This window comes from Paenibacillus sp. GbtcB18, assembly GCF_019091125.1.
Lineage (GTDB): Bacteria > Bacillota > Bacilli > Paenibacillales > NBRC-103111 > Paenibacillus_F > Paenibacillus_F chitinolyticus.
This window is the reverse complement of sequence record NZ_JAGXJX010000003.1, coordinates 617677-731727: the sequence shown is the minus strand read 5'-3', so window position 1 is coordinate 731727 and position 114051 is coordinate 617677. Positions and strand designations below refer to the sequence as shown.

Genomic DNA, 114051 nt, shown 5'->3' with positions numbered 1-114051 from the left:
TGGCTGACGTTGTACGACATATTGCCGGGATTAAGTCGGTCTCGGTAGAAGAAGCGGCTGCGCAAGTGTACGGCAACACGTGCGCCTTCTATAGGCTGCAGCCGCAGGCTTTCGGATGACAGATCATGCAGAAAACGGAGGTACATACAAATGGAGCTTATACGTTGCGGCTGGGTCAATCAGGATCCGCTCTACGTGAATTATCACGATCACGAATGGGGAGTTCCGGAGAGGGACGACCGCAAGTTGTTTGAAATGCTGTGTCTCGAAGGCGCACAGGCGGGTTTAAGCTGGTACACGGTGCTTAAGAAGAGGGAGCATTACCGGAACGTTTACGACGGATTTGACGCGGAGAAAATTGCGGGCTACGGCGAGGACAAGCTAGCTGAGCTGCTTCAGGACCCGGGAATCATCCGCAACCGGCTGAAAGTCAATGCGTTTGTCCGCAATGCGCAGGCGTTTCTGAAGATCAGGGAGAAAACCGGCAGCTTTGCAGACTATATCTGGAGTTTTGTGGATGGACAGCCCGTACAGAATCATTGGAGTTCGCTGCAAGAAGTACCTGCAAGCACACCTCAATCGGATGCGATGAGCAAAGCGTTAAAAAAAGACGGGTTCACTTTCGTGGGCTCGACGATCTGCTATGCGTATATGCAGGCATCTGGACTTGTCAACGATCATTTGACGACCTGTATATGTCATCCGTCCAATCAAAAATAAAAAGCCGTTCTTAAGCGGGTAGAATGAATGCCGGAAAGATCCTGTTAAAAGAGGAATCATTCATAATCGTTCAAGTGGAATAGGATTAGAATACGAGAAGAAAAAAGGGAACCTCTGCGGCCGGGGTTCCCTTTTGATCTGTAGAGGGAGGTGAACCGGGCGGTTCAGGCGTACATCAGGATCTTCTCCTGCAGGCTCACACGGATGAATTCAATGCGCTTGCGGATATAAAAATCGAGTGCCGCGCCTGTAAGCTCTTGGGGAGAAACACGGGTGTCTGTATCGTTATCAATAATGGTGACGGAGCCGTCATCAAAAAATTTAAAAGTCAAGTCATCCCACTGGGCATTCGTTTCGCCCAGCAGGTCGTCGATCTGCCATGAATGCAGAGCTTCCGTATCATTCAACATTTTCTGAAACCAAAAATCGCGTTCGATGAAGCGAACATTTTTCCACAGACTCATAGCAAAACCCTCCTTGGGACGCATACGATCAGCATGCGAACGAATGTTTGTTTTTAGTATATCAAACGTTTGTTCCCGTGTGAAGTAGTTTTGCCATATTTTTTCTGAAAATGGCAATCATTTTTATGAAAAATCCGTCATTATCTATCCGAAAGCGGGAATAATAGGGCAAACGACCATAGAAGACAATTGGAAAATGCTCAAACAGCCTCGTAAAAGACGCTTAAAAAGGAGAAAACCGCTGTATTCGGAAGCAAACAAGGTGTTCCGCAAAGCGGAATAAGAAACAATAAGGAATTATTTTCAATATAATATGTTCTGAAAAAAGAACAATTTTCCGTTTAATAGAGCGCTTTCAAAAAGAGTATTTACAGAATCCGCGAACGGAGTTATGATAAAAACATATCTTGTATACAAGTATACCAGAAGGGAAATCAGACATCATGAGAATTGGCATGGTCGGTTTGGGTAAGATGGGTTACAATCTCGTTCAAAATTTGCTCCGTCATGGACATGAGGCGGTTGTATTCGATAAAGATCCCGCTCCGGGGAAGCGGCTCGCCGGGCTAGGCGCCGTTCCGGCGGAAAATTTAGAGGAACTGGTAGCGAACCTTCCCGCTCCCAGAACGGTGTGGATGATGGTACCCGCAGGGAAAATCGTCGACAGCGTCATTGATTCGCTTCTTCCGCTTCTTGAAGCGGGCGACGTGCTGATCGACGGCGGTAACTCTCACTATAAAGAATCGGTGGCGCGTTCCGAAAAACTCGCCGTACACGGGATTCATTACATGGACGTCGGAACTTCCGGAGGAACGGAAGGAGCCGAGCACGGCGGCTGTTTCATGATCGGGGGAAACAAGGATGCATTCGAGAAAATCGAACCCATTTTCCGTGACATGGCCGTCGATAAAGGGTATTTCTACGGAGGCAAAAGCGGCTCGGGCCATTTTCTCAAAATGGTTCACAACGGAATCGAATACGGGATGATGCAGGCGATCGCGGAAGGCTTCGAAGTGCTGGATAAAAGCGGCTTCGACTTCGATTACGAGAAAGTAGCCCAAGTTTGGTCGAACGGTTCGGTTATCCGGGGCTGGCTGATGGAGCTGGCCGGACAGGCTTTCTCCAAAGATCCCAAGCTGGAAGGAATTCGCGGCGTTATGCAGAGTTCTGGCGAGGGCAAGTGGACCGTGGAGACCGCGCTGGATCTCGGAGCGAATGCGCCGGTGATCGCGATGTCCCTGTTCATGCGCTACCGTTCGCTCGAAACGGACACGTTCCACGGCAAGGTTGTGGCCGCGCTGCGCAACGAATTCGGCGGACATGCCGTCGTACGCAGCGGCGATTGATTGATACGAATGCATGCGCCCGCGGGCAGCTGATCTAAAGCCTGCCCGGCATGGATGCTCCGGCTGAAGATATGCTACAATTGACGTGACTTCGGAAGGCGGGAAAAGAAGGCCTATTGGCCGGCTTTTCAACCGCCGGACAAGGTCAGCGTACCTTTAGCCTATTGGTAAGGAGAGTTGTGCATCATGCGTTATCCGTCTGCGTGGCTCAGAGGCGTTTCTCTGGGAGAGTCCATCGCCAGCGAATTAAGGCTGCAAATTATTAACGGGAGCATCAAGCCCGGTGAAGTGATTTCCGAAAACCGCATCGCATCCGACTTCGGCACAAGCCGTTCGCCTGTCCGGGAGGCCCTGAAAGCGTTGTCCATCGAAGGACTGATCCGTCTGGAACGAATGGGAGCCGTCGTACTGGGGCTGAGCCAGACAGATGTGCAGGAATTATACGATGTCCGTTTTATTATCGAGAGCTTCGTACAGGACAGGCTCGCACAGGCCAATCAGGCATCTCTGATCGGTAAACTGAACCAGATTATTGACAGGATGGAGCTGGCGGTCAAGCACGGCGACCCCGAGGATTTCGCCTTTCAGGACATCACGTTTCACGAAACGATTATCGAAGCGGCCCGTCATAAAAGGGTGCTGCATTTGTGGACCAGCATCCGGCAAATCGTTATCACGGTTCTGCTCATTACAACGGATGAAATTTTTTCTCAGGGAGAAGAGAAGCTCCTGGACGTAATCGAGAAGCACCGGGCCATCGTGAGAGGTCTTGAAACTCATGATCCCGCTGTCATCGGGCAAGTGGTCCGCAATTATTTCGCCGATTCACGGCAAACTCTTGAAACCAGTTTACCCTCTTAACAAAACGGGGAACATGTAAGCGACCGGTAAAATGGCGCTTGCGTACGAATAAACTTGTCGACATGTATACAACATAATTATTCAAGGCAGTAAGCGATTGAAAGCGCTATTAGACGATAAAACTTTTGAATCACACATCTGGAGGTCAGTCATGAACAGCATTTTCGGACTTAGTCATTCCGTCACTTTATTAGTCTGGACTCTGATTTCGATTGTATTTTTAGTGGTGTTTATCGCTAAATTCAAATGGAATCCGTTTGTTACTCTCATTATTTCGGCTCTCATGCTCGGCCTCTTGTCCGGGATGAAAGCCCAGGATGTCATTAAGGCGGTCACCGGCGGGTTAGGCGGCACCTTGGGCACGATTGCGATCGTCATCGCGCTGGGCACCATGCTCGGCAAAATGATGGCGGAATCCGGCGGCGCCGAAAAAATCGCGACGACCCTAGTCGACCGGTTCGGTGAAAAACGCGTCCACTGGGCCATGATGGTGGTCGGTTTTATCGTCGGGATTCCCGTGTTTTTCGAAGTCGGACTGATTCTGCTCATTCCGATCGTCTTTACCGTGGCGCGCAAAACGAAAATGCCGCTGCTGCAGATCGGGATTCCGATTCTGGCCGGTCTTTCGACGGTGCACGGCCTGGTTCCGCCCCATCCCGCGCCGATGATCGCCATCGATGCGTACAAGGCGGATTTGGGCAAAACGATTCTGTACTCGCTGCTGATCGGACTGCCGACGGCGATTATTGCCGGACCGCTGTTCGGTAAATTTATCGGAAAGCGGATTCAGGCCGAACCGCCGGCCAAATTGGCCGAGCAGTTTGCCGTAAGCGAAAACCGGAATTTGCCGGGCTTCGGGATCACGCTATTTACGATTCTCCTGCCGGTTATTCTCATGCTGATCGGCTCCGTTGCCAACATTGTCGATCCGAAAGGCACGAGCAGCCTGACTGTTTTCTGCGAATTCATCGGGCATGAAATTATCGCACTGCTGATCGCCGTCGTGTTCTCTTTCTTCTCGCTCGGCTTTGCCCGCGGCTTCAAAAAAGAAGACATTTCACGCTTCACGAGCGAATGCCTAGCGCCTACGGCGACGATTATCCTCATTATCGGCGGGGGCGGCGCGTTCAAGCAGGTTCTGATCAGCAGCGGCGTGGGGGCCGCAATCGCCGAATTCGCCACGCAGGCGAACGTGAACGTAATCCTGTTCGCGTGGCTCGTAGCGGCGCTGATCCGGGTTGCCACCGGCTCCGCGACGGTAGCGATGACGACCGCGGCCGGCATTGTAGCGCCGGTGCTCGCGCAAACGCCGGGCGCTAATCTGGAGCTTGTTGTGCTTGCGACCGGCGCCGGCTCCATCGTGCTGTCCCACGTCAACGACGCCGGATTCTGGATGGTGAAAGAATTTTTCAACCTGTCCGTACCGCAGACCCTGAAATCATGGACGGTTATGGAAACCCTGCTGTCCGTTATCGGGCTCGCTTTTATTATGATCCTCAGCGTGATTATCTAAGAAACGTTCCACAGACAGCCCGGACACACGTCCGGGCCGTCAGTCTTAACAGAGAAAGAAGGAGTAGGAAATGAACAGCATGACCCGCTATATGATCGGAGTCGATATCGGAACAACGAGCACTAAAGCGGTGCTTTTCCAAGAAAACGGAAAGGTCGTCGCCAAAGCGGGCGGCGGCTATCCTTTATATACCCCGACCTCGTCAACAGCCGAGCAGGACCCGGATGAGATTTTCCAGGCTGTCCTGAAATCGGTGAGAGGCGTAATGGACCAAGCCCGTGTACTGCCTGGCGAGGTTCTTTTCGTTTCGTTCAGCTCCGCCATGCACAGTGTGCTTCCGGTAGACTCGGAAGGTAAACCTCTCATGCGCTGTATGACATGGGCGGATAACCGGAGCGCGGAGTGGTCGGGGCGGCTCAAAAAAGACCTGGGCGGCCACGAGCTTTACCTGCGTACGGGCACGCCGGTCCATCCGATGTCTCCGCTGACCAAGCTGATGTGGCTCCGACACGACCATCCCGAGATTTTCGGCAAAACGGCCAAATTCATTTCGATCAAAGAATATGTATTTGCCAAGCTGTTCGGGACGTATCTCGTCGATCACTCGGTTGCTTCGTCCACGGGGCTTTTTAACCTGCAGGCGCTGGACTGGGACTCACAGGCGCTTGAGCTTGCCGGGATTACCCCCGACAAGCTGTCCAGGCCCGTACCGACAACTCACGTCGTCGAAGGTTTGAGCGCGTCTTACGCGGCCGAGATGGGACTAGCGCCGTCTACGCCGTTTGTCGTCGGAGCGAGCGACGGCGTCTTGTCCAACCTCGGCGTGAACGCGATTGAGCCCGGGGTCGTCGCCGCGACGATCGGAACCAGCGGAGCCATCCGCACGGTTGTGGACCGGCCCGTAACCGATCCGAAAGGGCGCATATTCTGCTATGCGCTGACGGAGTCGTACTGGGTGATCGGGGGGCCGGTCAACAACGGAGGAATGCTTTTCCGCTGGGTGCGCGACGAGCTTGCCGCCTCGGAAGTGGAGGCCGCCAAACGGCTCGGCATCGACTCCTACGATCTGTTGACGCAGATCGCCGGGCAGGTTCGTCCCGGGTCCGACGGGCTTCTTTTCCATCCCTACTTAAGCGGGGAGAGGGCTCCCCTGTGGAATCCGGATGCGCGCGGCTCTTTCTTCGGCCTGACCCTGCATCACAAGAAGGAGCATATGATCCGTGCGGTACTGGAAGGGGTTATTTTCAACCTGTACACGGTGCTGCTGGCCATGGAGGAGAAAATCGGACGCCCGGCGAGAATACACGCCACAGGCGGCTTTGCGCGTTCGGCTCTCTGGAGGCAGATGATGGCCGACATTTTCGACCAGGAGGTCGTCATTCCCGAAAGCATCGAGAGCTCCTGCCTGGGAGCGGCCGTGCTGGGCTTGTATGCGACAGGTCGCGTAGATTCGCTCGGCGTCGTTTCCGGAATGATCGGAGCCACGCATAAGCATGAACCGGACAAGGACAATGCCCGCATTTACCACAAGCTGCTCCCGATTTTCATCGGCCTGTCACGCAAGCTGGAAGAGGAATATTCGGCGATCGCCGCTTTCCAGCAGGAAGTTTTTAAGGACCGGAACTGACCTTGCAATAAATATGGTAAAAATCTCTATAAAATTAAAGCATGACGGAAAATTCCGTTATGCTTTTTTGGTTTAAATAAATGTTATTTTGATATCCGATAAATATAATTAATCAATAGAATTAAAAAAGTGTTCACCTCTTCTTGAAATAAGCTTGAAGACGCTTCCTTTTCATGTAAGAATGGAATAGATTCAACCTTATAGATGTGGAGGAGAAGGAGAAGCATGTCAAAACTTAAAATCGGCGTTATTGGTGCCGGCTCGATTTCCGAACTGCATTTCGGCGCGTACGCCAAAAATGCGCAAGTTGAAATTCATGCCGTTTGCGATTTGAACGAAGAGCGGGCCAAAGAGAAAGCTAAACAATACGGTGCTGTGAAAACGTTTACCGATTACAAACAACTTCTGGCCGATCCTGAAATCGATGCCGTCAGCATCTGCACCTGGAACAATACGCACGCGGAAATCAGCAAAGCGGCCGTTGAAGCGGGCAAGCACGTGCTCGTCGAGAAACCGCTGTGCAAAACCGTGGAAGAAGCGCATGCCGTGCAGGAAGCCGTCCGCAAGTCCGGCAAAGTGCTGCAGGTCGGTTTCGTACGCCGTTTCGGCACGAATACGAATGTTGCGAAACGCTTTATCGATGCCGGCGAGCTCGGTTCCGTTTACTATGCCAAAGCTACCGTACTGAGACGCCTGGGCAATCCCGGCGGATGGTTTTCGGATGTGGAGCGTTCCGGCGGCGGCCCGGTTATCGACATCGGCGTTCATGTGATCGACCTGTGCTGGTACCTGATGGGCAAACCGAAGGTAAAATCCGTATCCGCCGTTACATATGACAAATTAGGTAACCGTTCACATATCGAGAATTTGAGTTTCTATAAAGCAGCGGATTACGATGCGGCAAAAAATACGGTCGAAGACATGGCATCCGCCCTGATCCGTTTTGAAAACGGCGCGGCGCTGTCCGTTGAAGCGAGCTTCACACTGCATGCGAAGAAAGACGAGATTTCCGTCAAGCTGTTCGGAGACAAGGGCGGGGCTGAAATCGAGCCGGAACTGATGCTCGTAACCGAGAAGCACAATACCATTTTGAATGCGACGCCTCAGATCGATCATCTGACGTTTGACTTCGAAGCGGGATTCCGTCGTGAAATCGAACATTTTGTAGACTGCTGCCTGGGCAAGCATGAAACGATTTCGCCTGTGGAAGACGGTCTGGAACTGATGAAAATTCTTTGCGGAATCTATGAATCCAGCGCAGCCGGCAAAGAAATTCAAGTGAACTAATTATAGTAGAGGGGAGAACTCCAATATCATGAGTATCCGCGTTCCGAACCCGATCGGGGTTATCGTAGACAGTTTCGGGCTTCCCGTCCGCGAAGGTCTCCAGAAAGCGAAGGATGTCGGCGCCGACGGCGTGCAGATTTATGCCGTTAAGGGCGAGATGTATCCGGACAACCTGACTGCCTCGCAGCGCAAGGAGCTTAAAGCTTATATCGATTCGCTCGGGCTGCAGGTTTCGGCGCTCGTAGGCGACTTCGGGGGTCACGGCTTCCAAGTCCGCGCCGAGAACAAAGAAAAAATCGAGAAATCGAAGCGCGTTCTGGACCTGGCTCTGGAGCTCGGCACCAACATCGTGACGACCCATATCGGGATCGTTCCGTCCGAGAAGGACGACGTTTACGAAGCGATGCAGGAAGCGTGCGAAGAGCTGGGTCAATACGCCAAAAGCGTGAACGCTTACTTCGCGATCGAAACCGGTCCGGAGCCTGCGGCTCACCTCAAGAGCTTCCTGGACACTCTCAGCACGAACGGAGTATCCGTCAACTTCGATCCGGCCAACATGATTATGGTGACGGGCGACGATCCGGTCCAGGGCGTCTATACGCTGAAAGACTATATCGTTCATACGCACGTAAAAGACGGCCTGCGGCACAAAGAATTCGATCCCCGCATTCTGTACGGCGCGGTCGGTTTCGAGCCGATGGCGCACGAGCGAATTGCCGAAATGCTCCGCGAGGGCGAACTGTTCGAAGAGCTGCCGCTTGGTGAAGGCAAGGTCGACTTCGACCGCTACTTCCAGGCGCTTCAAGAAATCGGTTATGAGGGCTACCTGACGATTGAGCGCGAAGTGGGCGACGATCCTGCGGAAGATATCCGCAAAGCCGTCGAATTTATCAAGGCTTATCGCTAAACCGGCAAGATGCCAATAAAAAAACCTTTCCGGCCGGTTATCCGGCGGAAAGGTTTTTCGTTCCTGTTCGTCGTTCTTAGAACGCCGGCAGGATGGAGCCTTGGTACTTATCTTCGATGAACTTCTTCACTTCAGGCGTTTGCAGAGCTTTGATCAGCTTCTGAACCGCATCGGATTTGGCATTGTCTTCGCGAGCCGCGATAATGTTGGCGTAAGGGGAATCTTTGTCTTCTACGAAAAGAGCGTCCTTGGCAGGCACCAGTTTCGCTTCAAGCGCGTAGTTCGTATTGATCAGGGCAAGATCGACTTCGTCCAGAACACGCGGCAGCATAGCCGCTTCGAGTTCTTTGATTTTGAAGTTCTTTTTGTTTTCTACGATATCTTTCGCGGTTCCGGCAATGCCGACGCCTTCTTTCAGCTTGATCAGGCCGTTCTTCTCCAGAAGAGCGAGAGCGCGTCCGCCGTTGGAAGGATCGTTCGGGATGGCGATCGTTGCGCCGTCTTTCAGTTCGCCGATCGCTTTTACTTTACGGGAATAGCCGCCGAACGGTTCGATATGAACGGTACCTACGCTGACAAGTTTAGTGCCTTTGCTTTTGTTGAACTCCTCCAAGTAAGGAACGTGTTGGAAGAAGTTGGCATCCAGTTGTTTTTCGTTAAGCTGCGTGTTCGGCAGAACGTAGTCCGTGAACACCTTGATTTCCAGGTTCACGCCTTCCGCTTTCAGTTTGTCTTTAACGGACTCCAGAATCTCGGCATGCGGTACGGCAGTCGCGCCGACTTTCAATGTAACGGCAGCTTTTTCGCCGGTGCCTGCGCCCGAAGCCGGTGTAGCCGTAGCGGAAGGCTCTGCCTTTTGTTTGCCGCAGGCTGCAAGAGCCGTCAGTGCGACGATTAGAAACAAGACGATCAGTGAACGTTTTTTCATCAGGGTTTCCTCCTTGGATTGGGTTATCTATCGCATCATTTGCGCGTGAAATAGAGAACGAGACGGTCTCCGATCATCTGCAAAATTTGCACGAGAATAAGCAAAATAATGACGGTCGCGATCATGACTTCCGTCTGGAACCGCTGGTACCCGTAGCGGATAGCCAGGTCACCGAGGCCGCCGCCGCCGACCATACCTGACATGGCCGTGTAGGATACGAGCGTAACGGTGGTGATCGTAATGCCGGCGATGAGGCCGGGAAGAGCTTCCGGCAGCAGGACGCGGCGGACGATCTGGAACCGGCCCGCGCCCATGGACTGGGCGGCTTCGATAATGCCGCGGTCCACCTCGCGCAAAGCCGTCTCGACGAGACGCGCGAAGAAAGGTGCGGCCGCGATGACAAGCGGCGGAATCGTTCCCTTGACGCCGATGGAAGTGCCGACGAGAAGCTTCGTCAGCGGGATCGCGGCGATCATCAGAATGATGAAAGGGAAAGAACGCAGCACGTTGACGACAAACGAGATGACGATGTTGAACGTGCGGTTTTCCAGCAGACTTCCTTTCGAAGTCAGGTAGAGCAGCACGCCGATCGGCAGCCCGATCACGAACGTGAACAGGGCTGAAAGGCCGAGCATCATCATTGTGTCGTTCGTGGCGATTCCGATTTCGCTCCAATCGATTTTAGACCAATCCATTCGAATACACCTCCACATCCAGGCCGTGCTCGCGCAGAAGGCGGATCGTATTCTCCGCCGCATCCCGCGGACCCTGCAGACGAACGACGAGCTGGCCGTAAGGCGTGTTTTTCATCCGGGAGATGGTTCCCTGCAGGATGGAGAACGTCACGCCAGTCTGCTGGACCGTTCTGGATAAAATCGGCTCGTACGTAGTTTCACCGAGAAAGGTGATTTTCAGCACGGTGCCGTTTTGGGCAGGAACTCCCGCCGCGTCGGGCTTGTCGATTTCGACCGAATCCGCAACCTGTTCGATGAACTGCCGGGTTACGTCGTGCCGCGGCTTCAGGAACACTTCCGCCACCGGCCCCTGCTCCACGATCTGGCCTTCATGAATGACGGCGACACGGTCGCAGATGGAGCGGATGACCTGCATTTCGTGCGTAATGAGCACGATGGTGATTTTCAGCTTGCGGTTGATGTCCAGCAGCAGATTGAGAATGGAATTCGTCGTCTGCGGGTCGAGTGCGGAAGTCGCTTCGTCGCACAGCAGGACGTGCGGGTTCGTCGCAAGCGCCCGTGCGATGCCGACACGCTGCTTCTGGCCCCCGGACAGCTGGGCCGGGTACTTCTTGCCGTGCTCGGTCAGCCCGACCAGGGCAAGCAGCTCGCCGACGCGGCGCCGGGCTTCCGACTTGGCCGTACCGGCCAGGCGAAGCGGGAACGCGATGTTCTCTTCCACCGTGGCGGAGGAGAGGAGATTGAAATGCTGAAAGATCATGCCGATCCGGCGGCGCTGATCTTGAAGCTTCTTGGTGCTGAGGGCCGTCAGGTCAACGCCGTCCACGATGACGCTGCCCTCGGTCGGGCGCTCCAGGAGGTTAATCGTCCGGAGCAGAGTGCTTTTGCCGGCGCCCGAATGGCCGATAATGCCGTAAATTTCACCTTTATCAATCGTGAGATTAATTTCTTGCAGGGCGTGTGTTATGCGGGATCCGCTGCCGTATTGCTTGCGCAGCTTCCTGATTTCGATCAATTGCTTCACCTTCTTTTGCTTGAAAATAAGAAAAAGCCCGTTTTGTAAAGACAAAAAGGGCTTTTCCGGTATCGAAAACGACCTTCTCATCTGCCAGAATCCGCCTGGATCCTGAAGGAATTGGCACCATTGTCATCGCGCATATTGCTGCGATCGGTTGCCGGGCTTCGCAGGGCCTTGTCCCTCCGCCACTCTTGATAAGAATCGGTATAGTATGAGGTTGTCCTAAATTAGACGGTAAAACGACAATTCCGAGTATAACCTAAGGTTTTTTTGAAGTCAACGGTTATTTTACCGCAGGTAAATATAAACAAGTAGGAGATGTGCGGCATGGCTTTCATCCAATGTGATTTTTATTCCGAAGTACTCGGTATGTCAACTTCAATCCAGGTAATTTTGCCTCAACGGACGACCGGCCAAATCGGGCTGGAAGGAAGCGCGGCGGGCCACAGGCACCCGACCTTGTATCTGCTGCACGGCTTGTCGGACGACGATACGATCTGGATGCGGAGAACGGCTATCGAGCGTTATGCGGCTCCTCTCGGGCTGGCCGTCGTGATGCCGAATGCGGCGCGCAGCTTTTATACGGACATGGAGAACGGCTACGATTACTGGACGTTTCTGTCCGAAGAGCTTCCGCAGGTATGCCGCTCGTTCTTTCCGCTGTCGGACCGCCGGGAGGACAATTTCGTGGCCGGTCTGTCGATGGGAGGCTACGGGGCTTTCAAATGGGCGCTGAAAAAGCCGGATCAGTTCGCGGCAGCCGCCAGTTTGTCGGGCGTCACGCAGGTGAAAGAGATTGAAAAGCGGTTCCCCAAAGATTTCCGGCTCGTGTTCGGAAAAAACAAGGAGCTGCTGAGAGCAAGCGATCTGTTCGCGCTGGCCCGTTATGCGGCGGAGAAGAAGACGGAGCTGCCGGCTCTTTACCAGTGCTGCGGGACGGATGATTTTCTGTACGAGGAAAACATCGCCTTCCGGGATTATGTGCAAAGTTTGAATATTCCCCTCCTTTATGAAGAGGAAGAGGGGCGAATCCACGACTGGAGCTATTGGGATCAGCAGATCGGCCGGGTTCTGGAATGGCTTCCGCTCAAGCGTCAGACCGAGTAGAACGCATTGCCGTCACACGGGCCGCAAGCCGCAATCGAGCAAAAAGCTTCCCCGCCGCATGGCTGGGAAGCTTTTTGCTGTACGCCGGGTTTCGCGCCGGACGTTTATGCCTCGAGATCGATCTCGAACGTTTTGATTTCATAAGGCTGAAGAACAAAAGAAATCGTTCCGTCATGGACGACCGGCCCTTCGGGCTTCTCCATCAGGTTCGTTTCCCGCCAGGAAGCGATGCGGAAATCGCTTGTCAGCTCCAGCGCGTTGCGGCTTCCGGAGTAATCGTGAACACGCACGATGACTTTGTCGGAATCTTCGGCTTTTTTGACGGCCGAGATCATGGCGGTGTCTCCCGACAAGGTGAACATCGAACGGCACGGAACCTCTGCGGTTCCCTCCGAGGCCCGAAGCGGGCTGTTCAGCATCCAGGCCTGCTTCACGGTCTGGCCCTGCAGCCAGTCTCCACGGTGGGGCAGCAGGGAATAGGTGAAGGCATGATGCCCCTGATCCGCGTGGGTGTCCGGATGGGTCGCGCATTTGATCAAGGTGAGGCGCATCACGTTCCCCTTGATGTCGTATCCGTACTTGCAGTCGTTGAGCAGGCTGACGCCGTAGCCCCGGTCCGAAAGATCGGCCCACTGATGTCCGACGGTCTCGAACCGCGCCCAATCCCAGCTCGTGTTCCAGTGATTCGGCCGCTTCACGTTGCCGAACTGGATGTCGAAGGTCGCTTCCGTTGTGCGGATATCGACGGGGAAGGCCGCTTTCAGCAGCTGCTTCTGTTCATGCCAGTCGGCTTCCGTCACGAAATCAATGCGCGGATGGCCGCCATACACGACCAGATCTTGGCTGATCGACGAATTCCGGTATACCCAGTTGAAGCGGATTACGGCGCGAAGCGGTCCTTCCTCGACTAGTTCGGCGCCCTTGAAATCCCGGATTTCCTGCATGTTTTCCTGATAAAAAAGATCGATATCCCACGCCTCGTGAGCAAGCGGTTTATCCTCGAAAAGCTGTAGCACGTTGCCCCTTGCGCCCGGCGCCAATACTTCACGCCGCTGCTCTTTATCGCAGATGCGGGTCAATTGACCCTGGGCGTTCCATTCCAGCACATAGAACGGCGTCTCAATCCCGCTGTGATTCCACGCGAAAGGACTCGTTGATGCCCCTTGCCCGGAATCCGCCGCGAACTTGACCGTTGTGTAGCCCATCGGCGGAATGTTTTTAACTTCTACGATCCACACCTCATCGTGAAGCTGCGCTTGAAGCACGCTGCCCTGCAGGTCGAGCCATTGCCCGGATTCCCCGTTCTGCGTGGCCGCAATCGTCACGAGCTCCGTCACCGTCCACGGAGACGAATTCCAGACGGTATAGGCAGAAGCGCCGGAAGAGTCCTTGCCTGCGGCAATCGCTGCAACCGCCTGCGTGTCGACAACGCGGCCGATCGCTTCCGCTTCCTCGTACTCGATAACGCTGTCCTCGTACACTTCACGGATGGAAGAACCGGGAATGATGTCGTGGAACTGGTTGCGGAGAATGATTTTCCAGCCTTCGGTCAGTTCCTTGCCTTTATACAGGCTCCAATCGTTATGCAGAACGCTCTGCATGGCATTCAGCCATTCCGCTTCGCGGTAGGCGAGTTCCAGTTTGCGGTTCATCCGTTTGTTGTAAGCTTGGCTTGTGTACGTGCCCCGGTGATACTCCAGGTACAGTTCCCCATCCCACGTGTGCACGTAAGCATCGGTGTTCGCCGCCGTTTCCTGAAGCCGTTCAAAGTAAGCATCTGCGCGCCCCGTTTCCACGTTAGGCAGACCCGGCAGGCTGTTAAGTCTCCGGCGCATCTCCAGCATGTCGCGGTTGACACCGCCGCCTCCGTCCCCGTAACCGTATGAGAGCAGAAGTTCCTGATTCATTTCCTTATCGCGGTAGCCGTCCCAAATGCCTTTCACGGTTTTCGGGATAATCTGACCGTTGTACGTGTAGAACCAGGAGTCGGGCCCGGACCACGGCTCCGGCGTCGTAATGAAGTGAGTGAGCACCTCGGAACCGTCGATCCCGCGCCAATGGAACGTGTCGAACGGCATCCGGTTGTACTGGTTCCAGCTTATTTTCGTCGTCATAAACGTATGAATGCCGGATTTCTTCAAAATCTGCGGCAGGGACCAGCTGTAGCCGAAAACGTCCGGAAGCCACAAGTATTTGCATTCCGTACCGAACTCGTCCGCTAGGAAGCGGGTGCCGATCAAAAGCTGCCGGACCAGCGATTCGCCGGAAGTGAGGTTGCAGTCGGCTTCCAGCCACATGCCTCCGCCCGCTTCCCAGCGGCCTTCCGCCGCCCGCTTCTTGATCGCTTCATACAGCTCGGGGTAGTCCTCCTTGACGTACTCGTACAACTGTGGCTGCGTCTGCAGGAAGGTATAGTCCGGGAACATCTCCATGAGACGCATCACGGTGGAGAAAGAACGGGCGCATTTCTCCCGGGTATGCTTAAGCCTCCAGAGCCAGGCCACGTCGATGTGCGTATGGCCGACACAGGTTACGGTCACATCGGACCTTTTGTCCATCCCCTCGATCCGTGTATTCAGATCGGTTCTTGCGGCATTTACGGACACGTAAAAATCTTCGGAACCGGGCTCGGTCCAGTCAATGAGCTTGAAGGACTGATTCAGAGCATGAAGCAGCGCCGTCCTCTCGGGAGCGTTGGCATCCAGAATGCGGACGGTATCGAGTGCCGCCTGCGCGGTGAAGTACAGGTCGTCCGCGGCTTCGTCCAGCCAGCAAAATTCGGCCTGCCGGATGGCATGCGTCTGATCCTGGGGCTGCCCGCCTCCTTCGAGTCCCGACCACAGCCGGAACAGGAGCTGCCGGGAGGTACCCGCCGCATCGCCCGGGAGGAAGACTTCCTTGTGATTGGAATCGACGCCCTGATACGGCTTGCCGTTCCAGTAAAACAAGGACTCGAACCCCGAGTTGTTGCCGCCGCCCGTATCGCCGAAATCGAAGCGGCCGAGAATGCGTTTTCCCGACCAGGATTCAGGAATATGTATTTCAGCGGATAGCCACAAATAAAGGTCGCGGCCTTTCCACGAATTTCCGACGTTCATCGTCTTCCAGTCCTCGGCGGGAGCGGGAAGGCTCGGATTGATTTCTTTGCGCTGGTCTTCCAGAGAAAGAAAAGACGGAATGGGATGTTTATCCCGGTAGCGAAGCTCGGATAGTTCACGGATACGTGATTGTAATTTGTGTTCGGTGAGGAACATGTCGAAGAAACCCCCTGTTGAAACCTGATTAGGGAGCGAGAAAAGGAGGAAAATCCTGTCGTATGGAGCTGCGGGTGATTATAGGGTAGCTCCATTATAGTCCGCGGAGAGAGGGGAATGCAATTGCCTAATTTCCCCCATCGGTGATAAGCTTATACGCGAATTGACCGAAAGTGACGGTGCCGACCTCATGCCGAGCTTAAAAACGTTTTACCGGATTCACCTGAAAAAACGGATGTTTAACAAAATTCTTCTCTTTTATTCGATTGTCATGGTGCTGCTGTTTCTGGGCGTGTCCATCCTGGCTTATCAGTACTATGAGCAGCGCAGCGTGCGGGAACAGACGGATCGCGTCCTTAAAGATCTGGATATTGTAAGCGTTAACTTGAATGGGCTGTACGAACGGATGTATTCGGCCATCCAGCAGCTGTACACGGACGCGGCGGTTAACGAGGATCTGACTTATTTTCTGTCGCACGAGTATGAGGATTATTTGAAAAGGCGGCTGAATCAGTACATCCGGAGCAGCGGAACGGAATCCAAAAATTTCGACAGCCAGCTCCGGTCGTTTCTCAAAGACGAGCCTTCCATCGCGAATATTCTTTTGTACAGCAAAGGGGAGCGTTTTTTTTATTTTATGAATCCCGGCAGTCAGCGGTTTTATTATCCGTCGGAGATTCCGCAGGACAGCCCCGGCTGGTTCGATTCCACTGTCAATCACCAGTGGTTGCTGACAGATCAGCGATCCGTCCTGTGGGAGGCGCGGAAAGACAGCGGACCGGTCTACTCGTACACCCATGTTTTAAAAGATACCGTGTCGCTTCAAAAATACGGGGCGATTGTTTTCGATCTGAATACGGACGAGATCAAGCGCCTGGTCGAAAGCAAGCTGAAGGACCGGGGGGCTAAAATGCTGCTCATGACTTCAGGCGGGCAGGTCATATACGATTCCGAGAATCGTTATCAGGGGCAGATTTATCCGTACTGGCAGCAGCTTCATGAGCAGCAGGACTGGGTGGAGCTCGAAGAGCCGTCCAAGGTGAGCGTGCTGACCATCGGGAATACGGGAATGACGATTGCGGGGATTATCCCGAAATCCCGGATCGAGCAGAACATGGACACAATCCGGCTGAGTTTGATCGGGATTACCGCCCTTTGCATTGCGGTGAGTTTTATGTTTACGTTTACGATTATCCGGCAGTATTCCAAAAAAATCCGCAAAATTGTGACGCACATCCGGCGTCTTCAGGAAGGCGACTTGAGCGCACGCATCGTGCTGACCGGCGAGGATGAGCTGCAGGATATTTCGCAAAATTTCAATTACATGTGCGACCGGCTCGAAACGTACATCGACCAGGTGTACCGCTCGGAAATTAAGCAGAAGAATGCCGAGCTCGTGGCGATGCAGGCGCAGATTAATCCTCATTTTTTGTACAACACGCTGGAAAGCATCCGCATGAAAGCTATTACGTCGGGGGCGAGGGATGTCGGTCAAATGATCTATATTCTGGCCGCCCTGTTCCGGGACATGATCCGCAAGCAGACGAACGTGACCCTGGCGGAAGAAATGGAGATGAACGTCATGTACCTGAAGCTTTTCCAGTACCGCTTTGAGAACAGGCTGGAGGTCGAGACGTATCTGGATAAAAATGCGGCTAACTGCCAGGTGGTTAAACTGCTCATTCAGCCGGTCGTCGAAAACTACCTCGTGCACGGGTTCCGGCCCGAATCGGATTCGAACCGGATCGCGGTAAGCATGACGCGCGAAGAGGAGAACATCGTCGTCCGTGTGGCGGACAACGGAAAAGGAATGCCGCCAGAGAGGCTGGCCGAAATCCGCAAGAGGCTGGCGATGAAGCCGGATTCCGGGGCGCTTGGCGGCGATTCGCTGGGTCTCGTCAATGTGAACGAACGGATTCGCTCTCACTACGGAAGCGAGTACGGCCTCGCGATCGACAGCGGTCCGGATCAAGGCTGCGAAGTGATGTTGAAGCTTCCGGCCATACAGGGGGAGATGCTGCCATGAGAAAACTGTTTTTTGCCGATGACGAGCCGCTTATCGTCCAAGGGCTGTACAACCTGCTCCCATGGGAGCAGTTCGACTTGCAAATCGCAGGCTCCGCCCGGAACGGACTGGAGGCGCTGGAGAAGCTGAAGGAAGAGCCGGTGGACCTGCTCATCACGGATATTATGATGCCGGAAATGACCGGTCTGGAGCTCGTTCGCCGGGTCAAACTGCTGAATCCGCGGACCAAGTTCATTATTTTGAGCGGCTACGACGAATTCAAATATGTCAAGGAAGGCATTTTGCTGGGGATTGAAAATTACCTGCTTAAGCCCATCAATATCGAAGAACTGGAAGCGACGATCAAGCACATTTTGCGGGACTGGGAACGGGAAGAAATCAGCCGCTTCCGCCTGGATGAAGACTGGAAAATATTGCGCAACAATATTTTGCACCGCTGGACGAACGGGAACATCGACAACAAGGAGTTCAGGGAGCGCGCGAGAATGCTCGGCATTCCCATCGACCACGAGGTCTACCGCTCGGCGGCGCTGCGGATCGTGACGGAGAACGAGCCGGCCTTCCAGTTTTACCGTCTTCCCGGCCTAGCCGAGGAGTGCGAACGGATCGGCACGGAGGAGCTGCCGGAGAACTGCGAAGTGATCGCCTTTCCGGGGGACGGCGATGAAATCACGCTCCTGTTCGCTTTAAGCGGGAACGAAGTAAAGGTGCTTCCGGCCTTGCGGAGAATGTCGGAGTGGATCGCCGGCTTCACCGGGTTCCGGGTCTGGTGCGCGGCAGGTCAGCCCGAAGAGCTGTATCAGGGCTATCCGGCCAGCGCCCGCGCCGTTCAAGCGTGGTATCAGGCACACTTGATGAACGAGCAGCCCGGCGTGATCGTCGACGACTTGGCGGCTTACGCCTTCCGGGAAGAAGAGCGTCCGGCTCTCCAAGAGCCCGCGATGGACCGGTTCGTCAAGCTGCTGGCCGAGGGGAGACGGGATGAGATCGACGAGTTCGCGGACCAGTTTTTTGTCCGGGGAGACAGCGCTCATCCCGTACCGAGGCAGCCTTATTTCAATGCGGCTATCCAGCTTATGCTGGCGGTCAAGGAGATGGAGAAGCAGCCGGATTACAGCGAAATTTTCGCGGCGCTTTTCCGGATTCAGACGCGGAGCGGGCTTGCCTCGCAGGTCAAACAGGTCGCACGCGGGATGCTGGACAGCCAGTCCGATGCGGTCCGCGAATACAGCACGCATGTGGCGGCGATGCTAGAGCAGGTGAAAGAGCACTACTCCCGGGAGCTGTCGCTTAAAACACTCAGCCAAAAGCTGCATATGCACCCGAATTATCTCGGGCAGTTGTTCCAGCAGGAGATGGGGACCAGCTTTTCGGATTATGTGAACCAGTACCGGGTGGAGCGGGCTACGCACCTTCTTCTCCATACCGACCGGAAAACGGCCGAAATCGCCCAGGAGGTCGGCTATTGGGATTCATCGTACTTTTACAGGACCTTTAAGAAATACGCCGGCGTATCGCCGACGGAACTCCGTTCCATGTATACCAAAAGGTGAAAAAAAGAAAAAGCATGGCGCGTGCATCTGCACCGTCGTGCTTTTTTTAGGATAGCGCCAAACATTTCTTTAATTTCTCCATCTTGGATTAGATTTTTCAACTATACGGGGGAGGCGGTCAGCGGGGATAATGAAAACGGGAGCGAGACGGAAAGTCCCGCGCGAGTTGCCGTTGTTGATTATAGGGGATTAACAACCGCAGAAGACAACCTAAGAAAAGGCAAAGGAGGGAAAAACGCCGTGCCTGGCATCGTGAAAAGTTTAGTGAGAAACCGGGCGTTTCTCTTGTTGGTGCTGCCGGGAGCGATCTGGTTTATCATTTTTGCCTACCTGCCCATGTTTGGTACGATCGTGGCGTTTAAAGACTTTCGTATTCATCCGGACGGCTTTTTTGCAAGCGTTTTTAACAGCGAATGGGTAGGTCTGAAAAACTTCGAGTTTCTGTTCTCCACCAATGACGCGTTTATCATCACGCGCAATACGATTTTGTACAATCTGGCTTTGATTTTTCTGGGGCTGGTTTGTGCGGTCGGATTCGCGATCGTCATGAACGAGCTGCTGAACAAACGGCTGACCAAAGTGTATCAGACGGCCATGTTTATGCCTTATTTCCTGTCTTGGGTTATTATCAGTTACTTCGTGCTGATTTTTCTCAATATGGAGAAGGGCGTGTTCAACCAGCTTCTCGTCTATTTCGGAGCCGATCCGGTCAACTGGTACAGCGAGCCGAAATATTGGCCGTACATCCTGATCTTTATGGGCATCTGGAAAAATATCGGCTACGGCAGCGTCGTCTATCTCGCCGCCATTGCGGGAATCGACCGTTCGTACTACGAAGCCGCCATGATTGACGGAGCCAGCAAATGGCAGCAAATCAAGTACATAACGCTTCCGCAGCTTAAACCGCTGATGATTATTTTAACCGTGCTGGCGCTTGGCGGCATTTTCCGCTCGGACTTCGGCTTATTCTTCCAGGTGACGAAAAACTCGGGTGCTTTGTATCCGGTTACAGACGTGATCGACACGTTCGTTTACCGCGGACTGACGGTTATGGGCGATACGGGAATGAGTACGGCTACCGGACTTTACCAGTCGGTTGTAGGCCTGATTCTGGTCCTGACGGCCAATTATGCGGTGCGGAAGATTGAAAAAGAATATGCCGTTTTTTAAACGTAAAAGCAGCAAGGTTCCGGCTAGGGGGTGCCAGCAATGTCAGACTTGAGCGGGACGGTTAAGGCGGGAGCGGCGCAAGCCCGGAAAGGCAAGCAGCCGAAAGATTTGAATGCGATTTCACCGTTCTGGAATTTCGTATTCTCGACCGGAGTGGGTTTGTTCGCTTTGTCCTGCGTGTTTCCGTTTCTGTTTATTATTATCATTTCGTTTACCGACGAGAAGACGCTCGCTATCGAGGGATTCAGCCTTGTGCCGAGCCAGTTAAGCACAGCTTCGTACCGGTTTCTCATGAACTCGGGGCAGCAGCTGCTCCAGTCGTTCGGAGTCACGCTTCTGGTGACCGTGCTGGGCACGTTGCTTACGCTCTATCTCGTTGCCACGTATGCGTACGCATTGTCCCGGAAAAGCTTCGAGCAGCGGAGATTTTTCAGCTTTCTCGCCTTCTTCACAATGCTGTTCTCCGGAGGCCTGGTGCCTTCGTATATCGTGGTTACCCAGTTTCTCCATCTGCGCGATTCGATTTGGGCGCTCATTCTGCCGTCCGTGCTGAACGCTTTCTACATCCTGGTGATGCGGACGTTCTTCTCCACGACGGTTCCGGACGCCATTGTAGAATCGGCCAAAATCGACGGTGCGACCGAATTCGGCGTATTCACGCGAATCGTGCTGCCGATTTCACTGCCGGGCATTGCGACGATCGGCTTGTTCAGTACGCTCGCGTTCTGGAACGACTGGTTCAATGCGCTGCTTTATATCGACAAGCCTGCACTGATTCCACTTCAAACGATGCTGATGCGCATTCAGAACAACATGGACTTTGTCGTTCAGAACAGTTCCAAGGTCGTGTCGTACGATATTGCGGCCTCGCTTCCCACGGAAACGGTGCGGATGGCGATGGTTGTATTAGCTACACTGCCGATTGCGCTCGCTTATCCGTTTTTCCAGAAATATTTTATTCAGGGGCTGACGATCGGCTCGGTAAAAGAATAGGGGTTACGGCCGTTTCTTTCGAAGGGCTGAAGGAGAGGTTATTCCAATAAAGAAAGCGTTATCATTATAATATTGTCAGGGGGAATTAAGTATGGCGGGAAAAAAAGCGCTTGTGTTCATGCTCGTACTGATGCTGGCATTGAGTTCCTTGCTTGCGGGCTGCGGAAGCAAAAGCGGAGGCGGGGACAGCAAGCAGGGGGCTGGCGATTCGACCGAGAAGGAAGTTAAATTGAAAGTGTACCTGATCGGCGGTCCGCAGCGGGATTTGCCTAAAGTCCAGGAAGAGATCAATAAATATGTGAAGGAAAAAATCAACGCGACGCTCGATATCACCATGATCGACTGGGGCGATTATTCCAAACGGATGCAGGTGCTTTCCGCTTCCGGAGAAAACTTCGACATCGCCTTCACGTCTTCGTGGGCGTTCGAATACCGCACGAATGCGGCTAAAGGCGCGTTCATGCCGCTGAACGATCTGCTCGATAAATACGGCAAGGGGATCAAAGAAGAGCTGGACCCCCGTTTTCTCGAAGGAACCAAAATCGACGGGAAAAACTACGCCGTTCCGGTCAACAAGGAGCTTGGCGAGCAGTGGGTATGGCGTTTTAACAAGAAATACGTGGACAAATATAAGATCGATATCACCAAAGTACGGACTCTTCAAGACTTGGAGCCGTACCTGAAGCAGATTAAAGAAGGCGAGCCGGAAGACATTACGCCGCTTGCCGTACCGAAAGGATTCAAGCCGTATATTCCGTACGACTTTATTCTCGGGGACGAATTCCCGGTGGCAATGAAAATCCAGGACAACGCCTCGGACTTCAAATTCGTCAATATTTTGGAGACCCCCGAGCTGAAAGCTTCTCTGGAAACGATCCGCAAATACTACCAGGCGGGATACCTGCGCAAAGATGTCGCCACGCTTGACGGCATCGACAATATCAAGACGGGCAAATGGTTCGTGGACCGCGAAATCACTCAGCCGTACGCGGATCTGGGATGGTCCCGGAGCGCAGGCTACGACATCGTATCGACTCCGATGCAGGATCCGGTCGTGTTCACCGGCTCGGCTTCCGGCTCGATGCACGCGATTTCGGCGAACTCCAAAAATCCGGAGCGGGCCATGATGTTCCTGAACCTGCTCAACACGGATAAGTATCTGCGCAATCTGTTCAGCTTCGGAATCGAAGGCACGCACTACAAGAAAGTGTCCGAAAATGTCATTGAAGACCTGCCGGCTCTGAAGGACGGCTACCAGATGCCGGGCTTTGCGCTCGGAAACATGTATCTGACGTACCTGCACAAAGAAGAACCGGCCGACAAGTGGGAGGCGTTCAAGAAGTTTAACGATTCGGCAAAAGTCTCGCCGACGTTCGGGTTCAACTTCGATGTCGATCCGGTCAAAACCGAAGTGGCGTCCATTTCCGCCATCGCCCGCGAGTTTTACCCGGCCATTATGACAGGATCGGTAGATCCGAACGAGTACTTGCCTAAAGCGATGGAGAAAATGAAAACCGCGGGCCTCGATAAAGTCATAGCCGAAGCTCAAAAGCAGTTCGACAAATGGAAAGCGGAGAAGAAGTAAAGGCACGTTCACCTTATCTATAAAGAAGCGATCGTGGTCGTGATATTACCCCCTTTAAGCAGATCGTGTGTGAAAAGCGCACTATGGGTTGCTTGGGGGGATAATATCAGACGTGCGGCCGCTTCTTTGCGTGGGATTCCGGGATACGGCGTGGACTTGAAGGAAATTTCCGCCAAAGGTATTTAATATGTACATGCAACCTTTAATTCGTCCACTAGGAACGGAATTAACCCCGTTGTTATAATGAAAGCGTAATCATTACCCAGCAGACGACAAACAGGAGGGAAATTATTCGGAATTCTTATCCGTCAGGGGGAGCCGGTCCGGCGCCTCATGCTCTAGGCGCGATTGCCGCCCCGCTGCACGTGAAAGTCTTAACTTACATAGGAGGTCATCCATGAAAAAGATTGGCGTTAGTCTGGCAGTATCCTTCGCCGCGTGTGCGGCATTGGGTTTATCCGCGTCCGCAGCGCAGCCCCACTCCTCGTACTGGTATCCGGAGCAGCTGCTGAAATGGAGCCCCGGGGCCGATCCCGACGCGAAATTCAACCGCGGCTCGATTCCGCTGCAGGAACGTTTTACGGGCGACAAGGTGAATGCGAACGCATCCAAGGACCCTAAAATCGTGGCGCTTTCCGCCCTCAACGCGGGAACGAGCGGCGTTCCTTCGCAGGGCTCGGACAAATTCGCCGCCAACACGTTCGGTTATTGGCAGTATGTCGACAAGCTGGTTTATTGGGGAGGCTCGGCCGGCGAAGGCATCATCGTGCCTCCAAGCGCCGACGCGATAGACGCCGCCCATAAGAATGGCGTGCCGATCATGGGCACCGTCTTTTTCCCGCCGAGCGTGTACGGGGGCAAATACGACTGGGTGAAGCAGACGCTTCAGCAGAAACCGGACGGCTCGTTCCCGGTAGCCGACAAGCTGATCGAGGTGGCGAAAACATACGGCTTCGACGGCTGGTTCATCAACCAGGAAACCGAGGGCGGCACCCCGGCGGATGCCCAGAAAATGAAGGAATTCCTGAAATATCTGGAGGCCCGCAAATCCCCTTCCATGCAGATCATGTGGTACGATTCCATGACCAAAGACGGTGCGATCAGCTGGCAGAACGCGCTGAACGACAAGAACGAGATGTTCCTGCAGGACAAACAGCAGAAAGTCTCGGACAGCATGTTCCTTAACTTCTGGTGGAGAGACCTCGCGGGTTCGGCCGCCAAAGCGAAAAGCTTGGGCCGGAGCCCGTACGAGCTGTACGCGGGCATCGACGTCGAGGCCAAAGGCTACGACACCGGCATCCAGTGGGATATGCTGTTCCCGCAAGGCAAGCCGGCGGCGACTTCGCTGGGCATTTACCGGCCCGACTGGGCGTTTAACAGCGCCGAGAATATGAAGGATTTTTTCGCCAGGGAGAATAAATTCTGGGTCGGCCAGAACGGCGATCCTTCCCGCACGGATACGAATCAAGCCTGGAAAGGCATGGCTCATTATGTGGCCGAACAATCCCCGGTCAATCGGCTGCAGTTCGTGACGCATTTCAACACGGGAAGCGGGCAGCAGTACTTCGTAGACGGCAAACTTGTGCGCGATAAAGGCTGGAACAACCGCAGCCTGCAGGATATTTTGCCGACCTGGCGCTGGATGGCGGAGAGTAAAGGAACCGCGCTTAAGCCGAGCCTCGACTGGTCGGACGCCTATTACGGCGGCAGCTCTCTTAAGGTGGAAGGGACGCTGAGTCCGGCCAATGCCACGACGCTTAAGCTGTACCGGACGGACCTGGCTATCGAACCGGCCACTAAACTGTCGGTGACGTATAAAACTTCGCAGAAGCCGGGCATGAAAGTGGCCCTGACTTTTGCGGGTCCGAAGGAAGAGACCGTTTATCTGGACGTGAAGGATAAAGTTCAGCCGGGCTGGACGACCGAAACGTTTAATTTGACGCCATATAAAGGAAAACGCATTTCGTCGATTTCGCTCGTGTTCGATTCGAAAGAAACGATCCCGGCCTACGCGATCAACATCGGCAAGCTTTCGATCAGCAGCGTGAAGCAAGAACAATCGTCGTCTCTGCCGGCCGTTAAGGACCTCAAGATCACCGGTTCCGACTTCCGCGACGGCATCTACGGAGATGCCCGCCTGGAGTGGACGGCCCTGGAGCAAGACGTGAAGCAGTACGAAATTTATCGCGTGCTTCCGGACGGTAAAGAGGAGTTCCTGGGAGCTACTCCCAACAACGTTTACTATGTCCCTGAAATGAAAAGAAGCAATAAAGAGGACATGACCGTGCTTAAGGTGGTTGCGGTCAACGGACAATACCGGGCAGGGCAGGCGGCAGCGGCGGCGATCAAGTGGCCGGCTTATCCGAAACCGGCGGCCCGTTTTAAAACGGACAAAACGCTTGTCGCTCCGGGCGAGCAGGTGAAGCTGATCGACCAGTCGACGGAAGTCACCGAGGAATGGCTGTGGACGATAGATGGCGCGAGCCCTTCCACAAGTACGGACAAACAGCCGGTTGTCACATTTGCCGAAGAGGGCGTTTACAGCGTGACACTCACGGCCAAAAACAGCGCCGGTCAAGATTCCGTGACCAAGCAAGCGCTTATTACCGTCCGCAAGGACGCGGGTGCGGCCGTAAACCTGGCGCTGGGCAAAGCCGCTAAAGCGGACAACGCCTGCGGTCCTGCCGAAGGAGCGGCTAACGCGGTAGACGGCAAAGTCACCGGCAACAGTAAATGGTGCGCGCTGGGCAATCTGCCTCACTGGCTCACCGTGGATCTGGGAGCGGAGAAGACAATCAGCGGATTCGTGCTTAAGCATGCCGAAGCCGGCGGCGAATGGGCAGGCTTCAACACGAGCGACTATACCGTGCAGGTGAGTGCGGACGGCGTTACGTGGACGGATGTTCTGGAGGTAAAAGGAAACCGGGCGGGCGAGACGAACGACGCAGTTGCGCTGGTAAAGGCTCGCTATGTGAAGCTGAACATCGTTAAAGCGAGCCAAGGCGGGGATACGGCGGCCCGGATTTACGAATTTGAGGTGCGCGGGCTCCAGTAAGGCGGGGTTTAACGGGTTTAACGGATTTGACGGATTTGCAAAGTACCCGGAAGAAACTGCGGCAACAAAAAAAGACCGTTCCGTCAGCCTGCAGAGGCTGTGCGGAACGGTTCTTTTTTGTTGGTGAAGCGCTCTGCCGCCGCCGAGGGAGAGCAGAGCGAACGAAGAAGGCAGCCGGTCAGCCCGCGCTCTCCGCCCCCGAAGGGGCGGTGCCTGTCCCTCCAGCCGACAGCCGGGGCCAGGCGGCCTGCCACTCGCGGAGGCCCGCTTCGACTTCGTCGCGGGGAAGCTTGCCCGCCTGCAGCTTCTCGTCGCTGCAAGCGAGCAGCCGCCTGTAGAAGGCAAGGCCCCGCTCGTCGGAAAGCCAATCGCAGTTGCTCCGCTGAAAAAGTACGAAGCCACCGTACAGCGTATTGGTATGCAGTATCATTTAGACGGCATGAGCAAGGTGCAATCGAGTACCGATATAGGGAACCACATATAGATAAGCCGGATGGAAAGCTGGTGTTTGATGAAAGTGCACTTAACCAGAACATTCGCTGATCGGGATATCGTGCGCATGATTTCGTCCAACAAACCTATCGAACCACACGAACTAAACCAAATACCGACAACGCAACGTTGATTGTTCTTACTTTATTTTAATCGCTTGTAACAGAAGTAGGGGGCGCGTCTGTCCCACGACCGGCCTTAAATCCGGAAGCGAGCAGCAGGACCAAGAATCCCACGGCGATGCTCCACAAAACGAAGGCGTTCGAGCCGACCGCGTCCAGTCCTCCGAAGTACATCACTTCCCGCAGCCCTCCTGCCGCGAACCGCAGTGGCGTCCACGAATAGATCCAATCTCGCGTCGTCTGCGACAAGAACTCCGGAGCCATGTTCAGCAGCGGCATGGAGAAGAACATCAGCAGTACAAGCAGCGGTATTCCCCGGAATCCGATCCAATTCAGCAAGGAAGACTGCAACAAGAAGAACGCCGATCCAGCCAACCATAAGAACAACCAAGTCTCCCTCGCGTTTGCCAGTTCCATGCCGTACCACGAAGAAGCCATCCATACGGTGAAGCCCGACGCTATGCCAACGGTCGCAAGTCCCCCGATAGCTTGCAGCGCGCTTACTGTCCATCTCCTTGAACCCGCGGCGACCGCCTTCTGGCTAGCTAGGAACAAAACTATCCCGGTCACAAGACTGCCGATCCACATGATCTGGATCAACAAACCCGGCGCATTCCCCGACGCATTATTCACTCCCGGTGGATGCACGACTTCCTCTTGAACGGTAACCGATGTCATTAAAGCTGTAGCCGTTTCAACCGGAATTTGCTCCGTTTGCTGTCCGATCTGCCCAAGCAGCTGCTGCAACAGGTCCCCGCTGATCATTTTCATCGCTTGCCCCATGGCTTGTCTTATGACCATCGAGGCTTGGGTGTTCATACCCTCGTTGGAGATGATCCTCACATTAGGGTGAATCGGCGAGTGAGTTGCTAATGAGAGTAAACCGCTGCTCAGATCCGCCGGAATCACCATCGCTCCGTAATATTCGCGTTTATCCAATCCTTCCCGAGCCTTTTCCTCGGAATCCACGACATGCCAGACGAACGGCATTGCCGGGTCTGACACCAACTTTTCCCGGATCATTTCCCCTACCGCAAACGTTCCTCCAGTCGACAGCTCCGCCGGCCGGTCAAGAATAACTAGGGCCACCGGGAGCTCCTTTGGCTTCGATCCAAGCACTGATCCCATCATCGCTACCCCGAATACGGTCAACACGATCAGGACGAGCACTAATCCAAGCCACATCATTTTTTGTGTCAATATCTTCATGATTCTCTTCCCCTCGTTATACGGTCACTTCATTGCAATGAACAAAAATAGCGTTGCTGAAGCAACGCTCCTGTATCCATTGGACTATAAAATTTTCCATTCAAGTACATTCGTGAAACGAAAGACATCACCGAAATTAAATTCGGCGATGTCTTTCTTGCGATTCAGCTACACAAACTTCAAAATCTACTGTTCGTATTTTTTCGTTTTTCTTCCGGCAGAATGGCCTCGATTACGTCCCAATGCTCAGCGATCTTTCCATCCTGTACGCGGAACAAATCGTAAAAAGCAGTATGTTGACCATCAAATTGACCTTCACTCAAGGTAAGAACAAAATCGCCTTGCCCGATGACTTGATGGACATGAGTATATTGAAACTCAACTTTTTTCTCCTTCAGAGCCTGTAAAGCAGCGTGAAGACCAGAAAGGCCGTCTGCAATATGAGGACTATGCTGAATGTAGGTATCTCCATCAAAGTAAGTGGCAAGCAAGCCAGGGTTCTTCCCGAGCAAGATGTTCTCAACATAGCTTTTGACAAATGCTTTGTTGGCCTCCGTCCTGTCGATATCCTTAATCGTAACCGGTCCGTCAATCATCGTATGATTGCTTGGTGTTTTTTCCACCATCTCTTGCAAATTGTCCCAATGTTCAACGATTAGTCCATTCTCAAAACGGAAGATATCAAATACGATTTTAGGGCCGTGAAAATGATATACAGAATGAAGAGCCACATAATTTCCGTCAACTAAAGCCCGCTTAATGCTTACCTTTGTACCAATTTCCTTCAAATGGTCAAGAGCATCAAGCATGGTTTCACGACCATCGAGTAAAGCCTGGTTGTGCTGAATATATTGATCTGGATGAACGTAAGCCGTAATCGCTTCGGGATTGCTACTCTCAAAACTTTCCAGAACGGCGACTGCCTTACGAACAAGCTCATTCTGATGGTTGAATGTCATTGGTAAATCCTCCTTAGAGTTATTTAGTCATCTAGATAAATAATGAACGTTGTGTTGTTTATTTATCTATCGCTCATTATAATGGAGGGTAATATCACGCTCAATATTCAATATTTTTAGTTTTGAAGGATAACAGACATCTCAACAACCTTTGTCGCTTAACTGCTCTAAATAAATTGAAGGGAACAGAAAATAATGAACAAGAAAACCGAATATGTTCCTTCCTCGATATCGGTAAGGAATTGGCTGAGCAAGGTTATCTGGTTGTGCTTCCTGAATATCGTGCGCATGGAGCCTCGCAGCAGTCCGATAATACGGAATCCATTGAGCTTGACGCCGAGGCTGCGCTCAAGGAACTTGAGCGCCAGGGCGCGGAGCGTGTGTTCCTAGCTGGCGCTTCTTGTGGAGGGACGACCGCCATCATCTCGGGCGTCCGTCAACCGTTGCCCATTCAGGGGTTGCTGATTATGTCTTCGCCTGCGCAGTGCGGACCCCAACTGGATGCCATCTCCAGCGTAAAGGAAATAAAAGCGCCGTCCCTGTTTGTTGTGTCTCCGGGAAACATGCTGGGGGCGGTTGAAGAGCAGGTTCGCCAGTTGTACGAAGCATCCGGAGCGGATCAGAAGGAACTAATTATTGACGAAAGCGGCTTTCACGGAACGGATACGTATAGAAGAGGGGAGGACGGCGACAAGCTTCGAACCCGGATTATGGATTTTATCACCGCGGCGTTTCATTGAATGTAGTTTTAAAACAGGCTTAAAACGTTGAGTGCCACAGTTCTGCTTGTCGTCGGAAATACCCTGAGATGAAGTCTAAAAAGGTCTCCATTAAATGAATTGAAATTGCACCTGTTTGCAAACGACTAAAATGCATCATCCTCTGGTTTTCGGAAGATGATGCATGACAACTAAACGACACGAGGGGACCCGAATCATAGACCAAGGTCAGGTTGTTAAGCTCCTCAATATGATTCAGTTTCCTCACTCAGACTCATGAATTCGCAGGAATTCATCCAGTCAAAAGTGTGAAGAAGAGAATATTGGGGGAACCGGAGACTGGGGGATTGAAACAATAGTAACTGTCTAAGTTCGAGGTTTATGATCCTGCTGAGAAGGCCATTGCAACGCCGATTTATAGGTATAAAACCAATATGCCCTTTACATTTGAAAGACATGGTGCTAATATTGATTTCGATAGTTACGGAACTGTAGAATAAGTGCGGGGAGGTGGATAAAGTGAGAGAAAATCAAGAAGATATTGGGCAAGCGGTTAAGGTGTATAAAGCTTTGGGGGAACCAACCCGGCTGAAAATTGCTTTACTGCTCGCGAAAGAGAGCAATTTATGCTTCACCGCCGTCGGTGAAAGGCTTGAATCGGTTGCAGGCTCGACGCTATCGCATCATTTAAAGCAATTGACGGACTCTGGCTTGATTGATTCTCGCAAGAATGGATCGTTTATTCACTACAATGTCAATCGAGAAGTAGCGGAAAAATTTGCGCCCTTTTTGTTGGCGTAATTTTTTTGAAAATCATTTCTATATCTTTAGAACGGCAGAAATGATGGAGCTCATATTTGTAATGAAGTTTTAGCTTGCGAGTCGATTTGGCAATGATTTTTGCTGAACATCCCTAATCCAATATTAAGAAGGAGAGAATAACTATGAGCGGTCAAACGAATACGATGGAGATTGGAATGAGCACCTTCCTCCATGCAAATCCTGGAAATGGCGGTGTCTCGCATGCCGAGAGGCTGCGCCAAGCGATCGAAGAAATCCAATTGGCAGATCAGGTCGGCCTTGACGTCTATGCCATCGGCGAGCATCATCGTATCGAATACGCAAGCTCATCGCCAGCTGTCATTCTGGCAGCAGCTGCAGCTACAACGAAGCGGATCCGGCTCTCGAGCGCAGTGACGGTGCTATCTTCGGTCGATCCGGTGCGGGTATATCAGGACTTTGCAACGTTGGACGGTCTGTCGAACGGGCGAGCGGAGATCATGGCCGGACGGGGTTCGTTCATCGAATCGTTCCCGCTATTCGGCTATGACCTGAAAGATTACGAGGAATTGTATGAAGAGAAACTGGAACTGCTATTGAAGATTCGCGCTTCCGAAAAGGTGACCTGGCGTGGCGGTCATCGCCCGGCGATTGACAACATGGGCGTCTATCCTCGTGCACAACAGGAGCCTTTGCCTGTCTGGATCGGGACAGGGGGCAGCCCGGAATCGGCTGTTCGGGCTGGCTTGCTGGGACTTCCGATTGCCTTCTCTATCCTGGGTGGAGCGCCGCAGAGATTCGCACCCTTAGTCGAGCTTTATAAAGAAGCCGCCGTGAAAGCAGGTCACGATCCGAATAAGCTGCAAATTGCTACACATTCGCATGGCTTTATTTCGAATACGGCACAAGAGGCAGCTAAGCGGTATTACCCTGTCATGGCCGGCCAAATGAACCACATTGGACGGGAACGAGGCTGGTCTACCTATACACGTGACTCGTACGATTCAGCCCGCAGCCTTCACGGCGCTCTTTACGTCGGAGATCCCGAATACGTCGCAGAAAAAATCGTGCTGCTGCATAAGAACCTTGGCTTGACTCGCTTCATGATGTACAACGATTTCAGTTCGTTGCCGCATCGCGACTTGCTGCGAACGATTGAGCTTCTCGGCACCAAAGTAGCGCCGATGGTCCGTAAGGAGCTAGCCCGTCAGACGTCTGACCAAAACGCTTAAAACAGAGTACGAACGCTTGGAACGAAGAGGCTTGATTGAGCCGAGAAGTGAAGTCGGCGAATTGAGCATTTTTTTTAAATATAATTTCTATAGATTTAGATCTGTTGAAATAAAAAGAGGAGAAATAGATGGGGAATTCGTGGAAAATTTATATTCTGGCTATTGTCAGCTTTTTAGTCGGAACTTCGGAGTTTGTGATTACTGGCATTTTGGATATGCTTGCAAGCGATATTGGAGTGTCGGTAGTAGCGGCCGGGCAGTTGATTACGGTCTACTCGCTTGCTTATGCCATTGGTACCCCGATTCTTATTGCACTCACAGCAAAAATGGATCGAAGAAAGCTTATGCTATCGGCTTTGGGATTATTTTTCGTTGGGAATTTGATCACTGTCACAACTACAGGCTACGGCATGCTGCTCGGAGCAAGAATTATTTTGGCGATCAGCACGGGGGTATTTATGGTCGTCGCCATGACGGTTGCCGCCAAAATGTCTCATCCTGGAAAACAGGGCAGCGCTATCGCCACGGTTTTAGTGGGCTTTAACCTCGCACTTATTCTAGGGGTCCCACTTGGGAGGATCATTGCGGGCTCACATGATTGGAAAATCATCTTTACGGGAGTCGGGGCCCTAAGCTTGGTCGCGATGGTGGTCCTTTTGCTTACGATTCCGAAATCGGAAGGAGAGGCTCCCATTCCTATTCGGGAACAGCTCGCCTTATTAAAAAGCCCCCGAATCGCTGTCGCGCTTTCCATCAGTTTTTTCTGGATATTGGGCTATACGATGCTGTACACCTATATAACGCCGTTTCTTCTGGACATTACGGGGATGAGCGAAGGGATGATAAACGTCGGGTTGTTTGCGTTTGGGCTGGCCAGTCTCATAGGCTCCCAAGTTGGAGGCTACGGTGCAGATAAATGGGGTATCCCCCGTACGATGATTGGGGGCCTGCTCTTTCACTCCGGAATATTATTGTTACTGACTGCGTTCTCCCACTCGTCCATGTTCGTGTTGCCTTTGCTTATGTTATGGTCCTTTTTTGCTTGGTCGATGGGGCCGGTTCAACAGGTTTATTTAATCGGCATGGCTCCTCAGGCTTCGGGGATCGTCCTGAGTTTGAACAATTCTATCGTGCAGTTGGGAATGGCCGTAGGGGCTGTAATTGGGGGTATCGTTGTAGAAAGCATCTCTCTTGCAGCAGTTGGTTGGTTTGGCGGAGTTGGCGTCGCAATGGCACTCATCCCGGCTATTATTTCTTTATCCATTCGTCGCCGATCTGCAGCTGCGGAACGAAACAGAGCGTAAAGTACCTTCTTTCTCAGAAATGAAAATACCGCCTAAGCGTTGTTGAATAACGCTTGAGCGGTATTTTCATATTCATGGAGAACATTGCGTTTTTTTGAGTGCAGCGTACCGTGATTTTAGTGTATTCAGACGCCCAAATATAAGTTCACCCAATGGGAAGGCAGTTACACACAGGGTTTGGACCAAGGATCGTCGATTTTGGAAAAAAATACGCCGCGTTTTTAATGCAAGAAGCAATCCGGCCAAAGTACTTTCAAAGTCAAGAGAAAGCCGCTCGTTTCCCGACAGAGGAACTGAGCGGCAACATAATGTAGGATCAGGGAACAACTGCGATCCGTGGTACTTTTCTTATTATCTGCTAGACAGTGTATTTAGATTTGATTGATTAAATGAATCCACCATTAACACGGATGGTTTGTCCCGTAACCCACTGCGATTCTTCGCTAGCAAGAAAGAGGATCACACCTGCAATATCCTCGGTCTCTCCGAGACGTCCAAAGGCGTTCATGTTGGCTAGTCCCTGGATTTGTTCGGGTGTTTTGCCAACCGTGAAAAGCTCGGTATTTGTAGGGCCAGGTGCTACAGCATTAATCGTTATGTTTCTATTTCCAAGCTCCTTGGCCAATTGCCGCGTGAATTGTTCGACGGCTCCTTTAGAGCCCGCATAAAGACTGTATGCAGGGAACATCTGACCCGCCACTGAAGTGGAAAGGTTGATAATGCGGCCATTCGCGTTTAAATGCTTAGCGGCAAGCTGGCACGAAAAATAGGTCCCTTTGACATTAATCGCAAATAGCTGGTCGTAATCCGCTTCGGTAACATCGCCAACAGGTTTTGTAATGATGATCCCCGCGTTATTCACCACAATATCAAGCTTTCCGAACGTTCTGATTGTTTCTTGATAGAGTCTCTTCAACTCGCTCAATCGGCTGATATCGGCCTGAATTGCTGCCGCTTCTCCGCCATCCCTTTGAATATTCTGTACAACGTCTGCCGCCTGATCTGCACGATTCGCAAAATTGATAACCACCTTGGCGCCATGATTCGCTAAATACTCGGCAATTGTTCTGCCGATTCCTCTGGATGCTCCAGTGACCAAGGCAACTTTGCCGGCAAGCTTCTTATCCATTTCAGCAATCTCTCCTTTCTAATGTGTTTTAAAGGGGAACATTAAGCAAACGGGTAATCCATAACGACGATTCCTTCAACAAACGGGCCAATGGATTGCAATAATCCTTGATGCAGGGGGTGCTGAATATACTCCCGGCAAGCCTGTTGATTTTCGAAAGTGACTCTGATTCCCAGCGTAAACCCCTGCGTATGCTCTATTTCCTCCGTAACGTTAATCCCTGCGCTAAGTTCCACGATCCCCGGGATGTTCCCTTTAAAGTCATGTGCGCGCTTTATTGCACTTTCTTTTACTTCAATAGAAACATCGGGCTTGAATTTCAATAGCACGATATGTTCAAACATCTTACTCCCTCCAAGCTTTCTGTTTATTCCTGACTTTGGAGCTGCTTCAATTGGGTGAGCTCCTTCATCCATTTCACGAAATTATCGGTTACAATCCCATGGAAGATCCGACTATCCATGAGGGCTTCCCGATCATGACTCGATCCACGCGGGGTAACCAGTCAATCGCGTTCGCCATGACGCCGGGAATAGTCGAATTATATTCCGGAGTGATCCATAACACCGCGTCGGCAGCAGCGACTTTCGCCTTAAAATCGATAACCGGCTGGGGCGGAACAGACTCGATATCCTGATCGTAAAAGGGGAGATCCCGAATGCTCATCACATCCAACTGAAAAAGATGCTGATAACGGTTTTGAATATAACGGGCTAGCTTCTGGTTGTATGAATCTTTGCGAATGCTTCCGAAATGGCGGCTACTTTCATTTTCATCACCTCAATGTAGGGTCTGAATGGAGTTGAGCAGGTGGGGCCGATCATCACTGTCTATCCATTCTTGCTATTCCTCCTAAGGAGGACATAAACTAGTCTAAATGGAACCGAAGAGGCTAGGAAGAGATCTGGTTATCGTAGGATTGGGAATCCTACGTTCATGAATGGGTAGGAGGTATGGAGAACATGGCAAACAGATTGGACCGTTATGAGGAATTGTCCCGTTTTTTGCGTTCACGCCGTGAACGAATAACCCCAGAGCAAGCAGGGGTGCCGGATTCCGGACGCAGACGAACACCCGGACTTCGCCGCAGCGAGGTAGCTCTGCTGGCAGACGTGGGATTGGATTGGTATACCTATTTGGAACAAGGGCGTCATATCAACGTATCCGCTGAGGTCCTTGATCGAATAGCGAAGGTGCTTCGGTTAGATGAGTCGGAACGCAGGCATCTGTACCATCTTGCCCGTAAACAATTTCCCTTGACAGGTACGAAGCAGCCCTCTAAGGTAACGCCGGAGCTTCAACGTTTTTTGGATAGCCAGAACCTTTCCCCTACGAATGTCATGGATGCGCGCATGAACATCATGGCCTGGAATGATGCCTACTGCGCAATAAATGGGAATCTCGCGGCTATGTCGGAAAGGGAGAGGAATTTGGTCTGGATGACGTTTACTTCTCCCCGTTTCCGCTATGTAAAGGGAGACCAATGGGAACTGCATGCCAGGCGAATCGTTGCTAATTTTCATGCCGGGTATGCTCGTCACGTCGACGATCCTTGGTGGTCCGAGCAGTTCGAGGCGCTTTCACAGGCTAGCAGGGAGTTTCGAGAATTTTGGGATTCCCACGAGGTTCTCGATGCTATTGATGCTCCTAAGACGCTGCATTGTCCGAATCTGGGGATCTTGAATTTTGATCTTGTTACGTTTCATTACTTGAACGATTCTAATTTGACCGTTTCCATTCATGTTCCTCATCCAGATGGCACGGTGGATAAGATGCAGCAGCTGCTAATCGATTATCAGAGCCAGCATTCAGAGCAGCTCGAATCTTCTTCAAGAGTTTAGTATAGGAACCAGAAAAACTAATTGGTCAACAAGTTGTAGTTTAATTTAACGGGTAACATTAACGTTCAATGAAAAAGCGAAAGTCTAGGACTTTATTTCTCGTCCATGGCTGTCGCTTTTTCAATTTCAAGGGTCAGCTAATACTTTTTTTATTAGTGCTGCGATATGGAAATTCACTAGTCCACAACGGAATCGGATACGGACGCTTCACTTATGAAATGGCGTGTAAAATATGAACGATCTTCCTTTCAATATTGGAATTGTCTATGATCTTCAGATATTCAGGTTTTAGCAATTGATACTGCTTCATGTTGTAGAAATCCATAATCGCTTGTTTCAAGGTGATATCATACTGAATCGAAAATGACGGCTCGATAAAGCGTCGCAGCACAGCATCATCTTGAACCATAAACAACACGGCATTTAATCTGTTGAAAATCTGTTGCTCCATTCCGGATTCAAAAAAAGCTTGTAAGCTTTTATTCCGATTTTGAAGGGCAAGGGACAGGTTCTCATAATGGTGCGGATAATATTCCTTCAGATCCTGCAAGAACAAGTCAGAGATATACGTGGCACACATCAACGATTGTAAAAATGTTAATTGAAAACGGTCTAAAAAAGAGACGGAATCATCTTTGACGGCGGTATCAGCCTTCTTCGAATAATCAATGTAATAATCCACGACTTGTTCGATGATGTCGTCTTTGGAGGAAAAATGCTTATAGAGTGTCACTTTGCTGATATCCATAAATTTTGCGAGATCGTCGACTTTCAGTTGGCTGAATTTTGTTTTTCTTATGATGGCTTTTATTTTTTCCACGTATGTATCTGCACTTACAGCTTTTCTCATGGATAAGTACCTCCCTTTGATGCCTATAAAATTCATTATAACAAATTTGCTTCCTTTTATGTATGAAGTTTATTAAATGAACTAATTTTATAAAATTAGTTTACTTATTAAATTTAACGCTATATAATTGGTCCTGTACCTAATCATCCGATGACGGATTATACAAAGGGAGGACGATTCAAATGGAACCATTCAGTAAGGGCAAATTCTCTGGCAAAAAGGTCGTAATCACGGGAGGCAGCAGCGGAATCGGCTTTGCAACTGCGAGGTTGCTGGTGGATGAAGGGGCACATGTTCTGATTACCGGACGTACTCAGACGACGCTGGATGCGGCTCGTGAACAACTCGGCAGCAAGGCAATCGCGGTCTTAAGCGATGCCGCCTCATTGAAGGATATCGCCGCGTTAGCGGATCGAGTGAAGGCTGAATTTGGAACAATAGATGCCCTGTTCGTTAACGCTGGTGTCACAGGGTTTGTCCCTTTCGAGACAATGACCGAAGAACAGTACGATGAGTTACTTACAATCAACGCCAAAGGACCGTATTTCACCGTGCAGAAACTCGCCCCGTTGCTAGGCACAGGTAGCGGGGTAGTTCTTACCACCTCAATTGTGAACGTAGTGGGGCTCCCAATGCTCAGTGCTTACGCAGCTAGTAAGGCGGCGCTGCGCTCCATGACTCGAGGTTTGGCACGCGAGTTATTACCTCGAAATATTCGCGTCAACGCAGTCAGTCCCGGCGTCATTGACACAGGTATCATGGAAAAGTCAATGCCGCAAGAAGCTGCCAAGCAGACAAAGGAACAGATGAGACAGCAGATCCCAATGCTGCGTCTCGGCGATCCAGTCGAGGTCGCCAAGGCTGTTGCATTCCTAGCATTTGAGGCCACCTATACCACCGGGGCTGAGTTCCCAGTTGACGGAGGCGGCTCCCAGATTTGAGCACTCTCCGTTCGCAACTGGCTCAGTACTTCTTCTCATGACTTTTAAAGCGCGGGCAGGAGGGTTATGAATTTTCATGGAGCTTTCCCCTTGTGATATCGTGATCCCCTGCCCTCTAGTGAACCTTATAGTTTAGGATTTCGCTGCTTTTTCTTTAAAGACCGTTTGATTTCACGGAGAACATGATTCTATCAGAGCAAAATGGAGGGAACATCGAAATGGAGAATACCATGCGGACAATCCGGTTTCACGTCTATGGCGAACCAACCGACGTCTTGCGCTTGGAGGAGGTGGCGATCCCAGAACCAGCTCCGGGACGCATTCGCGTAAGTGTACGCGCTTGCGGCTTAAATCCGGTTGACTGGGGGATGTGCCGAGGACACTTTGCCGGTCAACTGCCCTTGCCTCGCGGGATTGGACTGGACGTGTCAGGGATTGTAGACGCGATCGGAGAGGGCGTAACCGATGTCGCCATCGGCGATGCTGTTCTGGGTGCAGCCGATTTCATGGATGGTTCGAGCGCCGGTGCGTCCGACCAAGCGATCATGTACTACTGGTTCCGCATCCCGGCCGGACTCGACTTTGTACACGCTGCAGCACTGCCAATGGCGGTCGAAACCGCCTACCGAGGCATTGATACTCTTGGGGTGAAATCGGGTCAGACCGTGCTCGTGCACGGAGCCGGCACCACGGTAGGGTTCGCCGCCGTTCAAATAGCTCTCATGCGCGGTGCCCGCGTGATCGCAACCGCTGGTCCCACCTACGCCGACAAGCTCCGCTCAATGGGGGCGTTGGTGACCTCGTACGGTGATGGAATGGTCGAACGAGTGACCGAACTGGCAAAGCAACCGGTTGATCTTGCCCTGGATACGGCGCCAATCAGCGGTTCATTGAAAGATCTGGTCCAAATCGTCAACGGGCATCCCCAGCATGTCCTAACCGTCAGCGATTTCGCCGCAGCCGCTGAACTTGGCGTTCGCACCAGCTATGGAGAACTACATACCGCACGTTATGACATTGTCGGCGACTTTGCCGGGTACGCAGCGGACGGCAAGTTCACGATTCCGGTCGCGAAGACTTTCGAACTCGACGAATGGCGTTCAGCTGTCGAAATCAGCCAGAGCGGAGGTGCCCATGGCAAACTGATCCTCCTGCCCACTCCGACTGATGAGCACATATAACCGATGAAATTCTGAATGAAGGAGGACATGCATTGAGTAAGAACCAACGAGAACATATTGCACTGATTACAGGCGCAAGTAACGGGATCGGGTTGGCATTGACCCGGAAAATGCTGTCGGAGAACTGGCAGGTGGTTACTTTGAACCGGTCGGGTTTTCCGGCGGAGGATAGATTCCTCCAAAATCATCTCAAGGACGGACGCCTCCGAGCTTATAAAGTGAAGGATCTCACCGATTATGGCAGCTTGAGACATGCTTTGGAAGAAATAAAAAGCAAGGAACAGCAGATCGATATTTTGTTTAACAATGCCGGAGGAGGCTTAAGTGAGCTGCGTTATTCGAAACAAGGCCGCGAATTGCATTATGAATTGTTGACGGTCGTTCCTTTTATTATTCTGATGGAATTGAAGGAGTTGCTCAATAACGGCCGCTTACAAACGGTGATTAACACTTCGTCGCAGGTGTTTAGATTTACGAAGGAGTTTTCGATCGAAAATTTGGAGCGTCCCAAAACTTTCCGCAAAATGTATGGACCCTATGCGACATCAAAGCTGGCTCTTTCGTTGTGGACCCAAGCCGTCGCACCGCAGCTTGCCAAGGAAGGCATCAAGATCCGCAGCGTTGACCCGGGCATAAACAACACGCTAAGAAAAGGAAAAGATTCCGGACTGACCGCAGGGTTTGAACTGTTTATGAAGTTTTTTTCCTCTCCGCCTACTCATGGAGCCAACCTATTATATGAGGGAGCTCTGGGCAAAAACAGCAATGAGACCGGCGTTTTTCTGTTCAAAGATCGGATTGCGGACTTGAAATTTACAGAACATGCGCAGCGTGTGCTGGAAAAAGTCTCCGATATATATAGCCATGAATTTCTTGGCGGGAGTGTTCAACGATAACGCAGAAAAATATATCATGAGGCCACCGCAAATGAATTAACCGGGTGGTCTGCCCCCTCCTGGATAGGCTATAATCAGAAGAATCAATGGTCCACGGTTCGTGGATGATTGCAATTTGACTTTGTCCTTGGAGGTCGACAGCCATGAACGCTCCTTCCGCAGACCGCATCAAGATCGCGCGAGGTTTCTGGACTAGCTTGAGGGGGATAGGGATAGAACCCATTGATGTAGCGCGCCAAGCACGTCTACCGCTAACCGTCATCACCGAACCGGTAGTCACGACCGCACAATATTATTCGATCTGGCAAGCTTATTCCGAACTAGTCGGGGACATCGCTACAGGAATCGTCAAGCTTGCGACCGCGTACGAGACAGCACAGTATCCGCCGGAGGCTTTGGCGACCTTTCACGCTTGCGACTACCGGGACGCGCTGAACCGAATGGCGCGCTATAAGCAAATGTGTCCTCCGGAAAACTTGAAGATTCAGGAAGAAGACGAGCAATACTCGATTGAATTGGAATGGCAGCATGCCGAACTACCCGGACCGCCGGTACTTGTCGGCATTACGCTCGCCTATCTGCTTGAGCTCGGGCGTCGGGGAACCGGTCATCATCTGAAGGCATATTCCGTCGAATTCATAAACCCCATGGGCGACGTTGAAGCTCTTGAAAGTTATTTCGGTTGTCGCGTTCGGACGGGGACGGGACGCAATCGGCTCATACTGAATCGCGAAGATCTGGACCGCCCCTTCACGTCGTACAACGAAGAACTTCTCGAGATTCTGACTCCCTCCTTGGATCGTACGCTGGAAGAACGACAGAGCCAGCTCACTATGAGCGCTAAGGTGCAGTGGCTCCTGTCTCGGTGTCTAACTCGAGGGAGAATCGACATCCAAACCGTAGCCTCCGAGTTTGGGATGAGCGAGCGCACCTTGCAGCGAAGGCTGACGGAAGAAGGCGGAAGCTTTAAACAGTTGCTGGCGAAAACGAGGCGGGAGATGGCCGTTGCTTACTTGGCAAACCCTGCGCTGGAGATCAAAGAGGTCGCTTTTCTCGTTGGCTACGAGGACCAAAATTCGTTTTATCGCGCGTTTCGCCTATGGACAGGGGAGACTCCTGCCAATTGGCGTGTCACGCAAGAGAATTGGCGTTCCGTGCTAGTTACCGAATAGACGAAACGATGTATCATGATCCCTATCCTAGACACAAGGAGTGCAGGCAGATGGATATGGGATTAAAGAATAAGACAGCTTTAGTAACGGGATCAACTAGAGGCATAGGAAAAGCGATTGCCTTTGAACTTGCCAGGGAAGGCGTTCATGTTCTCATAAATGGTCGTAACAACGATGACGTAGAGCGTACGGTAGCTGAGATCCAAGCGGCATTCCCGGAAACGGAACCTCGAAATGCAACCGCCGATCTCGTCGATTCGCGGCAAAGAGAAGCTTTATTCTCGAGTTTCCCCCACGTCGATATCCTCGTCAACAGCATGGGCATCTATGAGATAATGTCCTATGACAACGTAGACGATGCTGTATGGGAGAAGTACTTCCGCACGAACTTTCTCGCCGCCAACGCCTTAAGCAAGTTTTATTTGCCTTCCATGCTGAGACGCGAATACGGCCGTATTATCTTCATCGCGAGTGAGGAGGCCCTCATGCCTTCCGGACAGATGCCTCAATACGGTGTGACCAAATCCATGCTGTTGTCATTGTCCAAGAGCTTGTCCAAGCTGACCCGCGGCGCCGAAGTTACAGTGAACACGATCCTGCCGGGACCGACCCTCTCCGAGAACGTGCTGGAGATCATCGAGAGCATTTATTCGAACGAAGAGATGACCTACGAGGCTAAAGAGAAAGACTTTATGACGAAAAACCTGCCTCAATCCGAAATCCAACGGTTTATCAGACCAGTGGAGATTGGCCGATTGACTGCTTTCATTTGCAGCCCGATGGCCTCCGCCTTCAAAGGATCCCCGATCCGAATAGATGGGGGAATGGTACCGACTATCTTTTAATATTGGGAGTATTCGGATTTTATTGTGGAGAAGGGCTTATAGCTGGCCCTTCTCCAATTTCTCGATCAAGGTGGAAAAATCGATTCCCAGCAAGATTATTTCTTCTGGCTCACGAACAACTCCAATAGGTGGCCTATTAAACATCGGGAAGTTTTCCCCCCGTAGATCGTAGCTATCAAACCGCCTCTGGTACTTAGGCTTACGCTGCTTTTTAAGTCCCTCTGTAAAGAGTATTTTGGCTCGTAGGGCTTCAAAAGAGTATCCCCTGCCTAAACGATTAATGACTCGAATAAGGGTGTTTAGAGACTCCGTATAAGCGTTTGTAATGCGATGGTCGAAGTAGGCGAATATTTCCTCTTCCCAGTTCTTCATAGCCTTTGTAAGTGGTTCAAAAGCGGATTGCAGTTCAGTTGGTATTTTAGCTTTCCATTCGTTGTATTTAAGGAATGCCGTCTGTCTGCTATCACATTCCCAAATATCGAAATATGATTCCTTTAAGTCATAAGCAGTGCCGAGAGAAGGATGATTCTTTGTCCAATGGTCAAGCGTAATTTTATCCATCTCTGTAAGCGCTATATGGCGTTTTAGGAGGATAAGACGGTCGTGCATCAGCCCGCGGCGTTCTTTTGGCGATAATCCTTCTCGGAGCTGCTTACGAATGGTTTCTAGCGCTTGGTTTGCCATACGGACAACGTGAAACTTATCGACGATGATAAGAGCTTTTGGCAATATAGCCCTCACGGCGTCCTTATACGGTTGCCACATATCCATTGTGACATAGCGTATTTGTCCTCTATTTGGAAGGCGTGAGAGGTAGCCTACAACGGTTTCCTTGTTACGATTGGGCAAAACATCTAACAAAGTACGTTCCTCAATGTTGGTTAAAACGCATCTTGGCTTAATAATGTGTATTTCGTCAATCCCAAGCCAATTAGGAGTTTCAAATCGATGCGTTTCTTTAAGACGATTGATGTAATCACGAAAGATGTTACGTATCGTTTTTTCATGCAATCCAACATCCTCGGATATGCTGACAAACGTGCGTTTAAGGCTTTGCTTCTCTATATAAGACAATAATCGTTTGGTACAGTTTCGCTTTTCGTCTATGGTGTGGTCTAAGTGTTCCCAAAAGGTTCGATTGCAGTCTCTACAGCGATACCTCTGACGCTTTATAAGAAGGCCTACACGCTTGCCGTGAATAGGCAAGTCCATACAGATCTGTTCCCTGATATCGTGTTTGTAGAGGTTGGCTATACATCCACAATGAGGGCAAGCCAAAGGTGGAGAGTTCGTCACCACTTGTATTAGAAAATCAAATTCATTCTCACTAATACTTAGGATGTTGAATTTTGAAAGATTTAGAATATCCATATGAATTTCTTCTATGCATTTATGATGCAAACTCCTTCTTTGTTTTCGCGTGACTGGTCAAAATACCGCTGAATATGAAAGATAACAACGAACCGGCAAAGCATATAGCCGCAAACATGCCTACGGCGGAAAAACCGTTAAAAGTCGCGTAAATCAGGCCTGCGACCCAAGAACCGAGCGTTGTCGCAGCGTACATGATTGAATTGGCCAAGCTGGAGATCGTGCCGCGGATGGTTGGATTTAATGAATTCAGCATTCCCAATATTAGGGGAAAAGCGATCCCCATATTAACGAATATGAAAAAGTAAACACTTTCGAAAGCCGCAACTGATGGCAAGTGAGGCAAAACAATAAAACATGCGATAGAGACAAGAAAGCCCACAACCAGCGTATTGAAACGGTTTAACGTTTTGATCACATAGGCACCGCCGAAGCTCCCGACTATATTCCCGAGACCAAGAAAAAACATCACGTACCCCGCTTGATCAATTGAAAGGTAAAAGCGATCCGTCACCCATTTTCCAATGAAAGAAAAGGCAGCAAAGAATCCACATTGAAATAAGAAATGAGCGAGGAAAGCCTTTCTCGCCATTCGGCTATTCAATAGTGGGATGTATCTACTGAAAATCGGAGTCTTGGTTTTTTGGCCTTGATTCGGTTTCATTTCGGGCAAAGCATAGAAGATGAATACGGCTACCAGTAATGCACATGCACCGATTGTAAAAAAAGGATAATACCAATGGGTTGAGGCAAGCAGACTTCCAATAGGGATGCCGAACGCTTGGGAAGCAGCCAAGCCTGCCATGACGATTCCTGATACTTTGACGATTTTTGACGTTGGAAACAGAGTAGGGATCGAGGCCCAGACTTGAGGCGCCGTAAATGCTGCGCTGACTCCGGCTAAAAAACGGAAGAAGAACATCGACCAAAAACCTGTGGCAAAGCCGCATAACATGGTTGAAACCGAGAAGCAGATCATGCCGGAAAGCATTACTTTTTTGCGATCCCATCCATCGGAAAGCGGTCCAGCAATCAGTGCAAAAATGGCATAACCTAAAGCATAAGACCCCACCATCCAACCAGAATATTCGGTCGGGATATGAAACAAGTCCTGAAGAGTGGGGATGAGCGGAGAAATCAAAAACGTATCCGTACCAATAACAAACATGATGAGGAAAAATAAAGCAGTTAATTTGATCATTCTATTCACCCTTTGTAGTTAGTTCTATAGTTCAAATATTATTGAACTAATGAAGAAAAAAAGAATTTCTTTCTACAACGTATCCAGAAATCCGGGTAAGTAAGTTTGAAATGTCTCCAAATCGATGCTCATATACTTCGCTTGAGCTTCTTTTCGTACCTTGATCAATTTCGCCTCCTTTAAAGTACGCAAGTGATACGAAGTATTCGATTTCGTTGTATCGCGAATGTGTCCTACTTCTCCACAATTCATCTCCTTCTTGCTGGCGTATAGAGCTCGTATGATGTCCAATCTTGTTTCATCAGCTAACGCCTTAAATATTTTGACTCTGAGCTCGTCATTTATTATTTTTTGAGTAGTCATAAAACCATTGTACTAAGATATCGCTACAAATCAAGTCTTTAGAAAAATACCACCATATTCTCCGATTTTTAAGTGAAATGTTTTGATTTTGTCTCCACCATACAATCTGAATACCCTTAATTTTTTGCGTGCTGATCAGAAAAAGAGAGTGAGCTCCCTCGCAGGAATTGGGCCGGCGGGGGAGCTCGCTGTCTTTCTCTAGAGCTTTATTTGGATTCAATTCGACCAATTGAATGGGTCGTCTCAGTGGATTAATTTCACTTCCATTACTGGGGAATGGGGAAATAACTAGAAAACTATCTCCGTATTCTCTGTCAATCCCCATGTCATGAGAAAGATTTTCTTCTGTGATTTCCCCACTAAACTGTTCTTGGTCTTTGTTCTTGGTCTTGCAACTCTTTAAACTCTAGTACCGAATTGATTTCGGACTGTCGTGCTACAAACTGTTGCAGTTTCTGCTCCTCTTCAAACGGTTTGCCGATCTCTTTCAGTGCTGCTTCAAGGTATCTTTTCGGCTTTGCTCAATATCGCGGAGCATTGTTGGAATTTTGGCGATCAGGTTCTCCAACCATGCTGCCGCCGAGGGAGAGCAGAGCGAACGAAAAAGGTAGCCGGTCAGCCCGCGCTCTCCGCCCCCGAAGGGGCGGTGCCTGTCCCTCCAGCCGACAGCCGGGGCCAGGCGGCCTGCCACTCGCGGAGGCCCGCTTCGACTTCGTCGCGGGGAAGCTTGCCCGCCTGCAGCTTCTCGTCGCTGCAAGCGAGCAGCCGCCTGTAGAAGGCAAGGCCCCGCTCGGGAAGCTCTTCGTCTTCCGAAGAATCTCTGCCTTTCAGCTCATAGAGGAGGTTTTCCGCTTCGTCATAGCTTCCCGCAGCGCAGCAGTACTCCATGAGCTTGTACAGGACAGCGGCGGGTTGGCGGTACGCTTTCAGCCGGTGGTTCAAGTAGGCGATCTCCGCGTGAAGGGACACGTCGTCCGATTTCGCGCCCAGCTCTGCCGCCGTCAAATAAAAATACAGCGCATTGACCCTGCGCTGGTACGCCTCGCGCTCCCCGGACATTTCTTCGTAAATGTCCGCTTCCTCGCGGAGCAGCTTGCCGGCCGCCAGAAGCTTCTCGCCGCTCAGCGAGGCTCCCGTCATCATCATGCGGAGGGCGTCCTCCTCCGGGACGGAGCCGAGCAGCTTGGACGGCGGAAGCTGCATCCGGCCGTACAGCTCGCCGAGCTCGGCCAGAGCTTCCGCATGCTTCTTCTCTTTGCGAAGCTTGGAGATGCGGGTTGCAATCGCTTCGGCCATTTGCGTGATCATCGTCAATAAGTAATCCTTCCGTTCGAACAAGCGGATTCCTCCTTATCGCGGCGGCGCGTGCCACCGGGCAGCGGCAGCGGCAGCCGGGCAGAATTTAGCTGGATAAATCGGTGTGCCCCTTCGAGGCGATATGCCGCGCGATCGCCACGCCATGTTTGCGGCCCGTCTCGATGAAAATCTCGTTGGCGTTGTGGCCCGAGGCGATAACGCCGGCGACATACAGACCCGGCACGTTAGATTCCATCGTCTCGGGATCATAGAGCGGCTTCAGATGCTCGCCCTGAAGCTCCACGCCCGATTCGATCATCAAGGTCCGGTCGGGCCGGAAGCCGGTGAGCGCCAGGACGAAATCGTTATCGAGCACGGCTTGCGACCCGTTCGTGTCGACGGTTACCGTCAGATCGTCGATTCGGACGACACGGGAAGCGTACAGCATGCGGATATGGCCTTTGGCAACCATACTCTCGAAAATCGGTCTCACCCAAGGCTTGATGGACGGGGACATCTGCTCCTGCCGGTACACGACCGTAACTTCTGCGCCGACGCGCATCAGATCAAGGGCCGCGTCGATAGCCGAGTTGTTGCCGCCGATAATGGCGACCTTCATATTCGTATAAGGGTGGGCCTCCCGGTAATAATGGGTTACTTTGGGCAGCTCCTCGCCGGGGATTCCAAGCAGGTTCGGCGTATCGAAATAGCCGGTAGAAATCACCACATGCTTCGCCTCGGTTTCGATTTGCCGACCGCCGCGGTTCACGGACGTGACGACAAAATGGCCGTCCTTCTTACGGATGGAAGTGACTTCTTCGTAGCTCCGGATGTTCAAATCGAAATGTCGGGCAACGTTCCGGTAATAAAAAAGAGCTTCCTGGCGACTGGGCTTGTCGCTCGGCGTCGTAAACGGGATATCGCCGATTTCCAGCAGGTCCGGCGTGCTGAAAAACTGGAGATGGGTCGGGTACAAATAAATGGAATTTACAATGCAGTGCTTCTCGATCACGAGCGCGGGGATGCCCGCTTTCTTCAATTCGACGGCAGCCGAGATTCCGCAAGGGCCGGCTCCGACAATGATGACTTCTTCCATAAGATGGTGGCCTCCTTCCGTCACGGATGAAGACAGGCGTAAATATTCCTACTTGCGTCTGACAGTAAGCAGCGACGGTTTTTATTCCATAGTAACGCAATCGGAGATAAAAAAACAACCTGCCGGGTTGGCGCAATTAATCCCGGATTCCTCTTCCGTATGTAAGTGAGAACCGGTAGATGCCAGCAACCGGAGGTTATGCCTCTCGTGCATACAACAAAAAGCGCATCCCGGTTAAAACCGGAATGCGCTTCTTTAACCGTGTCCGCCCGGGGTTGCAAGACCGACCCGATCTACAAGCCGTCGGCTCTCTTCGTTGAGACCCGTGATAGACACCTTTTTATGAAGAAGATCGTATTTCAGCATCACTTTGGAAATAGCCGTGACGGCCGAATGATCCCAAATGTGGGAATGGGAGAAGTCGATCGTGATCCGCTCGGGATCGTTCAAGTAGTCGAACTGCTCGATGAAATGCGTCATCGTACCGAAAAACATTTGGCCGGATACCGTGTACGTCTTGGTTCCGTCCGAACTTACCTTGGCCGTCGCGCGGATCTTAGCCATTTTCCAGGCGAAAACGACGGCGCTGATCAGAACGCCCGCGAACACTCCCTTGGACAGGTCGTGAGTCGCTACAACGATGGCGACCGTAACGATCATAACAAACGCGTCGGACAGCGGAATTTTCGTCAAGCGGGGGATGGACTTCCAGTCGAACGTTCCGATGGAGACCATAATCATCACACCGACGAGAGCCGCCATCGGAATTTTTTCGACGACGGGACCGAGCACCAGGATCAGGAACAGCAGGAACAGACCCGCAACCAGCGTGGACAACCGGGTCCGCCCGCCGGATTTGATATTGATGACGGATTGGCCGATCATGGCGCAGCCCGCCATCCCGCCGAAGAAGCCCGTCACGATATTGGCTGCGCCTTGACCGCGGATTTCCCGGTTTTTATCACTTGGCGTGTCGGTCATTTCATCTAAGATCGTAGCCGTGAGCAGCGATTCGAGAATCCCTACGAAAGCGAGAGACAGGGAATACGGGAAAATAATGTTCAAGGTATCCCATGTAAACAGGACTTGCGACACATGGAACAAAGGTAGCGAGCTTGTGATCCGGCCCATGTCGCCGACCGTATTGACCCCAATGCCGAAAGAAATGGTGACAATCGAAACAAGAATAATAGCCGCAAGTGCGGACGGCATCACCTTCGTAAATCTCGGCAGGATATAAATTATGGCAAGGGTTAGGCCGACGAGGGCATACATGACCCAGCCTTGACCGACAAAATGAGTGAGCTGTGCCGTGAAAATAAGGATCGCCAAAGCGTTCACGAAACCGGTCATAACCGGCTGGGGCACAAAGCGGACAAGTTTGCCGAGCTTAAGCAGGCCGAGAATATATTGCAGGATTCCGGTCAGAACCGTCGCGGCGAACAAATACTCCAGACCGTATTGTTTGACAAGTGGAGCCATGACCAGCGCCATTGCACCCGTAGCCGCCGAAATCATGCCGGGTCTGCCGCCGAAGATTGAAATGACGAACGCCATCGTGAACGAGGCGTAAAGCCCGACCATGGGATCGACTCCGGCGATAATCGAGAATGCGATCGCTTCCGGAATAAGCGCCAGCGCTACCGTAATCCCGGATAATATATCGCTGCGCGGATTGGAAAACCACGTTCTATTCAGTTGTCTAAGCAAGTTGAAAATCCTCCTCTTATAATGGGGTCAGTTGGTTAATAAGGTGACGTTCCACTCTCAGGAAAGTCGGGGCCGATGATCACTAAAAGACATTATAACGAAGAGAGAGGAGCGTTTCATTTCATTAGAAGCCGATAATAGCAATTTAATGACTCATTTTCTACTGTTTTCTCTCTTTTCCTTAAAAATAAGGACTACTTATAAGAGACTTATATGCGGGCAGCGGAAAGTGGAGAAATTCAAAAAGACTTTACTCAAATGGAGCGGACTTTCTTTTTTGAAGGCAGAGGAGTAGAGTAAAAGGGTGCATCAGTAATCTTTTACATAGGGGGTTGTCATTCATGACATCATTCCAGAAACAGCTGGAGAAGTATGCCGAACTGGTCGTAAAAGTTGGCGTTAACATTCAACCGGGACAGATTCTGTACATTGAATCGCCGATCGAAAGTGTGGAGTTTACGCGTCATGTCGTAAGAAAAGCTTACGAAGCGGGAGCCAAATTCGTCGAGGTGAACTGGAGCGACGAGCAGACGACACGCATCCGGTACGAATCCGCGCCAGACGAGTCGTTTGATTTCTATCCGGAGTGGACGGCGAGAATGATGGAACAGCTTGCCGAAGGCAACGGAGCCCTGCTGAACATCAAGGTACCCGATCCGGAGCTGTTCAAAGGCATTGATACGGGCAAGATTTCGCGTGCAGGCAAAGCGGCCTCGATCGCAAGACAACGCTTCCAGGGTTATGTCCGCAACCATAAGTTTAGCTGGTGTCTCGTCAAAGCGCCGACTAAAGCGTGGGCGGATAAAGTTTTCGCCGACCTGCCCGAGGACGAACGCGTTTCCGTCATGTGGGAAACGATTTTTAAAATGAACCGTGTCGATAAAGACGATCCGGTCGCCGCCTGGAAAGAGCACATTGCGCAGTTGTCCGAGACGCATGAGCGGCTGACCGGCAAGAAGTACCGCCGTCTGCACTATAAAGCGCCGGGAACGGACCTATCGGTGGAGCTGCCCGAAGGCCACTTATGGCTCGGCGGCGGGGGAGAAAACGAGCAGGGCGATTATTTCGTCGCCAACATGCCGACCGAAGAAGTGTTCACCATGCCCAAGCGCGACGGAGTCAACGGTACCGTATCGAGCACGATGCCGCTGAATCTAGGCGGCCGTCTGGTCGATAAGTTCAAGCTCACGTTCAAGGATGGAATCGTAGTGGATTACTCCGCCGAAGTCGGACAGGAGCATCTCAAATCCCTGTTCGATACCGACGAGGGGGCGAAACGTCTCGGGGAAGTAGCGCTGGTGCCGCACGATTCGCCGATTTCGAATCTCAACCGGATTTTCTACAATACCGGTATCGACGAGAATGCGTCCTGCCACTTTGCGGTCGGAAGCGCCTACCCGTTCACCCTGGAGAACGGGACCAAGATGAGCCAGGAGGAACTTCTGGCGAGAGGAGCCAACGTGAGCCTGACGCACGTCGACTTTATGGTCGGCTCCGCCGATCTCGACATCGACGGTGAACTCGCGGACGGGACTATCGAGCCGATCTTCCGCAAAGGCAACTGGGTCTAAGGAGTTATTCCAAGCAAAAAGCGCCGGGATTCAAAAATCCCCGGCGTTTTTTGCTTTTCCTGCCGTACAGGGTTCGCGTACTTACAAATTGCGGCTGTTCTCGTCCTGATGAGTGCCGCTGATCTTGTTGCGTGTATTCCATTCCTCCGCCTGAGGCTCGATGTCCTGCTTGCGGTCCACCTTACGCTCCTGCTCGGGAGAATTGTGATCGGGATTTTTTTCGTTGCGCACTTCTTGTCCTTTGGGCTGTTCCATGTTTATTCCCTCCTAAACGTGTGGGTTACCTATACATACCCGTCCTATAGCCGGGGAAAACAAGCGGCACTTGCGCCACACGGTCTTGTACGGTTTATAATAAGGAGGAAGGCGGGCCGTAACCGGGTCCGAAACGGAAACATGTACATAGCCGGACTCATCGTGAACACGGGATTCAGATAGTCATCAGAAGGAGGGGCTTGAGTATGCAAATCAAGATCACGGAAGCCGCGTCGGATCTTTTCAGGAAAGACTGGGGGTTTGGCGACGGAGATCATGTGCGCATTTTTGTGCGTTACAGCGGCGGGGGCGAGGATGCCTTTTCATTCGGGATCATTAAAGATACTCCGCATTATCCGGCCGTGACGGCAGAAGCCGGCGGCATCACCTTTTTTATGGAAGAGAAAGACGTCTGGTATCTGGACGGCAAAGATCTCCGCGTAGACGGCATCGCCGAAGAAATCGTGCTAAAGCGGCAGTGAAAACGGCTTTGAGTTAAAAACTTTGATTTAGCGAAAAAACACGCCAAAAAGCTCCGTACAAGCTGCTGCGAGCAGCCTGTACGGAGCTTTTGTGTGTAAATCGACGCATGGCGGTGTTACGCCTGCTGGAAAGAGAAAAATTTCTGGATCGTTTCGTTGACGGTCCGGCTGAAGATCGGCTTGCTGATATAGTCGTCCATGCCGGCCGCAAGGCATTTTTCCCGGTCGCCTTTGAGCGCGTTTGCCGTAACGGCCACGATGATCGGATATTCTTCGGGCCTAAGCGCTTCCTTAATCATCCGCGCCGCATCAAGGCCGTTTATTTCCGGCATGTGCACATCCATAAACACGATATCGTACCGTTCGGTCAGTGCCGCTTCGACGACCTCGCTGCCGTTGTCCACCACGCGAACGGTATGGCCCTGGTTGGTGAGCATTTTGACGAGCACGAGCTGATTGATCCGGTTGTCTTCCGCAACGAGGATTTTGAGGGAGTTGCCGGAAGCTTTCTCCGCCACCGTCTTGTCTTTAGAAAGCAAAACAGCCTCCTGCGCCGCTTCTTTCAGAACGACGTTGAAGAGGAAATGAGCGCCGGGTTCATCCGGCTGCTCTATCCAGATATCGCCTCCCATTAGCTGGACCAGCTTCTTGCAGATGGCGAGCCCGAGCCCGGTTCCCTCCGTTTCACGCGTCATGGAATTATCGAGCTGATAGAAAGGCTGGAACAGCTTGTCGGCTTTTTCTTTCGGAATTCCGATTCCCGTATCTTTAATCTGGAACAACAGCTCTACGGTTCCCTGCGACTGGGCCTGCTTTTTGACGGAAACCGTAATGTTTCCCGTACTCGTGAATTTCACGGCGTTCCCGATCAGGTTAATGAGCACCTGTTTTAACCGTTTGGCGTCGCCCAGAAGGGTAGACGGCATATTCTGGCTCATGGCGCAGATCATCTCGAGATTTTTTTCTATCGCTTTGGGCGTCAGAAGATCGACGGACTCCAGAATACAGCTGCGGAGATCGAACGGTTCCTCGATCAGCTCGGTTACGCCCGATTCGATTTTGGAGAAGTCCAGAATATCGTTGATGATGCCGAGCAGCGTATCGCCGCTTTTGCGGATGATATTCAAGTATTCTCTTTGCTCCGAGCTGAAGGAGGTCGTTTCAAGCAGCAGATCCGTCATGCCGATCACCGCGTTCATGGGAGTGCGGATTTCGTGACTCATCATGGCCAGAAACTCGCCCTTGGCTTTGTTCGTGGCTTCCGCGCTTTCTTTCTCGATCATCAGCTTTTTCTGTTCCCGGATATCTTTGGCGATAATGTAATACCCGACGTTCACTTCACTGATGATGATGGGGGCGATCGTGGTCAGTACTTCCACGGTGTTGCCGTACTTGTCCGTAATTTTGTCGATGTGTTTATCGGCGGAGGTGTCTTTCAGGGAAGCCTCGAGGATATCCGTAATATCCTCCGTGCCGAACAGCTCCGTGAAGCAGACGCCGATCATTTCGTGAACCGCATAACCCGTCATTTCCTGGGCCATCAAATTGGTGTTCAAAATTTTTCCTTCCAGGTCCATCGAAAAAACGGCATCGTGGTTATATTTTTTCAGCGATGTATAGCGTTCGACCGTTTCCTGAAGCTTGCGTTCAACCAGCTTTCGGTCCGTAATATCTTGAATCGTGCCGTTGATTTTAAGGGGAATTCCCTGGTCCGAATACGTGACAAGGCCGCGGATATGCAGGTAGATTTCTTCGCCGGTTTTCCTCTGTCTCCGGTACTCGAAACTGAGTTCCTTGTTCGCTAAGGCTTTATCCAGCTCTTCTTTAAAAGCAGGATGTAAATCTTCGCTGACCAGGCTCAGGATACCGTGGACAGCGGCGCTTTCGGGATCAATTCCCGACACCTGGAACAGCTGGTCCGAGAAAAGAATCTCATTGCTTGAAATGTCCCATTCCCAGCTTCCCATCAGAGCGATGCGTTGGGCTTCCGCTATGAATTGTTCATTCTTTTTGCGGTCCGAAATTTCTTGGCCGATTTTCAGAGAAAGTTCCTCGCCGTTGTCGCCGATTATTGTCTTCACGGTTAAGTCGAACCAGATGTGGCGGCCGTCCTTATGAAGCAATTTGACTTGCCGCGCACATTCTTCATTTTCGGCGGAAACGGACTGCTCGGTTTGTAAACCGGGAGGGAAGCAGTAAAGCACATCCTCGGAGACCCCGATGAGCTCGTCCGGAGAATATCCCAGTATCCGCCGGATAGTAGGCGCGCAGTCCAGAATCGTCCCGTCGGGAGCCGTATGGTAGAGGAGATCCCGGGAATATTCCGACATCAGCCGGTACTGCTGTTTGATTCGGTTCCAGGTCTGCACGTCTTCTTGGACGGGTGAGAGCTCGGACGCACGCAGGACGAAACACTCGGGTGCCGCGGGCGGATTCCCGTTCAGATGACTTCTTGTAAGCAGAACGGGGATTTCGCGCCCGGATTTATGAATGAAGCGAACTTTTTGTACGTAACTGTCCGGTGAGGATGCTTCCGGCCGTTCATCCTTCCAATCGTCCGGGTGCACAAGGTCTTTTAAAGTCATGCGGGCGAGTTCCTCCGGAGAATAGCCGCACAGGCGGTACCAAGCTTCGTTTACCTGCATCCAAACGCCGTTCCGGGAATACAAGGCAAGGCCGTCTGCCGTATTGGAAAATAAGTGGTCAGCCAGGGACTGAGGATTCATTTGCAGGCGGGTCATGTAAGTTACCATCTCCTTGAGACCGAATAATAAAGATTCAAAATTCATCTATTGGGTTATATACCCGAATTTTAACGAATGAAACAGCCAAACTTCAACAAAAAAAGATGAACAGCATTTCCGGCTGTTCATCTCCGTTCTTCTTATCCGGTCAGGAAGGCTGGCCGGTCTTTTGTTTGGCGGGTACGACCCGGGCGTTCCCCATGAGGAACACAATGATCGCAGCCAGAACGATCGGAATGAGGGCGGCCATGAACGTAAAGGCGATCGATTCGGACAGGGCGTGAATAATTTTGTTTAAAATATCCGGCGGAATCAAGGCGCGTTTGTCCGCTTGGAAAATCTGCTGCGGGTTGCTCATATCGATTCCGGCCATCCCGCCGCCGTTCATTCCCTGGAAGGCGGTTTTGATTTTGTCGGTGAAGACGTTCGCTTGAATGCTGCCGAAAATCGTAATGCCGATGGTCATCCCGAACGATCTCAGAAACGAGTTCGTGGAGGTCGCCGTGCCGCGGTACCGGGGTTCCAGGTCGTAGGTGGAAGCGGTAGGCAGAAGGGAGAACGAGAAGCCGACACCGAACCCGGCTATGATCATAAATACGGTCAGGAGAGCCCTGTTCGTCTCTGGCGTCAAGCCGCCGAGCAGGTACATGCCGGCGAGGAACGAGAAGACGGAAATAATCATCAGATTCCGGAAGCTCGTTTTCGTCTGGAAAATTCCTCCGATCGCGCTGCCCGCCACGCTGCCCAGCATCATCGGTGTCAGGATAAGGCCCGCGTTCGTTGCGGAACCGCCGAAGACGGCCTGCACATAAATGGGGATATATACCGTCAGAATGATGAATGTCGCTCCGTAAAGCAGCGCAAGAAGCTGGGAAGTTGCGAACAGACGTCGTTTGAACAGCCAGAACGAGATGATCGGGTCCTTCGCTTTCCGTTCGACGATGAAGAACAGAATGAAGAACACGGCAAAGCTTGCAAACAGGCTTACGATCGGAACGGAGTCCCAAGCGTATTCCTTGCCCCCGAGTTCCAGGGCGAACATGAGACTCACGACCGCGACGACAAGCGTAATCGCTCCCCACCAGTCGATGCGCTGTTCGACATGCCCGGGAGATTCCTTGTAGGCGCGCATAATAAGCAGCAGCGATACCAGACCGATCGGCAGGTTGACGTAAAACACCCAGTGCCAGCTTATGTATTCCGTGATATAAGCTCCGAGAAGGGGACCGAGCACACTCGCCGAGCCGAACACCGCGCCCAGCAGACCGGTCATTTTGCCCCGCTTCTCAGGCGGGAAAATATCGAAGACGATCGTGAACGCGATCGGCAGCAGCGCGCCGCCTCCGATTCCCTGGATCGCCCGATAAATACTGAGCTGGACGATGCTCTGGGCAATTCCGCATAGGGCGGAGCCCAGCAGGAACACGATTAAACCGAAGATAAAAAAACGTTTGCGCCCGTACATATCGGACAGCTTGCCGAAGATCGGCATTCCGGCCATCGTCGTCACCATGTAGGCGGACGTGACCCAGACGAACTTGTCGAAGCCGCCCAGATCCGAGACGATGGTGCCCATGGCTGTGGCGACAATCGTGTTGTCCATGGCGGACATCAGGATAGCCAGCAGCAGCCCGGCAACGACCCGGTTAAGATTGTTGTCTTTCTGAATCAAGGGGAAATCCTCCTCTGAATAAGTTGCGGTTCCAAGTTTAACGGTCCTTTTTCCGGCGTCTGGAAGACATCTCCTTTGCAAAAAAAAGTTTATTCGTTAAAATGAATAAACAATCTCGTCAACCCCATTATCTTGATTATCGAGATAATTTCTAGTTTATGAGGAGGAATTTTACTTGTCAAGCGTTTTGCCCGAATCTGAAGAGAAAGCGCTGGAACTGATCGGTCATATGCGTAAAATGTCTACGCGAATCGTACTTTTTCAGCAAAATGCGGCACATTCCCTAGGGGTCATACATACCGATTTGAAAACGGCGGACATCTTGAACGAAAAAGGACCGATCACGGCAGGAGAACTTGCCAAGCTGACCGGGTTGACTACGGGAACCGTCACGGCTCTGATCGACCGGTTGGAGCAGGCGGGATTCGTGCGCAGAGAGAAGGACCCACACGACGGCCGCCGTGTCATCATCGTTCCGGTTAAAGAGAAGCAAAAGACGATCAAGGCGCTTTATAAGCCGCTGGGAACGATGACCCGGGAAGTTTGCGAGGCATATACGCCGGAGCAGCTGGATCTCATCAATACGTTCCTCTCGCGAATGGTCGGCGTATTCGAACAGGCGAATAATGCCGTGAGCGGGCCGAAACCGGATGACCGGTGCTGCAAGAACGGCCGGTCCGAGAGACATGAACACGAATAGGCCGGTACCGGAAACGGAGAAGCGCTCAGACGGGGACAGCTTTCTCCAAGGGGTCAAAGACTGCGTGCCTACGCTTCTGGGTTATTTGAGCATCGGATTTGCGGCGGGCGTCGTGGAGAAAACCGCGGGGATGAGTGTCGCCGAGATCGGGTTGATTTCTTTGCTTCTCTATGCGGGGTCCGCCCAATTTATTGCCGCCGGTATGATTGCCGCGGGGACCCCGGCCGTTTCCGTTATCGTGACCCTGTTCTTCGTCAACCTGCGCCATCTCTTGCTCAGTGCGGCTCTGGCCCCTTATTTCTCCAAGTATACGTGGTGGAAAAATATCGCGACCGGCACTCTGCTGACGGACGAAACGTTCGGTGTTGCCTCAAGCCGGGCGGCTCAAAACGGGGAAATTCCCTACAAATGGATGCTGGGTTTGAATGTGACCGCTTACCTGAACTGGTTCGCGGCGAATATGGCCGGCGGCCTGATGGGGGAGCGGATCGCTCATCCGGAAAAGCTAGGACTGGAGTTCGCCCTTCCGGGGATGTTCATCGGCCTGCTTATCCTTCAAATGGCCGCACGGCGTAAAATCCGCACCGACTTAGCGGTGGCGGTCACGGCGACTGCCGTGGTAGTTGGAGGAAGCCGCTTCCTGGACAGCGGACTCACGGTTATCGCCGCCATACTGGTCGCGGCGACGGCAGGGATGGTGATCGAGAAATGGAAGTGAGCGAACTCGTCCTGTGGATCATCGTCGGCAGCGCCGCCGTCACCTGGATTCCCCGCGTGCTGCCGCTGCTCGTACTCAGCCGCATGAAGCTCCCGGAATGGGGAATCCGCTGGCTGCAGCACGTGCCGGTCGCGGTTATGGCTGCGCTGCTGGCCCAGGAGCTGCTCTTGACAGACGGCCGGTTGTCCGTGGCGGATAATGCGTACAAGCTGCTGGCCGCCCTGCCCGCTCTGGCCGTTGCGGTTTATACGCGCAGCCTGTTCGGAACCGTGATCGCGGGGGTGCTGTCCCTGGCCGCACTCCGATTATTCTTCTAAGACGCACTAAAAAAGACATCAAGTCCCGCCTGATCGGCCGGTCCGGATGTCTTTTTTTGTTGGCTGAATCCGCTTTCGCGATTTCATAGGGGTATTCGCCCGCCTGCACGAACGATCCGCGGGCAGACTATTCGCAGCGGGCAAGATCCGCTACGATATCGGCCAGGGTAACGCCGTCAAGCTCCCGCTCCATAGCAAGCTGAGCCCGGTTGAACTGAGTTTCGAGCGTGCTTTGGATGTTCTTGCCGACCGGGCAGTCCGGATTCGGATTCTCGTGCATCGCGAACAGCTCGTCCTGCATGTCCGCCTGAACCGCCCGGTAAATATCGAGCAGAGTGATTTCGGCAGGAGCCCGGCCCAGAGCGGCTCCGGCGACTCCGGGGCTCGTCCGGGTCAAGCCCGCTTTATTCAGCATGCCGGTAATCCGGCGGATGACGACCGGATTCGTACGGACGCTTCCGGCTATATATTCGGACGTGTTGCGGCCTTCTTTATTCAGCTCCAGCAGCGATAAAATGTGAACGGCTACGGCAAAGCGGCTGCTGATGGTCATGAGTCTCACCTCCGTCAAACAGATGCGGACGATAATCATTTACGCGCATATGCGAACTTCTAAATAGTATAGGTACGCGCATTCCCACTGTCAATCCTCGCGTGTCATTCGGGCTGAAGCCAGGCGGAAGACCATTGCTCCACTCCGCGGATGACCGGCTCCAGGGCAAGTCCTTTCTCCGTGAGCGAGTACTCGATTCTTACCGGCGTTTCGGGATACACATTCCGCCGGATAATGCCTTCCTGCTCAAGCTCTTTCAATCTTTCGGACAAGATTTTCCCGCTTAAAGGCAGATTCGATTCTATCGTACAAAAACGCTGCGGTCCCGATAAAAGCTGATAGACGATGAGGCCGGCCCAGCGTTTGCTGATGAGCTGCATTCCTTTTTCAAAGCGGGGACATAAGTTAGATTCTTTCATCAGGCATCCCTCCTCCCTCCAGTATACGCTCATTTTGCTAATAAAAATATAGTAACAGCAAATAAATAAATTGCTTGACATTATAAAGTTACAATCATACACTAGGTTACGAAAAGTAACTTAATAAACTTTAAAGGAGGCTGGCTCCATGATTCCTTCGTTGTTTTTAGCCCACGGTTCACCTGCGCTGGCTATTCAAGATACGGAGTATACGAGCTTTTTACGGGAATTGGGACAGCAGTGGAAACCGAAAGCGATCGTTATTTTTACGGCTCACTGGGAGAGCGAGGTTCTGACCTTGACTTCGACCGACGAGACGTACGAGACGATTTACGATTTTTACGGGTTTCCGGACGAACTCTACAAGGTTGCCTATCCGGCCAAAGGGTCCGTCAAGCTCGCTTCGCGGTTGGAAGGGCTTTTCCGGGAAAAGGGGATCGAAGTCGATACCGACTCCGCAAGGGGACTCGACCATGGTTCGTGGACGCTGCTTTACAAAATGTTTCCCGAAGCGGACATCCCCGTGATCCAGCTTTCCGTCAATCCCTATCTTCCGCCGGATAAACAGACCGCTATCGGTGAAGCTCTGCGCGGGCTGGGGGAAGAGGATATCCTGGTTATCGGCAGCGGAGTAACGGTTCACAATCTCCGGATGGTCAACTGGGGACAGGAGGAACCGGAACCGTGGGCCGTCGAATTCGACGACTGGCTTATCCGGCACACGCTGGAGCGGGATAAGAACACCTTGTACCGCTATGAAGCGCTCGCCCCCCACAGCCGTATGGCCGTGCCTAGAGCGGAGCATTTCGTCCCGTTTTTCCTTGCGCTCGGAAGCGGAAGCGAAGAACGGACACCACGGGTCATTTACCGCGGTTACGAATTCGGAACATTGAGTTACTTGTGTTTGCAATTTTGATTCTGATTTCCGGACGGAGTCCATATGAATAAACCGGAAACCAATTACAACCATTAATGGGAGGATGTTGATGATGAACGGGAAAACAGAAATCGGTCTGCTGATCGTCAGGCTGGTATTAGGGGTAACGTTTCTGGTCCACGGGCTGGACAAATTTCAAAGCGGGCTGGGGAATATCGCCGGCTGGTTTGAGAGCATCGGCCTTCCCGGCTTTCTGGCGTATGTAACGGCTGTTATCGAAACCGTAGGGGGTGCCGCAATCATTCTCGGCCTCGGAACCCGGATCGCTGCCGCCTTGTTCGGCGTGCTGATGATCGGAGCGATGTTCAGCGTCAAGTTCTCCGCCGGGTTTACCGGCAACGGACAATCCGCGGGTTTCGAGCTGGATCTGGCGCTTTTCGCTCTCTCCTTACTGCTCGTATTGACCGGCAGCCGCTATTTGGCGGTAGACAGTCTGTTCGGGCGCTCCCGGCAGACGGAAAGCTGATGCGAAGCGGCGGCGAACGTTCCCGCCGCGGAGCCGGCCCTGAGCGCAGCTTGAACCGGGCCGGCCCAGGCTAAAAGAGCCGTGTCCCGGCCAATAAAGCGGGTCCTGGCTAAAGCGGGCTTTCCGGTTTTTCGGGTTTTCCGCGCCCGGACCCGTCACTCAGCATCCATGCGATGCTGAGTTTTTTTGCTGCGCTGAGATGTGCGAAAGCGGCCCTTACCGGGGAACGATCGGGTACAAGTATCCCTTGGAAGCGAAAGAGACGCGACCCGTTTCCTCCGACACGACGAGGACGATGGCGTCGCTCAGCTCCGTGAGCCCGATGGCCGCCCGGTGCCGCGTGCCGAGCTTAGGCTCCGCCTGGACGATATGGGAGAGGGGAAGAATGTTTTTGGCGGAGACGATCTGGTTGAACTTGATCAGGACGGCCCCGTCGTGAAGCGGCGTTCCGGGATAAAACAGCGATTCCAGCAGGGACTGCGTGACCGACGCCCCGATGGCGACTCCCGGCTGGATAAGCCCGTCGAGCGAGTCGTTGCGCTGAACGACGATCAAGGCGCCGTGACGCCGCTTGGACAAATTTTGTGCACTGACGGACAGTTCCGTATATTTATCGGTGAACGGGGAGAGGTAGCAGTTCAAGTAAAAGGTGGACGCCTTGGACTCGATATTCAGGAAATTTTCTTTAATGCCTTCAATTTCGCCCAGCATACAGTGATTTTCTTCGTCCAACGTTTGAATGCTGCGCTGAAGACGGAGAACCAGCTTCTCCAGGTCGTCTTTCAAATTCTGTTTCATCGGTGAAAAATCGCAATCGGCATAAGGGATCGCCAATGGGAACACATCCTTTTCGCACAATGATAGTTGGTTTCATTGTTTGCAGACTTCCGCAATAATACACGGCAGACCCAGAGCTAAGTCCTGCCACCCGCCTTACGTTGCCGTAAACGGGAAGGACGCAAAAAAAGCTCTGCCGGCCCGAGCCGGCAAAGCTTTTACGATCATGGTCAGAAGCCTTGGTATTGCGGTTCTTCGTTTTCCAACTGCTCAACGCGGCCTTGTACCTGGGTGACGACTTCCTGGGTGGTTTTGGCGGCATTTTCGAAGAGAGATTTCGCGTCCTGGTTTTGTGTGCTCAGGGCGAAAGCTTCCAGGCTCGCTTGGGCGCTTTTCAGGGAAGCCAGGCAAGTTTTTACTTGGGAGCCGACTGTCAACGTATACACCTCCTTTTCCGTGAAATCCTTTGATTGGACAAAAAGTAATCTAACCGGACACCCCCGGTTTCATTCATGCGCGGGTTTAAAAAGCGACCGGCTCTAAATGGCCCCGGGGAAGAATAAAACGACCCGGAAAAGGACAACTTTTTTAGGAACCGGAAAGATAAATTTAAGGAGAACCGACAGAAGGAGGGACCGGATTATGCCGGATTGGATCGTGGTTGTTTTACGGACCCTGATGGTCATCGTGATCGTCCTGGCCGCAGCCAAGCTGCTCGGGAAGAGGCAGAACAGCCGGTTGACGTTTTTTGAAGTGACAACGGGGGTCGCCGCAGCCGTCCTGGCCGTCTATATAACGCTGAGCCGCACCGCCGATTGGTATTTGGGAATTATAGCTCTGTTCGTGTGGGTTTTGGCTGCCGTCGGAATCGGATTTCTCCAGGTGAAAAGCAAAGCGGCCCGGGATTTCATTGATAACCGGGAAACGATTCTCATTAAAAAAGGAAAGATTATGGAAGAAAACCTGAAGAAGGAACGGCTGACTACGGACGATCTGCTGCAAAGCCTGCGCAGGAAAAACGTGTTCCAGGCGGCCGACGTCGAGTTTGCGGTGATGGAAGCGAGCGGGGAAATCAACGTACTTCTGAAAAAGGAAAACCAGCCTCTGACCCCGAAGCACCTCGGCATTAAAGTGGGCCCGGCGGAAGAGCCGCAGGCTGTGATCATGGACGGCAAGGCGCTCGACGAGCCTTTGGCCGCCATCGGTCTCAACCGGGGCTGGCTCCAGACGGAGCTGGAAACGATGGACGCGACCATCGACAACGTTTTTCTGGGTCAGGTGGACTCTTACGGAGAGCTTTACGTCGATTTGTTCGACGACAAGCTGCAGGTTCCCCAGCCTCAGAAAAAAGCGGTCCTGCTCGCCCAGATCAAGAAATGCGAGGCGGACATCGAGATGTTCGGCCTTTCCACGAACGATCCGGAAGCCAAACGGATGTTTGAAGAGTGCTCCAGGTCCATGGAGGAGATGATTTCCGAAATCAAGCCGCTTTTGTCCCGCTAGCAAGGGAACGCAGGCGGAAAGTATCCGGGCACCCGCGGGGGTTCAGTTTCCCTGTACGGGTGTTTTTTATTTTAGGGAATTAGTTTGATTTTTATGGCAGGAAGCGTGTACATTTAGAGAAGCATACCGCAGTACATACATAAAAGTTGTTTCACGCATTTATAATGAGGAGGAATGAGTAATGTCCGGTCAAGGAGAACGTTTGCTGGTCTTTGTCGGTTCTTATGCGGAATCGGAAGGCCCGGGTGTGTATGTGATGGAATTAAATGAAGAAACGGGAGCGCTTAGGAAGCTGGATGAGGTATCCGGCCTCAAAAATCCCACGTTTCTGAACCTGGATGTTCAGGGACGCAAGCTATACGCCATTTCCGAGGAAACGACGAGCGAGGGCGCCCGGACCGGGTCCGCTTACGCGTATACCATTGATCCCGCGCAGGGGAGCTTGACCGAAATGAACCATGCGGTCACCGTAGAAGCGCCGACCTGCCATATCCAGAGGGATGCGAGCGGACGCTACCTCGTCGTGGCGAGCTATCACAGCGGCCTCGTCGGTCTCGTCGAGGTGCGAGCGGACGGCACAGTCGGCAGACTGCTCGACGTGAAGAAGCACGAAGGTCACGGGGCGGACCCCGAGCGTCAGGAGCAGCCTCATCCGCACTCGGCGTTCTTCAGCCGGGACAACCGGTTCGTGTTCGTACCGGACCTGGGCCTGGACCGCATCGTATCCTACGCCCTGGATACGGAGAACAACGTGCTGAAGCCGCATGGCGAAGCCGCCGTGCCTCCGGGAGCGGGTCCGCGTCATATGGCGTTCCATCCCGGTGGCAAGCTGGCGTTTGTCATCAACGAGCTGAGCTCCACGGTGACGTCTTTTCACTATGACGAAGAGTCAGGCGTTCTGGAGCCGATCGAAACGGTGACGACGCTGCCCGAAGGGTTCACGGGCGAGAGCTATTGCGCCGAGATTCTGGTGTCGGAAGACGGCGCATACGTGTACGGCTCCAACCGGGGTCACGAAAGCATCGTCGTCTATTCGGTGGACGAGGCAAGCGGGAAGCTCACGGTTGTGGAACATGTGTCCGTGGAAGGCAAGCATCCGCGCAACTTCGCCTTGACGCCGGGCGGCAAGTTCCTGATCGCGGCAAACCGAGACACGGACAACATCGCCACGTTCCGTGTGGACCGCTCCAGCGGCAGAATCCAGTATACCGGGCAGTCGGCCGCGGTATCGAAGCCGGTCTGCGTGCGGCCGGCTTATTTGTAAGTGGCGCCGTTACCGGTAACGGCAAAAAGGAAAAGCGGAACGTCTGCATGCGGACGTTCCGCTTTTTTTGCGGGATTCCCGGAAGGGTGTTGACAGCTTGTAACTTTATAAGTTACAGTAAACGTTGTTCTTTTTACGGGAGCTTTCGATTATAGTAGGAATCGGACAAAGCAATCAAAATTCACAAGATAGGGTTGAATCGGATGAGTAACAACAGTCTCGCCGCAGCGGAAGGAGCCGGCCGTTCGCGGAAATTTACGCTTGCCGTCATTCTCGGTTCTCTGTCGGCTTTCGGACCGCTGTCGCTGGATATGTACCTGCCGGCGCTTCCCAAACTGGCGGACGATCTGCATACGACGGCTTCGCTGGCACAATTGAGCCTGACCTCCTGTTTGCTCGGCCTTGCCATCGGGCAGGTGTTTGCAGGCTCCATCAGCGATATCAAAGGCCGCCGGGGGCCGCTTATGATCGGCCTCGCCGTTTATACGGCCGCATCTCTTCTGTGCGCGATCGTGCCTTCCGTCTGGGGGCTTATCGTGCTCCGCTTCATACAAGGAATGGCCGGGTCTGCGGGCATCGTGCTGTCGCGGGCGGTTGTGCGGGATATGTACAGCGGATCCGAATTGACGCGGTTCTTCTCGCTCCTGATGCTCATTAACGGAGTGGCGCCGATCCTTGCGCCCATTGCGGGCGGGCAGCTGCTTCAGTTCACCTCCTGGCAGGGCGTGTTTATCGTGCTGGCTCTGATCGGCGTGATCATGCTGCTCGCATCCTGGAAGGGGCTTCCCGAAACGCTGCCCCCGGACAGGCGGACGAAAGGCGGCGTCAAGCAGACGGTCGCCACGTTCAAAACGCTGCTGCGCGACCGGATTTTTATGGGTTACGCGCTGTCGCAGGGTCTGGTGGCCGCGGCTATGTTCGCTTATATTTCGGGATCGCCGTTCGTGATCCAGAATATATTCGGCGCCTCGCCCCAGATGTTCAGCCTGTTCTTTGCCATCAACGGCTTGGGCATTATTCTGGCGGGTCAGATTGCCGGGCGCCTGGCCGGAAGGGTGAGCGAGACGAAGCTGCTGATCAGCGGCCTGATCATTGCCGGTCTCGGGGGCATCACGCTTCTTGCGATGATTCTTGCCGGAGCCGGACTAACGGCCATCCTGATTCCGTTGTTCTTTGTGGTGTCGAGCGTCGGGATCGTGAACACGGCGGGATTTTCTCTGGCGATGCAAAACTACGGGCATTCCGCAGGCAGCGCTTCGGCTTTGCTCGGCCTGCTGTCGTTTATTTTCGGCGGGCTTGTCGCCCCGCTGGTGGGGATCGCGGGGAGCGGCACGGCCGTTCCGATGGGGATCGTTATCGCGGCGGCGGACGTTGGCGCCATCCTTTGTTATTATTTCATGGTCAAGCGTCACATACCACGCGCCGGACAGTCGGCCGAATCGGCGGCGGGCACGCGCTGACGATTCGCAAACGGTTGAATCCTTTTGCTTCAAGCAGTTGAAGCGGGAGGATTCAGCTTTTTTTGTGCCCAAATCAACCCTTATTTCCACTCGCTAAAAAAAAGATGCTTTTTTATTCGAAATAGGTTACACTATAAAAGTAGGTAACTTACAAAAAAGAGGTGGCTAAGAAATCATGGATTTTAATACTGCTGTAAAAAACAGACGTTCGATCTATGCGATCAGCAAAGAAGCCGTCGTATCGGACGAGAAAATTGTGGAACTGGTAAACGAAGCTGTTAAACATACGCCTTCTTCTTTTAACTCTCAAAGCGCGAGAGTGGTCGTTCTGCTGAACGAACAGCATGACAAGTTCTGGGATCTTACAACGGAGATTCTGCGCGGCATCGTTGGTGACGGCGAGAAGTTCGAAGCAACCGCCCAGAAAATGGGCCTCTTCAAAAACGGCTACGGAACGGTGCTGTTCTTCGAAGACCAGGCTGTCGTGGAAGGTCTGCAGCAGCAATTCGCGGCCTATGCCGACAACTTCCCAATCTGGTCCCACCATTCTTCCGGCATGCTTCAATTCGTCGTATGGACGAGTCTGGAAGCCGAAGGTTTCGGAGCTACCCTGCAGCACTACAACCCGCTCGTCGACGAAGCGGTGCGCACCGAATGGAACGTGCCTGCAACCTGGAAACTCGTGGCTCAAATGCCTTTCGGCAAACCTGCCGCAGAAGCCGGCGAGAAACAGTTCCAGCCGCTTGAAGACCGCGTGAAAGTGTTTAAATAAACCTTTCGGCTTCGTCAAAAAGACCTTCTCTTCCGGGAGAAGGTCTTTTTTGTCTGCCTGCCGGGTTATATTGACTTCTTCGCGGATTTATCTCGCGTGTACAAGGGCATATGAGCTATATTGGAGCCAGATGGGACATCCACACTTACCGCAATGGCGAAACCGGCATATCCTGTCCTATCCTACATGACGTTGAAGAGGTGAGGACAATGGCTGTATCCCAGCATCCGATCATAGGCGCTTCACTAGCTTCGCTTGATGGTATCACCGCATTCATTCGCAAGGTTAATCCGTCCTTCAACCCGGAAATAGCCAGACAATTTCTTACCGTGGGAGCCAAATACGGCGTCCGCGGCGATGTCGCCGTCGCCCAGTCCATTCATGAAACGAACTGGTTCAGGTTTGGGGGAGACGTCAAACCCGAGCAGAACAACTTTGCCGGTATCGGAGCGACCGGGGGAGTTCCCGGCAACAGCTTTCCGACGATCAAGGACGGCGTAACGGCGCAGATTCAGCATCTTTTCGCCTATGCGACCCAAAATCCTCTTCCGGCCGGAGAAGCTCTCGTTGATCCCCGGTTTGCTCTCGTTACGCGCGGCATCGCGCCGAACTGGGAGGATCTTGCGGGCCGCTGGGCCGTTCCCGGCTATGACCGCAGCAAATACGCCAGCCTGCAGGCCGCCCTGGAAGCGGGGGAAACCTACGGGCACTCCATCTTGAAGCTGTACGACGGCATGACAGCCGCGGCTCAAGTGCCGACCGTTAAACCGCTTATCGTGATCGACGCCGGTCACGGCGGCACGGATTCCGGCGCTACGGGCAGCGGCCTGCTGGAGAAGAACTTGACGCTTACGCTGGCGCTCCAGGTCCGGGACCGGCTCGTAAACGCGTATGCGGCCAATGTCAAACTGACACGGAGCACTGACGTCTTCGTCGCCCTGTCCGATCGCGCAAGCCTGGCAAACGGCTGGGGAGCGGCTTATTTCGTCTCCATTCATATCAATGCCGGCGGCGGAGAAGGATTCGAATCGTATGTTTATCCGGGCACTTCCGGCGGAGTGACGGGACAGAAGCGCACGATCGTTCACGATACGATTGCGAAGTATCTGAGCACCCTGAAAGTCGCGGACCGGGGCAAGAAGGAAGCGGATTTTGCGGTATTGCGGGAAACCGGCATGTCCGCGGTGCTGCTTGAAAATCTGTTTATTGATAACGCTGCCGACGTCAGTCTGCTCGGCGATTCAGGCGTGCTTACAAATCTGGCGAACGCCATAGGAGACGGGGTGGCCAAAGCGATGGGACTGAATCCGGAAATTCAGCCGGTAATACCGGCTTGGAAAACGGAAGGCGTGGATTGGCTTTACGAGAAAGGACTTCTGACCGATCCGGCGTGGAAAGACAACCTTGACGAGCCGCTTCCTTTGTGGGCGGAGGCCGTTATTCTGAAACGTTTGTATGATCTTCTCAGCGGAGACGGGACGGATTAACACCATGTCCGTGTGAATAGAGGCGGCGAACAGGCCGGTCCGGTAAACGGGCGCGGCTTTTTTTATTGTGTGGGAGCGGTAAAGAGACTTTCCCGGCCAGCGCCGTCTGAGGGCGATTAAGTGGAAGGTTCCCGGACGGATTGCCGCTTTTTGAAGCGGGAACGTAGCGTGTCGATCAGCAGATACACGACGGGAATCAGCTCCGCCACCAGCGTCATGGGCACCGCGGTCGTGCCGGCGAACCGGTCCAGGGTTTCGGAGGAATTCACCATCCAGAGGCAGAGGAAAATGACCGTAACGCCGAATGGCAGGGTGAGCAGCCGGGTATCTTTCATTTTCAGGGTCTGGGTGACGGTGATCACCGAGATATACAGGAAGAGGCTGATTTTGACGAGCAGCGTAAACAACCACATGAGAATGAGGATCGGGTCCATGTTCTGGATAAAATTCCCGAGCTGAATGTACCGCGTCATTTCCAGATTGGCGTAGGTCAGATTGGCTGCCAGGGAAGGCCCGAAAAGCAGCACCATCGGAATCATAATCCCCAGCGTCAAAATTCCGGCAGTGACGATAGCCCATGCCAGCGCCTTCATCGTCCGGCCCGTTTCTTTGAACTTGGGGAAAAACAGCACGATAAACGTCATTTCTCCGAAAAGTCCCGTAATCATAGCCGTTGCGCTAAGAATGCCGCGTCCGTCAAAGTTGGTGAACAGGGAAATGACCGAATAGGGGACGATATCCTGGCAGGAAGCAACGGCGATAAGTACAATCAGAGCCAGTGTCACGAAAAAAACACCTTGGGTTGAACGGAATATGTTCGTTATACCCGAGTGGACAAGCCTCGTCGTGCATAGGCCGAGCAGGCCGGCCACGGCCCAGAGGGGAGTGCCCGGGAGGTAAATTTCGACGATAAAATCGGTCAGTTGCCTAAGCACAAGCGCCGCCAACAACAAATAAACAAACGCCATTAACAGGATGAACACATAATGAAGAGGCCGTCCGACAATCTCACCGCCGTACTCCGCCATATAGCCCCCGGGTCTGCGGCAGCTTAATTTGTAGGCCAGGTAGGTGAGCGTTCCTCCCAGAAGGCAGCCGGCCATAACGGGAATCCAGACCGAATATCCCGCATTTTGAATAAGAGGCGCCGCAAGAAAGCTGACCAGCGTAGACAGAAGGTACTGGGTGAACAGCATATAAGTCTGCAATGGCGTTATTTTGTCCATGATAGCCTCCTTCAGCGGTTTAAGACGTCACATGCCAGGAACCGAATACGATTTCGAGCCATTCAATCAAGGATTCACCGTTATTCGAATGACGGAGAAACAGCACGCAGGCGCAAAGGACGCCGGTTACGCTTAAAGAAACGGAGAAGGTCCGTTTCTTTTTTCCGCAGCGCACCAAGTATCTCCATTGAATGATCATGACAATCGCGTACGTCAGCAGGACCGTAATCATTTTGAAACCTCCTTGTCCTTTTGCGGATCTAGGGTGAACGTTTTCTTGACCACTCCGATTCTACGGATGGTGGCGTCGGACGTACACTGGATGTTGACTTTTTTGCTGAATATTTCATCCCATTCTTTACGGATGCGGTTCCATTCCTTCGGGTATTTCCATTCCAGATAGCGGTTCAACTGAAACGCGTCGGTTCCCATTTGCTGAGTCAGATGAATCGAGTGCTCGACATCCTCCTTGATTTTGTTTTCCACACTTTTCTCCATTTCTTTAAGCTGCTTGTGATCTTTTAAATTAATGTTGGAGTAAGAAGCGACGATATCCAGATCTGTTTTGACATGAATGCTATACGTAACGATATCTCCCGTCAGCTCGGGCCGGATCCGGGTCGAATTCCGTTCGACGAGCAGGCTGACGGCTTTGCCGTCCGTCGGGGAAGGCACCGTAATCTCCCGTGTTTCGGGCTGACCTTGTATCCACAAAGCCCCTGCGGCTTTTTTGCCCGGCAGTGAGCCGACCATCTTGTCTGCTTTGAATACAGCCGCCCCGTCGGGTCCCATCCAATTCTCCTCTTTGGATTCGTTCATAATGCCCGCTTTACCGAAAACGAGACGGGTAACCAGAAAATCTCCACCCATGTAATGGGCTTTCAAGATATCTTTGAAATTGATGGCCGTCGCTATTTTGCGTTTGCCGTAGGCGTAGAAAATGTCGGACGGGAAACGTTCCATGGTCAGAGGGAGGTCGATAATCTGATCGACGCTGCCGTGCGTCACGAACAAGTTTGCATTAATGTGTACTCTCGGTTCACGGGCTATCAGATCCAGCAGCGATCCGATCCCTTCCTCGGCGTACCGATTTCCGATAATGACGACGTGAGTTTGTCCGAATGTGATTTTCCGCGAGAGATCGTTCTGGATTTTACGGAAGGCGTCGCTCAGGTTCGTTTCGATTTTGGAAAAGTACGTAAACGGCTCACGCCCTGATTGGGAGCCTCCGCCCACTTCGCCGGGAATCAACCGGTTCGCGAGCGGCATGCCCAGCACGAGCTCGTATCCGTCATCGGTTTTGTCTACCATCACGATTCGCACGAAAGCACGGTCATTCAGCTCGACCGAGGACCAGCACCCTGCCAGCAGAAAGAGGGAGAGAAGAATCCCCGCTAATCTTGCCGTCATTCGCATGCTCGTTCAATCTCCTTCCTCGGCGGGATTTTCCCACTTGCGGCCGTTCGGCTTCTGCCTGTGAAGATTGCGGGATGAAGTAAACTTGGGCCGCGTGATCATGGTCCACCACGGAGCCCTCACGAAAATGTCTTTCATATCCTTGGGAACCATCGGCACGACCGGGGACAGGTAAGGGATGCCGAACGACTTCAGCTCCGTGAGATGGATGTAGATCAGGATCATGGCGCAGGCAATGCCCACCAGCCCGAATCCGCCCGCCAGGATCATGATGGGAAAACGCAGCAGCCGGAACGAGAGCCCGAGATCGTAGTGCGGGATAATAAAAGAGGCGATGCCCGTCAGCGAGACGATAATGACCATCGCCGCCGAGGCGATGCCCGCCTGCACGGCTGCCGTCCCGATAATGAGCGCGCCGATGATGGAGACGGCCTGCCCGACCGATTTCGGGATACGCGTGGCCGCTTCCCTCAGAGCTTCGAAGAAAACTTCCATGATCAGCGCCTCGACAAACGCCGAGAAAGGGACGACCTCTCTGGATGAAGCGATCGTAATCAGCATTCTTTCCGGAATCGTTTCCGGATGAAAGGTTGTAATGGCGATATAAAAGGACGGCAGCAGCAAAGAAACGAACAGGAACACGTACCGGATCCAGCGGATCCACGATCCCGCCCAGAACCGCTGGTAATAATCTTCGGCGGACTGCATCATCATGAACAAAGTTGTGGGCGCTATAATGGCAATGGGCGTACCTTCCACAATAATGGTGATTCTACCTTCGAGAAGGGCGGCGGCGGCGACATCGGGGCGTTCCGTATATTGCAGCTGGGGAAAGGGAGAGTACGGATTGTCTTCGATAAATTCCTCCAGATAGCTGGAGCCCATAACCGAATCGATCTCGATATCGGCCAGCCGCCTGGCAACTTCTTCGACCAGCGCCGGACTGCAGACGTCTTCCATGTAGACCGTAATGACCCGGGTGCGGGTCTTCGTGCCGATGATTTGTTCCACGCTTTTGAAATTGTGCGTTCGGAGCCGTTTCCGGAGCAAGGACAAGTTGTCCTGAATGCTCTCGACAAACGCCTCCCGAGGTCCGCGGATAACGGTTTCGCTGTTCGGCTCGTCGATTTGCCTTTTGACGTAGGAGCTCAGCCCGAACGACATCATGCGGGGCTCCTGATCAAGCAGAAGCACGGCGCTGCCTTCCAAAATATCCTGAAGCGCATCCGTCATCGTCAGGAGCGATTTCTGCCGGTTGGCGGGAATCATTCTGCGGTCGAAGAGATTCCCGGCGAGATGTTCTGCTCCTTGAACGAACGAATTGCCTAGAATCACTTTCAGCACGCTCTGCTGCAAATCGTTTCTGTCCACGGCCCCTTCGATGTAGACAAGGAGGCAGGGCGTATTTGTCCCCGCCGTAAAGGTGTGATAAACGACATCGGAACAATGGGCGAGCTGCGATTTCAGCCATCCCTTCCTTTCCGCCAGCGAAGCGCCGCCCGGTTCTTCCGCGGCGCCGGCCGCTTCCGGGGAACCGGCGTTCGAAGTACCCGGCGCCGGCTGCTGCCGCGGCCGTTTCGGCGGACGGTTTGCTATTTTGGTAAAACCACGAAGAAAGAATGCCATGGCGTATCCTCTGCCTTTACTCGTGTAGTCTTCTTAGTTTGTCTACAAGCGTTTTCTTTATTCTGGATGCGAAGGAATGAGAAGGAACAGGGAGCAGGCAGAGAGGAGGAATCGCATAAAGGGGAAGTCCGCCGATTACTGCGACCAGACAGCCATCAGAAGGCGGTTTACAACCGCTGAGGACAAGAAGAGGAAACCAAGGCGCGTATAACCCGCCGCAAACAAAGAGGCCGCTCCCATACCGAAGATAGCGGCTTCCATAAGCAAGTGCCACGGCTGAGGAAGGGGATAACTTGCTTTAGGAGACATGAACAGCGCCCACACGACAGCGGTCAATAGCGGCGCCCCGGCACCCAGCAGCGTCTTCATCATCCAGCCGTCTCCTTTCGTCATTCCCCAATAGCCGACCGCGACGAGAAGACAACATTCCAAAATAAAACGAATTCCCAGGTTACCAGCCAAAACGACACCCATACAAACACTCCTTCAAAAAAACTAATAGCATTAGTTTTATGATATACTAAGATGATTAGTTTTGTAAATGAAAAAGAGTTTATTTCGTCGGGATTCCAACTTTTTATTGCACGCTATGATCGAACCTGATAAAATTTTCCGGCTGTCTTAAAAAAACGGAAATATCCTCCTGCAGGGGGAGAACAGGAGAACGGAATGAAATTATTACTGATCGGACCCGGCGGCTCGGGAAAATCCACCTTTGCCCGGGAACTCGGCGAGAGGCTGGAGCTGCCTCTTTATCATCTGGACGCGTACTATTGGAAACCGGGATGGGTGCCGACTCCGAATGAAGAATGGGACGAATTTATCGGGGAGCTGATCCGGGAGCCCGCTTGGATTATGGACGGAAATTACGGAAGGACGCTGGAAATGCGTCTGAAGGCTGCGGATGTCGTTATTTTTTTCGATCTGCCTTCCTGGCTGGTCGTCTACCGGGTCATTAAACGCCGGATCATTTATCACAACCGGACGCGGCCGGATCTTAACGAAGGCTGTCCGGAACAGCTCGATTGGGATTTCGTCAAATGGGTGTGGAACTTCCGGAAGCACAAAAGACCGCAGCTCCTGGAACAGCTGGAGAACTGCCGAGACAATGTCCGTGTCTTCATCGTAAAGAACGGGAAGGACAAGCAAAACATTCTGGAAGAGCTGCTTTCCCTTCGATCTTTCGTCTGACTTCCTTTATTTTTCACTGGGAGTTTCGACGCTCTACGGCCGTTATCGTGCGGATTTTGTTTGAGAATTTTCGGTTTGAGGTACTTATGGTATATCTACCGAAGGAAGGTGAGTCTCATGACGGAACCGAAAAAAACGAGCCATGAATTGGAACGCCAGACGCAGCAAAAAGGCAAGCGCGACCATCCGGAGCAGTTTCCGACCGAAAATGAAAGTTTGTTTGATCTTCACGAAAGCGAAAAAAACGTCGATCCGATTCCGTTGGAAGATTTAAATATGGAGCAGAAGGAAGAAAAGGACAAGACCGCCACGAAGTCCGATTCTTCCAGCCCGGACAAGTATCATTCGGGCTTCTAAAGTCGGATTCCGGATGATTCCGGTAATCCCGACCTCGCAAGAAAGCCGGTGTCCGCTTAATGAAGCGGACGCCGGCTTTTTTCGGCGCCTGAGACCGGTTGTGGCGGGAACCTGCGGAAACGTGCGAAACGTGCAGAGAATCCGATGAAACATCTCATCACGGATTCTGCCCGAGTCCCCTGCCCTTATCGATCCGCTTCGCTCAGCGCAGACAAGAAACCACAGCCCGCGCAGGCTGTGGTTTTCTTATAGAGAAACAAGCGCGGGGGAGCGATCTGTGTGCCCCGGGCGATGTGGACAGGCGCAAGTATGAAGAGGGTCCGCCGCATCGGCTGTGGTATCGTTGTCCCGCAAATCAAGGGGACGCTGCGCCATCCGGCTCTGCCGCGCGCGGACGCCCGGCGCAGCGGGGCTGTCAGCTCCGGTCCATGAGCTGCATCAGCTTCATTTCCGTCGACGATTCCGGCGCGGGAGTATAGATGCTGCAGCGCAAATCCGTGCCGCCGCGCACCTGCAGGGACGTCAGGTCAAACAGCATTTTTCCCGCTTTGGCATGCCGGAACTCGATCAGAACTTCCGGTGCGGAGCTCACCTTGCTTTGTTCCCACAGCCGGTTGAATTCGGGGTAGGTGAGCTTCATTTCGGCCAGGAAACCGTTGTACCACTCGTCTTCAAAATACTGGCCGTAATACGCGCGGAAAATAGCGAGAAAGCCGCTGACGAAATCTTCCCAGTTTACCGCAAGCCGGCGGAATTCCTTACGTGCAAACAGCAGGGAGATCATGTTGCGCTGTTCGGGCGAAATCTTCTCGAAATCGAGGAAAACGCGCGTGGCCGCCTCGTTCCAGCCGACAATCGTACACCTGCGGTCGGAGATGATGGTCGGGCAGTTTTTCAGCTCCTGCAAAATTTTCTGCAGGGAGGGTGAGATTTGCGGCAGCTCGTCCTGGAGCAAGTGAATGCCCGAGCTGGCTTCCAGCGCCAGGGAAGTGAGGTACCTCCGCTCGTCTACCGTCAGCTGCAGCGCGGAAGCGATATTATCCAGCACCGAGGCCGACACTTTAATATCCCGTCCTTGCTCCAGCCACGTATACCAGGTCGTGCTGACCCCCGCGAGCTGAGCGACTTCCTCTCTGCGAAGCCCGGGGGTTCTTCGCCTGGTTCCGGCGGGGAGCCCCATGTTTTGCGGGAGCAGCTTGGCCCGCTGACTTTTTAGAAAAGCCGACAGAGCTTCCAGTCTTTCGTCCTTGTTCATCCGCTCATCTCCTCGAATCCTTATCGTAGTAGTAATTATACTAGAATAAACTACAACTTGTAATAGGATACATCGAGTGACAAGATGAGGATATGGACCAGCTTTTATAGAGGAGGATGTAGGATGGAAAGAGTCGTTATTACAGGAATGGGTATTATTTCGTCGCTCGGCAACGGGGTGGCCCCGTTTTGGGAACGTCTGGTGCAGGGGCAGTCGGGGATCTCCCGGATCGACACCTTCGATACGACCCGATACAAAGCGAAAATAGCCGGACTTGTGCGCGATTTTGACGGAGAAGCGTTATTCGGACGCAAGGAAGCGAGAAAAATGGACCGCTTCTGCCAATTCGCTCTGGCCGCCGCCGACCAAGCCCTGATGGATGCGGAGTTGAATCTGGACATGACGGACCGCGAACGCGTCGGAGTGTACGTGGGCTCCGGCATCGGCGGAATCGGCACCCTGCTGGAGCAGAACCGCGTGCTGCTGGAGCGCGGGCCGGAGCGGGTCAGCCCCACGCTTGTGCCGATGATGATCTCGAATATGGCGGCGGCCATGATCTCGATCCGGCATCAGACGCTCGGGCCGACGATGTCGCCGGTTACGGCCTGCTCCATCGGCAACACCGCCATCGGCGAAGCGTTCCGCACGATCCGCACAGGCGATGCGGATGTCATTATCGCCGGGGGCTCGGAAGCGGCCGCCGGCGAAATTTCGCTGGCGAGCTTCGGCAACGCCACGGCGCTCTCCACGCGTAACGAGGAGCCCGCGAAAGCGAGCCGCCCGTTCGATGCGGGAAGAGACGGCTTCGTGATGGCCGAAGGGGCCGGCATCCTGATTCTGGAGTCGCTGAGCCATGCGCGTCGCCGGAATGCCCGCATCTACGCCGAAGTGACCGGATACGGCGCGAGCTCGGACGCCTACCACATGGTGGCGACTCATCCCGAGGGGAGAGGGGCGCAGCAGGCCATGAAATCGGCCCTCGCGAGCGCGGGAATTGCTCCGGGCGAGGTGGATGTCATCAGCGCGCACGCGACGAGTACGGGGGTAGGGGACAAGTCCGAGACGATCGCGATCAAAAATCTTTTCGGAGAAGACGCCTACCGCATACCCGTGACAGCCAACAAGTCGATGACAGGGCATATGTTCGGAGCCGCCGGCGGGGCGGAAGCGATCGCGCTCGTCAAAACTTTGCAGGAAGGCATCATTCCTCCGACGATTAATTTGGAGCAAAGGGACCCCGACTGTGATCTCGATTATGTCCCCGGTACGGCAAGAAAAGCCGAACTTGAAATCGGTCTCTCGAACTCGTTCGGATTCGGCGGGCATAATGCGGTTATCGTGCTGCGCAAATACAGGGAGTAGCCGGACCACGGTCATGGTCTTATGCGGCCTGCCGGAGCTTCTCCAGCGCCTCCAGGCCCTTCTTCGTCTCACGGACAGAGAGATAGCCGAACATCCCCGAAGCGGCCAGAACGTCATGGCCGCCGGGCTGCCCTGCTTTAGCGGAACCCCGATGAGGGTCCACATCGACTCGAAATGGTTCATCGTCGTATAATGGAAATAATCTTTCCGCTTGCGCTCAGGCAGGTCATAGAGTGCGGCATATTGAGTTAAAGTCGGTTCTATGGCAAGTTTCATATCAGATCGGCCATCTCCTGCCGCCAGTTTAGATGATCACGTAACGTAAGGGTCAAGGGGAACGCAGAGAGATCCGGCATTTAGAGACAGCTCGCATGAGCTGTCTTTTTTAACATAATAAAAGATAAAATCTTACATAGTCTTACATTTAAGGAAAAGGAATAAGATGGAAGTCTGTCGAATACATGGCTAAGGAACAACAGACGTGAAGGCTGGAGGGGATAATGCCGGAGGAGAAGAAGACCCGAAACGAAAATGTTAAAAGCGGCTTACCGGATCCGGATGCGCGGGCTCCGACAAACGATCCGGCTTCCCCGGGCAAAGGCGCTGCCAGCGGCTCTGCGGTTAGAGCGGCGGCTTTTGTCCTGCTGGCTGTCCTCTGCATACTGGCGTATATCAGGACCGGGACGCCGGACCAAGATCCATTCCTCATTACGGACTACTGCCGTCTACATCCGGTTAAAGTGGAGCGGGTCGTGGAGGGCCGCGAGGAGGAACAGCTCGTCAAGCTGCTGGAGGAAGCCAGAGCGAAGAAGCTGAGCGTAAGCATAGCGGGGCAGCGTCACAGCCAGGGCGGCCATACCTTCTACAAGGACGGGATCGTTTTGGACATGACAACGTTTAACCGTGTCCTTTCCTTCGATCCGGGGGCCCGCACTATCCGCGTCCAAGCGGGGGCGACCTGGAAAGACGTACAGGATTTCGTCCATCCTTACGGACTGGCCGTCAAAACGATGCAGTCCCAAAATATTTTTACCGTCGGCGGTTCCGTTTCCATTAACGCCCACGGCCGGGATATCCGCAACGGCTCTATGATCAGCAGCGTCGAGTCATTCCGGCTCCTGACCGCGGACGGCATCATCAAACAAGTCAGCCGGACGGAAAACGCGGATTTGTTTCCTTACGTGCTCGGCGGATACGGCTTGTTCGGCGTGATCCTGGATGTTACGCTGACTCTCGCGGAAGATGAAATTTACCGGATGACCACGGAAGCGACCCGGGTGGAGGCGTTCAGCACCTTTTTCAAAGAAAGGGTAAAAGGCAGCCCGGACGTCCGCATGAGCATCGCGCGGATTTCGGTAGCTCCGGATCATTTCCTGACGGAGATGTATGCGACCTTGTACACGGCCGATCCGTCGCTGAAGCTATCCGAATACAATCGGCTTCATACGCGGGAGTACGGGGTTTTGCCGAGCAAGGTGCTGTTTCACTTGAACCGCAGCTCGGATTGGGGCAAAAATTTGTTCTGGGCACTGCAAAAGAACTATTTTTCCAACCGGCAGGACGAGATCGTCTCCAGAAACAACGCGATGCGTTCGGAGTCCGCTTTCATGGAATACCGGGAGTCGGGGAAGAACGACCTGCTTCAGGAATATTTTATCCCGGTGGACGAATTTGCCGATTTTGTGGACCGCCTGCGCAGCGTGCTGCTCGAAGAAGACCTCAATCTGCTGAACATTACGGTCCGGTATGTGAACCGCGACGAGGAAGCCGTGCTGTCCTACGCGCAGGACGATATGCTGGCTCTGGTGTGCCTGTTTAACACTTCGCTTTCGGAAGAAGCGCAGACGCGTTTAAAAGCGGGTATCCGGCGGATTATCGACGAGGTGATCCGGAGCGGAGGGACCTATTACTTGCCCTACGCCGCTTATCCGAGTGTTGAACAGTTCCGCACGGTTTATCCGCGGTACGAGCAATTTTTCCGTAAAAAAGACGAGGCGGACCCCGATCATCTGTTTATGAACGAATTTTATGAGACATATAAAGGGGATAAATAGATGAATATCCGGTGGCTTATCCGCTTCCAAAGCGTTATCACGCTGGCATCCGGCATGATTTATCCGTATTACCTGCTTTTCCTGAAAAATTTGGGCAACAGCTATTCCAAGTACGGGCTGGCATTCGCGGTTTTTACCGTCAGCTCCGCGGCGGTGTCCCGCTATTTGGGGCCGCGGCTGGACCGCTTCGGCAGAGAGATTCTGGCTCTCAGCTCGCTCGGGATGATGGCGTCGATGCTGGCTTTTCCTTGGGTCGGCTCTTACGTGTGGGTGCTCGTGCTTCAAACGGGAATGGGCCTATGCAGCGCCATGCAGAGAATGAGCGAGAGGCTGCTGCTGGCCGATTATACGGATCGCGGAGCAAGGGGGCCGGTTCTGGGGACCTATCATTTCTGGACGTCGGTCTCTTCCGGATTCGCGGTTCTGGCCGGGGGGTATCTCATCGATTGGCTTACGATCGACGTGTTGTTTTATTTGAGCGCGCTCTTGTATGCGGCAAGCGCCTGGATGGTCTGGCGGCTTCGCGGCGGAACGTCCCGTAAAAGGGCGGCGGGTTAAATAGTTGTAACAGCCGAGGATAAACCATATACTGGAAGAGGTTGTTTTTTCATCGGGAGCGCGTCTTATGAAGAAAGGTACTTATTTTGTGTTCGGTTGTTTGTTATCGCTGCTTTCCTGCTTCACGGAATATAAAAAATTGGAGTACTTCGTTTTTTACCGCATCCCGAAGGTTTCGGCTTGTACACCTGGTGGATGTATCTGGTTTCAAATCTCGTTGGATTGAATTTATTGGTGTGGATCGTGGGAATCATCCGGGAAAGACGCACAGACAGGTATCTGCGCTCACAATAATAAGGAGAAGAACATGAAGAAATATATTCAGCATCAAGCACCGGTACTGCCCGTTAAAAATGTATTCAAGGCGCTTGAATTCTACCGCGATGTGCTAAAGTTTGACCTGGCTTGGGTTCTGGAGGATACATACGGATCGGTCTACAATGGGAATATCGAAGTTCATTTCACGAAATCGGACAAGGTCGAAGTCCAGACGCTTTATTTTTTTGTCCGAAACGCGGATCAAGTCTATCAATTTTTGAAAACGCAGCAGGTGGATTTCATAGAAGATATCCAGTCCAAGTCTTGGGGAATGAGAGAGTTCGTGATCCGCGATTTGGACGGGCATCGGCTCCGTATCGGACACGGGGAGCGCAACAAACACGAGATTGAAGTGCTATCGAGAGAAATCGGCTGAACGATGCCCGACCTCAAGGCCGGAAGACGCAAGACCGAATAAATGAAACGAGGTTGAACAAAATGGACACGATCGGGTTCATTTCCTGGGCCAGTATTGTTTACTTGCTTGTTATCGTCGGATTTGTCGTTATTTTTGTTACCAGCTTATCGATGTTTATCCGGACCAGAGTCAACCGCAGACTGTTTATGCTGACCAAGCTGCAAAGAATCGAAGAGAAACTGGATCGTTTGCTGGACATGCAGCCGCAGAACGCGAAAATGAATCGGGATCGTATAGGTAATGAGCCTGAAGATGAGCGGCGTTACTGAATCGGATATCGAATCATTCGACCGTCTTCTCCTTGGGGGAAGGCGGTTTTTTTTGATGAGTGCGTTGACAGATCGAGGAAATCTGTGTACGATACGTTTTATCGTAAAAGTTACGAATAATTAATTATTTTCCAATTCCTATTTTATAAAAGGAGACCATGATGACAACTTGGAATCTGAACGGCATGAAACATCATCTTTTCTTTTGCAACGGGGGCAGTTGTACCAAAAAAGGAGCGGAAGAAGTCGTCGAGGCGATGCGCGATGAGATCAAGCTGCAGGAAGCGGATGTTCGCATTCATACGACCCGGACGCGCTGTCAGGGCAGATGCGAGGATGCCTGTGTCATTACCGTGTACCCGGAGGGGGTATGGTACAAAGAGGTGACCCCTGAAATCGGGAGGCGCATTGTCCGTGAGCATCTGATCGGCGGAAGCCCGGTCGAAGAACACGTCAGCTATACCTACGAAGACGAACTCGCGGCCAGGCCGGATACGAAAGAAGGCCAGAGCAAGACGAAGCGGAAAGAAGCGCAGACGAAGTAAGCGCAGACGAAGTAGCGGAAGGAAACGGGCGCTTATCTGGGCTATTCGGAAACCTACGGGGGGGGGGGGTATCCCGGAGGGCAGGCGGAGCTGCTGTGCGTCCCTTACGGCAATTTCATGCCGTTCGTCGTACCCGAAGATGCGGAGATGGAGGACGAGCAGATCTTGTTCCTCTCGGACATCCTGCCGACCGCCTACTGGGCGATAGAAAACTCGGGCGTCAAAAAAGGCGACACCGTCATTATTCTCGGAAGCGGCCCCGTCGGTCTGCTGGCCCAGAAAATCGCCTGGCAGAAGGGTGCCAAACGCGTCATTGCCGTTGACCACGTCGACTACCGGCTCCGGCACGCCAAACAGATCAACAAAGTCGAGGCGTATAACTTCAAGAAAAAAGACGACATCGAAAACTATCTGTTCGATTTGACGAGCGGCGGCGCCGACGTGGTCATTGACTGTGTGGGGATGGACGGAGAGAAATCAGTCGTGGAGAAGGTAGAGACGGCGCTTAAGCTTCAAGGAGGAACGCTGGGACCGGTCCAGACCGCAACGAAAGTCGACCGCAAAAACGGCACGATCCAACTGATCGGCGTCTACGGGCTGACATACAACATGTTCCCGCTGGGCGATTTGTTTTCCCGGAATATCACACTCAAGATGGGACAGGCTCCCGTCATTCATTATATGCCCGAGCTTTATCGCCAAATCAAGACAGGTGAGCTCGACACGACGGATATTATCACTCACCTGCTGCCGTTAAACGGATGCGGAACACGGTTACGAAGTCTTTATGAACAAGCTGGAAGACTGCATTAAAGTCGTCCTGAAACCGTAGCCGGTCTTGAACGGATTCGGTGTAAAAGCATGAAAAGGAGCTGTGGGTCTTGGCGGAATCACGGCTCTTCTTGACGGGCGGGATGCAGGGGATTGCGTGCCGGAAGGGGAAGTCGGCGAGAACGGCTCCGGCAAATCGACCCTGCTGGAAGCGGATCGCTTATCCATGCGGGTTCAATACGGCGAGTGGCAGCCGGAACAATCTGTACGAGCTGGATTCATGGGCGAGTTCAACCCCAAAAAAGCAATCCCGTCCGAAAGGAAGGATTGCTTTTTTGGGCTTATGCGATTTGGCTGCAGGCCATGGGGAATTGCTACAACAACATCCAATGCTTGCCTGCATCGGTCGTTTTAAGCAGCTTCGACTTCTTGCCGTCCTCCGAGCCGAGCAGCAGCCAGCCCGTCTGCGGGCCGGCGAATCCGAGCCGGATGACGTTCGGATTATTTTTGAGCGTATCCGTCAAAACGGGATCGGATGGAACCGGGTTCCAAGTTGCGCCTCCATCCGAGGTCGCATGGAGAACCTTATCCTTGAATCCCCAGCCGTGCAGGCTGTCCGCGAAAGTAAGCGCGTCTTGCATGCCGGTTCGCTTAAAGGACCACGTCTGCCCCCCGTCCTCCGTCACGTAAGCGTCGCGGCTGTCCGTATTGGCGCTTACCGTCTGTACGGGAATCCAGCCTTTGCCCGGCTCATCTGTGAAAAATACGGGCGCCCCGTTCAGTGTGACGGAAGAATCTTTCAACTCCTGCGGGATCTTCATCGGAACGTTGTTCCACGTTTTGCCGCCGTCCCGCGTGCGGTACAAGACCGGCTTTTCTTCATGGCCCGCGAGGGCGATCCAGCCGTTTCGGGTGTCCGTAAAGGTCATGCCGGACGCATGTCCCGACAGGGGGAGCTCTCCCGGCACGGGTTTATCCAAGGAAACGCTCGTCAGCGGTTTCCAGTCTTTGCCTCCGTTGTCCGTGGCGTACAGCGTTTTTTCCGATTTGCCCATCGCCGCATCGGATGAAGTCAGCATCCAGCCGTGCAGGGGATCGGCAAAGGAGAGGCCGGCGGCGTAAGTCGCTTTATCCAGCGTACCTCGGGTCCAGCTCTGCCCGCCGTCCGTCGTAAAAGCGGTCACGGTCTTTCGTCCGTTATCCGCCGCGGCCGTCCATCCGTGCTGCGCGTCGAGGAAGTACAGGGAGCCGCCCGCGGTAGGAGCTCCGCTTTTGAACGTGTCGTTCCAGGGACTCAGGAGGGTCCAGTTCCGCCCGCCGTCATCGGTGCGGTATAAGCGCAGGGAGCCGTTCGTCTCTCCCCAGGCGAAACCCGCCGCATCCGAGATGAGCTGAAAATCGGTCAACCGGGTCTGGATCTGATCCGGCTTAACCGAAGGTACGGGTGCCGTGCTCGCCGGGGCAGCCGTTCCGGAAGCGGGTCCCGGACTTGCGGCGGCCGATGCCGCTGCACTGCCGGCTGCGTCCCCAGTCGCCGCAGGACCGATAGAGCTGCAGGCGGTAAGGGATACCGCCGTGAGAACCGCAAGGAGGGCGGTTTTTTTGACGGAAAAGTTCGTCGTGTTCATAGCGATCACTCCGTTTCGATACATGCTTTTCCAACATGCCGTAGTCTGGTTCGTCTTTCGCCTTCTCTTCATTATTACCCTTTCCCGCGGCTTAAGGAGCACATTTCGAAGGATTGTTACTTTTTTGAAATAAATTGAAAAGGCCTCTTGCTAAATATAGGGTAGGGGGGTATACTATAATTAACCGAATGAAGAAGAGGAACTTTTCTCATCTTATAAAAACGAAGATTTTCAGAGGCGGAAAGAGGTGTTTCGAATGGCAGCAAACGTGAAGGCAGCCGGAGAAGAGGCGACGAAGCAGGCAAACTTGCAAATAGCGGGAATGACGTGCGCGGCGTGCGCCAACCGGATCGAGAAGGGGCTGAACAAAGTCGAGGGCGTGCAGACAGCTAATGTTAACTTCGCTCTGGAACGGGCGACCGTCACCTACGATCCTTCCCGGGTGAACACGGCTCAATTGGAAGAGAAAATCGGCAAGCTGGGCTACAGCACCGTGAAGGACTTCGTGGATTTTCAACTGGAGGGAATGACGTGCGCAGCGTGCGCCAACCGGATTGAGAAAGGGCTTGCCAAAATGCCGGGCGTCACGTCCGCAACCGTCAACTTCGCGCTGGAAACCGCGCATGTCGAGTACCAGCCGGGCGAGGTTACGCCTGCCGATATGCAGGGCAAAGTGGAGAAGCTGGGCTACAAGGCTCTTCTCAAGCAGGAGCAGGGAGACCCCGCGGTACACAGGCAGGAGGAGCTTAAGCGGCACAAGCGCAAGCTGATTCTCTCGGCGATTCTGTCCCTGCCGCTGCTCTGGTCGATGGTCGGCCACTTCTCCTTCATGTCTACATGGGTCTGGCTGCCCGACTTGTTTATGAACCCGTGGTTCCAGCTTGCGCTGGCCACCCCGGTGCAGTTTTATATCGGACGCCAGTTCTATACGGGCGCTTACAAGGCTCTGCGCAACAAAAGCGCCAACATGGACGTGCTTGTGTCGCTCGGAACTTCCGCGGCTTATTTCTACAGCCTCTATCTGACCGTGGAGTGGGCGCGTCACGGCGGCAGCGTACACCACGGGCCTGAGATGTATTACGAAACGAGTGCGGTCCTGATCACGCTCGTTCTGCTCGGCAAATTATTCGAGTCGCTTGCCAAAGGCCGCACCTCGGAAGCGATCAAATCGCTGATGGGCCTGCAGGCGAAAACCGCGCTTGTCATTAGAGACGGGAAAGAAACCGCGGTACCGGTCGAAGAAGTGATCGCGGGCGATATCGTCCTGGTCAAACCCGGCGAGAAAATTCCGGTAGACGGAGAAGTGCTGGAAGGCAGCTCTTCGGTGGATGAGTCGATGCTTACGGGGGAAAGCCTGCCCGTCGGCAAAAAAGCCGGAGATCCGGTCATCGGGGCGACGCTCAACAAAAACGGCTCTCTGAGAATCCGGGCGACCAAAGTCGGCAAGGATACCGCATTGGCCCAAATTATTAAAGTGGTCGAGGAAGCCCAGGGCTCCAAAGCGCCGATCCAGCGCGTGGCGGACGTCATATCCGGCATTTTCGTACCGATTGTCGTCGGTATTGCGCTTGCGGCGTTTGTGATCTGGTATTTCTGGGTAACGCCGGGGGATTTTGCGGGAGCGCTGGAAAAAGCGATCGCCATCCTCGTGATTGCCTGCCCTTGCGCGCTCGGATTGGCGACGCCGACGTCGATTATGGCGGGTTCCGGACGGGCGGCGGAGCTGGGGATACTGTTCAAAGGCGGAGAGCATCTGGAATCCACGCACGGAATCGACGCGATTATTCTGGACAAAACGGGAACCGTCACGAAAGGCAAACCCGAGCTTACGGATGTGTTGACCGCTTCGATGGACGAGAAACGGTTCCTGGAGCTTTTGGGGGCCGCGGAAAAAAATTCGGAGCATCCCCTGGCGGAAGCGATCGTCAGCGGGATAGCGGCAAGAGGCGTCTCTGTTCCGGCTTCGTCCGAATTTGAAGCCATTCCCGGCTTCGGAATCCGTGCGGTTGTGGACGGACAGGAAGTTCTGGCGGGAACGCGCAAGCTGATGAGCCGCTACGAGGTGGATGCGGGTCATGCTGGCGATACGATGGCACGGCTGGAGCAGGAAGGCAAAACGGCCATGCTCGTGGCGGTCAACCGCAGCTATGCCGGGCTCGTTGCGGTTGCCGATACCGTCAAGGAAACGTCGAAAGAGGCCGTTGCCCGTCTGAAGGGAATGGGCATCGAAGTCATCATGATTACCGGGGACAACGAGCGCACCGCTCAGGCGATCGCCCGTCAGGTCGGAATCGACCAGGTAAGGGCGGAGGTGCTTCCCGAAGGCAAAGCCGAGGAAGTGAAGAAGCTTCAAGCCCAAGGCAAGAAAGTGGCGATGGTCGGCGACGGCATCAACGACGCTCCGGCGCTGGCGCAGGCCGATATCGGAATGGCGATCGGCACCGGCACGGATGTCGCCATGGAGGCGGCGGATGTCACTCTGATGCGCGGCGATCTCAATTCGATCCCGGACGCGATCTATATGAGCCGCAGAACGATGAGCAACATCCGTCAGAACCTCTTCTGGGCGCTCGGCTACAACACGCTCGGCATTCCGGTCGCGGCACTCGGCCTGCTCGCCCCGTGGATCGCCGGAGCCGCCATGGCGCTCAGCTCGGTATCCGTCGTGCTGAATGCGCTGAGGCTGCAGCGGGTTAAGCTGTAATTCTCGCGGCCCCCGGTCAAGACGATCCGGCACGTGTGAGAGCATTGATCGCTCATCCGCGGGCCGGTACGGGCCTTTCCGGCGCGCAGGAATTCCAGACGCTCGCTGTGGCCCTGCGCGGCGGCGGGTCGAATCCGCGCTCATGCGGGAGCCGGAACACAGTACGTGGAAAGAGCTTTCCTGAAGCTTACGCAGCTTCGGGAAGGCTCTTTCTTTTCTTTCCCGACCATTCTGGTATCATAAGAGGACGCGACGTCCGAACCAGGACGGACAAAAAAGAAAATTTTTTTGCCGGAAAGGAGTACCGGATGAGTTCTGCATTGACACGCAAAGCGATCCAACTGTTATGCGGCCGGACCGCTTACGATAAAGGAGAGGCGCTGAACCGCTCCGGGAAAGTTGTTTTTACCTACCATGATCCCGTCCTGCAGAGTGTGGAGGCGACCGTGGACGACCGCGAGAGTTACCTCGTAAAAGTGAGCGTGCTGTCCGGAGGGGGGATCAACGCGGAATGCACCTGCCCGTCGCTTCCTTCTTTCAGACAATCGTGCAAGCATACGGCGGCCGTGCTGCTCAAGCTGCTGGATTCTAGCCGGATCGACAAGGATTTTCCGGGCGCGGCTCTGTTTGAACGATCGTCCGAAGCCCGGAGCGTAAGCGCGGCCGTATCTTCCGGATTACCGGAATCCGGCCAAGCGGAGGAAGCTTCCACTTACGACACCGAATTGACCAGCAGCATGCTGGGGCTTTTCGGAGGAAGCAGGCGGCCCGGGAGCACCCGTTTTACGCGGGATGAGAGGGAGACGTTGGATCTGGAAATCTTGATCCGGCCTTTCGCCTACGGGTTTCGAAAAGTTATGTTCGCCGCCGAACTGAAAATAGGGCCGAAAAGACTCTACATCGTTCAAAAAATAAGAGACTTTCTGGAACGGCTCGACCGCGGGGAAGCGTATGAATTTTCCAGGGTGTTCACGTACGAGCCGAATGTTCACGGTTTTCGCCGGGAACACGATGAAGTGCTGCGCCAGTTTATCAAGATTTACCAGAACGAGAACTTGTACAGGGAAACCGGTTATTCGTCCGCATTCTCCGCGAAGGCATTTCCGGGAGGGGAGCGGATGCTGCCGATTCCGCCGTTTTCGTGGACGACGCTGCAGCCGCTGCTCGCTCATGCCCCGGGCGTTAAGCTGGAGCTGGCGGATGGAGTCTACGACGGCATACGGATATCGAGCGACCCGCTGCCGCTCCGGTTCGATTTTGACCGGTCGGAAACGGACGGCTACCGGATGGACGTGCAGGGCCTGGACCGCATTACGGTGATGGAAACGTACGGAATCGTCCTGCACAAAGGCGAACTGCTGGAGCTTCCGGCTCACCACTGCAAGCGGCTGGCGGAGCTGAAGCGGCTGATGGAGACGGCGCACCGGAACCGGCTGATCATTACGCCCGGCCAGATGGAGCCATTCATGGAGAAAGTGGTCCCCGGATTGATGAAGCTCGGAAAAGTCCGGATCGCTCCCTCCGTGTCGGACCGGATTTACCAGACACCGCTTAAGGCGAAGCTGTACCTGGACCGGGTCAGGGACCGCCTGCTGGCCGGGCTGGAGTTCCATTACGGCAGCGTCGTCCTGAATCCTCTGGAGAAAGGCGGCCGCCAGCGAGGGACCGATCATATTGTGATGCGGGACACCGAGAAAGAGGAAGCCATCATCCGCCTTATGGAGCAGAACTCGTTTGCCAAGACGGAAGGCGGCTACTTCTGGGACGACGAGGAAGCGGAGTATGATTTCCTGTATCATACGGTTCCCCTGCTCGAGCGGATGCTGGATATTTATGCGACGTCCGCCGTAAAAGAGAGGCTGTATACCGGTTTTCCTCCCCAGATTACGGTAGAAGTGGACGAGCGCACCGACTGGCTCGAATTCAAATTCGAGCTGCTCGGTCTGCCGGAAGCGGAAATCCGGAATCTGATCCGGTCCATGCAGATCAAAAGAAAGTATCACCGGCTGCCGAACGGCTCCCTTGTACCTCTGGAAAGCGCCGAGTTCCAGGAGATCATCGCACTGATGAACGAAGCCGGAGCGGGAAAAGGCGACATGACGGATGGGGGATTCCGCCTGCCGGTTAACCGCGGCTTGCATTTGACGGACGCGCGGGAAAGAGGCAGCTCCGTTAAACTCGGCAAGTCGTTCCGCCGCCTGCTTGAAAATATGCGGAATCCGGACAACCTGGATTTCCCCGTGCCAGAGCGGCTCTCGCCCATTCTGAGGGATTACCAAAAATTCGGTTACCAATGGATGAAAACGCTGGCTCATTACCATTTCGGCGGAATTCTGGCGGACGATATGGGGCTGGGCAAAACGATTCAGAGCATCGCCTTTCTCGTGTCCGTTCTGCCGGATATCCGGAAAAAGAAGCTGCCCGCGCTGATCGTTTCACCGGCTTCCCTCGTATACAACTGGCTTCATGAGCTGAAAAAGTTCGCGCCGGAAATCCGCGTGGTCATCGCCGACGGGACGAAAACGCAGCGCAGCCGCGTCCTGCGCAAAGGATCGAAGGCGGATGTCGTGCTGACTTCGTACCCGCTGTTGAGGCGGGACACGGATCTTTACGCGAAAGAATCGTTTCATACGCTGATTCTCGACGAGGCGCAGATGTTCAAAAACTATACGACCCAGACCGCTCAGTCCGTCAAACAAATAAAGGCGGCCTACCGCTTCGCCCTGACCGGCACGCCGGTAGAAAACAAGCTCGAAGAACTGTGGTCGATCTTCGACGCGGTGTTTCCCGGGCTGTTTCCCGCCCGGCAGGCATTTAACGAACTATCTAGGGAGGCGGTGGCCCGGAGAGCCAGACCGTTTCTGCTGCGCAGGCTTAAAACCGATGTGCTCAAGGAGCTGCCGGATAAAATCGAAACCGTGCAGGCGTCGGAGCTTCTGCCGGAGCAGAAGAAGCTGTATACCGCTTTTCTGGCGAAGCTCCGGCATGAGACGCTCAAGCATCTCCACGAAGAAAGCTTCCAGCAGAACCGCATCCGTATCCTCGCCGGCTTGACCCGGCTCCGTCAGATATGCTGCCATCCCGCTTTGTTCGTCGATGGTTACGAAGGAAGTTCGGCTAAGTTCGAACAGCTGCTGGAGATCGTAGAGGAATGCCGCAGCGCGGGCAAGCGGATGCTGATTTTCTCGCAGTTCACCGAAATGCTCGGCCTTATTTCCAGGGAACTCGGCTACGAAGGGGTGCCGCATTTTTACCTGGACGGCAAAACGAAAGGAAGCGAGCGGGTAGAGCTTTGCACCCGTTTTAACGAAGGGGAGAAGGAAGTCTTCCTTATATCGCTGAAAGCGGGGGGAACCGGACTTAATCTGACGGGGGCGGACACGGTCATCCTGTACGATTTGTGGTGGAATCCGGCTGTCGAGCAGCAGGCTGCGGACCGGGCTTACCGGATGGGCCAGAAGAAAGTCGTGCAGGTGATCCGCCTGGTCAGCCAGGGTACGGTCGAGGAGAAAATGTTCCAGCTTCAGCAGAAAAAGCGCACGCTGATCGAAGATGTGATCCGTCCCGGGGAAGAATCGGTGTCCACGATGACGGAACAGGAGATTCGCGACATTTTGATGCTGGACGAAAAGATGGAAATAGGCGAAATCGGGGATTGACCCTCACGTAACGTGATCCTGTAAAGTTCATAACGAGGTGATGTTGTGGCATATAAGGTGAAGGAAGTGGCGGATCTGGTGGGCGTGAGCGTACGCACGCTTCATCATTACGACGAAATCGGCCTGCTTGTACCCGACTCGGTCAACGCTGCCGGCTACCGGCTGTATACGGACCGGAATCTGGAACGACTTCAGCAGATTTTGTTTTTTAAAGAAATCGGTTTTGCCCTGCAGGAGATCAAGGCAATGCTGGAGAGTCCCGATTTTGACCGTAAACGTGCGTTAATCGGACACAAGGAGCTGCTTCTCCGCAAGAAGAAGCGGCTGGAAGACATCATCGAAACCGTGGACAGAACGATTGCTTCTGTTGAGGGAGGTATTCCGATGAGAAAAGAACAATTATTCGAAAGCTTCGACCGCACCCCGCTGGAAGAGCATAAGAAAAAGTATGCCGCCGAAGCGCGTGAAAAGTACGGAAGCGAAACGATGGACGCCGTGGAGAAACGCTCAGGTTCTTATACGAAAGAACAGTGGGCGGATATTATGGGGCAGTCCGAGCGGATTTATGCCAAAGCGGCCGCCGCAATGGAGACAGGCCCGTCGAGCCGGAAGGCCCAGGAAGCGGCAGCCGAACTCCGGCAGTGGATTACGGGTCATTTTTACGACTGTACGCCGGAAATTTTCCGGGGACTCGGCGACTTGTATGTCACCGATGAACGCTTTACGGCCAATATTGACCGGCACGGGGCCGGGCTCGCCGCTTTCCTGAAAGAAGCGATGCATATTTATTGCGACCGGCTGGAGGGGGCGGGGGAAGACACCGCCAACCGGTAAAAAAAGAGATCCGGTCCCGATGGGGTTCCGGGTCTCTTTTTTTTACCGGGCTTCCCTCTAGGAGGCTTGGAAAATATGGGAGCGTCCCGGGGCATCCTGTACAATAAGATGTAAGGCCGTATCTCGGCTGACTTCTCTTATTTATTTTGGCGTCTGGGACCGATGGCAAGCTGAACATCGTGGTCAGCGGCAGATTCCCGCTTGAGGAAAGCGGCAGCCGCTCACGCGCGGACCCGAAACAGTTAGAGCACAAGCAAAATGCTGCTCGATATCCGGGCGCCCCGCTAAGGCCAAATAGCCTCTGTCTGCCCCGAAAGGGGAGACGGAGGCTATTTTTTGATGCGGGAGTTCGTTCGTCTGCCGACAGGCGACAAAACCGGCGTAATCGGATGTTTCGGTGAAGCGCGATGCCGGACAAAATCGCATGGCCCTGCTAGCTGGGCCAAGCCCGATGCATCGACTCGTGAACCCCGCCGTTAGGGCGGTGTTAACAGGTGCGGAGCTTCCCGCTCGAAAGGGGGACGGCCGTTACTCGGCCGAGGGCCCGGAACCTTCCGTGATCCAGACGGTTTTCTCCTGCACGGGGGTTCTTTTGCCGGCTTGCGGCGCAATCTGTGGGTACCCTACGTACACGAGGGCGACCATCTCGTCATTCTCCCGCAAGCCGAAAGCCGCTTTCATCCGGGGATGGTACATGGGATCCCCGGACCGCCAGATGGCGGCGAGCCCAAGCCCGTGCGCCGCCAGCAGCATGTTCTGCACCGCGGAATGAGCGGCGGCGAACTCTTCCATCCGGTTCACGGCCGGGTCCTCGGAGGGGGAGACGGCTACGCCGATAATGACCGGAGCGCGGTACGCCTTGCTGCCCTGCTTCGCCCGCAGCTCCTCCAGCGCTTCGCCGGAAGCGCCGGAGCCTTCGGCCGCGACATCGGCGTAGGCTTCGGCCAGGACGCCGCGTCCGGCTCCCGTCATGACGAAGAAGCGCCACGGCTCCGTACAGCGGTGGCTCGGCGCCCAGTTGGCCGCTTCCAGCAGCTCCTCGATGATTTCGCGCGGAACCGGCTCGTCTTTCACTCTTCCGATGGATCTCCGGCCGCTGATAGCTTCAGTCAGGTTCATATCCGTAGGCATGGCTGCCACCTTCCTTTTCCATTGATAAATATTCTCAATGCTTCAAGCATAAGGCGGGGACGACGAAGATGTCAACCGGGGGTTATAATTGACCTCCCATCCAGTCGGCCGATGTGTCCGGGAACGTAACCGTGATGCCGGACGCCGCTGGGAGCCGGGCAGTCCCCTCCCGTAGGCCAACGTCATGGTTTCGCTAGCCGGAAACGTCACACGGTGTGCCGAGAAGACTCCACGCGTGGACTCTTTTCCCGCATAGTTTTTTCGGGGCCAGGAAAACTATAAAGAAAGCTTTTATACGCGAAGGGAGAATAAAAAATGAGTGACAAGCATCCTAAAGGGCGCGTGGAATTCAGGCAGCCGCCGGTTAAATTGACGGCCGATCTTCCCGGCGATCCCGAAATGCGCGAACATCTGGACGAATGGAGAGAAAACGACGGATACCCCGGGTCCTGCGGAATTATAAATCCGTCTGAAGGACAAGAGGAATAATCCGCCTCCGTTCCTGTCCAAGCAGTTTGAACACTGAGAACCTTGGCCGCCTGCGGTCATGGTTTTCTTTTTTTCATGCCAGGGTAAGCCTCTATCTATAGCCATAAGACGTTTCCGGCAACGGACGGCATCTGATCCGGCGCGGGCCTCTGGTTTTCTCCTTCACACCGATTTCAAGGGCGGCCTCACAAGGTTACATCTTCTTGACGTGCCGGGTCAGTTTGCTCGTGTATAATAGAGAAAAGTTCGGAGCGAAATCGGAGGAACGGTATGGACTATACAATTCTACTCCTTAAACACGGGTTTATAATCGTAAGGGGGCTGCTTGATGCAGGCCTTTCCGCTATTTTTCACGGACCATCTACATCGTTTCTACATATTGTGCCGGTAAAGTAAAATAGGGCCCGACCGGGCCTAATCCGGCAATGCCAAGTAAAGGGGGAATCTGCCTGAAAACGATTCTGGTCGTGGATGACGAAGATAAAATCAGGGAAGTTATCGTGTCTTATTTGCAAAAAGAAGGCTTTCGTACCGCCGAAGCGGGCAGCGGCCAAGAAGCGCTGCGAACGGTCCGGCAGGGAGGCGTCGACCTGCTCGTTCTGGATCTGATGCTGCCGGATATGGACGGGGAACAGGTATGCAGGGAAATCCGGCGGTCCGATGCGATACCCGTTCTCATGCTCACGGCCAAAGCTTCCAAGACGAATCAGATCCACGGTCTGTCGCTCGGAGCCGACGATTACTTGACGAAACCGTTCGATCCGAGGGAGCTTGTGGCACGTGTGAGAGCCGTTCTGCGGCGTTCGGACGACAGCCAGCTGCTGGCGGACCGCGTTTCTTTTCGGAACGGGCATCTGGAGATCGACTCATTGAGGCAGGTTGTTTTTTGCCAAGGGGAACGGGTCAGTCTGACGCCTATCGAGTACAAACTTTTGGTAGCGCTTGCGCGTTATCCCAAAAGAAGCTTTACACGGGACGAGCTTGTCGATAAAATTATGGGTTTCGCCTATGACGGGGACGTCCGGACTATTGATCAGCATGTGAAGAACATTCGTCAGAAAATCGAAAAGGATCCGAAAAATCCCGTCTATATCCAGACGGTTTACGGATCGGGATACCGTTTCTCCGGTGAGCTTATATGAAGAAAAAGCTGCATGTCCGGCTTGCTGTGATGATCGTCGCGATGGCTACGGGAATTCTGATCATCTCGACGGCGACCATCCTCATCAGCACGCATTATCATATCACGATGTACATGAACCAGGCCGATGGTGCGATGCACGATATGCCCCGGCTTAATACGCATCTGGAACAGGCCATCATGCAGTCGGTGCTCTGGACGTTCCTCGGTTCGATCGTGCTTGCCGCCTGCATGGGTTATTTCGTAGCGAAGCGGGTATCGGCTCCCCTGGTGGAAATGAAGGCCGTGGCCGAGAAAATGACCGGAGGCCAGCTGGACAGCCGCACCGCCGTGGGCGGAGACGACGAGCTGGCGGAGCTCGGGCGGTCCATAAACGAGCTGGCGGACCAATTGCAAAGGCTGGAGAAGATTCGCGTGACGATGACCGAGGATATCGCCCATGAGCTCCGCACGCCTCTGGCGACTTTGAAAAGTCACATGAGGGCGCTGGAGGACGGCATCTGGGAGCCGACACCGGAGCGCATCCATTCGTGTTACGAAGAGATCGTCCGTCTGGCCGATCTCATTAACGAACTGGAAGAGCTCAATGAGCTGGACTCGCCGGTATTCCGGCTCACCCGGACGAAGGTGCCGCTGGACATCGTGATGGAGAAGGTCAAGGCATTCATGTCCGCCGCCTTCCTGGAAAAACGGGTCCGCTTCACCGTCGACGCTTCCCGGAACGTGTACCTCGATGCCGATCCCGACCGTCTCACGCAAATTCTCGTCAATTTGCTCGGCAATGCCTTGACCTACACGCCTCCTGACGGAGAAGTGTCGCTCAAAGGCAGGCGTGCGGGAGACAAGGTGCTCATAACCGTCAAAGATACCGGCCCGGGTATAAGGGAAAACGATCTGCCGTATATTTTCGAGCGCTTTTACCGGGGCGACAAGTCGCGCAACCGCAGGTCCGGGGGCAGCGGGCTCGGGCTTGCCATCGTCAGCAAGCTGGTGCAGGCGCACGGAGGCGGGATTTCGGCGGCCAATGAAGGGGGAGCGGTTTTCCTGATCACCCTTTCCGCAGCGCAGCCGCCGCCCGCGGCAACAAAGACGCAGATTTTGCGGGAGACGGACTCCGGAGACGAGTAACGGTTTAAAAAATAAACGTTTGACGGAGCTTTACCTACACAGGTTCTACATAATAGATGGGTACACTGATTCATAGTAACCAATTGAGAACTTTTGTGAAGGAGGCATCCGTCAAATGAAAAAATGGATAGGAGTCGGGTTGATCACCTTGGCCGCATCGCTGGCTCTTACGGGCTGCTTGAACGAATCGTCCAAAAATACAGCCGGTGGACCGGCGGCGACTCAGCCTGCAACGGCGGCGGGGAGCGGGGGAGCCGATTCGAAGGCACCCTGGATCGCGTCCAAGAACACGACGCGCATCAATTCGAGCGATCCTTACGAGGCGGCGGTACTTACCTCGCGTACGCTGTGGATGGCCACAAACGACGACAACCGCCCGGGAGGCGTCGTGCTCGTCAATCCCGAGGAATGGCAGACCGCCCTCGCGAGTGCCGATTTGATTCATCATCCGAATAACGGACCGGTTCTTTTCGTTAATAAGGACGGTATTCCGGATGTAACCGTGCGGGAACTGAAACGTCTGCAGCCGGCCGGAGTCGAATCCAACCAGGGCGTGCAGGCCATTCTCGTCGGGAATCTGGACCCTGCAGTGGAAAAACAGGCCAAGGAACTGGGCCTGAAAACGGACAAGATCTCGGCGGACAATCCTGCCGCGGCGGCAAAAGCGATAGACGCCTATTACGCGAAGGTAGCGAAGGAGAATCCGCCTTCCGTTATCGTAGGTTCCAGCGAGAACAAGGAATACACGATGCCTGCCGTCAACTGGATCTCCCATATGCCCGAGCCTCTGCTCTACGTGAGCAAGGATAAGGTTCCCCAAGAGACGATTGACGCTTTAAAAACGAGGGACGGCAAGGCGAACATCTACCTGCTCGGCCCTGACTCCGTCATTTCCTCAGCCGTCGAGAAACAGCTCGGCGAATACGGCAAAGTCGTGCGGATAGCGGGTAAAGACCCCGTCGAGAACAGCATCGCGTTCGCCAAGTACAAGGATCCGGCAACGGGATTCGGCTGGGGAATCACGACGCCGGGCCACAACTTCTCGCTGATCAGCAGAAAGAATCCGGATCTGGCCCTGGCTTCCGCCCCGTTCTCGCATCTCGGCAAGCACGCCCCCCTCATCTGGACGGAGAAGGACAAGCTGCCGGATTCCGTCATGGCGTACCTGATGGCCGTGCAGCCGAAGTACGACAAGTCTCCCGTGGAGGGCCCATTCAACCATGCGTGGCTTACGGGAGACGAGCGTTCGATTTCGGCTTCGGGCCAGGGCGAGATCGACTCTATGCTCGAAATCGTCTCCAAGACAGGCGGGGGACACGGTGGCCACGGCGGCATGTCCGGTATGCCGGCCGCCGGTGACCGGTCAGGGACAACCGGCGGCGATGCGGCTAAAAATACCGGCACCGGCGGCACAGCCGGAACGGGCTCCGGTTCCGCTTCCGGGAAGACCGACATGTCAGGCATGTCTCATGCAGGCCATTAACGGAAGTCGTCCGTCCGCATCAAACGACAAAGAGAACGCCGGCCGGCGTTCTCTTTGTTATGGCAGCGAAATTACAAGGCGTATCCGGCGGCTGTACTATTCCACAACCCCCGTGCGGAGCAGTTCCATGTTTAAATGGACATCGACGGACATGGAAGACATTTTGTCGTACCAATCGCTTTTCGTCAAACTGCTTCCGCGACGCGATTGGCGATAAATCTCTCCGAAGCCGACGGGATCTGTTTTTAGCTCCGTAATTTCAGAAAGCACACTTTCCATTTTCTTTGTGAATTCGTCGGTTACGAGCTTCTCTATCGTGCGCGTCACCTCGGGCTCGGTTAAATTGATTCCGGCGGATATTTCCTCCAGAACAAACTTCAGGTCCATGTTCAGATCATAAGCGGGTTTTTCCGGGTCCGTCAGGCGGATTTTCTGGTTAGTATCGACGATCCGGACTACCGTATGAATGTGCTCCCGCCGGTCCGCGTTATTTTTACTCAAATAAGGCTCCAGCTCCTTCTTGTGGAGCTTAAGTTCGAAGGTGCCGGTCTTGAACCGGTTGCGGATCAGCTTCAGGTAAGCGGCGTCGCTGCTGGACAGCGTGCCGACCATTTTGTCGAATTTGAACAGGGCCACCTTTTCGGTCGAGATCGTTTCCCCCTTGCGGACAAAAACGGGAAGAATGGGATCTTTGCCGGCGGAATAATAATCTCGCAGAAATTCATGAAGCGTGGGTGAAATAATTTGCCCTTCCAGCACATTCTGCTTGATCGTATCATACAGATAGGTTCCGATATTACGGATGTTCCGGTACGGATACTGGAGAATATCGGCGCTTTTCTCGGTACTGATGCCCAAATATATTTTTGTGCCGATGGAAGGATCGCGGATCAGGGAATCGATGAGATCGATCAGACCGTCGCGGGCGATCGCTTCCTCGTACAAGACGACGCGCAGCTGGCCCAGCATCAGCTTTTTGGATGATTTGCGGTTCTGGTCCTCCCGCAGCTTTTTGGTCGTATAAGCCTGGTTGGCCAGAATCGTAACCCGGTGACCGGATTCTTTATCCAGGGCATACATGACGGATGTGCCGCTGAGAATGCCGTCGCGGCCTTTGTCGTAACCAACGGCCACCACGAGACCGATTCTTTCGAAGATCCGCTGTTCGACACATCCCGTCGCGGTAAGAACCGTCACAAGGGCAAGCAGGCAAAGCCGGCGAATTTTCACCGGGAATCACCTCCGTTTTGGGGCTGTGAGACCCGTCTTTTGAAAAGCAAGATCATACTCAGCAGGAGCGGATACACAAAAGCCATGTAGATGCTTATTAGACCGGATATATCGTTCAGCTGCTTAATTTCAAGTCTGCTGCTAAAAAAGATGCAAATCGCAAACAAAACGATGATGACAAGGTAAAGGGAAGGTTTTTCCTTCAGCTTGCTCACTTTCGGAATACCGCGGGAGGCGGACCACACATACAGCATCAAGTTCGGCAAAATTCCGATGAGATAGAGCGAAACCGTAATATATTCGACGCGCTCGATAAAGGGGAATTCCACGATTTTGAGCAACGTCAAAGTCGGCCAAATGGTGTGGATAAGCTGTCCCCCGCTGAAATAGACAAGCGCCGTACACATGTAAATGAAATAAGTAACTATAGTAAACGTAATGGCGAGATGGGCGTATCTCGGCGCTTTTTGTGTATCGCGTATAAAAGGAAAAACAAACATCAGCATTTCAAAACCGATTACCGAGAAGGAGATTTCTTGCGTTCCCTTCAGAAATTCCCACGGAGTATGATTCATGACGGGGAGCAGATATCCCCAATCCGCATATTTTAGGGGATAGTAGTACAGCAGCATCTCCAAGGTTATGATCAGAATACTTATAAATCCGATTCCGACAATCACTCTGATGCCTCCAAGCACACCGTACAACGTGAGGGCAAGAACCATAAAGGCCAGGAATCCGGGAGACATGTCCGGAAAAATCCACGTCTGCACAATTTCCGTATAATTCCGGAGAATCGTCAAAGCGATGAGGAACAGGTAAGCCACATAGAGGAAGGACAAGACACCGCCCAGCCATTTTCCGAAAGCTTCCTTCTGAATGTCAAAGAGATCCTTGCCGGGGTATTTTTTGAGAAAGGTGAACATGGCGAAAACGACAAGATGGCAGAACAGCCCGGCGATCAGGACGGTAATCCATGAATCCTGGCCGACTATTTTGTAAATTTTTCGTTGAAAGCTGGCCCCTCCCACACCTATCTGCGCCGTTGTAATGACAAAGAAAAGCAGATAGGCGCGCAGTGAAATGTGGGGAGATTCCGGATAGCTGTTCATGTCAGTCACCTAGTTTTCTTCTTGGAATTGTTCGAACAAATCTATATTTTGCCGGTTATCCGGGGTTTCGGCGGTGTCCCCTTTCTTTTTCCAACCCTGGAAAGAGAGGATTCTGATAAGGTTGTCCATGAATTTGCCGTAAGGCCGTCGGATAAACAATTCGGTAAATTCGGAGTTGTCAAACGGATAAAACGGCTTCAGGTACGGCGTACCGAGCGACGTGAGCCTCACGAGATGAATGATCAGAAAAGCTATGCCGATGACGATGCCGACCCCGCCCCAGAATCCGGCGATCAAGATCATCGGGAAACGGAGAATCCGGATAGCCGTACCCATCATAAATCCCGGTGAAGTGAAGGAGGCAAGCGCGCCGAGCGCGACAATCATGATGAGCAGATTGCTCGTGAATCCCGCCTGAACGGCGGCTTGCCCGATGACGATACCGCCCACGATGCCCATCGTCTGTCCGACTTTGGTCGGCAGTCTCGCGCCCGCTTCCCGCAGAAGCTCGATGATGAACTCAAGCAGCAGGGCTTCGAATAAAGGCGGGAATGGAACCTTCGACCTGGAGCTTGAAAGAGGATCGAGCAGGGCCGAAGGGATCATTTCGTAATGAAAGGTGAGCGCGGCCACATAAAGGGGAGTCAGCAGCATCGAGAAGAAAACGGCCAGCATCCTCAAGATGAACACGAAAGCGGACATCTGCCAGTGTACGTAACGGTCTTCTTCGGCTTTGAAAAAGTCGATGAAGGTGGAAGGACCGATCAAGGCACGGGGGCTGCCTCCGACGAGCACGATCACTTTGCCTTCGAGCAGCGAGCCGACGGTCCGGTCAGGCCTTTCCGTCAGGAAATACATAGGAAAAATGCTGTCGGGATTGTCTTCGAGCATTTTGGCGAGCATGCCGCTGTCCAGAATGCCGTCCGTCTTGAGATTGGACAGGCGTTTGCGGACCATTTCGGCATAGGCGTTATTGTTGAGTCCCTCCATATAGCACATGATCGTCCGGGTTTTGGTCTGATTACCGATCGTGAACAGTTCGGTTTTGAGCAGCGGATCGTTTATGATGCTGCGGATCAAAGCCATGTTCTGATCGATCGATTCCGCGAAACTGACCTGGGGTCCGAAAATCTGGCTCTCATTCTCGGCAGATGTCAGGCTCCGCCCGGGAATCTGGTCGGCCTGGAGGATCACGCCTCTTTCGTAACCCGCCGGATGAACGTAAACCCAGCCCGCGAGAAGCAGGGAGGGGAGTTCCCCCCATTCGCAGATTTTTTTGCCCGCGCCCACGGGCAGGTATGCCAGAAGCTCATCCGGACCTAAACCTCCGCCGAGCTCCAGCAGCGGATGGAGAATGTCGCGGTGCAGAATATCTTTGTTAGTCATCTGGTGAAGATAAAACAACTCGTAAGACTCCCCGGGTATCCCGATGACTTTGCTTTGGATCTGATTAGTCCCTTGTGAACAATAGGTTTTGAAATCATTAAAGCTGCGGATGGTAAAATCAGTCATTAGGCCGACACGTCCTCCCTCGAGGGCTTGGTCCCCTTAGTATGACCGGAAGCGGCTCTCTTTACTTACATATAGCGGGAAGAAAGGAAAATAGGCATTCGGAGATCGTTTTGCGGGAAGATAAGCTCTCATCGGGTCCCTCTGATATCCCGCAAGGGCCGGCTTACGGGGATAGCCGCGTTATGCACGGAGGGCTGCCACAAGTCCTGCTGCAACCGGCACCGGGCAACCGCAAGGAGTATAAAACACGCCGGGCAGCCCCGCCGGAAATACCGGGTTCCGGTGTGCGGCCGATGCATGACGCCGGGCCTTGTCGGGCCCGCAAGCAGACCCGGAAAGGCTGGAATCCAGACTGCGAACCTGCTATAATGTGGGAACCGAGGTGATGAGTGATGGGGAAAAAGAACAGACCCGCCCCTGCGCCGCGTGCCGCCGATACGGATAAGCCCGCAACGCTTAAGGACCTGCTTAACCCGCAGGTTATCGAGAAGTTGAAGGCCCAATCCGATCAGATGAAGGCGGACGAAGCGAAGCGCCGCGAGGAAGAGCAGCGGAAGGCGGCGGAGGCCCGCAAGGCCGAGCAGAAGAGGCTCGACAACAATTTCGAACATTTGCTGGCCAACAGCGAGATGGATTGGCGCAAATACAAATAAGCAAGCAACCCCAAGCAGTCTGCCCCGGCAGGCTGTTTTGGTTTTTACCGGCTTATCGCTCCCGCTTCATTCGGGAAGAGGCTCAGTTGCTCCTCAAGCGGGTTCCATTATATTATTATGTAAGCATATGCAAATACGGAAGGAGCTTAAAAGGTGGAACGACTGCAAAGCTTGGCCGATACGTTTAAGCTCATGGGGGACAAAACCCGGCTGACGATTCTTGCCCTTCTGCGGGAAGGGGAGCTCTGCGTCTGCGACCTGGTGGACGTGACGGGAATGTCCCAGCCGAGCGTCTCGCAGCATCTGCGGAAGATGAAGGATGCGGGACTGGTGAGCGAGACGAGAAAGGGACAGTGGATCTACTATTCACTGGCGGCCGACAGCAAGGACCTGACTCTGGAGCTGCTCCGCCAAGTCCCTTCGATGAGACACAAAATCGCAGAAATGGAAGAGAAAACGGACGGAAGTGGACGCTGCGGCTGAGCCTGCAAAAGTCTTGCCTTCGCAAGCGGCAGTGGAGGCAGCGATCCGTCACGCTTCGTCTTATTATAAAGCGGCCCGGAATAGAATCCGGGCTTTTTTTGCTGTTGACACTGACATTCATGTGAGGGTTTATAATAGCCTCAGGAACAAATAAAGGCAGAAAGGAGTTTGCCGGAAAATGAAAATCGGAGAACTTTCCGCCCGCACCGGAGTCAGTATCCGTTCCCTCCGCTACTATGAGGAACAAGGGCTGCTTTCGCCGGTCCGCGGGGACAACGGGTACCGGGAATATACTTCCTTCGCCGTAGAGCAGGTGCGGACTATCCAGCTGTACCTCGGGCTCGGCCTCAATACCGAGCAAATTTCCGGATTTCTTCACTGTGTACTGATGAACAATGAAGCCTTCTGTTCCGAAGTGCTTCCGGTTTACAAGCAAAAGCTTTCGGAAATCGAAGAGCAGATCGGGGTGCTGCAGAGCATCAAATCGAATCTGGAAGAAAGAATCCATTATATTTTAAACAACGGAACCAAGGAGGAGAAATTACAATGAGCCTGAAAACCGTCAACGATGCAACGTATCTGGACCATATATCCGATGGAGGCGTGACCGTTATCGATTTTACCGCCGTGTGGTGCCCGCCATGCAAAACGCTTCTTCCTATTCTGGAAGAACTCAGCAATGAATATACCGGCAAAGTGAACTTTCTGAAAGTCGATTGCGACGACTCGCCGGAAGCGGCTTCGGCTTTCGGTGTCATGTCGATGCCTACCGTGCTTGTCCTGCACAGGGGCGAGCCGGTGGAGAAGCTTGTCGGCTTGAGGCCCAAATCCGTCTACCAATCGGTTTTATCCCGCTATATCGGCTGACGGTTCCCCGCTTCGGCGATCCGGAGAATGAAAATGAAAGATTTCGTTCAACTTATACAGAACCGGGGTAAAAGAAGAGAGAGCCTCATTACGAGAAGGAGGGTTACCCATGGCTAACGAGATCCAGCCCGTCACGGACTGGCTAAATTCCAACGCGAACAAGGCAATCCGGATCGCCAAAGAAGAACAGGAAGATATCGACCGGGTCGACCTTCAATTGAGCCGGGTCGAATACCGCGAGTATCAGCCCGATGCTCCGGACGACTATACGAACGGCAGCGCTTTGCTTCTTTACGGGGAAGGAACGGTCCTTAACAATGGCAGCGAAGAAGCTCTTCCCCAAGGAACGTTTGTTATCCCGCTCGAAGGCCTCTCCGTGGCGGATTTAAGCGAAGACAGCGTCGTGCTGAAAACGGAACGCGCCGTCTATTCGCTGACGCTCCAGTAAACAGCCGCATGCCAACCGCATGCGTACGATCGTCAGCCCCCGGTCGGGGGCTATTTTTTTTGCCCGTGGCTTGTTCGGGCCTATAAAGATGAATAAATGGCCGCTGAGCCGCGTCTATTAAAAGGCGTCCAATGGGCTCGGTAAAAGGGAAAGTGCCTTAAAGGACGGAAAGTGGAGCCGCCGTGCAGACCGGGGTTTTTTCTTTTTTTCATAAAAAGTCCGGAACCGGGCAGGATAAGAATTCCTTTATAAAACACGCAAATTGTATTATAATTTCTAATGGATCACTGGACATGAACGCCATTGATTTTTGGGCAGACAAATTTAGGATCCTTGGACGTAGACGCCAACGGTTTAAAGGAAGGTTACTTTTGGAGAAGAAGACTGCACTGAGCCAATTATCAAGCCAGACGGGAAAGATGCTCAGGGAACGTTTTGGCAAAGGACCTGAGTCCATTTTTATCTCGTATAATGAATACGGCATTACTCTACATTTCCGGAATTTCGTAAGTGCAGTTGAAATGATTCTGCTGGATAAGCAGAAAGGCGAAGCCGTCCGCGAAACCCGCCAAATGGTCATGGATGTGCTGCTGCCGGACTTGAAGGAATTCATTACTCAGACCGTGGGTATTGCGATCGAGGAAATCTATTATGACTGGGATTTGGAAGACCACTCGGGCATCATGATCGGCCTGACGAATAAATCCCTCGATGCGGATATACAGGAGAAATACGCCGGATACGAGAAGGTTCATCAACAGGTGAGCGAAGTAACGGCACACGTACAAAAAATTCCCGACCATATTTATTCGTTCTGGACGAATCCGAGAACACTTATTATCGTCAGGGAAGGCTTGCTTATCATGCTGGAAAAAGAGCTGATTAATACGGGGTACGAGAACGCCCTGAGGGTCGCCAAAATATCCCTTGAAAAGAAGCTTTTACTGCATGATGTGGATATGGAACAAGCGATTGGAAGAACGGTGACGGGTTTGTATCTGGACTGGGATTTCGAGAGAGACAGAAGCGTTCTGGTCTATACATTTAAATAAAATCATACGGACTGAATGCCCAGATATCTTACATACGCTGGTCATGAGCCAAGATCTCGCGGAAGCGCGTTTCTTGGCTCTTGCTTTTTATTGAATCCAATCGCCAAAGGAGGAGTCCGGAACTCTTGATACACTTACATGGAATGAGTAAGCAAATACCGTATAATCTGGCAGAGGGCGGCAGGTCGTCCGGCGGAGAGGGAAGTTCCGCTGGACCGAGGGCCGCAAAGCCTAAACCACGTGGATATACGTACACGTCGGAACGAAAAATCAGGCTTCCGGAGAAAATAGCGGTTTCGAAGGAACTGGATCTGACCGGCGCCTATCTGTTGTTTCGCTTCTCGGATTCAGCGGGGCCCGCTTATCCGTCTCTGTCTCTGCTGCCTTCGGCTCCTTCGCGAAGCGATTCCCGGAATGGCGAGGACTTATCCATTCTGATTGTGGAAGACAATCCGATGAACCGGAAGCTCCTACAGACGATTCTGAGAAAGCGGGGGTTCGAACCCGACATCGCGGAGGACGGGGCCGAGGCGGTGGAAGCTTTTGCGCATAAAGCATACGATCTTATCTTTATGGATATCGCGATGCCCAACATGGACGGCCTTGAGGCGGCAAGACGAATCCGTGAGGCGGCCCCCGGTGACAACAGTCCCGTAATCGTGGCCGTGACGGCTTATGCCCGCAAAGAAGACCGGGTGAAGTGCCTGGCGAGCGGGATGCAGGATTATGTCAGCAAGCCGTTTCGGATCGCGGAAATCGAGGACGTGCTGTTGAAATGGATCGGTTATATCAAAGAGTACAGAAATTAAAAGAAGAAGCTGGTTTTCGGTTGGCGAAAATCAGCTTTTTTGTTTGTATGACCCTGCCGGCTGCCGGGACCGGCTATTTTACAGGAGATTGCAGGATGAAACGGGAGATTAGTGGAAAAACTTAAAAGGTGCTTTGACAAACCGTTAAAGAAATTGTTACACTGGGAGTCCGTCAAAATTCAGGGTTATCCCCGCGGAATAGAACCCTTTACCAAATTCTAACTACGAAAGAAGCGTCTGCATAATGGAAAGTAAATTTGTCAAAGAAACAAGATGTATGAAAGTAGCCCGGGTATTCCCTCCCGATGTTAACAACCACAATACGATGTTCGGCGGTAAGCTGATGTCTTATATCGACGATATTGCCTCGATCTCGGCTTCCAAGCTCTGCCGGGTAACGGCTGTTACGGCATCCACGGACTCTGTCGATTTTCTATATCCGATCCGTCCTTCCGATTCGGTTTCCCTCGAGTCCTTCGTCACCTGGACAGGCAGAACGTCCATGGAGGTGTTCGTCAAAGTCATCACGGAAGACCTGGTGACCGGCGAAAGAAAAATCGCGGCGACCTCTTTTCTGACCTTTGTGGGCTTGGACGAGAACAACAAGGCGGTTCCGGTTCCGAGAGTCATCCCCGAAACGGAAGAAGAGAACAAGCTTTACGAAACCGCCGAACACCGGGCGGAAATCCGCAAGGTAAGAAGAGAAGCCAGCAAAACGTTTGCAGACTACCTCTTGACCAAATATCCTTGGGAATAAACGCAAGGCAGGCCGGAAGCTCCGGCAAAAAAACTTCGGTCGCAATGAACCGGAGTTTTTTTTGATTCAATCGGACTGACAGCGGGTAAATAAAGGGTTTATTTCCTTTCCGGGATTCGATATAATAGCTGGTAGGACTAACGAAGATTATCGAGGAAGGGATTGAAGGATCGATTGAAAAATCGGTTGATTGAAGATCGTGTCGCTCGGCTTTTGCACGAATCGAACAGTCAGGTTCAAGTCACGCTGGAGTCGCATTTTCCCGGGGGACGGATGGCCGGCGGAAAGTACAATATGGGCCGTCATCTCATCACCTTATATATAGAAGAAATCAAAGCGCAGTGTATGCAGCTTTACGGATCGCACGACCTGCTGGAGGCGTACGTCGACATCGTCCTCGCCCACGAAATCGGTCATGCCGAGGACGGGGATCTGGACCGCCTGGCGTCCCTGATGGATACGTCGGACAGCGAGCTGGAGCGCAGACGGATCGCGCTTCGCATCGAAGAAAACGCTTGGGCTTACGCCCGCGCGCTGCTGCCGGAAACGAGCAGTCCCATGCTTGACGAGATCGTCCGGGAGTCGCTGCAGGCTTATCACGAAGCGATTGACGAGCTGGAGCTTGAACTCCAGCCGATCGGAGCTTAATGAAAGCCAACCGGTGCGCATATGAAGAAGCGTGGAGGCACGCTAAGCATGATTGGGATTCCTACAAATATAAAACCGGAGATTCCGGTTTATCGGACCCGCAGACCCGTTCCATCCGGAACTGAATCTGCGGGTTTTTTGTTGTGCGGATACGGAAGCGCCGTGGGTAGACGACGGCAGGTAAACTACCGGACATGCGGCAGCCGGGGATTTTTTGGCCGGGCGGAGCGGGGAGCGAACGGAAGATACATGAGCAGGAAAATGACGAGAGCCGCGGCTTCCAGTGACAGAAGGTACCACGGATACGGACCGAGATAGTCGAGCAGGGAAGACGTTTCGGGCTTGCGCGCCAGGAACATGTAGTTGCCCCCGGTCAGGAGGTTAACGGTCCCGACTGCGACCAGCAGCACATTAAGGTAACCCATGGCCAGGAACACGGATTTGAAGGTGGGGCGGAAGCCTTCTACCCAGATCAGATAAAGAACCCCGAGAATAATGGCGATATGAGCGGCAAAAAATTCAAAAAACCGAAAATGCGGGAACGCGTACCAGAGTACCGGCGTCGCAAGCGCCATAAGCGCCCCGCCGATTCCGGTGAAATAAACCACCTGAAACAGGAGCCTGCTTTTGAAAAGCAGCATAAACACACTGAGATAAAGGGAAATGCTGCAAAGTTCAAGCGGAAGGGTGTACCGGACGTCGTAGATTCCCTCCACCGCGTACCACACGTTCAGGCTTGTTTCGCACAACACCAGAATAAGGGCGATGGCGATTCGTCCCCAGAGAGCCCGATTCCCCCGAGTGAACCAGTTCCTTGAACCGTAGAGCGCAAGAATCAGGGCCGCAAAGATCGTTAAAGCCGCCCAGTGCGCTCCCGAATAAGCGGTAAACCCCTCCGCTTCGTTTGCGCCGAAAAAGCGCTCCATTTCTTGAGACCCCTCCTTTAAAAAAACTCATTTTTTCATTATATTAACATATTTGCCTGTGTATCAAAGGTTTTTTTGCGCAATCTCTCTTTCAAACTATCCCGGATTGGTTAAGTAAGAAGAGAGGAGGTGTTCATTAGATGATGAGTAAGAATGAAGAAGCCCGCAAGGCCGACTTTTCCAATGAGACTCCTGAGATAACACCTAAGACACCGCCGGAAATCAAACCGAACGACGTGCCGGAAGTGGCTCCGCGTAAGGTACCCGAAACACCGCCGGCAGTTCCGCCGGAAATCAAGCCGACGGTTCCTCCCGAGATCAGCCCGCAGAGAAATCCGGAGTTTCCGGATCCGAGCCGATAGATTGAGAGGGACGGGGCGGGGAGCTCCGGATACGGAAAATTCCCGGCTTGTCTTTGCCATTTTCCAACAAAAAATTGGAAAATAATCGCCGAGGGTTTGACAAACATCTCGGCCCACAAGATCTATAATCACATTCATGCGCGTAATCGCACATATCCAAGCGGGTTCCGTCATAGGTATCTTGTAGAGTGTTTTCAAAGAGTAGATCCTCTATGACAGGCAAACGCTAATTGACATGCACAGAAGGAGAAGATTAAGTGTTTATGGAGAGAAGAGAAGAACCCGTGATTTTGTTCCAGGCTTCACTGTCTTTAGTCGTGTCCGCAGCCAATAAAACGCAGGCTGCCGAAACGGCCGCTTTCCTGTTAAACAGGGAAAGCATTGATCTTAGCCCCGTTCAGATGGTCAACGAGCAGGGGGAGAAAGCCGAATTCCCGATGGAATCCGTAGAAGCGGTCGAGTGGACGCGAGTCGAGGATATCCGCGAAGGAGGCCGTTTCAAAGTGTACGGCACGATTAGGCTGAAGCTGAGAACAGGCAGCCCGGAAAATTACGCGTCCGTGATTCAAGCAGGCTTGTCCGGTTATCATCTTCCGCGCTCGGTCATCCACGATCACACGGTATGGGTCATCCCAACAAACTGCGGTCCGGCGTTCGCCTGTGTGCTGGATGAGAAAACGTCCTGGAAACCGGCCGTCCAAGAACCCGCCATGCTGGTTGCGGTCGGTTAAAGATAAAGACTGTCTCCCGGGAGACAGTCTTGTTTTATGTCTTTATCTTTTTCTCATTTCGAAAAACTCGCAGCCGAGACGGTCGTGATAAGTCAGCTCGCTGACCCGGGTCTGCACCACCACCATGGAATCGTCGAAACGGGTAATGACGGCTCCGGTGTCTATAATATGATCGTTCTTGAACACGCGGACCGGCGATTGACGGTCCATTGCTTCTTTAAAATCCTGGTCGGTCGTTAAACGGCGGTTCTGGGCCATGGGCAGCTCTCCTTGATCTTTAAGCGCGTTCTTGGTATAGGTCTTTACCCGATCTATGTTACCATACATGCCGGGAGGAGTCAGGTCTTTACCGTTAAAAGGGTATCGCCGGATGCTGGTAGATTACTGGAAGTTGCCTCTCGCCACCCCCATATCTTCAACGCGCTACGAAAGGTAAAGGAGAAGGGGGATTGGAAGGATGGAAAAAAAACGGTGTTTATTCTGCGATCAAATCGTGCCGATCGGCCGTGAGGACGGGTACGATTTATATACAGGATGCTATTGCTCGCCCGATGGCTCCTACGGACTTCACCGGGACAGCTATGACCCTTACAGTGTTTTGTCTTATCAGACCAAACATCTCATGTTTCCCGTCATATCCGCCTACATCCGGGAGCTTACGGACTGCGGAGAGACGGTTCGCCTTACCATTGACGATCTGGAAGCAATCCGGAACTCGCCACGCGTCCCGGTTACGATAGAAGACAAAGGCATACGGCTTCTGCAATTTTTTTACCGGCACAGCGGAGGCCCGGACGAAGCGGTCGTGCTGCAGCAGCTTCCGAAGAGCTACAACTTAACGTATTCGCCTAACCTGCAGGAGCTGATCTATATCATCGAGAAGTTGAAGGAAGAGCGGCTTCTCGAACGCATGGGCTCTAGCTTCAAGCTGACGGCGCAGGGCTGGAAAACGGCCGAAGAAAGTCTGGGCGGCAAACGCCTTAAGCCCTGCTTCGTCCTGCTTCCAGAAGACGTGGAGACCCGGCACCAGTGGACGGAGAAAGTGTTGCCGGTCATTGAGCAGTGCGGCTACGACCCGCGTACGTCGGAGAAAACCCCGAGGGAAAAGGAAGCGGACTACAACCTTCGGATGATCGCGGACAGCAAGCTTCTCATTGCGGACTTGGGCGCCCAAGGGCCGGAAGTGTTTCTGGCGGGCGGATATGCGCTCGGGCGCAATATCCCGGTCATCTGGACGTCCAGACGGGCCGGGGATGAGACGACCGCATCTCCTTCCGAGAAAATCCGGCCTTTCGTCTGGGAGACGGCGGAGGAACTCGCGTCTATTTTGAGGCAGCGGCTTACGAGCGAAGTGTTTTAAGGAAAGGTTTAAGGGACGGCCATCCGGGAGGATGGCTTTTTTCATGTGCCGTCCGGGAACGGAGACCGTAACTTTTCGTCATTTTCTGCGTCCAATACAACGTAAACATGGGGAGGGCACATAATGAACAATAAAAAATGGATGGCGGCAGTCGTTTTAGGCTGTATGCTTACAGGTTCAGCCACGGCGAATGCCTATGAATCGAGATTGAAACCGTTCGGAGACGTGCCGGAGAGCGTCTGGTCCGCCGAACATATTTATACGCTTGCGGCCGTACAGGCGCTGGACGGCTATCAGGACGGCGGGTTTCATCCGCTTGCGGCCATGTCTCGCGAGGAATTTATCAAGCTGCTCGTCACGGCGGCGAAAACCGGATATGATGCGGGTCATCCCGTCGCCCTTACGGACGTCGGCCGGGACCGCTGGTCCTATCCGATGATCGGCGCCGCTCTTCAGCGCGGCTGGATCAAAGCGATGGTGGACAGCGGAGGAGCTTTCCATCCGGCAGCACCGATCCGCAGGGAAGAGGTAGCTTACGCGATGGGAAGCCTGCTCCTGGACAAGCTGAGCGAAGCGGAACGCGCAAGCTGGCTGGGGAGCGGCTGGAAACAGGAGCAGAGCAGCCGGGCTTTCGCGGACGCGGCGGGAGTCGACGAGGCGCTGAAGCCTTACGTCTATTACGCGGTGAACCGCGGAATGCTGGAAGGCAGCGAGAACGGCCTTGAGCCGGACAAGCAGCTCAGCCGCCAGGAAGCGGCTGCGGTCATCAACCGGCTGCTGCATAAGGAAGCCGGGAACAAGCAGCTGGAGGTGACGGGGTTTTATGCCGTGCAGTCGTACAACAGCCTCGGCAAAATGCCTCTTCTGGACCGCGTTGCCCTTGGCTGGTGGCACCTGAATTACGAAGGCGCCGGCTCCGCGAAGCTCGGTTCGGCAGACGACCCGTTCAAGTTCAACCGGCCGGACGGCTGGGAAGAAGTGACGGCTGCCGCAAGTTCCAGCCACGTTTCCAAGGATTTGATGGTATTTGCCAACAAATCGCACCGCGTGGAAGAGTTTCTGGGGGATGTCGCAGCGCGCAAGGCGTTTACGGCAGCGCTGACGGAAACTCTTTCAGATCCGAAGTACGGCTTCACCGGGGTTTGCATCGACTTTGAAGATTTGTACGGAGCGGGCAAGAAAGCGGAGTTTGCTGCATTCCTGAGCGAAGTTAAGGAAGCGGCGAAAGGCAAAACACTCACCGTAACGGTGCCTCCAACCTATTATTTCGAAGGCTACGATCTTCCGTCCATAGGTAAGACGGCGGATACGGTCATTCTCATGGCGTACGATTTTCTGTACAAGCCGGACCGGCTCCCGTCCGCACCGCTTCCGCTGGTGGCCGAAGCCGTGAGGGATACGATTAAAGCAGGCGTTCCGGCGGAGAAGCTGGTTCTGGGCATCAGCAAGAAAACGGACCAGTTTATCGATCAGGGCGGAACGACTACCTACGCCTCGCCGGCGAGTTCGGCCGTGGAAGAGCGTCTGAAGAAACCCGGAGTCAAATCGACCTTATCCGTTCCTTATCTGCTCGGGCATATCCGGTACACGGATGGAGGCGCGCATGAATTGTTTTACGAGGATTCCGACAGTGTGGACCGCAAAATCTGGCTGGCGCGCTATTACGGCTTAAAAGGGGTTTCCCTATGGTATATGGGCCAGTTCACGAATAGCGATTGGCAGCGGATCGACGCAGTGAAGTGAGAAATGACGGAGCTTTGAAATATAGACAAAAGCCGGGAATGTCCGCGAAAAAGCGGTTGTTCAGGGCCGCATTCGCCGTTATGGCCGCCGTATTGTCCGCGATCATGCTGATTCAGCTCGTGATGACCAAATCGGACGAGAAAAATCTCGAGAAGCTCGGATTGGACAGCGCCCGGTTGTTGAGCGGGCTGGACCCGGGAGTCGCCCGGAAAATGGACGAGCTGCTGGCCAAAACGGCGGCTATCGGCATTAAGGTCGTCATTACGGACGATTTCCGCAGCATGGAGGAACAGGACAAGCTGTACAGTCAGGGGCGTACAAGCGAAGGAAAAATCGTGACGCATGCCAAGGCGGGCGAGTCTTATCACAACTACGGCCTGGCGATCGACTTTGCCCTGAAAACGAAATCCGGCAAAATCATTTGGGATATGAATGCCGACTTGAACGGCGACGGCCGCAAAGACTGGATGCAGGTCGTCGCGATTGCCAAGGAGCTCGGTTTCGAATGGGGCGGGGATTGGACTAATTTCCCCGACTATCCCCATCTCCAGCTCAGCTACGGTTTAAGCATCGCCGAGCTTCAGCGCGGCACGAAGACGGCCCGTTCGGGCTCTTAACGGGGAAAAAGGCGGTTTTACGGGACGGTACCCCGGAAAACCGCCTTTTGGTATGCAGTTACGCGTTCTCCCGGGAATCGGGGCTGAACGTCATGCGGTTTTTCCCGCTGCGCTTGGACATATACAGAGCCTGGTCGGCAAGGCGCATCGTTTCGATCGGGTCTTCATGATGAAGCGGCCATACCGCAGCGCCTATACTGCAGCCGATTCTTAACGCTTGTTGGTCCACGAGAAACGGCTCGTTCATTCTCTCCAAAATGCTCCCTGCCAGACGAATGGCGGCGGGATCGGGAGCGGAAGCGCCCGTCGGAAGGACGATGACAAACTCGTCTCCGCCCACCCGTGTAATGATGCTGTCCGTACTCATTCCTTGTGTGAGCCTGAGGGCGGTCTGTTGGAGAAGCTTGTCTCCGAATAGATGTCCCAGCGAATCGTTTACTTTTTTGAACCCGTCGAGATCCAGATAAAGAAACGTCAGTGTCGTCCCGTTCTCTTTCGCCTGCCACATCGCCTGCTCCAGATAAGCGTCCAAGGCGATCCGGTTCGGCAGTCCCGTCAGCTTGTCGTGAAGAGCGAGATCGGACATCTGGTCCAGAGCATGCTCGGTTTTCGTCAAGTTGTCGACGAGATTGCGCAGCGAATCCGATAAGATGCGGATCTCCCGAATAAACGTGAAAGCGGGAAATGAGGCAGACTCGCCTTTCCGGAGCCGGTCCGCGGAGCGGGTAATTTTTTGCAAGGGACTGACGATCCAGCCTGCGAGAAATGCGGCAAGCACCGCAAATACGAGGGACAGGATAATACCGGCTGCGGTTATGTACGTTTTCAGTTCGCGAACGGACGTAAACGCGACGTCGGCGGGTTCCCTTACGAGAACGGACCAGCCCAGCCCGGGGTAATCCAGATAGCCTTTCCCGTACGCGTAGCCGCTCAAATAGGTATGCCTGTCCGGATACGTTTCCGTCAGCCAGCCGTTGCCTCCTGCCTGAGCTTTGCGGATGCCGGCCGTGTCCAGCGGACGATACAGCAATTCTTTCGGTCCGAGGAGGACCGTATTTTCTTTTTTACTCACAATGAGCACTTCGAGTTGTTTCATTTTGTCTTTAAGCGGCTGCAAAAGCGTGGCTTCGACTTCCCGGGACCACTCCCAGCTGAGATGGGCGGCGAGTACGCCGGTAAGCTGACCCTGCTTGTTGTAGACCGGCGTGCTGATGTCGACGAACTGAAGCGGCTCGCCCGAAGGATTGGGCAGAAGCTTGGCAAGCAGGACAGCTTCGTGGACGTCCCCGATAAACCGCCCTTTCCTCCCTTCGGTGAAAACGGGTCGGGAGGCGATGTTGGTTCCCGTCAAAATGCCGTCCGTCGAAGCGGTCACTTTTCCTTCGGGATCGATAAAAGCGACCCAGGTGTAGGAGGGAAAGCTTTTTTTCAATTGTTCGAGCAAACTGCGAAGCTCATTGGCGTCGCCAGGACCAGGGGCTTCCCGGTTAGAAATCAGTTCGCTCAGGACGTCGATTTCACCGGCGCGCGACCACATAAAATGGTCCAGTTTATCCGCCATTTGATAAGCGACCTGAGAGAGCGAGATGCCGATGGATTCTTCGACTTGACGGGTCGTTTTGTTGCCGATCACCGTACTCAGCACCCCTGTCAGAAGGCAGATAACCAAGGCGGATACGAGGGCAAACGTAGTACGTAAACTGAGCGACATTCAAGCGTTCTCCTTGTTCATGCAAATCCGGTTCCCAGACCCAAAAAATGCAATCGGGAACAACCTTATTTATATCGACAACTTCGGACAGCTTGTTTAGAGGGGGCGGACAGGGATAAGGGGATGGACATAAGCAGAAGAAATGCTCATTGACTTGACATCAAACATTGATTTACAATATCTAATATAACACAAACGAAACTTTATATTGTTTAGTTTATGAAAGAGGAGAGAGCGATGGACAGAAGGGCAGAGCTGGTTCGGCAGTTTAAAGAGATGGAGACGGAAGCAGGGGTCTATCAAATCCGCAATACGACGAACGACAAGATTTTTGTGGAAAGTTCCCCTAATTTCAAAAATATAAACGGGCGGACTTTTGAACTCAACATAGGCTCCCATCTGAACAAGGAGCTTCAGAAAGATTGGACGGAGCTGGGTGAAGAGAAGTTTGTCTTTGAAATCCTGGAAATCGTCGAGAAGAAAAAAACCGGCTACTTCGACCTGAAGGACACGTTGAAAAAGATGGAGCGGAAGTGGCTGGACCGTCTTCAGCCGTACGGCGACAAAGGGTACAACAAGCCGCCTAGAGCGTAAACAAGCGGCCCGAAAGCCGAAGTTAAGAGGCGATGCCGTCCGGACGGGGCGGCACGTCTCTTTTTTCTTTGTAGGCGGAGTCCCGATGTTGGTATAATGGGTGAAAAGATTTCAGGAGCCGGGGGAACCAGAATCATGACATACATAGCCTCCTTTGATATCGGCACGACCCACGTAAAAGGAATTCTCGTCAACAGGGACGGAGAATTGTTTCACGAACAGAACGTTTCCCTGACCTGCCGTCAGGAGCCGCCCTTTATCGAGCAGGAGCCCGAGCAATGGTTTAAAGCGGTAGGCACGATTGTAAGCGAGTGGTTCCGGGTCGGAATCGGTGCCGGGCAAATCAGTCTCGTCTCGTTCAGCGGGCAAATGCAGGACTGTATCCCGGTAGATGAGCAGGGGCGCGCTGTCCGTCCGGCCATCCTGTACTCGGACAGCCGCGCGGGAGCAGAAGCCCGGATGATCCGCGATGAAATCGGGGAAGAAGAAATTTTCCGCAGCGCGGGCAATCGGATGGACGGAACGTTGACGTTCCCTAAGCTGCTTTGGCTGAAAACGCATGAAGCGGACAACTGCGCGCGTACAAGCCGCTATCTTATTTCTTCGAAGGATTACGTTATTGCGCGCCTGACCGGGGCTTTCGTTACGGATCCGACCTCCGCGGCGACCGCAGGATGCATGGATATCAGGCGGCGGGAGTGGAGAGAGGACTGGCTCGTACGGATGGGACTGCCCGCAGGTAAGCTGCCGGACATTCTCACTTCCGGGGAGACGGCCGGACGGGTGCACGCGGAAGGCAGCCGGCTTACGGGTCTGGACGAGGGAACGCCCGTTCTGTGCGGCATCGGGGACGCGGGAGCCGCTACGCTTGGAGCCGGTGTTTACGAGCCCGGCGAAGTGTACGCCTATATCGGAACGACCGGATGGATAGCGGGCGTATCCGGCGAGGTGGCGAACCCGGCGTCGGGCCTGTTCAACCTCGCTTACGGGGAGCTCGGCCGCTACATCCATGTCGCTCCGCTGACGAACGCCGGCAACGCCCATCGTTGGGCCGCCGAAGTGTTCGCGCCGGAAGCGGCCGGAACGGACGGCCGCGGGATGTACGAGGCGGCTGAACGCCTCGTGGAAGCGTCCGACCGTGGCAGGAACAAGATCCTATTCCTGCCCTACCTGAACGGGGAAAGATGTCCCGTTCAGGATGAGGAGGCGTCGGGCTGCTTCATCGGCCTGCGTCCTTCCACGACGAAAGCCGATATGGCGGCCGCCGTGCTGGAAGGCGTCGCTTTCGCGATGAAGCAGGTCATGGAGCTGCGCGGGGCGCCCGAAGGGGCAGCTTCTCTGACCTTAATCGGAGGAGGGGCGAGAAGCCGCCAGTGGTGCCGGATCCTGGCCGATGTGTTCGGGACGGAAGTATCCGTGCCCTCTGAATCGCAGTTTCTGCCGTGCCTGGGTGCAGCGGCGCTCGGATTTCCCGGCTTGGGCTGGGCAAGTAGCTATGACCGGTTATGTGAGCTTTTTAAAATAAGACGAAAATGCGAAACGTTTAATCCGGATGCGGAGAAAAGAGCACATTACGAATCCAAATATGCACGCTATTTGGAATTGTATCCTGCGCTTGCTCCGGTTTTCCGGCAGGCGGCGACGGAAGCTTAACGAGATGGGAGATTGACATGGAGCACTATCAGACGCTAATCGGAGTGGTTCTGGAGAAGTTGAGCCAGTCTCATCAAGAACTGAAATTTAATCTGGACGGGTTGAACAGCGTGCTGGCCAACCATACCGCGGAAGAAATCGCAGCCGCTCCCGAGCTGCTGACGATACGCGAGCTTAGGGACGTGTATGCGGACATTGTCGCTGCGGCGGAAAAGCGTTTCCCGGGCTTGAAGGGATAGCCGTTTTAGCCCAGCGGCAAACGCCAAATAAACCGGATCGTGAAGTTTACGATCCGGTTTATTTGC

The 114051-nt window shown here is 53.3% G+C and carries 109 protein-coding genes, 2 pseudogenes and 1 riboswitch (1 of these 112 only partly in view); of the genes and pseudogenes, 71 read left to right on the top strand and 40 right to left on the bottom strand.

All coding sequences use genetic code 11. The features are described 5' to 3' along the window. Together KVT34_RS13620 and KVT34_RS13615 are read left to right on the top strand one after the other, a co-directional pair. Window positions 1-119, top strand: partial view of a TatD family hydrolase gene (locus KVT34_RS13620; RefSeq protein WP_217559236.1) — the 3' end only. The gene continues 790 nt to the left of window position 1, outside the view; the window shows 119 of its 909 coding nt (coding positions 791-909); the start codon falls outside the window, past its left edge; the stop codon is at window positions 117-119. A gap of 31 nt (window positions 120-150) precedes the next feature. Then, window positions 151-720, top strand: a complete 570-nt coding sequence (locus KVT34_RS13615; RefSeq protein WP_217559235.1) for a DNA-3-methyladenine glycosylase I — start codon at window positions 151-153, stop codon at window positions 718-720. A 164-nt stretch (window positions 721-884) separates the two neighbouring features. Here KVT34_RS13615 and KVT34_RS13610 read toward each other — a convergent pair whose 3' ends face one another. Further along, window positions 885-1184 carry a hypothetical protein gene (locus KVT34_RS13610; protein ID WP_217559233.1) on the bottom strand — a complete coding sequence of 100 codons (300 nt, stop codon included), beginning with the start codon at window positions 1182-1184 and terminating at the stop codon, window positions 885-887. A gap of 443 nt (window positions 1185-1627) precedes the next feature. Between KVT34_RS13610 and gnd the strand changes: the two genes are divergently transcribed. The 6 genes from gnd (at window position 1628) to KVT34_RS13580 (ending at window position 8725) form a co-directional block, all read left to right on the top strand. Then, window positions 1628-2530: a phosphogluconate dehydrogenase (NAD(+)-dependent, decarboxylating) gene (gnd, locus tag KVT34_RS13605; protein WP_217559231.1), complete on the top strand. Its 903-nt coding sequence runs from the start codon at window positions 1628-1630 to the stop codon at window positions 2528-2530. A gap of 186 nt (window positions 2531-2716) precedes the next feature. After that, window positions 2717-3391, top strand: coding sequence for a GntR family transcriptional regulator (locus tag KVT34_RS13600; RefSeq protein ID WP_217559229.1), 675 nt, complete (start codon window positions 2717-2719; stop codon window positions 3389-3391). 151 nt (window positions 3392-3542) lie between these two features. Beyond that, window positions 3543-4904, top strand: a complete 1362-nt coding sequence (locus tag KVT34_RS13595; protein ID WP_217559227.1) for a GntP family permease — start codon at window positions 3543-3545, stop codon at window positions 4902-4904. A 70-nt stretch (window positions 4905-4974) separates the two neighbouring features. Next, window positions 4975-6531 (top strand): gluconokinase, encoded by a 1557-nt coding sequence (gene gntK / locus KVT34_RS13590; protein ID WP_217559226.1) that lies wholly within the window; start codon window positions 4975-4977, stop codon window positions 6529-6531. Window positions 6532-6756: 225 nt separating this feature from the next. After that, the gene (locus tag KVT34_RS13585; protein ID WP_217559225.1) at window positions 6757-7818 is read left to right on the top strand and encodes a Gfo/Idh/MocA family protein; all 1062 of its coding nucleotides are present in this window, start codon (window positions 6757-6759) and stop codon (window positions 7816-7818) included. A gap of 28 nt (window positions 7819-7846) precedes the next feature. After that, a complete protein-coding gene (locus KVT34_RS13580) occupies window positions 7847-8725 on the top strand; it encodes a sugar phosphate isomerase/epimerase family protein (RefSeq protein WP_042227321.1) in 879 nt (292 codons plus the stop codon). 76 nt (window positions 8726-8801) lie between these two features. Here the strand turns inward: KVT34_RS13580 and KVT34_RS13575 are convergent, their stop codons facing one another. The 3 genes from KVT34_RS13575 to KVT34_RS13565 are packed head-to-tail and all read right to left on the bottom strand — an operon-like array spanning window position 8802 to window position 11363. Further along, window positions 8802-9653, bottom strand: coding sequence for a MetQ/NlpA family ABC transporter substrate-binding protein (locus tag KVT34_RS13575; protein ID WP_217559224.1), 852 nt, complete (start codon window positions 9651-9653; stop codon window positions 8802-8804). 35 nt (window positions 9654-9688) lie between these two features. Beyond that, window positions 9689-10348: a methionine ABC transporter permease gene (locus KVT34_RS13570; RefSeq protein WP_217559223.1), complete on the bottom strand. Its 660-nt coding sequence runs from the start codon at window positions 10346-10348 to the stop codon at window positions 9689-9691. After that, the gene (locus tag KVT34_RS13565; protein ID WP_217559313.1) at window positions 10335-11363 is read right to left on the bottom strand and encodes a methionine ABC transporter ATP-binding protein; all 1029 of its coding nucleotides are present in this window, start codon (window positions 11361-11363) and stop codon (window positions 10335-10337) included. The genes KVT34_RS13570 and KVT34_RS13565 overlap by 14 nt, the downstream gene beginning before the upstream one ends. Window positions 11364-11446: 83 nt before the next feature. After that, window positions 11447-11567: riboswitch (SAM riboswitch) on the bottom strand. A gap of 126 nt (window positions 11568-11693) precedes the next feature. On the opposite strand from KVT34_RS13565, the gene KVT34_RS13560 reads away from it, so the two are divergent. After that, window positions 11694-12473 carry an alpha/beta hydrolase gene (locus KVT34_RS13560; RefSeq protein ID WP_217559222.1) on the top strand — a complete coding sequence of 260 codons (780 nt, stop codon included), beginning with the start codon at window positions 11694-11696 and terminating at the stop codon, window positions 12471-12473. 104 nt (window positions 12474-12577) lie between these two features. Here the strand turns inward: KVT34_RS13560 and KVT34_RS13555 are convergent, their stop codons facing one another. Continuing rightward, window positions 12578-15727 (bottom strand): alpha-mannosidase, encoded by a 3150-nt coding sequence (locus KVT34_RS13555; RefSeq protein WP_217559221.1) that lies wholly within the window; start codon window positions 15725-15727, stop codon window positions 12578-12580. A 190-nt stretch (window positions 15728-15917) separates the two neighbouring features. On the opposite strand from KVT34_RS13555, the gene KVT34_RS13550 reads away from it, so the two are divergent. The 6 genes from KVT34_RS13550 (at window position 15918) to KVT34_RS13525 (ending at window position 26109) form a co-directional block, all read left to right on the top strand. Next, complete coding sequence (locus tag KVT34_RS13550; RefSeq protein ID WP_217559220.1) at window positions 15918-17753, top strand: cache domain-containing sensor histidine kinase; 1836 nt, start codon at window positions 15918-15920, stop codon at window positions 17751-17753. Further along, on the top strand, window positions 17750-19306 hold the full coding sequence (locus KVT34_RS13545) for a response regulator transcription factor (protein ID WP_217559218.1): 1557 nt from the start codon (window positions 17750-17752) through the stop codon (window positions 19304-19306). The genes KVT34_RS13550 and KVT34_RS13545 overlap by 4 nt, the downstream gene beginning before the upstream one ends. 240 nt (window positions 19307-19546) lie before the next feature. Then, window positions 19547-20476: an ABC transporter permease gene (locus tag KVT34_RS13540; protein ID WP_217559217.1), complete on the top strand. Its 930-nt coding sequence runs from the start codon at window positions 19547-19549 to the stop codon at window positions 20474-20476. Between the two features lie 39 nt (window positions 20477-20515). Further along, window positions 20516-21469 carry a carbohydrate ABC transporter permease gene (locus tag KVT34_RS13535; RefSeq protein WP_217559216.1) on the top strand — a complete coding sequence of 318 codons (954 nt, stop codon included), beginning with the start codon at window positions 20516-20518 and terminating at the stop codon, window positions 21467-21469. Window positions 21470-21560: 91 nt separating this feature from the next. Next, window positions 21561-23054, top strand: a complete 1494-nt coding sequence (locus tag KVT34_RS13530) for an ABC transporter substrate-binding protein (protein ID WP_217559215.1) — start codon at window positions 21561-21563, stop codon at window positions 23052-23054. Between the two features lie 397 nt (window positions 23055-23451). Further along, window positions 23452-26109: an endo-beta-N-acetylglucosaminidase gene (locus KVT34_RS13525; protein WP_217559214.1), complete on the top strand. Its 2658-nt coding sequence runs from the start codon at window positions 23452-23454 to the stop codon at window positions 26107-26109. A 178-nt stretch (window positions 26110-26287) separates the two neighbouring features. On the opposite strand, the gene KVT34_RS13520 is transcribed toward KVT34_RS13525, so the two are convergent. From KVT34_RS13520 to KVT34_RS13510, 3 genes are all read right to left on the bottom strand, one after another. After that, window positions 26288-26539 (bottom strand): DUF6483 family protein, encoded by a 252-nt coding sequence (locus tag KVT34_RS13520; RefSeq protein WP_217559317.1) that lies wholly within the window; start codon window positions 26537-26539, stop codon window positions 26288-26290. A 211-nt stretch (window positions 26540-26750) separates the two neighbouring features. Next, window positions 26751-27932: a YhgE/Pip domain-containing protein gene (locus tag KVT34_RS13515; RefSeq protein WP_217559213.1), complete on the bottom strand. Its 1182-nt coding sequence runs from the start codon at window positions 27930-27932 to the stop codon at window positions 26751-26753. Between the two features lie 179 nt (window positions 27933-28111). Next, window positions 28112-28891, bottom strand: coding sequence for a nuclear transport factor 2 family protein (locus tag KVT34_RS13510; protein ID WP_217559212.1), 780 nt, complete (start codon window positions 28889-28891; stop codon window positions 28112-28114). Between the two features lie 122 nt (window positions 28892-29013). On the opposite strand from KVT34_RS13510, the gene KVT34_RS13505 reads away from it, so the two are divergent. The 4 genes from KVT34_RS13505 to KVT34_RS13490 all read left to right on the top strand — a co-directional run bounded on the left by KVT34_RS13505 (window position 29014) and on the right by KVT34_RS13490 (window position 32926). Beyond that, complete coding sequence (locus KVT34_RS13505) at window positions 29014-29631, top strand: alpha/beta hydrolase family protein (RefSeq protein WP_309244087.1); 618 nt, start codon at window positions 29014-29016, stop codon at window positions 29629-29631. A 498-nt stretch (window positions 29632-30129) separates the two neighbouring features. Then, complete coding sequence (locus KVT34_RS13500) at window positions 30130-30411, top strand: ArsR/SmtB family transcription factor (protein ID WP_095254997.1); 282 nt, start codon at window positions 30130-30132, stop codon at window positions 30409-30411. Between the two features lie 143 nt (window positions 30412-30554). Further along, complete coding sequence (locus KVT34_RS13495; RefSeq protein ID WP_217559210.1) at window positions 30555-31622, top strand: LLM class flavin-dependent oxidoreductase; 1068 nt, start codon at window positions 30555-30557, stop codon at window positions 31620-31622. A 128-nt stretch (window positions 31623-31750) separates the two neighbouring features. Beyond that, window positions 31751-32926 carry an MFS transporter gene (locus KVT34_RS13490; RefSeq protein WP_217559209.1) on the top strand — a complete coding sequence of 392 codons (1176 nt, stop codon included), beginning with the start codon at window positions 31751-31753 and terminating at the stop codon, window positions 32924-32926. Between the two features lie 385 nt (window positions 32927-33311). Here KVT34_RS13490 and KVT34_RS13485 read toward each other — a convergent pair whose 3' ends face one another. The 3 genes and pseudogenes from KVT34_RS13485 to KVT34_RS13475 all read right to left on the bottom strand — a co-directional run. After that, window positions 33312-34055, bottom strand: a complete 744-nt coding sequence (locus KVT34_RS13485) for an SDR family oxidoreductase (RefSeq protein WP_217559208.1) — start codon at window positions 34053-34055, stop codon at window positions 33312-33314. Window positions 34056-34096: 41 nt separating this feature from the next. After that, entirely contained in the window at window positions 34097-34399 is a 303-nt protein-coding gene (locus tag KVT34_RS13480; RefSeq protein WP_217559207.1) for a Dabb family protein, read from the bottom strand. A gap of 94 nt (window positions 34400-34493) precedes the next feature. Then, window positions 34494-34825: pseudogene (locus tag KVT34_RS13475) on the bottom strand (NADPH-dependent FMN reductase); the annotation flags it as partial. A gap of 192 nt (window positions 34826-35017) precedes the next feature. Between KVT34_RS13475 and KVT34_RS13470 the strand changes: the two are divergent. Beyond that, a complete protein-coding gene (locus KVT34_RS13470) occupies window positions 35018-35896 on the top strand; it encodes a helix-turn-helix transcriptional regulator (RefSeq protein ID WP_217559206.1) in 879 nt (292 codons plus the stop codon). A gap of 211 nt (window positions 35897-36107) precedes the next feature. On the opposite strand, the gene KVT34_RS13465 is transcribed toward KVT34_RS13470, so the two are convergent. Next, a complete protein-coding gene (locus tag KVT34_RS13465; protein WP_217559205.1) occupies window positions 36108-36746 on the bottom strand; it encodes a TetR/AcrR family transcriptional regulator in 639 nt (212 codons plus the stop codon). A 182-nt stretch (window positions 36747-36928) separates the two neighbouring features. Between KVT34_RS13465 and KVT34_RS13460 the strand changes: the two genes are divergently transcribed. The 5 genes from KVT34_RS13460 (at window position 36929) to KVT34_RS13440 (ending at window position 41781) form a co-directional block, all read left to right on the top strand. Continuing rightward, a complete protein-coding gene (locus KVT34_RS13460; RefSeq protein ID WP_217559204.1) occupies window positions 36929-37687 on the top strand; it encodes an SDR family oxidoreductase in 759 nt (252 codons plus the stop codon). A gap of 218 nt (window positions 37688-37905) precedes the next feature. Further along, complete coding sequence (locus tag KVT34_RS13455) at window positions 37906-38868, top strand: NADP-dependent oxidoreductase (protein ID WP_217559203.1); 963 nt, start codon at window positions 37906-37908, stop codon at window positions 38866-38868. 32 nt (window positions 38869-38900) lie between these two features. Continuing rightward, a complete protein-coding gene (locus KVT34_RS13450) occupies window positions 38901-39764 on the top strand; it encodes an SDR family NAD(P)-dependent oxidoreductase (protein WP_217559202.1) in 864 nt (287 codons plus the stop codon). A gap of 143 nt (window positions 39765-39907) precedes the next feature. Next, on the top strand, window positions 39908-40936 hold the full coding sequence (locus KVT34_RS13445) for a helix-turn-helix transcriptional regulator (protein ID WP_217559201.1): 1029 nt from the start codon (window positions 39908-39910) through the stop codon (window positions 40934-40936). 50 nt (window positions 40937-40986) lie between these two features. Next, window positions 40987-41781 (top strand): SDR family NAD(P)-dependent oxidoreductase, encoded by a 795-nt coding sequence (locus tag KVT34_RS13440; protein ID WP_217559200.1) that lies wholly within the window; start codon window positions 40987-40989, stop codon window positions 41779-41781. 36 nt (window positions 41782-41817) lie between these two features. Here the strand turns inward: KVT34_RS13440 and KVT34_RS13435 are convergent, their stop codons facing one another. From KVT34_RS13435 to KVT34_RS13410, 6 genes are all read right to left on the bottom strand, one after another. Next, window positions 41818-43152, bottom strand: a complete 1335-nt coding sequence (locus tag KVT34_RS13435) for an ISL3 family transposase (RefSeq protein ID WP_217559199.1) — start codon at window positions 43150-43152, stop codon at window positions 41818-41820. A 19-nt stretch (window positions 43153-43171) separates the two neighbouring features. Beyond that, window positions 43172-44353, bottom strand: coding sequence for an MFS transporter (locus KVT34_RS13430; RefSeq protein WP_217559198.1), 1182 nt, complete (start codon window positions 44351-44353; stop codon window positions 43172-43174). Window positions 44354-44425: 72 nt separating this feature from the next. Continuing rightward, window positions 44426-44716, bottom strand: coding sequence for an ArsR/SmtB family transcription factor (locus KVT34_RS13425; RefSeq protein ID WP_039273287.1), 291 nt, complete (start codon window positions 44714-44716; stop codon window positions 44426-44428). A gap of 615 nt (window positions 44717-45331) precedes the next feature. Then, on the bottom strand, window positions 45332-46054 hold the full coding sequence (locus tag KVT34_RS13420; RefSeq protein WP_217559197.1) for a DUF6483 family protein: 723 nt from the start codon (window positions 46052-46054) through the stop codon (window positions 45332-45334). Between the two features lie 64 nt (window positions 46055-46118). Continuing rightward, entirely contained in the window at window positions 46119-47108 is a 990-nt protein-coding gene (locus KVT34_RS13415) for a YpdA family putative bacillithiol disulfide reductase (RefSeq protein WP_217559196.1), read from the bottom strand. A gap of 255 nt (window positions 47109-47363) precedes the next feature. Next, a complete protein-coding gene (locus tag KVT34_RS13410; RefSeq protein ID WP_217559195.1) occupies window positions 47364-48818 on the bottom strand; it encodes a SulP family inorganic anion transporter in 1455 nt (484 codons plus the stop codon). A gap of 341 nt (window positions 48819-49159) precedes the next feature. On the opposite strand from KVT34_RS13410, the gene KVT34_RS13405 reads away from it, so the two are divergent. After that, complete coding sequence (locus tag KVT34_RS13405; protein WP_217559194.1) at window positions 49160-50389, top strand: aminopeptidase; 1230 nt, start codon at window positions 49160-49162, stop codon at window positions 50387-50389. Between the two features lie 81 nt (window positions 50390-50470). Here KVT34_RS13405 and KVT34_RS13400 read toward each other — a convergent pair whose 3' ends face one another. Next, window positions 50471-50644, bottom strand: coding sequence for a hypothetical protein (locus KVT34_RS13400; protein WP_164977147.1), 174 nt, complete (start codon window positions 50642-50644; stop codon window positions 50471-50473). Window positions 50645-50850: 206 nt separating this feature from the next. On the opposite strand from KVT34_RS13400, the gene KVT34_RS13395 reads away from it, so the two are divergent. Then, the gene (locus KVT34_RS13395) at window positions 50851-51126 is read left to right on the top strand and encodes a HesB/YadR/YfhF family protein (protein WP_217559193.1); all 276 of its coding nucleotides are present in this window, start codon (window positions 50851-50853) and stop codon (window positions 51124-51126) included. 116 nt (window positions 51127-51242) lie between these two features. Here the strand turns inward: KVT34_RS13395 and KVT34_RS13390 are convergent, their stop codons facing one another. Next, the gene (locus tag KVT34_RS13390) at window positions 51243-53867 is read right to left on the bottom strand and encodes a PAS domain S-box protein (RefSeq protein ID WP_217559192.1); all 2625 of its coding nucleotides are present in this window, start codon (window positions 53865-53867) and stop codon (window positions 51243-51245) included. Window positions 53868-54018: 151 nt separating this feature from the next. Then, complete coding sequence (locus KVT34_RS13385; RefSeq protein WP_254634853.1) at window positions 54019-55482, bottom strand: MDR family MFS transporter; 1464 nt, start codon at window positions 55480-55482, stop codon at window positions 54019-54021. 289 nt (window positions 55483-55771) lie between these two features. On the opposite strand from KVT34_RS13385, the gene KVT34_RS13380 reads away from it, so the two are divergent. The 3 genes from KVT34_RS13380 to KVT34_RS13370 are packed head-to-tail and all read left to right on the top strand — an operon-like array spanning window position 55772 to window position 57277. Next, window positions 55772-56242: a MarR family transcriptional regulator gene (locus KVT34_RS13380; protein WP_254634852.1), complete on the top strand. Its 471-nt coding sequence runs from the start codon at window positions 55772-55774 to the stop codon at window positions 56240-56242. Further along, window positions 56229-56960 (top strand): AzlC family ABC transporter permease, encoded by a 732-nt coding sequence (locus KVT34_RS13375; RefSeq protein WP_217559307.1) that lies wholly within the window; start codon window positions 56229-56231, stop codon window positions 56958-56960. The genes KVT34_RS13380 and KVT34_RS13375 overlap by 14 nt, the downstream gene beginning before the upstream one ends. After that, window positions 56951-57277, top strand: a complete 327-nt coding sequence (locus tag KVT34_RS13370) for an AzlD domain-containing protein (RefSeq protein ID WP_217559188.1) — start codon at window positions 56951-56953, stop codon at window positions 57275-57277. Before KVT34_RS13375 ends, KVT34_RS13370 begins: the two co-directional genes overlap by 10 nt. A 127-nt stretch (window positions 57278-57404) precedes the next feature. Here the strand turns inward: KVT34_RS13370 and KVT34_RS13365 are convergent, their stop codons facing one another. Continuing rightward, window positions 57405-57830: an Rrf2 family transcriptional regulator gene (locus KVT34_RS13365; RefSeq protein ID WP_217559187.1), complete on the bottom strand. Its 426-nt coding sequence runs from the start codon at window positions 57828-57830 to the stop codon at window positions 57405-57407. Between the two features lie 104 nt (window positions 57831-57934). Beyond that, window positions 57935-58249, bottom strand: coding sequence for a winged helix-turn-helix transcriptional regulator (locus KVT34_RS13360; RefSeq protein WP_217559186.1), 315 nt, complete (start codon window positions 58247-58249; stop codon window positions 57935-57937). A 148-nt stretch (window positions 58250-58397) separates the two neighbouring features. Here KVT34_RS13360 and KVT34_RS13355 point away from each other — a divergent pair, with 148 nt between their 5' ends. Both KVT34_RS13355 and KVT34_RS13350 read left to right on the top strand, forming a co-directional pair. After that, a complete protein-coding gene (locus KVT34_RS13355) occupies window positions 58398-59165 on the top strand; it encodes a DODA-type extradiol aromatic ring-opening family dioxygenase (RefSeq protein ID WP_217559185.1) in 768 nt (255 codons plus the stop codon). Between the two features lie 70 nt (window positions 59166-59235). Continuing rightward, on the top strand, window positions 59236-59652 hold the full coding sequence (locus tag KVT34_RS13350; protein WP_042227277.1) for a DoxX family protein: 417 nt from the start codon (window positions 59236-59238) through the stop codon (window positions 59650-59652). A gap of 216 nt (window positions 59653-59868) precedes the next feature. Here the strand turns inward: KVT34_RS13350 and cdaS are convergent, their stop codons facing one another. Continuing rightward, window positions 59869-60486, bottom strand: a complete 618-nt coding sequence (cdaS, locus tag KVT34_RS13345; protein WP_254634807.1) for a sporulation-specific diadenylate cyclase CdaS — start codon at window positions 60484-60486, stop codon at window positions 59869-59871. Between the two features lie 173 nt (window positions 60487-60659). Further along, a complete protein-coding gene (locus KVT34_RS13340) occupies window positions 60660-60866 on the bottom strand; it encodes a DUF1657 domain-containing protein (protein ID WP_217559184.1) in 207 nt (68 codons plus the stop codon). Between the two features lie 205 nt (window positions 60867-61071). Here KVT34_RS13340 and KVT34_RS13335 point away from each other — a divergent pair, with 205 nt between their 5' ends. The 5 genes from KVT34_RS13335 to KVT34_RS13315 all read left to right on the top strand — a co-directional run bounded on the left by KVT34_RS13335 (window position 61072) and on the right by KVT34_RS13315 (window position 66915). After that, window positions 61072-61932 (top strand): DUF421 domain-containing protein, encoded by an 861-nt coding sequence (locus tag KVT34_RS13335; protein WP_217559183.1) that lies wholly within the window; start codon window positions 61072-61074, stop codon window positions 61930-61932. A 181-nt stretch (window positions 61933-62113) separates the two neighbouring features. Beyond that, complete coding sequence (locus KVT34_RS13330; protein WP_217559181.1) at window positions 62114-63196, top strand: lactonase family protein; 1083 nt, start codon at window positions 62114-62116, stop codon at window positions 63194-63196. Window positions 63197-63399: 203 nt separating this feature from the next. Beyond that, the gene (locus KVT34_RS13325; RefSeq protein ID WP_217559179.1) at window positions 63400-64656 is read left to right on the top strand and encodes a multidrug effflux MFS transporter; all 1257 of its coding nucleotides are present in this window, start codon (window positions 63400-63402) and stop codon (window positions 64654-64656) included. Window positions 64657-64831: 175 nt separating this feature from the next. Further along, window positions 64832-65428 (top strand): nitroreductase family protein, encoded by a 597-nt coding sequence (locus tag KVT34_RS13320; RefSeq protein WP_254634806.1) that lies wholly within the window; start codon window positions 64832-64834, stop codon window positions 65426-65428. A gap of 209 nt (window positions 65429-65637) precedes the next feature. Then, complete coding sequence (locus tag KVT34_RS13315) at window positions 65638-66915, top strand: N-acetylmuramoyl-L-alanine amidase (RefSeq protein ID WP_217559177.1); 1278 nt, start codon at window positions 65638-65640, stop codon at window positions 66913-66915. A 116-nt stretch (window positions 66916-67031) separates the two neighbouring features. Here KVT34_RS13315 and KVT34_RS13310 read toward each other — a convergent pair whose 3' ends face one another. The 5 genes from KVT34_RS13310 to KVT34_RS13290 form a co-directional block, all read right to left on the bottom strand. After that, the gene (locus KVT34_RS13310) at window positions 67032-68141 is read right to left on the bottom strand and encodes a GerAB/ArcD/ProY family transporter (RefSeq protein WP_217559176.1); all 1110 of its coding nucleotides are present in this window, start codon (window positions 68139-68141) and stop codon (window positions 67032-67034) included. Window positions 68142-68160: 19 nt separating this feature from the next. Next, complete coding sequence (locus tag KVT34_RS13305; protein WP_217559175.1) at window positions 68161-68373, bottom strand: hypothetical protein; 213 nt, start codon at window positions 68371-68373, stop codon at window positions 68161-68163. After that, window positions 68370-69557 (bottom strand): Ger(x)C family spore germination protein, encoded by a 1188-nt coding sequence (locus tag KVT34_RS13300; RefSeq protein WP_217559174.1) that lies wholly within the window; start codon window positions 69555-69557, stop codon window positions 68370-68372. The genes KVT34_RS13305 and KVT34_RS13300 overlap by 4 nt, the downstream gene beginning before the upstream one ends. Before the next feature lie 6 nt (window positions 69558-69563). After that, entirely contained in the window at window positions 69564-71183 is a 1620-nt protein-coding gene (locus KVT34_RS13295; RefSeq protein WP_217559173.1) for a spore germination protein, read from the bottom strand. A 135-nt stretch (window positions 71184-71318) separates the two neighbouring features. Then, window positions 71319-71657, bottom strand: a complete 339-nt coding sequence (locus tag KVT34_RS13290; RefSeq protein WP_217559172.1) for a YrdB family protein — start codon at window positions 71655-71657, stop codon at window positions 71319-71321. Window positions 71658-71852: 195 nt separating this feature from the next. Between KVT34_RS13290 and KVT34_RS13285 the strand changes: the two genes are divergently transcribed. From KVT34_RS13285 to KVT34_RS13275, 3 genes are all read left to right on the top strand, one after another. Next, a complete protein-coding gene (locus tag KVT34_RS13285; RefSeq protein ID WP_217559171.1) occupies window positions 71853-72374 on the top strand; it encodes a DNA topology modulation protein in 522 nt (173 codons plus the stop codon). 117 nt (window positions 72375-72491) lie between these two features. Beyond that, a complete protein-coding gene (locus KVT34_RS13280; RefSeq protein ID WP_217559170.1) occupies window positions 72492-72731 on the top strand; it encodes a hypothetical protein in 240 nt (79 codons plus the stop codon). Window positions 72732-73010: 279 nt separating this feature from the next. Then, window positions 73011-73163: a hypothetical protein gene (locus KVT34_RS13275; RefSeq protein WP_217559168.1), complete on the top strand. Its 153-nt coding sequence runs from the start codon at window positions 73011-73013 to the stop codon at window positions 73161-73163. Here the strand turns inward: KVT34_RS13275 and KVT34_RS13270 are convergent. Beyond that, window positions 73147-73986 (bottom strand): helix-turn-helix transcriptional regulator, encoded by an 840-nt coding sequence (locus KVT34_RS13270; RefSeq protein ID WP_217559166.1) that lies wholly within the window; start codon window positions 73984-73986, stop codon window positions 73147-73149. The genes KVT34_RS13275 and KVT34_RS13270 overlap by 17 nt on opposite strands. Window positions 73987-74109: 123 nt before the next feature. Here KVT34_RS13270 and fabF point away from each other — a divergent pair, with 123 nt between their 5' ends. Continuing rightward, entirely contained in the window at window positions 74110-75348 is a 1239-nt protein-coding gene (gene fabF / locus KVT34_RS13265) for a beta-ketoacyl-ACP synthase II (RefSeq protein ID WP_217559164.1), read from the top strand. A 19-nt stretch (window positions 75349-75367) separates the two neighbouring features. On the opposite strand, the gene KVT34_RS13260 is transcribed toward fabF, so the two are convergent. Next, window positions 75368-75511, bottom strand: coding sequence for a hypothetical protein (locus tag KVT34_RS13260; RefSeq protein WP_217559162.1), 144 nt, complete (start codon window positions 75509-75511; stop codon window positions 75368-75370). Window positions 75512-75848: 337 nt separating this feature from the next. On the opposite strand from KVT34_RS13260, the gene KVT34_RS13255 reads away from it, so the two are divergent. From KVT34_RS13255 to KVT34_RS13230, 6 genes and pseudogenes are all read left to right on the top strand, one after another. Next, on the top strand, window positions 75849-77402 hold the full coding sequence (locus KVT34_RS13255) for an FAD-binding oxidoreductase (RefSeq protein WP_217559161.1): 1554 nt from the start codon (window positions 75849-75851) through the stop codon (window positions 77400-77402). Beyond that, entirely contained in the window at window positions 77403-77960 is a 558-nt protein-coding gene (locus KVT34_RS13250) for an MFS transporter (protein ID WP_217559160.1), read from the top strand. 307 nt (window positions 77961-78267) lie between these two features. Continuing rightward, window positions 78268-78654, top strand: a complete 387-nt coding sequence (locus KVT34_RS13245) for a VOC family protein (RefSeq protein ID WP_217559159.1) — start codon at window positions 78268-78270, stop codon at window positions 78652-78654. Between the two features lie 62 nt (window positions 78655-78716). Then, window positions 78717-78965 (top strand): DUF4083 family protein, encoded by a 249-nt coding sequence (locus tag KVT34_RS13240; RefSeq protein ID WP_217559158.1) that lies wholly within the window; start codon window positions 78717-78719, stop codon window positions 78963-78965. Between the two features lie 161 nt (window positions 78966-79126). Further along, a complete protein-coding gene (locus tag KVT34_RS13235) occupies window positions 79127-79510 on the top strand; it encodes a (2Fe-2S) ferredoxin domain-containing protein (RefSeq protein ID WP_217559157.1) in 384 nt (127 codons plus the stop codon). Between the two features lie 21 nt (window positions 79511-79531). Continuing rightward, window positions 79532-80342 (top strand): annotated as a pseudogene (locus tag KVT34_RS13230) (zinc-binding dehydrogenase); the annotation flags it as partial. Between the two features lie 313 nt (window positions 80343-80655). On the opposite strand, the gene KVT34_RS13225 reads toward KVT34_RS13230, so the two are convergent. Beyond that, entirely contained in the window at window positions 80656-81909 is a 1254-nt protein-coding gene (locus KVT34_RS13225) for a WD40/YVTN/BNR-like repeat-containing protein (protein WP_217559156.1), read from the bottom strand. Between the two features lie 256 nt (window positions 81910-82165). On the opposite strand from KVT34_RS13225, the gene KVT34_RS13220 reads away from it, so the two are divergent. The 3 genes from KVT34_RS13220 (at window position 82166) to KVT34_RS13210 (ending at window position 89106) form a co-directional block, all read left to right on the top strand. After that, window positions 82166-84613 (top strand): heavy metal translocating P-type ATPase, encoded by a 2448-nt coding sequence (locus KVT34_RS13220; RefSeq protein WP_217559154.1) that lies wholly within the window; start codon window positions 82166-82168, stop codon window positions 84611-84613. Window positions 84614-84921: 308 nt separating this feature from the next. Beyond that, the gene (locus KVT34_RS13215; protein WP_217559152.1) at window positions 84922-88272 is read left to right on the top strand and encodes a DEAD/DEAH box helicase; all 3351 of its coding nucleotides are present in this window, start codon (window positions 84922-84924) and stop codon (window positions 88270-88272) included. A gap of 45 nt (window positions 88273-88317) precedes the next feature. Beyond that, window positions 88318-89106, top strand: coding sequence for a MerR family transcriptional regulator (locus KVT34_RS13210; protein WP_217559150.1), 789 nt, complete (start codon window positions 88318-88320; stop codon window positions 89104-89106). A gap of 528 nt (window positions 89107-89634) precedes the next feature. Here the strand turns inward: KVT34_RS13210 and KVT34_RS13205 are convergent. Then, window positions 89635-90237 carry a nitroreductase family protein gene (locus KVT34_RS13205; protein ID WP_217559149.1) on the bottom strand — a complete coding sequence of 201 codons (603 nt, stop codon included), beginning with the start codon at window positions 90235-90237 and terminating at the stop codon, window positions 89635-89637. Window positions 90238-90552: 315 nt separating this feature from the next. Between KVT34_RS13205 and KVT34_RS13200 the strand changes: the two genes are divergently transcribed. The 4 genes from KVT34_RS13200 (at window position 90553) to KVT34_RS13185 (ending at window position 94478) form a co-directional block, all read left to right on the top strand. After that, the gene (locus tag KVT34_RS13200) at window positions 90553-90726 is read left to right on the top strand and encodes a hypothetical protein (RefSeq protein WP_217559148.1); all 174 of its coding nucleotides are present in this window, start codon (window positions 90553-90555) and stop codon (window positions 90724-90726) included. Window positions 90727-91175: 449 nt separating this feature from the next. Beyond that, a complete protein-coding gene (locus KVT34_RS13195) occupies window positions 91176-91868 on the top strand; it encodes a response regulator transcription factor (protein WP_217559304.1) in 693 nt (230 codons plus the stop codon). Further along, entirely contained in the window at window positions 91865-92995 is a 1131-nt protein-coding gene (locus tag KVT34_RS13190) for a sensor histidine kinase (protein WP_217559147.1), read from the top strand. Before KVT34_RS13195 ends, KVT34_RS13190 begins: the two co-directional genes overlap by 4 nt. Before the next feature lie 115 nt (window positions 92996-93110). Beyond that, window positions 93111-94478, top strand: coding sequence for a cell wall-binding repeat-containing protein (locus KVT34_RS13185; protein ID WP_217559146.1), 1368 nt, complete (start codon window positions 93111-93113; stop codon window positions 94476-94478). A gap of 96 nt (window positions 94479-94574) precedes the next feature. Here the strand turns inward: KVT34_RS13185 and KVT34_RS13180 are convergent, their stop codons facing one another. From KVT34_RS13180 to KVT34_RS13170, 3 genes are read right to left on the bottom strand one after another with little or no spacing between them, the layout of a single operon-like run. Continuing rightward, window positions 94575-95708 carry a Ger(x)C family spore germination protein gene (locus tag KVT34_RS13180; RefSeq protein WP_217559145.1) on the bottom strand — a complete coding sequence of 378 codons (1134 nt, stop codon included), beginning with the start codon at window positions 95706-95708 and terminating at the stop codon, window positions 94575-94577. Beyond that, window positions 95705-96820, bottom strand: coding sequence for a GerAB/ArcD/ProY family transporter (locus KVT34_RS13175; RefSeq protein WP_217559142.1), 1116 nt, complete (start codon window positions 96818-96820; stop codon window positions 95705-95707). Before KVT34_RS13175 ends, KVT34_RS13180 begins: the two co-directional genes overlap by 4 nt. A 9-nt stretch (window positions 96821-96829) precedes the next feature. After that, window positions 96830-98332: a spore germination protein gene (locus tag KVT34_RS13170; protein WP_217559141.1), complete on the bottom strand. Its 1503-nt coding sequence runs from the start codon at window positions 98330-98332 to the stop codon at window positions 96830-96832. Between the two features lie 392 nt (window positions 98333-98724). Here KVT34_RS13170 and KVT34_RS13165 point away from each other — a divergent pair, with 392 nt between their 5' ends. The 9 genes from KVT34_RS13165 (at window position 98725) to KVT34_RS13125 (ending at window position 104049) form a co-directional block, all read left to right on the top strand. Continuing rightward, a complete protein-coding gene (locus tag KVT34_RS13165) occupies window positions 98725-98985 on the top strand; it encodes a YqkE family protein (protein ID WP_009672917.1) in 261 nt (86 codons plus the stop codon). A 153-nt stretch (window positions 98986-99138) separates the two neighbouring features. Beyond that, the gene (locus KVT34_RS13160; RefSeq protein WP_217559140.1) at window positions 99139-99468 is read left to right on the top strand and encodes an ArsR/SmtB family transcription factor; all 330 of its coding nucleotides are present in this window, start codon (window positions 99139-99141) and stop codon (window positions 99466-99468) included. Between the two features lie 178 nt (window positions 99469-99646). Next, window positions 99647-100018, top strand: a complete 372-nt coding sequence (locus KVT34_RS13155) for a MerR family transcriptional regulator (RefSeq protein ID WP_217559137.1) — start codon at window positions 99647-99649, stop codon at window positions 100016-100018. Then, window positions 100015-100335, top strand: a complete 321-nt coding sequence (locus KVT34_RS13150) for a thioredoxin family protein (RefSeq protein WP_217559136.1) — start codon at window positions 100015-100017, stop codon at window positions 100333-100335. The genes KVT34_RS13155 and KVT34_RS13150 overlap by 4 nt, the downstream gene beginning before the upstream one ends. Window positions 100336-100444: 109 nt before the next feature. Then, on the top strand, window positions 100445-100783 hold the full coding sequence (gene ymzB, locus KVT34_RS13145) for a protein YmzB (RefSeq protein WP_217559135.1): 339 nt from the start codon (window positions 100445-100447) through the stop codon (window positions 100781-100783). A gap of 371 nt (window positions 100784-101154) precedes the next feature. Continuing rightward, a complete protein-coding gene (locus KVT34_RS13140) occupies window positions 101155-101835 on the top strand; it encodes a Na-translocating system protein MpsC family protein (protein ID WP_254634805.1) in 681 nt (226 codons plus the stop codon). A 125-nt stretch (window positions 101836-101960) separates the two neighbouring features. Next, window positions 101961-102644, top strand: a complete 684-nt coding sequence (locus KVT34_RS13135; protein WP_254634804.1) for a response regulator — start codon at window positions 101961-101963, stop codon at window positions 102642-102644. A gap of 244 nt (window positions 102645-102888) precedes the next feature. After that, the gene (locus KVT34_RS13130; RefSeq protein ID WP_217559134.1) at window positions 102889-103401 is read left to right on the top strand and encodes an acyl-CoA thioesterase; all 513 of its coding nucleotides are present in this window, start codon (window positions 102889-102891) and stop codon (window positions 103399-103401) included. 174 nt (window positions 103402-103575) lie between these two features. Then, window positions 103576-104049 (top strand): hypothetical protein, encoded by a 474-nt coding sequence (locus KVT34_RS13125; protein WP_254634803.1) that lies wholly within the window; start codon window positions 103576-103578, stop codon window positions 104047-104049. A gap of 185 nt (window positions 104050-104234) precedes the next feature. Here KVT34_RS13125 and KVT34_RS13120 read toward each other — a convergent pair whose 3' ends face one another. Then, complete coding sequence (locus tag KVT34_RS13120) at window positions 104235-104975, bottom strand: YwaF family protein (protein ID WP_217559130.1); 741 nt, start codon at window positions 104973-104975, stop codon at window positions 104235-104237. 140 nt (window positions 104976-105115) lie between these two features. On the opposite strand from KVT34_RS13120, the gene KVT34_RS13115 reads away from it, so the two are divergent. Both KVT34_RS13115 and KVT34_RS13110 read left to right on the top strand, forming a co-directional pair. Further along, a complete protein-coding gene (locus KVT34_RS13115) occupies window positions 105116-105337 on the top strand; it encodes a hypothetical protein (RefSeq protein ID WP_217559128.1) in 222 nt (73 codons plus the stop codon). Between the two features lie 263 nt (window positions 105338-105600). Beyond that, on the top strand, window positions 105601-106068 hold the full coding sequence (locus KVT34_RS13110; RefSeq protein ID WP_254634802.1) for a hypothetical protein: 468 nt from the start codon (window positions 105601-105603) through the stop codon (window positions 106066-106068). Between the two features lie 42 nt (window positions 106069-106110). Here the strand turns inward: KVT34_RS13110 and KVT34_RS13105 are convergent, their stop codons facing one another. Further along, window positions 106111-106326 (bottom strand): hypothetical protein, encoded by a 216-nt coding sequence (locus KVT34_RS13105; protein ID WP_042227202.1) that lies wholly within the window; start codon window positions 106324-106326, stop codon window positions 106111-106113. A gap of 199 nt (window positions 106327-106525) precedes the next feature. Between KVT34_RS13105 and KVT34_RS13100 the strand changes: the two genes are divergently transcribed. The 3 genes from KVT34_RS13100 (at window position 106526) to KVT34_RS13090 (ending at window position 109788) form a co-directional block, all read left to right on the top strand. Next, window positions 106526-107428, top strand: a complete 903-nt coding sequence (locus KVT34_RS13100) for a hypothetical protein (protein ID WP_217559124.1) — start codon at window positions 106526-106528, stop codon at window positions 107426-107428. A 123-nt stretch (window positions 107429-107551) separates the two neighbouring features. Then, complete coding sequence (locus KVT34_RS13095) at window positions 107552-109171, top strand: glycosyl hydrolase family 18 protein (RefSeq protein ID WP_217559122.1); 1620 nt, start codon at window positions 107552-107554, stop codon at window positions 109169-109171. Between the two features lie 38 nt (window positions 109172-109209). Next, window positions 109210-109788, top strand: coding sequence for a M15 family metallopeptidase (locus KVT34_RS13090; RefSeq protein ID WP_483311438.1), 579 nt, complete (start codon window positions 109210-109212; stop codon window positions 109786-109788). A gap of 58 nt (window positions 109789-109846) precedes the next feature. Here the strand turns inward: KVT34_RS13090 and KVT34_RS13085 are convergent, their stop codons facing one another. Then, the gene (locus tag KVT34_RS13085; protein WP_217559119.1) at window positions 109847-111499 is read right to left on the bottom strand and encodes a sensor domain-containing diguanylate cyclase; all 1653 of its coding nucleotides are present in this window, start codon (window positions 111497-111499) and stop codon (window positions 109847-109849) included. A gap of 237 nt (window positions 111500-111736) precedes the next feature. Between KVT34_RS13085 and KVT34_RS13080 the strand changes: the two genes are divergently transcribed. The 3 genes from KVT34_RS13080 to KVT34_RS13070 all read left to right on the top strand — a co-directional run bounded on the left by KVT34_RS13080 (window position 111737) and on the right by KVT34_RS13070 (window position 113985). Continuing rightward, window positions 111737-112093 (top strand): GIY-YIG nuclease family protein, encoded by a 357-nt coding sequence (locus tag KVT34_RS13080; RefSeq protein WP_217559116.1) that lies wholly within the window; start codon window positions 111737-111739, stop codon window positions 112091-112093. Window positions 112094-112228: 135 nt separating this feature from the next. Next, entirely contained in the window at window positions 112229-113746 is a 1518-nt protein-coding gene (locus KVT34_RS13075; protein ID WP_217559115.1) for a xylulokinase, read from the top strand. Window positions 113747-113763: 17 nt separating this feature from the next. Next, window positions 113764-113985 (top strand): hypothetical protein, encoded by a 222-nt coding sequence (locus KVT34_RS13070; protein WP_009672673.1) that lies wholly within the window; start codon window positions 113764-113766, stop codon window positions 113983-113985. The last annotated feature ends 66 nt before the right edge of the window (window positions 113986-114051 follow it).

Coding starts and splice junctions, on each gene's coding strand:
- KVT34_RS13190 (WP_217559147.1), top strand. CDS start 91,865: ATGAAGAAAAAGCTGCATGTCCGGCTTGCTGTGATGATCGTCGCGATG.
- KVT34_RS13325 (WP_217559179.1), top strand. CDS start 63,400: ATGAGTAACAACAGTCTCGCCGCAGCGGAAGGAGCCGGCCGTTCGCGG.
- KVT34_RS13120 (WP_217559130.1), bottom strand. CDS start 104,975: ATGGAGCGCTTTTTCGGCGCAAACGAAGCGGAGGGGTTTACCGCTTAT.
- KVT34_RS13225 (WP_217559156.1), bottom strand. CDS start 81,909: ATGAACACGACGAACTTTTCCGTCAAAAAAACCGCCCTCCTTGCGGTT.
- KVT34_RS13185 (WP_217559146.1), top strand. CDS start 93,111: ATGAAAAAATGGATAGGAGTCGGGTTGATCACCTTGGCCGCATCGCTG.
- KVT34_RS13130 (WP_217559134.1), top strand. CDS start 102,889: ATGGAAAGTAAATTTGTCAAAGAAACAAGATGTATGAAAGTAGCCCGG.
- KVT34_RS13445 (WP_217559201.1), top strand. CDS start 39,908: ATGAACGCTCCTTCCGCAGACCGCATCAAGATCGCGCGAGGTTTCTGG.
- KVT34_RS13110 (WP_254634802.1), top strand. CDS start 105,601: ATGGAGAGAAGAGAAGAACCCGTGATTTTGTTCCAGGCTTCACTGTCT.
- KVT34_RS13090 (WP_483311438.1), top strand. CDS start 109,210: ATGTCCGCGAAAAAGCGGTTGTTCAGGGCCGCATTCGCCGTTATGGCC.
- KVT34_RS13360 (WP_217559186.1), bottom strand. CDS start 58,249: ATGAAAGAATCTAACTTATGTCCCCGCTTTGAAAAAGGAATGCAGCTC.
- ymzB (WP_217559135.1), top strand. CDS start 100,445: ATGGCTAACGAGATCCAGCCCGTCACGGACTGGCTAAATTCCAACGCG.
- KVT34_RS13435 (WP_217559199.1), bottom strand. CDS start 43,152: ATGGATATTCTAAATCTTTCAAAATTCAACATCCTAAGTATTAGTGAG.
- KVT34_RS13085 (WP_217559119.1), bottom strand. CDS start 111,499: ATGTCGCTCAGTTTACGTACTACGTTTGCCCTCGTATCCGCCTTGGTT.
- KVT34_RS13170 (WP_217559141.1), bottom strand. CDS start 98,332: ATGACTGATTTTACCATCCGCAGCTTTAATGATTTCAAAACCTATTGT.
- KVT34_RS13105 (WP_042227202.1), bottom strand. CDS start 106,326: ATGGCCCAGAACCGCCGTTTAACGACCGACCAGGATTTTAAAGAAGCA.
- fabF (WP_217559164.1), top strand. CDS start 74,110: ATGGAAAGAGTCGTTATTACAGGAATGGGTATTATTTCGTCGCTCGGC.
- KVT34_RS13580 (WP_042227321.1), top strand. CDS start 7,847: ATGAGTATCCGCGTTCCGAACCCGATCGGGGTTATCGTAGACAGTTTC.
- KVT34_RS13515 (WP_217559213.1), bottom strand. CDS start 27,932: ATGAAGATATTGACACAAAAAATGATGTGGCTTGGATTAGTGCTCGTC.
- KVT34_RS13200 (WP_217559148.1), top strand. CDS start 90,553: ATGAGTGACAAGCATCCTAAAGGGCGCGTGGAATTCAGGCAGCCGCCG.
- KVT34_RS13525 (WP_217559214.1), top strand. CDS start 23,452: ATGAAAAAGATTGGCGTTAGTCTGGCAGTATCCTTCGCCGCGTGTGCG.
- KVT34_RS13425 (WP_039273287.1), bottom strand. CDS start 44,716: ATGACTACTCAAAAAATAATAAATGACGAGCTCAGAGTCAAAATATTT.
- KVT34_RS13535 (WP_217559216.1), top strand. CDS start 20,516: ATGTCAGACTTGAGCGGGACGGTTAAGGCGGGAGCGGCGCAAGCCCGG.
- KVT34_RS13330 (WP_217559181.1), top strand. CDS start 62,114: ATGTCCGGTCAAGGAGAACGTTTGCTGGTCTTTGTCGGTTCTTATGCG.
- KVT34_RS13370 (WP_217559188.1), top strand. CDS start 56,951: ATGGAAGTGAGCGAACTCGTCCTGTGGATCATCGTCGGCAGCGCCGCC.
- gnd (WP_217559231.1), top strand. CDS start 1,628: ATGAGAATTGGCATGGTCGGTTTGGGTAAGATGGGTTACAATCTCGTT.
- KVT34_RS13460 (WP_217559204.1), top strand. CDS start 36,929: ATGGAACCATTCAGTAAGGGCAAATTCTCTGGCAAAAAGGTCGTAATC.
- KVT34_RS13430 (WP_217559198.1), bottom strand. CDS start 44,353: ATGATCAAATTAACTGCTTTATTTTTCCTCATCATGTTTGTTATTGGT.
- KVT34_RS13415 (WP_217559196.1), bottom strand. CDS start 47,108: ATGGAAGAAGTCATCATTGTCGGAGCCGGCCCTTGCGGAATCTCGGCT.
- KVT34_RS13310 (WP_217559176.1), bottom strand. CDS start 68,141: ATGGACAAAATAACGCCATTGCAGACTTATATGCTGTTCACCCAGTAC.
- KVT34_RS13245 (WP_217559159.1), top strand. CDS start 78,268: ATGAAGAAATATATTCAGCATCAAGCACCGGTACTGCCCGTTAAAAAT.
- KVT34_RS13075 (WP_217559115.1), top strand. CDS start 112,229: ATGACATACATAGCCTCCTTTGATATCGGCACGACCCACGTAAAAGGA.
- KVT34_RS13295 (WP_217559173.1), bottom strand. CDS start 71,183: ATGGCATTCTTTCTTCGTGGTTTTACCAAAATAGCAAACCGTCCGCCG.
- KVT34_RS13440 (WP_217559200.1), top strand. CDS start 40,987: ATGGATATGGGATTAAAGAATAAGACAGCTTTAGTAACGGGATCAACT.
- KVT34_RS13585 (WP_217559225.1), top strand. CDS start 6,757: ATGTCAAAACTTAAAATCGGCGTTATTGGTGCCGGCTCGATTTCCGAA.
- KVT34_RS13385 (WP_254634853.1), bottom strand. CDS start 55,482: ATGTCCGCCATGGACAACACGATTGTCGCCACAGCCATGGGCACCATC.
- KVT34_RS13175 (WP_217559142.1), bottom strand. CDS start 96,820: ATGAACAGCTATCCGGAATCTCCCCACATTTCACTGCGCGCCTATCTG.
- KVT34_RS13355 (WP_217559185.1), top strand. CDS start 58,398: ATGATTCCTTCGTTGTTTTTAGCCCACGGTTCACCTGCGCTGGCTATT.
- KVT34_RS13405 (WP_217559194.1), top strand. CDS start 49,160: ATGACATCATTCCAGAAACAGCTGGAGAAGTATGCCGAACTGGTCGTA.
- KVT34_RS13115 (WP_217559128.1), top strand. CDS start 105,116: ATGATGAGTAAGAATGAAGAAGCCCGCAAGGCCGACTTTTCCAATGAG.
- KVT34_RS13290 (WP_217559172.1), bottom strand. CDS start 71,657: ATGGGTGTCGTTTTGGCTGGTAACCTGGGAATTCGTTTTATTTTGGAA.
- KVT34_RS13510 (WP_217559212.1), bottom strand. CDS start 28,891: ATGACATTCAACCATCAGAATGAGCTTGTTCGTAAGGCAGTCGCCGTT.
- KVT34_RS13470 (WP_217559206.1), top strand. CDS start 35,018: ATGGCAAACAGATTGGACCGTTATGAGGAATTGTCCCGTTTTTTGCGT.
- KVT34_RS13165 (WP_009672917.1), top strand. CDS start 98,725: ATGGGGAAAAAGAACAGACCCGCCCCTGCGCCGCGTGCCGCCGATACG.
- KVT34_RS13560 (WP_217559222.1), top strand. CDS start 11,694: ATGGCTTTCATCCAATGTGATTTTTATTCCGAAGTACTCGGTATGTCA.
- KVT34_RS13485 (WP_217559208.1), bottom strand. CDS start 34,055: ATGGATAAGAAGCTTGCCGGCAAAGTTGCCTTGGTCACTGGAGCATCC.
- KVT34_RS13455 (WP_217559203.1), top strand. CDS start 37,906: ATGGAGAATACCATGCGGACAATCCGGTTTCACGTCTATGGCGAACCA.
- KVT34_RS13390 (WP_217559192.1), bottom strand. CDS start 53,867: ATGACCCGCCTGCAAATGAATCCTCAGTCCCTGGCTGACCACTTATTT.
- KVT34_RS13575 (WP_217559224.1), bottom strand. CDS start 9,653: ATGAAAAAACGTTCACTGATCGTCTTGTTTCTAATCGTCGCACTGACG.
- KVT34_RS13335 (WP_217559183.1), top strand. CDS start 61,072: ATGCCGGATTGGATCGTGGTTGTTTTACGGACCCTGATGGTCATCGTG.
- KVT34_RS13495 (WP_217559210.1), top strand. CDS start 30,555: ATGAGCGGTCAAACGAATACGATGGAGATTGGAATGAGCACCTTCCTC.
- KVT34_RS13400 (WP_164977147.1), bottom strand. CDS start 50,644: ATGGAACAGCCCAAAGGACAAGAAGTGCGCAACGAAAAAAATCCCGAT.
- KVT34_RS13570 (WP_217559223.1), bottom strand. CDS start 10,348: ATGGATTGGTCTAAAATCGATTGGAGCGAAATCGGAATCGCCACGAAC.
- KVT34_RS13315 (WP_217559177.1), top strand. CDS start 65,638: ATGGCTGTATCCCAGCATCCGATCATAGGCGCTTCACTAGCTTCGCTT.
- KVT34_RS13520 (WP_217559317.1), bottom strand. CDS start 26,539: ATGATACTGCATACCAATACGCTGTACGGTGGCTTCGTACTTTTTCAG.
- gntK (WP_217559226.1), top strand. CDS start 4,975: ATGAACAGCATGACCCGCTATATGATCGGAGTCGATATCGGAACAACG.
- KVT34_RS13240 (WP_217559158.1), top strand. CDS start 78,717: ATGGACACGATCGGGTTCATTTCCTGGGCCAGTATTGTTTACTTGCTT.
- KVT34_RS13150 (WP_217559136.1), top strand. CDS start 100,015: ATGAGCCTGAAAACCGTCAACGATGCAACGTATCTGGACCATATATCC.
- KVT34_RS13365 (WP_217559187.1), bottom strand. CDS start 57,830: ATGACCATCAGCAGCCGCTTTGCCGTAGCCGTTCACATTTTATCGCTG.
- KVT34_RS13530 (WP_217559215.1), top strand. CDS start 21,561: ATGGCGGGAAAAAAAGCGCTTGTGTTCATGCTCGTACTGATGCTGGCA.
- KVT34_RS13215 (WP_217559152.1), top strand. CDS start 84,922: ATGAGTTCTGCATTGACACGCAAAGCGATCCAACTGTTATGCGGCCGG.
- KVT34_RS13490 (WP_217559209.1), top strand. CDS start 31,751: ATGGGGAATTCGTGGAAAATTTATATTCTGGCTATTGTCAGCTTTTTA.
- KVT34_RS13610 (WP_217559233.1), bottom strand. CDS start 1,184: ATGAGTCTGTGGAAAAATGTTCGCTTCATCGAACGCGATTTTTGGTTT.
- KVT34_RS13550 (WP_217559220.1), top strand. CDS start 15,918: ATGCCGAGCTTAAAAACGTTTTACCGGATTCACCTGAAAAAACGGATG.
- KVT34_RS13600 (WP_217559229.1), top strand. CDS start 2,717: ATGCGTTATCCGTCTGCGTGGCTCAGAGGCGTTTCTCTGGGAGAGTCC.
- KVT34_RS13255 (WP_217559161.1), top strand. CDS start 75,849: ATGCCGGAGGAGAAGAAGACCCGAAACGAAAATGTTAAAAGCGGCTTA.
- KVT34_RS13595 (WP_217559227.1), top strand. CDS start 3,543: ATGAACAGCATTTTCGGACTTAGTCATTCCGTCACTTTATTAGTCTGG.
- KVT34_RS13350 (WP_042227277.1), top strand. CDS start 59,236: ATGATGAACGGGAAAACAGAAATCGGTCTGCTGATCGTCAGGCTGGTA.
- KVT34_RS13095 (WP_217559122.1), top strand. CDS start 107,552: ATGAACAATAAAAAATGGATGGCGGCAGTCGTTTTAGGCTGTATGCTT.
- KVT34_RS13235 (WP_217559157.1), top strand. CDS start 79,127: ATGACAACTTGGAATCTGAACGGCATGAAACATCATCTTTTCTTTTGC.
- KVT34_RS13300 (WP_217559174.1), bottom strand. CDS start 69,557: ATGCGAATGACGGCAAGATTAGCGGGGATTCTTCTCTCCCTCTTTCTG.
- KVT34_RS13380 (WP_254634852.1), top strand. CDS start 55,772: ATGCGTAAAATGTCTACGCGAATCGTACTTTTTCAGCAAAATGCGGCA.
- KVT34_RS13100 (WP_217559124.1), top strand. CDS start 106,526: ATGGAAAAAAAACGGTGTTTATTCTGCGATCAAATCGTGCCGATCGGC.
- KVT34_RS13615 (WP_217559235.1), top strand. CDS start 151: ATGGAGCTTATACGTTGCGGCTGGGTCAATCAGGATCCGCTCTACGTG.
- KVT34_RS13555 (WP_217559221.1), bottom strand. CDS start 15,727: ATGTTCCTCACCGAACACAAATTACAATCACGTATCCGTGAACTATCC.
- KVT34_RS13080 (WP_217559116.1), top strand. CDS start 111,737: ATGGACAGAAGGGCAGAGCTGGTTCGGCAGTTTAAAGAGATGGAGACG.
- KVT34_RS13305 (WP_217559175.1), bottom strand. CDS start 68,373: ATGATTACGGTCCTGCTGACGTACGCGATTGTCATGATCATTCAATGG.
- KVT34_RS13250 (WP_217559160.1), top strand. CDS start 77,403: ATGAATATCCGGTGGCTTATCCGCTTCCAAAGCGTTATCACGCTGGCA.
- KVT34_RS13465 (WP_217559205.1), bottom strand. CDS start 36,746: ATGAGAAAAGCTGTAAGTGCAGATACATACGTGGAAAAAATAAAAGCC.
- KVT34_RS13480 (WP_217559207.1), bottom strand. CDS start 34,399: ATGTTTGAACATATCGTGCTATTGAAATTCAAGCCCGATGTTTCTATT.
- KVT34_RS13270 (WP_217559166.1), bottom strand. CDS start 73,986: ATGAACAAGGACGAAAGACTGGAAGCTCTGTCGGCTTTTCTAAAAAGT.
- KVT34_RS13155 (WP_217559137.1), top strand. CDS start 99,647: ATGAAAATCGGAGAACTTTCCGCCCGCACCGGAGTCAGTATCCGTTCC.
- KVT34_RS13375 (WP_217559307.1), top strand. CDS start 56,229: ATGAACACGAATAGGCCGGTACCGGAAACGGAGAAGCGCTCAGACGGG.
- KVT34_RS13545 (WP_217559218.1), top strand. CDS start 17,750: ATGAGAAAACTGTTTTTTGCCGATGACGAGCCGCTTATCGTCCAAGGG.
- KVT34_RS13285 (WP_217559171.1), top strand. CDS start 71,853: ATGAAATTATTACTGATCGGACCCGGCGGCTCGGGAAAATCCACCTTT.
- KVT34_RS13205 (WP_217559149.1), bottom strand. CDS start 90,237: ATGCCTACGGATATGAACCTGACTGAAGCTATCAGCGGCCGGAGATCC.
- KVT34_RS13220 (WP_217559154.1), top strand. CDS start 82,166: ATGGCAGCAAACGTGAAGGCAGCCGGAGAAGAGGCGACGAAGCAGGCA.
- KVT34_RS13395 (WP_217559193.1), top strand. CDS start 50,851: ATGCAAATCAAGATCACGGAAGCCGCGTCGGATCTTTTCAGGAAAGAC.
- KVT34_RS13070 (WP_009672673.1), top strand. CDS start 113,764: ATGGAGCACTATCAGACGCTAATCGGAGTGGTTCTGGAGAAGTTGAGC.
- KVT34_RS13320 (WP_254634806.1), top strand. CDS start 64,832: ATGGATTTTAATACTGCTGTAAAAAACAGACGTTCGATCTATGCGATC.
- KVT34_RS13280 (WP_217559170.1), top strand. CDS start 72,492: ATGACGGAACCGAAAAAAACGAGCCATGAATTGGAACGCCAGACGCAG.